Genomic DNA, 81,380 nt, shown 5'->3' with positions numbered 1-81,380 from the left:
CACGCTTTGTAATTTATATGTGCCTATTATATCGGTACATATTTTCGTATGTGATTGACTATACAGCTTTTATTTTTTTGCAGCAAGACAAAGCGTGCGACATAAAAATGTAAAGCGTGCTTGATTTATCAAAAATACAAACGACACTGTATATAAATACAGTTAAAGCGTTTTCATAATGTCAAAAAGTCCTTTTTTAGAATCGGTTCGAGATGAAATCAGGCTGCGTGGTTATAGTATTCGAACCGAGAAAAGTTATTTATATTGGATCAAACAATTTATTTTATTTAATAATAAGCGCCACCCATTAGATATGGGAAAAGAAGAAGTCAAAAGTTATTTATCATGGTTAGCTAGCTCTCAAAATGTAGCTAAAAACACACAGAAATCAGCACTAAATTCACTTATATTTTTATATGCTAAATGTCTTAAAATAAATTTAGGTGATTTAGGATTTACTTTAGCTACAAAACAAAGGCATTTGCCTGTCGTACTTGACGATAAAGAAGTCTCGGCAATTTTATCTTATATGAGAGGCTATGCAAAAACTGTTGTAGCGTTACTTTTTGGCAGCGGCTTACGTGTCAATGAATGTCTCAGGTTAAGAATTCAAGATATTGACTTTAATAACCTTTCAATAGTCGTCAGAGACGGTAAAGCAAATAAAGATAGCCAAACTATACTCGCTGAAACATCTGTAAAACCTTTACAGTTACTAATTGATAAAGCAATAAAAACCCAGCGAGAAGATAATGAAATAGGCTGCGGACCTTCGTTTCCATATGCTTTATCACGAAAATATCCGAACGCATTTAAAGATCCCGGTTGGATGTTTATATTTCCTTCATCTAATTTATGTGATCACCCAGAAACAGGTGAATTGTGTCGTCACCATTTACATGACAGCTGTATTCGAAAAGCATTACAACCCGCTGTGCGTAAAGCTAATATTGATAAAAATGTCACTTGCCATACTTTACGACATTCATTTGCAACGCATTTATTACAAAGAGGTGCAGATATCCGCACTGTGCAAGAGCAACTTGGGCATACAGATATTCGCACTACTCAAATTTATATCCATGTTATTCAAGCGGATGCAAACGGAGTGCGCAGCCCATTATCTGATTTATAATTTATCATCAGAATTAAAAAAACCAGTAATAATTAGCTGGCTTTGATTATTTAGGTTGGATACCTTAATACTTGGCTTTTATCTATTTATCTTTAACACCCATTATTAATAGCCATAGACAGGTGCCTATTTCACCAAATGACGCTGGCCAACCAACAAAGCTAGGTATGCTTGCCTCTGGAAAAACAATGCGAGCAAAGAAATATATCAGATAACCAAAACACCCGAGCATAAGTGATATGCATAAAATTTTAGGGATATAGCCCGATTTATATGCCAAATAACCAAATGGGAATAACCACAATCCCCAAAAAATTTGTACAACTCTAATGCCATTATTATATGAGTGTAAAAGCAACATCACTTTTGCTTCAATTTGTTCTGCGCTAAAAGTATTTAAATATTCTGCGCCGCTTATTAAGCTAAGTATGTCTAACTTAGTCACCATATTAAAAAGAGAGATTGGCACGCTAGAAGCTGCGAGTACCACCATAAATACAGCAACCTTTTTGTTAACCTCTTTAAATAGGTCAAACAAAATAAAAGGTAATATTAAAAAAAAGACATAACACAGCACACCTGCAGCAATACCTGAACGAAACAAGAGTTCGTTACCTGTTAAATTACTAATTGTTGCTGCTGCATCGCTAAAAACTATCAATTTTTTTGGTACGTACATTAAATTAAAAATACCCGTTAATACGACAAGTAAATATATAAAACCTGCTGCTCTGGCTGTGGTTTGCTTTGTCATGCTTTCACCTATTAATTAAAATGAATTAAACTCCATCTCATTTTTTATTTAGGAGTTGATTATAATCTTCTATAGCAGTCAGCATGCCAAAATATAGCTTATTGATTTTATTATATAAAATCATTATTTATAGATATTTAAAGATAAGTATCCCATTCATGGGTAAACGTAAATTTGTTTTTTCCCATGAATGAAACAATTTGAATTTTTGGTATAAATAAGGGGGGTTGAAAAGTATTCGACCTAATAAATAAATCAGTAGGTCTAAATCACACCTTATAGGTTTACTTAACGGTTAAATACAGTGTAACTCACGATAAGCTTGCAAAATTCTATCTGTCATTGAAGTTTCAGCTGCGTGTATCCACTACCTTGGATCATTATATTTTTTGTTTGGTTTAGCGGCACTTTCTGGGTTTCCTATTTGGCGATCTAAACAGTCTAAATCTGACGCCTTATATTGATTTACACCCTGTCAATAGGCCCATTGTGTGTCTGTATCTATATTCATTTTTACAACGCCATAGCTGATAGCCTCACTAATTTCGTCAGCGTAGAGCCAGAACCTCCCTGAAATACAAAATTTAAACTGTTATTTGGCAGCGTGTATTTTTTAGATACAAATTCTTGAGAGTGTTTTAATATTTTAGGTGTTAAATGCACATTTCCTGGTTGATACACACTATCGACATTGCCAAATGATGCTGCAATCGTAAAACTATCACTGATTGCTGTTAATGCCTTCAAATAGAAATTAAAACTGTACACATGCTTCAGCCGGCTTTAGATTAAATTCAGTGCATAACTCATGAAATTTATCACGCCAAATAAATTAATCAGGATTAGTGTCTCTAGGAATTGTTTTGTCATCTAAATTATCACTACCAATTAAAAATCCAGCATTAAATACAGCTGAATTAATAACCTTTACACCTTGCTAATTTAATTTTTTAACAAATTAAGTGTCGATGGTTCATGAGTAAAAGGTGTAATAGAACACTCAAACATCGCCCAATCTAACTGAATATGATCGCTAATAAAATCTATGAACCTCACATCTTTAAAGCCTACACCAACAGACTCAACAATGCCTGCATCACGTAATTCAAGCAATGCTTTGTTTGTATCTAAAATATCTTGTTGGCGTTGTTTAAAATCATCTTGGTTTTTGGCTGCTGCTAAATATTCATCGGGAGCATGTAACAACACTATTTTAATTTCGTAACCACCTAATAATTCATTACCTTGATGATATCACTCTAAAATCCCTTGATATGAAATATCTTGCACAGCATCATGTTTTAAATTAAACCAAGCACCCGGTTCAAAAGTAGGCTCATCAGATGTTAACTGCATTTCCGCAATGATATAGTGATTGTCTCTAGCATTTTTAGGAACATAGATTTTATCTGAAGCACGATGTCTACATAGTATTGAGTTTACTTTTGTCATAATATTGGTAGTGTAGATGATTGAAGATCAATCTCATCTATATTGTCATACTATATAAAAACAATATCGTGATTTTTATGAAGTTGAGCTAGATCACTGGCAAGACAGAAGTTTATAGAGCAAAGGAGGTATAAATAAGATCCCGTAAAAAAACTTTGCTAAATACAGCAATGATTAAAGTTTATAAGGGTATAAAACAGAGTTAGTGTGAATAACATTAGAGCTAAGTTTTTTGCCTTGCTTTAAATTAAACAAAGTGTCCAGCGCTTTTTCACCCATTTCAAATGGGCTTTGACCTAAATTTCCAGAAGATAGGCCTTGTTTTAAAAGGAATATTTGTTCTTTAGATGCATCGATAGATAAGATATTAATTGTTTTGTTTTTTATATTTTGTTTATATTTTTCAAATGCTTTTGTATATTTATCAATATCAATTTGCGCCCAACCTCCCATATAAACAAGTGTCTTTCCCATGCCATGATTATCAAAGTCTTCGATGAAAGATACCCCTTGTCTAATTGAAGAATCAGTATCTTCTAAACTATATAAAGGGCACCTGTGATGCTCTTCAAGTAACTTAGACTGACTAATTGCTTTTTTAAATCCTTTGATCCTTTCGTTTAAGTTATCTGAGGCTTTATAGCCACTTACAATGCAATATTCATGTTTAAATTTTACGATTGAAAGGAGGTGCTTGCCCAGATCATAACCTAATTTAAAGTTATCACTACCAATATAAGCCGCTCTTAAATCATCTACTTGTCCGTGAATTCCTTTAGCAAAATCTGCATCAACGGTAACAACCGGAATGTTGTTTTCTTTAAAGTATTTTAGAGAATCAATATGGAATTTTGAATGGATCACAGATAAAGCCAAGCCATCAACTTTTTGTGTTTGTAGTGCTTTTATAGCGTTTTTTTGAAGAAAAGGATTTCCGGCAGACATTTCAATAAAATGGCAATTAACGTTTAGTTCTTTGGCTTTATTGATACATCCTTGTTTCATTTTTTTAAAAAATGGGATCTCAATACTCTTAGTTACAAAGTAAAAATCTTGCGCTATTAAACTATTAGAGTACAGAAAAAGAGAAACAATTACGCTTAATATGCTTTTCATATACTTCCTTATATTTCTAAAAAGCGGCTAGGTTAACAACTTTAATACTAACCTAATTAAGTGGCTTTAAACAAAATTATTTAAAGTCACTATTTTATTTACCATTTTTGAAACCAATTAAATGACTTTTCATCTCCCATTTTTTGAGATAAATATAATCCAAGTTCTTTTAATTGCTGGCTGTCTTTAAACTTCTTAAGTTTCATTTTAAGCTTTTGCAACGCAAATTTAGTTTTATTTTCACCATCAAGCGATAATACATAGGTATATAAGTACTGTTCTTGTTCTGGCGCATAAGACATGGCTTTAGCAAAATGTTTTGTTGCTTTATGATGTTGCTGCTGTCTAATTAAATACAGTCCAAAAGCATATTGCACTTGCGCTGACTTGGGCAGTTTAAATAGCGCATTATTTAAGGTTTTCTGCTCTTGTTCTGGTCTTTGTAAATTCCGATATAGCTCTGATAAATTCAAATAGCCAGATTCAAAATAAGGGTCAACCTCTATGGCTGCTTTAAATGATTCTTCAGCACTAGTCCAATTACCAAGGCTCATTTCTAATACGGCTTGATTTGCTCTGCCCTCACCACGCCAACTATTGATTTTATTAACTGATAATAACTCTTCAAATACAGCTCTAAATATTGCCATATTATTTGCAGACATATTGGTATTAATTAGGCTTCTTGCCGCTTCAATCCGTACCGCTTTGTATTTATCTTTTAGCAAAGGAGAGATTAAACTAATGCGCTCCCTTTCATTTAATAATCCGCCTAAAGTTGCGGCTGACAGCCGCAATAAATCTTCTTTATGCATTAAATAACGTTTTAAGAACTTTCCAGATAGCGTTTGCGTTGTCATATTTAATAAGCGTATTGCCGTGGCTCTTGTTATAACGTCTATATCCTTATCATTTATAATTGCTTTGTGTTTTTCCAAACTAATTGGCTGACCAGAATTGAGTAAATAATAGTTATGACGTGTTGATGATAAGGCTTTAGGTTTAACATGCCATTTTTTGAGTGTTTTAGCGGCCCATAAGTTATCTTTATCTTCATGACATTGTACGCACGCATTAGGTGTATCAAACTCTAGTGACAGATCAGGTCTGGATATTTTAAAACTATGATCACGACGATCATCTACACCCATATAGCGATTTGTTGGCATATGACAGTTAATACATTGTGCACCTGTACTTTCTTGCTCATGTTGATGATGTGTTGGCACATTATAAACCTCAGCACCATGACATTGTAAGCACAAGCCATTGCCTTCAATTTTCAATTTCATAGTATGCTGATCGTGGCAATCTAAACAATTAACCCCATTTTCAAACATTTTACTCTGTAAAAAAGAGCCATAAACATAAACTTCTTCTTGTATCTGCCCATCAACATGATACATAGGTGCGTTGAGCATTTGCGGTGTAAATTGATCTAAATACGGTGTGTTTGCTTTAAAACCATCAGTTAATGGTGAACGCAAAGAGTGACATGCAAAACAATTGTCCATAAAAGCATTATCACGTTTAGCGCCTTGCCAATGTGCGGTTTTTTGGCCTGATTTTCTTAACCATAAACCTGTGTTTTGTTTTTTGATACTTGGTTTGCTTAGTGTTGATATATTATTTGAGTGTTCAGTCATATCACCATGACAAGATAAACAGCCCACATTAATATCATCCCATTTTGTATCAAATGTATTAGTTTTGTCATCATAATTTCGAACTAAACCATCAGAATGACAATCGGCACACATGCCATTCCAGTTTTGTAGGGGTTGCTGCCAATGCAATCTATCTTCAGGGCGAATTTCTTCATTGCTATAATTGTGATACCAACGTTGGCCTTTATCTTCTTTGCTGCGTGTATCCCAAGCAAAAGGTAATACTTGCAAAGAGCCCTGTTTAGTTTCTACAAGGTATTGCTGTAATGGAAAGTGACCAAAGGTATATTTAATATCATAGGTTTCAGTTTTATAATCGTAAGAGAGTTTAGCTTTGTATTTATCATTCTCTATATAAAACAGTGCTTTTTGGCCATAGTGCGTTGCAGTAACATGTTTAAAGTCACCTAATACATTTGTTTTATCTGCGATTGCCATCGCTTTGGCATGATCTGATTTTTGCCAATCATGAGTTTGTGATTTATGGCAATCAATACAAGTTGCATTGGGTGATTTTTTATTAATAAAATGAGTATCTTTATTATCAGTTTTAGTTAATTCAAGTGCATAGTTTTTAACTACTTCTCCTTGTTCGGCCAACAGGTATGGCGACACTAAAACAAGTAAAAACCAAATTTTTGAATTCAAAATGCACCTTTATATTATTATCATTTAAGACTGGTATTGGAGCTATAATAAAATACGCTTTAACACTGAATTAAACACTTAAGGCAAGCTTTTCTATACCATGAGAAGGTGTCCATCTTTTAAATTCAACAAATCCATGCTTTTGATATAACTTTATTGCAGGTTCATTAACAACGGCCGTCTCAACAATGGCTTTATCATGAGCTATCGAAGTTAAAACATAAGCGATTAGCTTATCTGCTATGCCTTTTCTAAAAAAACAAGGATCTACAGTTAAACTATTAATCTCTAAATTTTTATCATTCATTTCTATTTCAATAACCGCAGCAAGACAATCGTCATAAAAATAACCATAAAAATCTGTTTTTGAGCTCCTAACGTGGTTTACATCACGTGATAAAGGCGGAAAATTATCTGTACCAATCAATTGTGCCTCAATTTTATATGCGCTTTGAAAAACATCATAGATACGAGTGGCAGTGATCTCATCAGAATTTTTGAGTTTTTTTATCAAGTTCAATATTGCCTTCATGCTTATATTACTTTTTATTATGCACTAATTATTACATTAACTAGTTGCTTGGTTTAACCCTAATTCTTTTTGTTTTCTTTTAGTTAGTCCTAAAGAAACTAAATGATGAGATTGTGTAATGTAATAACGTAAGTCTTCATCTGTTTGATTATCACAATCAACTTTTTGTATCCATTTCATGCCGCGATTAGCAAAATATGGCGCAGGAATATAACCTTCACATTCACTTAAAAAATAAAAGTTTTGCTCTGAAGTTTTAAAAGTAAAAGCGGGCTGCTTGTCTTTACCCCATCCACCTATTGCAAAAACTTTTCCCCCGACCTTCCATACATGTGAGTTACCCCATTGCACAACATAAGTCGTTGCGGGTAACCCACCACAAAATTCATCGTAATTCATCGTAATTCATCGTAATTCATACTTTCATTTGAACCTTTTTAATAAATATCATAAAGATTAATTATTACTATGGCTTACTTCAGCATTAGCATAATGTCTTGTGTTTTTTCGATTCAAAAATTCACTTCGTAACTTAAGAAATGGACGTTCTACCGAAAGATACAATACAGTAGCAACTAATGTTGCAGAAAAGCCATAAACAAAAAAGCTAACATAGCCATTCCCCTGAATGAGCTCTCCACCATAGGTTTTAACTAAATGAAATACAGATTTATGAGTCAGGTAGTAACTAAAGGCAAGTGTAGCAATTACATAAGCCCCTGGTACTTTTGTCTTTGCTAAAATTGAGCTTGTACTCGATGCACTGGCAACGATTAATGCCAAACTAATCGACAAAATTGGAAACCCTATCACAGTTGCCATCAAACCAAATCTATCTTTAAAAATCCAAATTGATAAAGCTAAACTCAACCCCCCCAAAAATAACACTTTATTTGAATTCGTTAATAAAACTTGCCAAAAATGTGGTCTAAATACTTTTAAGGTTGCTAATAATACGCCCGCTAACAACCCATCTAACCTGGTATAACTTGGGAAATATATTTTTTCGACATAATCTCGGTATATTGGAATTGTATCTATTTGATTTAACAAAATATCAGCTCTTAAATACATGCCAATTATCACAATAAGTAAGGACAAAAATATAACAAGCCCAGTCCCACTTCGTTTCATAATTAATAAAACTATTAAAGGAAATATTAAATAAAAATGTTCTTCAACACACAAAGACCAAACATGTGAAAATGTATTACTATTTTTAATATCAATAAACAAATTGACTGAAAAACTAAAAAATTGCCAAAGTGGCTGTAATCCCCTACCTTCTTGAGAAATTGGTACTAATACGTAAATAGCCAACACAGTAAAGTATGCGGGTAAAATTCGAAAGGCACGGCTGATATAAAATTCTCCAATATTCAGCTCTTTACGTTTGTTAATTGACTTAAATACTTGGTTACCAATTAAGAAGCCACTTAATACAAAAAACAGATCGACTCCCATCCAACCTAGTACTGAAAAATCTCTATAAGGCGTTCCATACCTCAAACCATGAAAAAGCATTACCCACACAATTGCTATCGCTCTGAGTAAATCAAGGCCTGGTAGTCGATTCATATTATTCCTTTATGAATTGAGAGCATTGTTTTATAAAAATTATGATCTCAGTTTTTGCTTTTAATTAAGGAGGGTACGATATGTTACAAAAGAAGAAAAACCAAGATATTTTAGATGCTTAACAATTTTTAATTTTGAGTAATCAATATTATAACGCAACTGAAGTATCATTTTGTTAAAGCCATTTGATAATAAAACTGGGAGAAGTTTGAAATGGGTTAATCCTGACAATGCTTTAGATCAGAGATTTAACCCTTAATAATTTAAAGATAATAATGGATTATTGCACGCTACCATGTATTCAGCATGAGTTTCAGATAATATAACCTATTATCATATATCAATTAACTTCAATTCTCTCAAGTGAATTTAGCTATGTTTATTTAAGAACTCGAGAACAGCTTGATTAAATAACTCAGGCTGCTCCCACTGAACTGCATGGCCTGCTTCATGAATTATGAGCGTTTGACTGTTAGGTATTTCAAGAGCTGCTGCTCGCATCATTGAAGGCGGTTGATATAATTCCGCCCCACCAGCAATAAAAAAACTAGGTAGGTTAGCTGCACGAATTTTTTCCCATGTAATATTACTTTTCGCTTTTTGACGATACCTAATACCGTCACCTTTAGATTTTTTCTCCATTTTAATCCATTCATTTACTCCCTCAGGGTGTGCCCAGCGATACGAGGGCCCTAATTCTTTAAACTCCGGAGGCAAATCAGCAAAACTTTTTGGTAAAATAAAATCTAATCGTTCATCTATATTTTTATCCCATAATCCAAAAAGACTACAAACTATGGTCATGCTAAGCAGTTTTTCGGGATATGAAGCAACATAATCTGATACTGCAAAACCTCCTCCAGCCAAACCTAAAATATGGAATTTTTCTACACCTAAATACTCAATTAAGGCATTCAAATCATCAGCAAAATTACCTGTATCATTTTTTGAACCTGGCGGAGATCCAAAAAATCCGCGTCTAGAATAGGCTATTGTTCTAAACCCTGCTTTTGCAAAAACAGGTTGTTGATAGGGCCAAGTTAACGCACTACCTCTCCTGGGTGTGAAAGTAAAACAACAGGGCCTTCACCACCTGTATCCCAGTAATAAAGCCCTGCACCTAAAGGAAGAGGTAATACACCTTCTGTCACAGGAACTTGCTTGGGTTTTGGTATATATTTTGATTCCACTTTACTAGAGTTAAAATTACCATTTGGTGTTTGTGCCTGAACATTACTAGTGATTCCACTAGTCATTAGAATTCCAGCTACTGAGGTGGCTTTTTTTATTATACCTCTTCGGCTATCGTTTATTTTCTCTACTTGTGTTTTCATCCTACTCCCTGAATAAAACTAAATTATGTTTTTGAATTGATAAACGACTTATGAATATTTATCATTAAGATTGATAAGTGACTTATTAGCCTGATAAATTCCTATCTTTTTTGTAATATTTTCAGCCTACTCCCATCAGTTTCGGACTTTGTTTAAAGCCATACTTTTGATATAAGCTATGTGCATCATCTGTAGCCAGTAAAAGGAATTTATCTTTCCATCGAGGATCATTGATCACCGTTTCCACTAACCATTTTCCAAGTCCTTGCCCTCTGTAATTGGAGTCGATGATAACATCAGCGATATAACCAAAAGTTGAATAATCTGTGACAACCCGAGCAAATCCAATTTGAATCTCTCCGCTGTAAAGTGAAAAGCACTCTGAGTGTTCAACTGATTTTTGAATAACATTAATAGACCTTTCAGACGCCCAATAAGATGCAGATAACAACTCTCGTACTTTTATAAAATTGACATGCTTCACATCATCATAAATAAAAAAATTTTCTTTTTTGTACAACAAGGGATTAGTTGCTCCTAACAATAACAATACACAAGTTAAGGTATAATAACTCTTTAAATAAGAGTACGATTTTAATTAATTAAAAACAATAAGATAGAAACTTTAGTTGAATATAACATCACCTTACTAGCGCAACAAAAAACTCATATAAGGAACCATTTAATTGGCGTTGTGCAATAAGTAAGATATTAGACTTGCAGTGTTTTAAACAAGTTAGCTTACAAGGAAGTACTAAATGAATGCTGAATAACTCTGTCGATAATCAATACGATATTATAAAAGATTGCTATTTAAAACGTATTTATTCACCAAGCCACTTAAATTTAGCGGTTTTGTTGATTTCATTAAATTCAGACTGGCTTATTTTTTTGCTAGCTAAATCTTCTTCAGCAGCACGCAAAATCTTGGTATATTGAAGTTCTGTTGCAGCAAGTATATACCCTAATTTCCTTTGAGTAATTTTTCCGCTATGAAATTGACTCATCGCTATTTTTTTATTCCATAACTGCCCTTTTGGCGGAGGCGGTAGTGAAAAATCAATCGAGAGCAATCTTTCATCAGATATTGTATAGCCTTTTGCAATTGAATCTTTAGCGCATTCATATAACACATAATCAATAGAATCTTGTAGCCCGTATAAATGCCAATCAAAGCCAGCAATACAACCACCTACAATTTTACCATCGTTATCACTGATATCAATTGCCCTTTCAGCGCAACCTGAAAGAAAGAAGACTATAGCTATTGTTTTTATAAAATTTCGATACATCGACGACCTTTAAAAAATAATGAGTTTGCAAAGTACTCATTTAAATTATCTTCAATATTTATTTCTCATCAGATATTACAATAACTTTAGGTTTCAAAAAACTTGAAGTTTATTATGCCCTTATAGACTGAAACACATTATTCTCAATCAAACTTCCAGAAAATTCAAAGGTTAGCAATCCTATCTTTTAAAAATCTAAATGCTCGTAAAAACCGTTTGAATCGTTTTCAACCCAAGTATAAAAGTATAGAGAAAGGGGTCGGAGTTAATTAATTTAGGAAAAAATGAATGTACCTAAATTAATTAACTCCGACCCCTTTTTGTATTTGTTGGTTTTACTTTTTAAGGAGGTGATTTACAAGTTTAAAGTATTTGTCATTATTATTAGTATCTTCTGAAGCGATGATCAGATATTTACCATTAACAACAATAGATGGCACACTGGTCATTTTATTCGCGCTCATTTCTTCATAACTTTCTTTCATGTTATTGATAACGTTTTCATTTTTACCTGCAGTTTCTAAAAACGCAGCTTTATCAATATTGTTTTTAGTAAAAAAAGCATCAAAATTTGCATCATTTATGCCTGATTTATATAAATCAAATAACTCTGCAAAATGTGCCATATTATTGGTTTCTTTAAGCGCATAAAAAATACGACCATCATTTACCCAGCCTTCAGATAATACGGCGTGTTTTCTAATAAATCCAACTTCAGGATTCGCTGATTTAAAGTCTTGTAGCGGTTTTTCAAAGCTTTGACAATGCGGACAACCTAACCAAAAGTATTCAACTAAAAATGGTGCTTTAAGTTCACCTACATTAATGTTGTTAACTAAGCGGTAATGTTTACCTTCTTCATAGCTAATATCAACTTGGCCACTTTTAGCTGATTGTACATTTTGTTTTGGTTCACTGCATCCACTGATTAAAATTGCAGATGCGAGTGTAATAACTGAAATTAACTTAAACATTCTTTATACCTTATTATTCTAATACGTAAGATAATAAAATAATTAACGTTATGAGTCATTGAAACATTGTGTTTATTTTCATACTCAAAAGTTATAACTTGAAAGAAAAACCTAAAGAAATTGTTTTAACGGGGATTTCTGCAACTTCTGTTTTTTCAAAGTCTAATGTCACAGCTATTGTTTTACTAATACCATAACCAAATCCGAAACCTGTTATTAACGAAACACCGCGATCTTTTGCTTCAGTAACAGTCACCACTGCATTTTCTGCCACATTCAATGATGCGTATTTGTTATCCCAACCTATAGCACCTAATTGTGCCCTTATAAAAACATCATCGGTCAATGAATAAGAGCCAATTGCACGAATGTCTATTCCTAACGTACTGAAATTGCCTTTATGATGTGTTGTAGTTTTAGTTGTTTTATCTGCATTGATAATTTTTTCAGTAACAGCAAAGTCTGGTTTTGCGAACTGAGATAAGCCAGCTTCAACAGCGATATATTCATTAAAATTAAAGCCCGTAAAAATACGCACACCTATACCTGATGTACTTTCTTTATATTTTTTAGGATCATCAAAAACAGTTTGTGGGTTCGATTGAAACTGAATTTCGTCAAAATTACTTTTCTGTAATGCAGCGCCAAAATAGCTAAATGTATTTTTATCATTTGCTGAAGCTAAACTTGAAGTAAGTACGTACATACTGAAAAGAATGATATTAATGAACTTCACTAAATTATGTCCCTATAACCGAATTTTGGAAGCGAAATATAACAGATACATCAATTAAATCTATGTTTATTATGAAATTTAATATCAAACGAATATTAAATAGCCTTTATTTCCCAAGGCTGTTAATTTAACTATACTCAAATTAGTTTTCATTGCGGTCTTTAAGAATTTTAAAAATGAATCGATTACTTATCCTATTGTGTATTTTCATATTCTTTTGTGCTTCAACGCAAGCAAGAAATATACGTCTTGCCGTTGGCCCTGATCATAGTCGAATGATCGTCAATAACTACCCTTTATACCGTGCTAGTTGGCTTTTTTTAACTCAAGCTTTGAGAAAATCAGGCCATACAGTAAGTGTCGTGTCTCAACCTTGGTCAAAAGCTTTATCTACAGTACAAGAAGGTAAACTTGATGGGCTATTTTTAGCGGCTAATCTAGTGGGTAGAAAAGAATGGGCGGTACTGAGCACGCCTTTAGGCTACGATTATTTTGGTTTTTTTGTTAATTCAAACTACCTAAGTTCAGGTAATAAAATCGCTTCGGTAAGAATTAATAATTTAGATCAAATTCTTTCATCAAAGCAGCAAAACAACTTAATACAAGTACCCACTGCTCAAAGAGGCTTACAGCTTTTAGCTAAAAATGAAATTGATAAATTTATTTTAGCTCGAGGTTATGGAGAATATTTAATAAAAAATGAGCTAAAATCTATATCGAAATACATTCATTTTCAAGAGCAAGGAGCAGAAAAAAGATCTGCTCATATCGCATTATCAAAACAAAATCTAAGCTATAAAATCCTAAAAGAGATCATAGACAAAGCAATATACCAAGGTATAAAAGAAGGAGATTATGAAAAAATAATGAAAGAAAACAAATTACCCACAGACATGTGGATAGCCCTTTAATCCCTTAATATCAAAACTTACTCTGCTATAGCTGGTAATCATTACCACTTATGATAAATTCCCAGAATAAAAATAAAACTGGTATTCATCATCCATGACAACATTACCCAAATGTATTAAAACCTCGCAAAAAGGCATAGGCCATTATTTAGGTCGCTTTTTATTAAAACTCTTAGGCTGGAAGGTTTCAGGTGAATTCCCTCAAACATCTAAATTTGTTGCAGCTGTCGCGCCTCATACATCAAATTGGGATTTTATAATTGCCATTGCTGTTAAGTTACAATTGGGCATTACGATTCGGTTTTTAGGTAAAAATAGCATTTTCTTTTGGCCATTAGGACCGATATTAAAAGCTTGGGGTGGTATGCCCGTTGATCGTAGTTCGCCCCATGGTCTTGTTTCACAAGTCAAAAAGCAATTTGATAACAACGAACACTTGGTATTGGGTCTTGCTCCTGAGGGCACCCGTAAAAAATCTAAAGAATGGAAAACTGGGTTTTTACATATTGCACATAATTCAAATGTGCCTGTGGTTCCTATGGCGCTCGATTATAGAACAAAAACATTTATTATCATGCCTGCGCAACATATTAATGAAAATACTGAGCAAGCGCTTATTAGCATAAAGTCTTTATATGATAAAAATATGGCTAAATATCCTGAGAATGTTTCTGGTTTTTAAGTTTAAGTTAAACTTCATTAAGTGCTTTAAAGTGACTGATTATTGCTTGCATCAATTCACTTTGAAGCTGAAACGTCTCGTCTCCACCATTTGATAATATAGCCACTTCTAAATCATATTTTGGATATAAAAATAATTCAGATTGATAACCATCTTGTGAACCACTATGTGCAAAAAATGGTTCGTTACCCCAGCCAATAATCCATCCTAACCCATATAAGCCATCGTCTCCCAAATCAGAATGCACCTGAGTCATATTATCTAACGAACTTTTACTCACTATTTTTTCTTGTTTGAGCGCGGTGATAAAATTATCTAGATCATTAATGCTACTAACTTGTGCCATCGCACCCGTTGTATATTGCTCGATATTAAAGAACCTAGTTGTTTTTGCATAATTTAGCGCACTGGCAGGCTTTAAATGTGTATTTTCGTCAACAATATAGCTCTGCTTCATATTAGCGGGCATAAAAACATGTTGTGCCATATATTCATTATAATCTTGGTCACTCACGTGCTTTACTATCTCAGCAAGTAAAACATAACAAGTATTACAATAAACCGCTTTGTCTCGTTCTAATTTTGATACTTGTAAATCGTCTTGCTGTAAATAAGATAATAAAGTGCTATTTGTTGCATTATTAGCTAAATGAAGATTATTAAATGCAAAAAAATCTTTTGATAAACTGACTTTATGAGAGAGTAAGTCTTTAATGTTAATATCAGCCCAGTTATTCGGCAAAGATGCAAGATGTTGTTTAACATTATCGCTAAGCGATAGCTGACCAGACTCAACTAAAGTCATTATAGACAAAGCTGTAAAAGTTTTACTAATAGAGCCAATTCTAAATGCGGTATTTTCAGTAATTACAATGCGCTGATTAGCAAGACCTTTGCTTGTTTTAATTAAGGTTTTATTTTTATGTTTTACTAATACACTCAATCCTGGTTTTGTATCTTTTTGCTTATTAATAATTGCGGAAAGTTTTGCTTTCAGAGATAAGCTATTCTCATCAACTTTGCTAATTGTACTACACCCCATCAAGCAAAATAAAAATATAACGACAAGATACTTGTTCATAAATAACCATAAAATAGGAGTATTAATAAAAGGTACATTGAGTTCAGAAAAAATACGATAAGATAATACTTAAATCGCAGATGGTTTTGGTAACAAAATAATTCTAAACATAAAAAAGCGCTTAAAGGACTTTTTCAGTTAAGTAAATTAACTACAACTATTTAGCATCTACAATATGAACTTGCGTATTTGTTTTTTCAAACAGTTCAATAAATTCTTGAGGGATGCCGCTATCTGTTATTAAAATATCAATCGCATTTAATTGTAGAATTGAATGAAGTGAACGTCGGCCAAATTTAGAAGAGTCTGTTACCACTATAATCTGATCTGCATTATCACACATCGCGCGGTTAAAACTGGCCTCAGGTTCATAATGTGTGCTTATACCGCTTTTTAAATCTATACCATCAACACCTAAAATGACTTTATTAAAATTATAATCATTTAAAATATCTTCTGCATGAGAGCCATAAAAAGACATAGACTTTTTACGTAACTGACCGCCGGTAATTAATACATCACAATTTTCAAAACCTGCTAATTCATTGGCTATATTTAAGCCGTTAGTCATCACTATTATGTCTTTATGCTTGCCTAAACAACCTGCAACTTCTTCTGTGGTAGTACCTGAGTCTAATAAAACGGCATCGCCATCATTAATAAATTGTGCGACAGCTGCACCTAACTGTTTTTTAATTTTATGGTTTTCTTTATGCTTTTCTTTTACAGATAACTCTTTGGTTAAACGTGTACTTGCAACAGCACCACCACGCGAGCGTACAATTAATCCTAATTTATTTAATTCATTTAAGTCATGTCGAATTGTTACCGTTGAAATATCGAATTCTGCAGCTAATTCTTTTACGGATACATTACCAAGCTTTTGTGTTCTTAATACAATTTCATGACGTCTTTCTATTGTGCTTAGCATTTTATTTACTCTGGTTATTTTTATTATTTAAAAAAATGTTGCTTAAGCTTAACATAGTTAATCACGCTATTTATAAAAACTTCCATTTTGTCAAATATGAAAGGATTTCAGCTTAAATTTATATTAATTACATAGTAATGAAACAAAGCGAAGCTTTCGTACAAACTAAACCTACTTAAAAAATGGCTAATAACACCTTGAATATAAGGAAATACTTACAAGTGTCGTAAGCTATTCGTAAAACAATCTCACTTCATCATGCAGTATTTTTCTGTCTTCACACATTTAGTAAAAGGTATTTATTAAAGTTAATGCACATTTAATTGTAGAGTTACGACAACAAAAATCATGGTCACAAGATGAATTAGCTATCGCTTGAGGACTTAATTTACGAACTATTCAGCGAATTGAAAATACGGGCTCTGCATCATTGCAATCAAAAAAAGCACTTGCCTCAGCATTAGACATAGATATTTTAGAACTTGAATATAAGGAATTACCTCAAATGAACAAGTATGAATATAAAACATTAGAAATAGACAATAAAGAAGATTTTTTAACCGGGCTTAAAAAACAACAAATGCCTGACTTATCAGAGATTTTCAATAAAGAAGGTCAAGAAGGTTGGCTCGTTATTCAAGTATTAACCCCAAATTTAGCCCAAGGAATATGGTCAGCTAAAACAGAAAATTTTGTTGTTTTATTGCAAAGAGAGATTATTTAGAAATTAAGCTAAGAAACTTCATATAAGTCACTTAACTATTGTCATTATTTATTAACTACTGACTCAGGTTCAATTTTACTCAAAACACTGCTGTTTAAGCCAACGCCCTAGTTTTACGATATCCATTTGTTTCGCACGTGATTTTTTATAAACAAAATAGAAATTATCACCGGTTAATACTTCATGCATAGGAATGCGCACAAAATTATGTTGCCTGTCTTGATCTGACATCAAATAATGATTCATTAAAGTAATGCCCTGATCATATCGGGCAGCTTCTGCAGCCAATAACATATGACTAAAGTGATTTATTTTTGTATCACTTGGCATTTCAAAACCGCCTTGCTGCGCCCAGCGTCGCCAATCTTCAGCTAATTGCTCTCCTGGGAATAAATTTTGCACCGATAATAGCGGTTGAGTCCATAAGGCATCAGGTAAGGGTTTATCTTTTATCTGTTGCCAAAGTTTATGTCCACATACAGGGTAAAGTCGCTCAGCATATAAAAACTCTACTACAAAATTTGTTTTTGGTGGGTCTACCGTAATAAAACAATCTGCTACCTGATCACTACATTTAGGCTCATCTGCCATCATATTGAGCGAGAGTTCTATTTCTGGGTATTTTTGTTTTAAGTCATCTAAACGAGGTATCAACCACTTAACCGCGACTGAGCTATATAGCGCTAAACGGATCTTACCTGTTTGTCCTTCTCTTATGAGCTGGCTGGCATTAGATAAGTTACTTAATGAATGTGTTACTTCTTCAAAATACCGCTCCCCTACTTCTGTTAAAGCAAAAGAGCGGCCATGGCGACTAAACATAGCTTCACCTAAATATTCTTCCAAAAGCTTTACTTGGTGGCTAACCGCACTTTGTGTGACGTTAAGTTGATCTGCTGCTTGTGAAAAACTATTCAGCCTAGCAACAGCTTCAAAACATTGTAATGCACGTAACGGAGGTAACTTCATTTAAAAAACTCATTATTAGTTTAACTCATACTAAAAGTATTTTAATCATTATACATAATCTATAGGTTTGCAATAAACTTCTCCTATTCAAATTGCAGAACAATTTTATAGGAGAGATTTGATGAATAATATGACTGTTGGTTTAGCCATGATTTTACTTGTAATAGGTAATTTAATTGCCGTATTTTCTGATGCTTTGATCAAAACACTTTCTGAAGATATTGCTGTTTACCAATTTGTACTTTTTCGACAAATTACAGCGGCATTAATATTATTGCCTTTATGTTTTATCGGTAAAAAAACAGCTTTTAAACAAGGTTTAAAATGGCACGTGATCCGTGGTCATATTTGGTTAATAGGTGCTGTATTTATGGTGATTGCAATTAGCTCAATGCCATTAGCAACGGTAAATGCTATTTTTTATGCCGCACCTTTATTAATGCTGCCACTTGCTATGGTGCTATTTAATGACAAGTTATCTAAACATGCTGTTGGTGTCGCTATTTTTGGTTTTATAGGCGTTTTAATTGTTATTCGCCCTACACATATAGACTGGGCTGCCATTGCAGCTTTAATCGTTGCATTCACTATGGCAGTAAATAATTTGCTAATAAGAAAGCTACCAAAGCAGCAAAATGTATTTCAAACCTTATTTATGACAAATATAGTCGGCATTCCAATCGCATTTGCTTTAGCTTTATATGAAGGAAAGCCTTGGGATTTTACACCTATGCTCACAGCTGCAGGTTCTAGTAGTTTTATTTTAATCTATGCGGGTATTTGCATCGTGGCTTATCGCTCTAGTGATGCAAGTAAAATAGCCAGCGCCGAATATAGTGGTCTATTGTGTGCGGTGGCTGTTGGTTTTATTTGGTTTGATGAAATACCAGATCTAACCATGGCAGTTGGCACCCTTTTTATTATTGCGCCTTTATTATGGTTAGCAAAAATAGAGTCAAAGAATAAAGCGCTTGTATCTTAGCGATCTGAAATGGGCATGTTAATCATCATGCCCAAGATTAATCATACAAAATTACATTTTGTTGTTTTTTAGTTTCGCTTGAAAAAATACAGGTGATTAAGCTTTTTACTCACCCCAGTTAAATGAAACATGCTTTTAGGAAAGTTATGTTTCATAATATGAGTAAAGCCATTATTAATGATGTAATAATATTGCCCAGTACGGGCTCTTGTTACAACAATAAACCCCTTTTGCACTTTAAAAGCATCATAAATAGTTTCATTTTTCGGCTGCCACTTTAAATTAGGAGCACAATTGAACTCATTAGCGAATAACAAACATAATGAATCATTTTGATAAAATGCTTGTATCACTTTGCTATCATTTAACTGAGTGATTGCATCTTTATTTATTGACCATTCAAGTAAATAATCTTGCCCTTGGTTAAAACCTTTTAATAATACTTTATTACCATTTTCATGCCAATCTAATACACGAGTAATATCATAATCCAAGGTTGATAATTTTATTTCAGACTTTTTGAGGTTTATAAAAACTAACTTTCCATCTGCACTAAAAGCGATATTTTCTTCATTTGGTGACCATATTGGCGGGCTAATATATTCTGCATCGCCTTCATTAGCATAAGCTAAGCTTAGCTTAGCTGTTCATTATGCTTTAAGAATATTTGCGTTTTACCCAATCGTCTTGAAACAATAAGTTGCTTATTATTCGTTAAACTGGGTTTTACAAAGCCATGAGAAAGCTATTTCCTAATTGGTTTTCAAATCATAATCTCATCACTAAAAATAAGCATAATCTAGAAAAACATTATACCCGTTTATCTAACAAATAAGGATATGAAGTAAAAGCATTAGAGACTGATCTCTATGAGTACACTCACATATTTCTTAGACATAACAATTTAGATACTGCATTACATATCGCTGAGTATCGTTTAAAGCTTTATCAAACTCACATTTTGCTATGCGTACATTACCTGATGTTTTTCATGCACAAAATAACCAAACATCAGCATTACTTTACATAAACAAAGCAATCAAACTTGCTAAAAAAGAAAATCATGAGAACTTAGATAACTATATAGAGAAGCATAAAAAGTTCAGTTTATAACGCAATCAATGCCAGCTTTTTAAATCAGAATTTAGCTGGCATTTTAATCTATAGATAAAACGTTGTTTTGAAACATTATTTATCGTAACCTTTAACAGTCTCAAGTTTCATTAATTTAGGAATAAAGTGAAATACCCAAAACCATTAAAACCAGGTAGTAAAATTGCCATAACCGCTTTTTCATCTGGTGTTGCAACTAGCTGCCATCAGCGTTTAGATATTGTATTAAAAAATCTTAAAGATTTAGGTTTTGAGGTGATTGAAGGTCAATGCCTTAGAAAAGATATTAAACATGTCAGTGCTTCAAAACAGTTACGCGCTCAAGAGTTAATGCGCTTTTTATGCGATGATACTATAGATGCCATTATGCCACCTTGGGGCGGCGAACTTGCAATGGATATTTTGCCCTTATTAGATTATGAATACCTAAAATCTGTCAAACCTAAATGGATAATGGGCTTCTCTGATGTCAGTACGGTTTTAACAACGCTTACAACTAAACTTAATTGGTCAACAGTTCATGCAACTAACTTAATGCAACTACATCCTGATGAGGCTGAATTGTTGACATCAAATACTTTAGCGCATTTAAAGCTAAAGGATGATGATAACTTTGAACAACAGTCATCTCAATTTTATCAAATTAAAAATGATTCTTTTAGCCAAAATCCCAATGTCACTTTAAACTTAACTGAGCCAACACAATGGAAAATACTAGGCGACAAAGACACGACACAGTTTAACGGACGTTTAATTGGCGGCTGCTTTGATACTATTTCAAATATTATTGGCACAGAATATTTTGATTTTGATGCTTTTCATCATAACTACATAGACGACGGTGTTATTTTATATATCGAAAATGCTGAAATGTCGCCCACCGCATTTATGCGAGCATTATTAAGTTTAAAGTTTAAAGGCGTATTCAATAAAGTTAATGGCCTTTTAATTGGACGAAATGCAGTAATAACCAATAATGGTAAGGAAATTTCTGCATTTGAAGCATTATCAAATGCGTTAAATGATTTAAATATTCCTGTCATATATGATGCTGATATTGGTCATTTACCACCAAATATGACGCTTTTTAATGGTGCTATTGCTGAGGTCCATTTTGATTCGAAAAAAGAGATTTATAAACTTAAACAAAAACTCATATAGCGTGAACTCAATATAAGGGTGACTTGAAACCACCCTTTCATACTTGTGATTTACCCTTTGTTCATTTACTTAACCCACCCTATTTTCACTAAAACAAAACCTAGCTCTAATTAAGGCTAATCTAGTCCAAATATATAATGACTTTTTAATCGAGTTATTTTCATTAACCTTTTTATTAACATTTTATAATACGATTAATGGCATGCCAAAAATACCGAATTAGTTGTGTATATTGTATAAGGTGAGTTGAAAACAACCTTAAATCTCAATAAATCTGACTCAGACAAAAAAAATCTAAAATAATTCCATTTAATACGGACATTTGTCCTGTAGAAAGCCCGCACTAAAAGTTTATATTAGTATCATAGACTTATAGAGTAAAAACTCTAATTTAATTTGCATTATTTATGTTTATAAAATGTTAAAACACTAATTAAAATACAATTTCTTAACATTTACTGCATTAATTATACTTTCACCGTGCTATAATTTCCACTGTAAGGTTCAACCTAACGGTGTCTACCACTCTTACCCGCTAGGTCCGCATAATTTGCGTAAAATTGAACCTTTCATCGCCAATGTAATATGGCGCTACATATTACCGTTGAAATTTTAGAGTGAAAAAAGGTTAAATCCGACATGAAAGCAATGAAAAAGACAACCTTAGCAGTATTAATCAATACAGCTTTGTTTTCTGCTGCAGGTTATGCAGCTGACGCCCAAGTGCAAGATCAAGCAAAAGCCAATCAATTAGAAGTTATCTCAGTAACAGCACGTAAACGTGTTGAAAATGCACAAGAAATCCCAGTTTCTGTTTCTGCATTACAAGGTGATAATTTAGAGGCATATAGTTCAGCAGGTATGGACATTCGTTTTATGAATGCAAAAATCCCATCACTTGCGGTTGAATCATCTTTTGGTCGTAGCTTTCCGCGCTTTTATGTTCGTGGTTTAGGTAATACAGATTTCGATTTAAACGCTTCACAACCTGTTTCTTTAGTTGTTGATGAAGTTGTTCAAGAAAATCCAATATTAAAAGGTTTCCCTGTATTTGATATGGAGCGTGTAGAAGTTTTACGTGGTCCACAGGGTACTTTATTTGGTCGTAATACTCCTGCTGGTTTAGTTAAATTTGATTCAGTAAAACCTTCAGAAGATACAAGTGGTTATGCAGCTTTATCATACGGTACTTTAGGCGCAATTGATTTTGAAGGTGCTGTAGGTACTGCATTAACAGATAACTTATCAATGCGTATTTCTGGTCTTCATCAAGAAAAAGATGATTACATTGATAACCGTGCTGAAGGCTTTGAGCAAGACGACGTTTTAGGCGGTTACGAAGAAAATGCAACACGTATTCAATTCTTATATGAAGCAGACGACTTTTCTGCTTTATTAAACTATCACTGGCGTGATTTAGATGGCACACCGATTGTGTTCCATACAAATATTGCAAAACCTGGTACCAACGAAATTCGTGATGACTTCGACGCTGACGTTGTATATCAAGATGCGGCAGAATTTGCGACGCAACAAGTAACCACACAAGGCGCTAACTTAAAACTTGAATGGGATTTAAGTGATACGCATACTTTAACTTCAATCTCAGCATGGGAAAGCGCAGAAATTTATTCTCGTGCCGATGTTGATGGTGGTTACTTAGGTAATCCAATTGAAGATTCATACGCTGTGTGGTGGGGTGCGCAATCAGCTGATGCTATTCCAGATCACAACCAATACACGCAAGAACTGCGTTTATCTAGTAATTTAAATGGCCCTTTAAACTATCAAACGGGTGTTTTTTATTACTACGAAGACCTAATTATCGATTCTTATGATTTTGTAACAAGTACAGCTGATGATGTTAATCATGGTGCACAAAATGGTTACTCTACACAAGATCAAGAAACAACTGCATATGCAGTATTCGGTTCTGTAGATTATGATGTATCTGAAGACTTATCTATGACAGTAGGTGTTCGTTATTCTCATGATGAAAAAGATTTTACAGCTAAGTTAATTGATAATCCATTTTCAGATACTGATAAAGAAGAAACTAACTTTACTGAATCTGCAAATCCAAGTGATAGTCATGTAAGCTGGGATGTAAGCGGTGTTTACAAGCTTAATGATGATGTTAATGTTTTTGCACGTTTAGCTAATAGCTTCCGTGCACCAAGTGTTCAAGGTCGCATTTTATATGATCAAAATGTAAGTGTTGCAGATTCTGAAACAACTAATTCTTTCGAAACAGGTATTAAATCAGACGTATTAGATGGTCGCGGTCGTGTAAACGCCACTGTTTACTATTTTGTAATGAATGATCAACAGTTAACAGCTGTAGGTGGTGAATCAAATTCAAATACATTACTAAACGCCGATAAAACGGTTGGTTACGGTTTTGAACTTGATACACAGTGGATATTAACAGATGAAATTAATGCATCATTCAATGTAAGCTATAACAGCACTGAAATTCAAGATGATGGCTTAGAAGTTGCGACTTGTGGTTCAGGTACTTGTACTGTTACAGATCCTACTAACCAAGTTCCTGGTGCTTTTGGCCCAGTGACTATGGCTAACATTGATGGCAATAGCTTACCTAACTCTCCAGAGTGGATTGCTAATTTTACTTTACGTTATGCAACTGAAATTGCTGATGGCGAATTCTTTGCTTACACAGATTGGTCTTACCGTAGTGACATCAACTTCTTTTTATATCGTGCAGAAGAATTTAACGGTAAAGCATTACTTGAAGGCGGTATTCGCACAGGTTACAACTGGGAAAGCGGTAATAACGAATACCAAGTGTCTGCTTTTGTACGTAACTTAACTGATGAGCAAGTGATCATCGGTGGTGTAGACTTCAACAACAACTCTGGCATGGTTAACGAACCTCGCTATATTGGTGCTGAATTTAAAGTTAACTTCTTTTAATTAAGAGTTTACCTATATAAACAATAAAACCCGCTGATCAGCGGGTTTTTTATTTATGAAATATAAAAATGTACTTTCCCTCAAAATTAACTTTCTGTTGGTTTTCAACCAACGCCTTCAAAAATTACACTTTACAAAACTCTATTACATTTAGCATCATAAAATCACAATTTACTTAAAATTACTCTAATATTGATTATAATAGCGACTCATCATAATAAAGGCTGAGTAATGCAAAAAACATCTATCACCCCTCCTGAGCAACTTAAAAAGCAGCTAAGACTATTAGAAAATATACTAACAAATGTGGGCGCTTTTATTTATGCAAAGGATCTAAATGGATGTTATGTATATGCCAATCAAGCAGTATTAGACTTATTTAACCGCCCTTTAAACGAAGTATTAGGTAAAGATGATAGCCATTTTTTTGATCTTCCTTTATCAAAACAATTAAAAGCCAATGATAATAAAGTCATATCACAAGGCGCTACCATTGAAAATGAAGAAACTAATGTTGTTAAAGAAACTGGTCAAACACATATTTATAGAACTATAAAAAAACCTCTTTTTAACGATAGCCAAAAGATAATTGGTATGTGCGGTATATCAACCGATATTACTGAAGAAAAGAAATTACAGAAGATAATCCGGCATCAAAAACAGCTATTAGACACTGTATTAGATAATGTAGATGCGCATATTTATATGAAGAACTTACAAAGAGAGCTTTTATATGTCAATAATAAAACAGCTAAACTATTTGGTTACCCTGTTGATGAAATCATAGGTAAAAAAGAAAACGACATATTACCAGCTGAAATTGCCGATCACTTCTATCAATCAGATAAAAAAGTATTTGAAACCAATGAAAAACAAGTCATAGATGAAGAAGTTATTGATGAGGAAGGTAATCAATATAGGTATTTAAGTATCAAAGTACCTTATAACCGTGAAGGTGAACTTCCCGCACTGATTGGCTTTTCATCAGATGTAACTGAATTATATCAACTAAAAGAACAATTTAAAAAACAAGCCAATACAGACCCTTTAACTGAACTTTATAATCGTCGATTTTTTATTGAACAAGCTGAAAAAGAGTTTAACCGCACATGCAGGCACAGCAATTCACTTTCATTAATCTCTTTTGATATCGATCACTTTAAAAATATTAATGATAAATATGGGCACCCTGCAGGTGATCAAGTACTGATACAATTAGCTAAAGCTTTACAACCAGTGATTAGAAACGAAGATATATTAGCCCGTATTGGTGGGGAAGAGTTCTGTTTATTATTACCTGAAACACCTATAGATGTTGCGAATCAAGTTGCAGAACGCATTCGAAATACACTTGCAAATATGACAGTAAAAGGTGATTGGCAAGGTGAAATAAGTATAACAGTAAGTCTAGGTGTAACCAGCTTAAAAGCAAAAGATGATTCTTTTGAGCAGTTATTTAAGCGCGCAGACAAAGCACTTTATAACGCTAAAAATAATGGCAGAGATCAAGTCTCACAATTCATCTAATTAAATTGAACAATACATCACAAGTATAAAAAAACCCGTAGAATGCGGGTTTTATTGAATCAATAAAATAATTAGCTTATCAACTCTGTTTCGGCTTCCTTAACATTTTTACTTCTTTGGTAGCGTCGCCAAGATAACATCACCCCTGTATAAACCAATAAACAAGCTAGTAATGAGGCGATACCTGCAATCGTTTGGCCTAATATGCCAAACACTTCACCTGTATGGCCAAATCTAATATAGCTACGTAGTTTGTTATAATTCGATTTGTGTTCAAATTTCATTTCTTCGATTAGCTCACCATTTAAGCCATCTATTAATACAGAAACACGTTTTTGTGGCTCACCACCATTGCCATTATCAACATTATAAATTTTACTACTGGTTTGCACATTATCTAACGAGAATTGAATATTTTGCCATTGTGGATAATGCGCTTTTACCGTAAGCAACTGCTTATTAATAGGCAATAAAGATGACTTTTGTTCCATTGCAAGCGCTACTGGTTTAGTCAGCTCAGTTGATTGAGTTGATGCATATTGTTTGAGAGTTTGACCTGGCCATTTAAATGAAAAGAATATCGCTGTAAAAGCCAAAATAAATAACACTGGTGCCATATAAAAACCAAAAACATTATGCCATTGGTAATTTCTTACACTTTTATTTTTATAGTTTCCGCTTAAAGTCAGTCTTTGTTTTAGTGCGCGAGATTTAAGTTTTTTAGGTAACCATAAATATAGTCCAGATAAAATCAAAGCAATGAAAATGACATTAGAGATGCCATTTACCCAGCGACCGTTTTCACTGAATTTACCATCTAATGTTAGCCAGCGATGAAATGCACGCAATTTACGAAGGAAAGTTTTAGTGCCCTGCCCCGGAACTGCCATTTCTTTACCTGTATAAGGGTTTAAATAAGCCACTTTTTTTCTGCCATCTTTAATGATAACAGGTGCATTTGGCGTATTTTCTATGACGATTTGAGGCGTCTTTTTAGTTTCATAGCCTTGTGCGATCACTAAAATTTCTGACAAAGGCAAAGTCTGATTTATATTTTCAGGCTTACTTGGATAATCACTTCGCTCTGCTGATTTAATCATTTGGCGCTCATAAGTTAACGCGACACCTGTAATTGACATTAAAAATATAAAAATTGCCGCACTACAGCCAATAATCAAATGCAGCCAAAAAAAGGTCTTTCTGATAGTCATGTATTTACCTATTGCCAATACCTTAGGTAACGGCATTTATACATCCTTGTGCTTAAAATAAGACAAGCGCCCCGCAAGTCTAAATGATAATTATTGTGAATCACGTTATTAAAGTACGATTTAAATCACCATGCAAGTAATTAAGACGAGATAAATAATTTAAGTTCGATATAGGAAATTATTTCAAAAACAAGCTAGTAGAGTATTAATTACAGGAACTAAATGATTACAATGACCTTGATATAGTGATAGAAACACACGTGCCCTCTCCATGTTTACTCAACATTTCCACTTGCCAGTTTTGGCTTTCACTTAAACGTTTTACAATTGATAAACCAACACCCGATTTTTTAAGAACATTAACTTGTTGAACTTGATTATCCTTGTTATTAACACCATCACCGGTATCTTCAACAAAAATTTTATTACCATCTGCGTATACTAATACATAACCATCATTTGTATGTTGTAGTGCGTTGCGCACCAAGTTATCAATCACGATTGCTAAGTACTGCTCAGCCTCACGTATAATACAATTAGGTTCGATTTTATTGATGCATTGGATATGAGATGTTCGTTTCAAGTAAGCATGTTTAGTAAAAGAGCGATTAACTAACTCATGTAAATTAAACTCAACAGTACTTAAATTTGATGATTCTTCTCGGCCTAATAACAAAAAAGTTTCAATTAAATGTGTCATATCCTTATTTGCACGAAACATACGTTGCAAAAATTTATTCATCACACTTTGTTGACCTTCATCAGTAGACATGGCTAACTCAAGTGCAGCTTGGCTACTTGCAAGAGGTGTTCTTAGTTCATGGCTGACATCACGTGAAAATGCTTTTTCCCTTTGAATAAATTCATTTGTTCTAACTACAAATGAATCTATTCTATTTGCAAGAAACCCAATTTCATCATTAAAGTATGTTTCTTTAGATTTTTTTAGTTGACTATAATCAATTGAATCTACCGACTTTGCCAATCGAGTCAGTGGAGATACCACCATCTTAGCCAAAACAAATCCGATGATTAAGCCTAACAACATAATCACTACGAGTACTTTAAAAAATACACTCGCAATATATTTCCTAGAATTGTTCTCGTAACTACCAAACTTAGTCACATCTACAATATAATAAAAATATTTATTTTTTAGTTTTGGTAGTGTTGATTTTAAAATATGAACAGTAATATTATCATCGCTAAATTCATATATTGTATGACCTTGTTCAGTAATAAATGTCGGACCTGGTAGTCTAATTTGATCTAAAGAGTTAGCTTTTTCAAATTGAGTTTGACTTCTTTTGCCTTCAAAATATTGTGTTAGTAATTTAATGACACTACGTTCATCTGAAATCAATACTTTAGCCGTTGTACTTTTGTGCAGTTCTTTACTCGGATCTTGATTATATTCAGCGATTATCAAATCAGCTTCTTGTGATATATACCAATTAAATAGTTCATCAGAATTAACACTCGCGCCATGAAACGTAAGCCATCCATAACAAGCAGTTACAATAATTGAAAAGAAAATACAGGCAACTACAATTCTAAAACGAATACTTTGAAATAGTTTCATGAAAGACTAAACCCTCTGCCCTTTGCTGTTTTTATTAATGGAATATCAAAAGGTTTATCAATTTTACTGCGTAGTTTATAAATATGGCTTCTTAACGAGTCACTGTCAGGTAGATCCTCACCCCAAACTAAATGCTCAAGTTCATGCCTTAAAACGACTTCAGGCGTACGATGCATTAAAATCACTAATAATTTATAAGTATTTGGCGAAAGCGATATTTTTGAATTTGCTCTAGATACTTCTTCGGTTTTTAAATTCACTTGTAAATCGGCTACTTGTAGCTGGGTTTTCACACCTGTATAGCGTTTATATATTGCTTCTAAGCGCATAATTAACTCACTTAAAGCAAATGGCTTAATTAAATAGTCATCCGCTCCCGCTGCAAAACCAGCTATTTTGTCTTCAAGCGTATCTCGGGCAGTTAAAAATAAAATAGGTGTATAATCATAGTATTGCGTTCTTATAACATTACACAGTTCTAAGCCATCCATTTTAGGCATCGCAATATCAAAAATATACATATCGTAAGTATTTGAGATTGCGGCGTTTAGACCCGCTTCACCATTAAAAGCTAAATCACAACTATGTCCTTTCATTTCTAAGTAATCAACTAAACTAGCAGCTAAATCAGTATTATCTTCAACAAGTAAGATGCGCATATATCTTCCTAAATAGTCTCATGTTTATTATAAGCGAATCTAATGTGATAGGAACGTGAACATCCAATCTCTTCACCTTAATTAGCATGTTTAAATATTTCAGGTTCATTTCTCTGACTCTAAATGAGAACTGTTTTCACGTTCCGTTCACGCTGCGTTTGATAAATTGCATAATATTAATTCAATTTATCAAAATTTATTTAAGGTTATATATGCGTAATATTGTTTATATTCAGCTTTTTTTGCTGTTTACATCATTAGGTCTAAAGGCTCAAGCTGAACCACTTAACGTTGAGGTTGTATATTCAAAACAAGAAATTAAGAATTATGAAATATCACTTAGCGGAAATGTAGAAGCTTTAAATAATGCTCAACTCACCATACTTGAAGCAGGCATTGTAAAATCAATCAAAGTAGATGCTGGTGATGCGGTTGTTAAAGGGCAAACTTTAATAGAACTCGATGATACATTAGCTAAAATTCAGTTAGCGCAAGCCAAATCGACGTTAGATTCAGCAAAAATACAATATCAAGAAAATGTACGTTTATTAAATGAAATACAAGCGCTGGCCCAAAAGCAAGTAATCGCAGAAACGCTTTTATCGGAGCGTAAAGCAAACCTAGCATTAAGCAAAGCTTTAATGACTCAAGAGCAAGCTAAGGTAGATTTACAAAAAGAAATCCTAAAAAGACACGCATTAACAGCCCCTTTTTCAGGCGTAATTGCGCAAAGAAATATAGATGTGGGTGAATGGATAGCGCAACAAGACCCGACATTTCAGTTAGTATCTAATGATTCTTTACGTATCTTTATCAATATTCCTCAAGAGTATTTTAATCAAATTAAAACAAGTACTGCTGTAAACGCATCTGTGATCCCAGATACTTCTCCTACAGACATCATACAACTAAATTTATCTCAATTTGTAACTGTTTCAAACCCAATCAGTCGCACATTTCAAGCACGTATTGATCTACCTAAAAATACGCAACTTGTACCAGGAATGTCGGCGAAGGTGAAACTGTCTCTGTCTGGCCAACAAGCAACTCAAGTCACTTTGCCGAAAACCGCTTTAAAGCGTCACCCTGATGATAGCTATAGTGTTTACTCAGTTATAGATAACAAAATAAAAAGATTAGCAGTGCAATTAGTACAAACTAACTTTGACCAAGTCACCCTATTAGGCGTACCTGATCACGCAGCTATTATTATTTCTGGCAGTGAATTGTTAGTAGATGGCACTTCTGTATCAATCAAAGATAATAAAGGGGTAATCTAGTGTTTAAAGCTGTCATACATAAAGGCACTTTAGTTGCTGTAATTGTATCTATTATTTGTATATTAGGCATAGTAGGTGCGTTAAAAATCCCAGTACAGATGATTCCCGACTTAGAAGTAAGAACAATTTCTGTACAAACAGGTTGGGCAGGAGCAACACCACAAGATGTAGAAAAAGACATTTTAATTGAGCAAGAGCGATATTTACGTAGCTTACCTAATTTAAAACGCATGACATCTATTGCTCGCATGGGACAAGCTACAATTGAGCTAGAGTTTCCATTTGGGGTTGAAGTCAATGATGCCATGATAAACGTAAATAATGCTTTAAGCCAAGTTTCTTCTTATCCTGAAAATGTTGATCAACCTAGACTTGTTTCAAGTTCTTTTTCGAGTAATGCATTTATGCATTTTTCATTAAAGCCAAATAAAGGTAACCCACTTGATTTAGATATGGACTTGATCCGAGATTATGCCGAAGATTACATACGCCCAAGAATGGAAAGTGTGCAAGGTGTATCTGAGATCAGAGTCGGTGGTGGTGCAGCAAAACAAATCCAAATAAAGGTCAATCCTTCAAGACTTGCTCAGCGAGGTATTAGTTTAAACACTGTTAGAAATGCCATTCGAAATCGTAATAAAGATGCCTCTGCTGGTGATATTGAAACACAAAAACAGCGATATTTAATTCGTGTAATTGGTCGATTTGAAAATGTAGCTCAATTAGAAAATGTAATAATCGAACGTAAAAACAACATTAATATTCGCCTTAAAGATGTCGCTGAAGTGGTACTTGATCATTATGAAACTCGAAGCCTTTCTTATTTAGATGGTGAACGCACTATCAGTTTATCTGTTCGCAGAGAAAGTGGTTCCAATGTTATCCAAATCAAAGAAGATATGCGCTCTGTCGTCGAAAAAATCAATGCTGATCTATTAAAGCATAATGGTCTTGAATTACTATTAATAAGCGATGATGTTGAATATGTGCAGAGCTCACTTTCAAATGTGTGGTTTAATTTAATTCTAGGCGCATTGTTAGCCACATTAGTTATGTATTATTTTTTACGCTCGGCTAAAGTGACTATGATTGGCATACTTGGGATCCCAATGTGTACCATAGCTGCATTTTTAGGACTCATGCTATTTAATCGTACAATCAATGTTATTTCACTTGCTGGTGTCGCCTTTGCTATTGGTATGACGGTAGATAATACCATTGTTGTTTTAGAAAGCATTATGCAAGCAAAAAAGCGAGGCTTAGAAAGGTTTGATGCTGCAATTGCTGGTGTTAAAGATGTATGGCCTGCGGTATTGGCATCCACTGCAACAACAATATTAGTATTTGCACCTATATTATTTGTTCAACAAGAAGCCGGCCAGCTTTATTCTGATATTGCCATAGCGATTTCAGGCGCCATCATTGCATCTATGTTAGTTGCAATTTTTGTAGTGCCAGTTGCAATTGCTAACTTTGATAAAAATAAATCTGATACGCAAAAAAATCACTTACAGCTCTCAACTAAATGGATTAAATTTGTAAGCTTCTTTATTAAAACTAAATCAAGAGCCATTGGTACGGTCGCCTCATTTTCAGTTGCGATCCTGATGCTCGCTTATGTTTTAATGCCTGCTACAGAGTATTTACCTGAAGGTGAAGAACCTAAAGCTTTTTCAATCATGATTGCCCCACCTAGCTACAATTTAAGTGAAATGCAACGCATTGGATTAGAACTAAGAGATTATTTTGATCTCCATATTAACGCAGCGCATAATGATTTTGACAATGGTAAAACTGATATGCCACCGCTCAGTTATTACTCAATGAGTGTATCGGCAGGCCGTATTTGGATGTTAAGTAGACCGAGCGATCCGAGTAATATCCAAGCTATGATGGATGCTGTAACAGCTAAATTTAAAAGTTATGAGAATATGCGTGCATTTTCTTCTCGTGGTTCAATTATTTCAAGTAATGATGGCGGAACTCGCGCTGTCGCGGTAGATATCTCAGGCCCAAATTTAATCGAACTGTATCAAGCAGCACAAGCAGTTTATGACCAAGCAGAAGTGGTTTTTGACAACCCTCAAATCAACTCTAACCCGAGTTCTTTAAGTTTAAACCAACCACTCATTGAAGTTAAGCCAAGATGGGACCGACTCGCTGAGCTAGGTTTAACCAACAGTGAATTAGGTTATGCGATTTCTGCTTTTAGTGATGGCGCTTATGTTGATGAGTTTATTTTAGAAGACAGTAAAGTTGATGTATTTATATTTAGTAGTGCAGGCAATAAACAAAGCCTAGAGCAATTATCTAGCTCATCTATTATGACACCAGCAGGCCAAGTTATGCCATTGAGTGCACTCGCTGATATGAAAGAAAACTATAGCAGTGATAGTTTACGCAGGGTTGATGGTAAACGTACTGTTTCTGTTTATATTATCCCTCCAAAAAATATCGCATTAGAAAATGCAGAAGAAATGGTAAGAACGCAGCTAATTACCAACTTACTTCAAAATGGCAAAATTGCCCAAGGGATCAATCTAACTATCAGTGGTGCTGCAGATCAACTTGAAGAAACAAAGGCGTCATTATCTTCAAACTTTATTATTTCTATTGTTTTAAGCTATTTATTATTGGTGGCCATTTTCACCCACTGGCGGTATCCGCTATTTATTTTAGCAACAATACCTTTAGGCATGGCAGGCGGACTATTGGGTTTAGTATCAGTAAATGGCGTTAATTCCCTATTAGCTCAAATGGGGCTCGCATCATTTCATCAACCTTTAGATATGATCACTATGTTAGGGTTCTTAATTCTTTTAGGAACAGTTGTAAATAACCCGATATTAATTGTAGATCAAACACTTAAAAATATGTCAAAAGCAGGTAGTAATGTGATTGATGCCGTAAAAGCTGCGGTAGAAAAACGTTTAATGCCAATTCTGATGTCAACAGCTACAACAGTCTTCGGTTTAGCGCCTTTAGTGTTAATACCAGGTGATGGTACTGAGTTATATCGCGGTGTCGGTATTATCGTTTTATGCGGTATTATTTTTTCTACAGTTTTAACTCTGAGTTTTTTACCTGCGCTTTTAGTGAGTATATTAAAAAGTAATAAAACTTAATTATTTTATTAATTTTACTTAATTAATAAACATAAAAAAACCCGCTAACAAGCGGGTTTTTTATAAAGTAAAATAAACAAATTAATGTGTATTAATACCTTTATCTGCTAAATCAATTGTTGCAGAAACAACATTTGGTAAACTTTGTAACTGCTCAACAAGCGGTAATAAATTTGTTTTATCACCAGATTTTAAGATATAAAAGTTTTTATAAGCCTGCTTAATCGTCAGGTTATTATCTTTACTAAAAGTATCTAAATCTACATCACCAGCTAGTTTAACAATTATCTCACCAGTAACATCATATGCTGTAAAGCCATCAGTACTATTAACAACTTCACCAATGACTAAACTTGGGATCTCAATGTGATTAGAAAGAGCACGTTTATTTAAATTTGGCTTTGCTTCTTGTTGATAAACAACACCATTAATAGTCACACTTTTTTTAACTAACTTTAATGCTTCTACTGGTGTAATAGAAAGCTTAGATAAATCAGCAACGCTTGGTTGTGATGCTAAAACAGATGTACTTAAAAGGCTACTTACTAAAATTAATAATTTCATGGTTACAACTCCTAATTAATGACCAAATATACGAATAGACCAGTCTTTTAAAACACCAGCAATTTCATTATTTCGGCTATTAAAACCAATTAAGCCAACTTGTTGATTGTATCCTAATGTGTAGCTAGTGCCTTTATCAGTATCTAGTACTTTGATAGTCCAATCACCTTTCGCTTGCTCACCATAAAAATGTGTATTCAGCATAACTGCGTCAGTGTAACCACCTTCATTACCACCTAAGAAACCAGTACGCGCACTCATAAGTATACTACGTGTGCCAGCAGGTGAAATAAGTTCGATAGATAAATCACGTAAACGGCTATGATCGATATTCAGTTTAACTTGAACAGATTCAACAGTCAGATCTGACTCACTAGAAATAACACTTTGTGCACCCACTAAAGAAGCATCAGGGATCTGAGCATCAGCAGTTGTTGTCTGCCAAGGTGTTATTTGTTGTTCAGGTAATGAAACACCTGTGAATAATGCTTTATAAACTGCGGCATCAACATCAACAGCACCTAAACCATAATAGTGATGGAAATTATAACCTGCAGCATTTGTTTGCCATGCTGGTACTGCGTCATAACTAACCACTTCACCAGTTGTATCTTCAAAAGAAAGTGCGACACCAGTATTATCAGCATCTGTTTTACGTGCTGTTGTTGCAAGTAAATGTCGTACTGTACGTGCATCTAGAGCATGGTTTGCTGACATAACTGTTGCAATAGCACCTGATGTGTTTGGCGCTGCAGACGAAGTACCATTCATAGTACCTGTATAATCACAGTTTGGATCAAGTTCTGAGCCACCATGTAATGCGTTAGCGTGCTCACCTGTAACATTTGAACCACTGTCACATCCCATTAAATCAACAGTTACCATAGCAGGTGCATTTTGACCAAATTCACCACCTGGAGCAGTTAAAAAGACACTTGAACCCACTGATGAGTAAGAAGATAACTTACCTTGTGCATTAGTTGCTGAAACAACTAAGTTCCAATAGTTATTGTTATCTGCACTTATATTTGAGCTGTGGAATGGTAAACCATTATTATTAAAAAACTCACGGTTTTCATAAGGTAATACTAAAATAGGCAAACCTTGATAATACGCATTATATGAACCAAAAGAGTTACCAGCAGATTTTACATAAACAGCACCGCGACCCCAGTGGCTATTTTCTGTAATATCTTGCATTACTAAGTTTTGCACTTCTGCAAATGGGTTTGCTACATAATCTAGCTTTTGAGGCGTAGCTGGTGTGCTACCGTAACTTTGGTTAAATACACGAGGATCTGTAAAACGGTCTAACTGACGGAAGTCCTCTGATAAACCATGTGATACAAACCAAGCTGAAACAGTTTGGTTTGATAAGAAATTAAAACCGATTAAATTTGCTAAAGGTGCAACACCACGTCCTCCAATACCATTACCTTCTGTTGCTGCGATTAAACCCGCTACAGAAGTACCATGACCATGTGTATCAGTAGGTGAATCCGTACCATCACCCAAATTAACTGAGCCAGGCACAACATTAGCAACTAAATCTGGATGTGCAATTTCAACACCGGTATCGATTACTGATACTGTTACACCACGACCTTTAATGCCCATCAAATGTGCAAAATCAATATCTAAGTCATTGCCAGCAATACCTGAAGATTGTGAAAAACCACTTTGCCCTGTATTTTGTAGATGCCATTGCTGAGGAGTAAGTGGATCACCTGCTGCTAACACAAAAGTAGAATTCGTTATATCAGCAAAAGCAGTTGCACTGCACAGCGCAATTGTTGTTGCTAGTAACGTTTTTTTAAAAGCCATAATTTCCCCTGAAATTCTTTTTTATTGTTTAGTTCCGCTACAGGAACAAAATCATTAAATAGTGTTAATGAGAAGATGTAAATATTATCCTTTTGTTAACAACAATCAACTACTGTAAACTTTAATATACAAGAAATCATTACCACAGAAAACATAATAGCTATAACTCATTGTTTTAAATAAACTAAAATCAAACCAAAAAAGACAACGCTGTCATAAAGCAAGTGTAAACTCAAAAACTTCAATATATTTATCTTTATTGGTACTTATCTGTTTTATATGAAGTTATTCCGAAAATATTTTTTCTTAATAACTAATTGATATATTAAATTTCATTTCATATATAAAAACTTAAGTTAAATTTAGTTTATTGTCTTTTATTTTAGAATTTTAATAAGTCCTTGTCGTAAACCGCTGATTTTATTTTCTTAATATAACTTTTCACTCACTGAGCCGAAAATATTCAATTTTATATTTAAATTCATCATGTAATTACACAATTTTATCGCATCATGATTCATAAATTTTTAACAAGTGATAAAGTAAACCGATAAAAATAAATAACTCTTTAATAAAGAAGGCGCATTCAATGAATTCCATAATTAAAACAATTTGCCTTAGCACACTCGCTACAAGCAGTTTGATTTCCACATCGGCATTATCAAATACACAGGTGATCCATGCTGGGTCACTTTTATCAATTCCTGGTAAAGCACCTGTAAAAAACCAAACTTTAGTGATCACAGATGGCGTTATCACAGCGGTAAAAAAAGGCTTTGTTAAGCCAAAAGAAATTTCAAAAAATGCGACTTTAATTGATTTATCATCTAGCTTTGTTTTACCCGGTTTAATGGATATGCATGTACATTTACAAGGTGAGTTCAGCCCTAAAAATGATAGTGAAAAACTGAGAATGTCAGACGCAGACAAGCTTGTTAAAAGTGCTTATTTTGCTAAAAAAACTTTAATGGCAGGGTTTACAACAGTACGTGATTTAGGCGGTAGCCCTGAACAAAGTTTTGCATTAAGAGACGGCATTAAAAAAGGCTATCTTGATGGGCCAAGAATTATAGCGGCGGGTAGCAATGTTGCTGTAACGGGTGGTCATGGCGATGTTGATGGTATGAGTCCAGATTTATTAGATATGCATACAGCACAAACTATATGTGATGGACCTTATGATTGTCGCCGTGCAACACGTCGCGCAATAAAATACGGCGCTGATGTCATTAAAATCACATCTACCGGCGGTGTATTATCTGATACCAATACTGGCACAGGACAACAAATGGCAGATGATGAATTAACCGAAGTTGTCAATGCCGCCCATGCATTAGGCCGAAAAGTAGCAAGTCATGCTCATGCAGCAACAGGCATAAATGCAGCATTGCGCGCTGGGGTAGACAGTATAGAACATGGCAGTTATGCCAATGAAGAAAGCATAAAACTATTCAAACAAACTGGCGCATATTTAGTGCCAACATTAATGGCTGGCGATACTGTTGTTGGCATGGCAAAAAATAGTGATTTTATGTCGCCAGTGATTGCAGCCAAGGCAATCAGAGTTGGCGGCGATATGATTACTAACTTTAAACGCTCAGTTAACGCCGGGGTAAAAATCGCTTATGGTACCGATAGTGGCGTATCTCGCCACGGCAACAATGCGCGTGAAGCAGTATTAATGTATCAAACAGGCATGAAACCAAATGAAATAATCAAATCAGCAACAATCAATGCTGCTGATTTAATCGGTAAAAGTGACTCGCTAGGCACCTTAGAAATAGGAAAAATTGCAGATATTATTGCGGTAGATAATAGCCCACTTAAAAATATTGAAGCATTATTAGATGTTGATTTTGTAATGAAGTCAGGTCGTATCGTTAAACATAAATAATTTTATTTATTTTCCACACTATGTAAATTCAACTCTAGTACAATCGCCCAATTATTGTTGGGCGATTAATCATGAAAAATAAAAACATCATTATGAAACATAGAATAAGAGCTGCAGGCATTATAGTTGTTGATGACAAAATTATGTTACTAAAGCATAAACATGCAAATTATCATTATTGGGCTCCTCCAGGTGGAGGTCTAGAAGAAACTGATACTTCAACAAAAGCAACTGTAAAACGCGAAGTATTTGAAGAGTCGGGCTTAACCGCTGAAGTTGGACCTTTAATGTTTATTAAAGAGTTTTTTGAAAAAAGTAGCAACATTTACCATGTCGAACAATATTATTTAATTAATTCTGTTCAAGGTGAAGTAAGCTTAAAAAATATAGCCAACACTCAAAATACAGAACACTTAATCACAGAACTAAAATGGTTTACAAGAGCTGAGTTACAATCAATAAAAGTATTTCCTGAACAGCTTAAAAACTTACTTTGGGATAAACTAAAAGAGCAACAAATCACCGCTGTTCACTTAGGTGTTGAAGTCTCTGATTAGCGAAAGTGATATCTCAATGAGCAATTTAATCATTCAACTTCGTAACATGCCAAAGGTCTCCTTAAGATCCCCATAAATAAATGACTTCCCCCCTAGGCTCAAACTTAATTAGTTCATATTTAATTAAATACATTATTTATATCTAATACGATTAGCTGCAGCATTAGGTTATTTACAAGTTCAACACTCTAAAATTTCTGATGAAAAACTGCACTCGACGTTTTCAACTAGAGATAAATACTCTTATATCATCAACTTTCATTAAACATTATTTCTTATTGCTCTGTTAACGTGTTTAAATTTCTGCAACGGCCTATGAAATATCAATTAAAAAAATAAATTCAACAGCTTAAATATTTATAGTTTCGCGTGCAGTTTCTTTTTCGAGCCAGTAATTAGGGAGTCAAATGTACTTTTATAATTTCTATTATTTTAGCTAATGACTCACAATTAATCCCTAAATAAATGAAAGCTGTTTATAGTTTTATAATGGCAAGCATGTCTTCATTATCTTCATCCATGCCAATTTCATTAAAGCCAAAACTTGAATAAAATGACTTAGCAACTGGGTTTTTTGGGTTATAACAAATCTCTATTTTTTTTAATCCGGAAACTTGTTTAATTTCATTTAGAGCCAAATCAAGCGCTTTTCTGCCTATGCCCTTTTGTTGATATTGATGATCTACCATAAATCGCCAAATCGAAATTTTATCAGGGGTTTCAAGTACCCACATAAAAAAACCAACCTCTTTATCATCTAAATAAATGGCGCGAGTTTCGTATCCATCATTAAATTGTGACTCAACTAACGACCACATATTGCAGGCCACATAATCGTTTTGTTCTTCTAATACATCAAGTTCGCAAACCGATTCATAATTTTCTTTTGTGACAGTACTAAGCTTTATAACCACACTTATTCCTTTAAATTTAAGATCTGAAAAACATAATAGGTACTAGCCATATATGTTATCTACTCATAGGTTTTTCAATAGTTATTTGAATTAAACTTTATACTACATAATTCAAGCAAACCTATGTTATACCGGGTCATATCAATAATTAATACAATAAAGGCTCGTTTTAAAATACTTATTTTAAAACGAGCCTTACAAATTTCCTTACTCTATAAATTCTCTGTTAGCTAAAATTAAAACAAAACCAGTTTAAAATAGCATCGCAGAAAATTTAATCACTTTTAAAGTGTGTTATTGCAAAAAACAAATTAATTAAATAGTTCAATACAGATTATTAATTTCTTCAAAGTATTTTGAATACTTACTAGTCAGCTTGACGAAATAAAGCGCAACAATAGACACTTTGCAATTAAAAATGCAGTAATAAACAACAATCTTCATTACTAAAAATTGTTCTCCATTTAAAACTTATGCACAGAATCAGTGGGTAACTTTTGTATAACTCATTTAAAACAATGGTACAAAGCCCATTTATAATGGGCTTTGTACTTTATAATTTCAGAGTTAATTAATAACGATTTTATTCATCGCTTCATTAATAGGTAATTTTTCGCCAATCAACTCACCTGTAACACTATGATAAGCTAAGCCGCTCATTACCTTTTTGAATACGCCTTTCATTACTGGTTTCATAATTAAACGCCCCATTACCCAGCCTAAAGGTCCGCCTTTTACGACAAAGTCTGATGACATTGATATTTCACAACTGTTTTCATCAATTTCTTTCACGCTCATCTGAGCATACATATTTTTTAAAGGTAACGAAAACTCAGAAAGCACCATTTTATAGCCTTGCCCTTCATTAAATTCAATGATTTCTTCAACTAAGCTTGAACCATCATTAAAGGTACATAACCTTTTAGCACCTAATCCAGTACTGATATCATTTACGATAGGAGAAGACTTAATCGTTGTAGCGAATTTTTCAACACTGCTAAAGTCTTCTAAAACTTTCCAGATTTTTGAAGCACAAACATTAACTTTTATGGTGTTTTCTGCGCGATGTGTCATTTGGGTTTACCTTGTTTATCATTAAATATTGATTAAATTACAAATATTAAAGTCAGTTTTATTTACACCAGTTGTATTAACTGGCTTTTAGACCGTGAATTATGATTTCAACTGAACTCATTAGGTCTTGTTTAAAATCAGGTTTTAAATCTTGAAACTCTTCTTGTTGATATATCTTTTTCAATGAATCACTTTGAAAAGTTGCCGCCCAATAATTTGTACATGCGGCATGGCTCAGGTTTAAGAACTTAAATGCTTTTTCAGTACAAAACTCAGGATATATCCTGCAGATCTCAACAGTAATTTGATACAATAGACCTTTTGCTAAACTTTTAAATTCATGTAATTGCTCATAAGAACTGTTCTTTTCTAACGATACAAAAAGGTATGGCGTCAAATCTAAAAACTTAGGATGTAACATCAGTGTTTCAACCCAAGTTTGTGCAAATACTGGTATCGATTCATTTTGCTCAAGTTGTTGTAACTGTTTGCAACAATCTTCAAACCATTGTTCAAATAACACCGCAAACACATTCAAAAATATTTCTTCTCTAGAGCTAAAATAGCGATACATATTCGATTTCGTAAATCCGGCCTCAACAGCAATGCCATTAAAGCTCACATTTTCATAACCCTTTTGTTTGAATAAGGTAAAAGCAGCCTTATATATCGCCTCTTTTCTTTCATTCTTTTTTTCATCAGTACTAGCTCGTTGCCAATTCATCACTTCCCTTAGTGTCTACTGGTCTCTTAACTAAAATATAAGAGACTGATAGTCTCTTGTCAACGATGGGTATTAATTTCTTTTTTTGTTTTTAGCTATAAACCGGTTTCAAATATGGATAACAAATTGAAATGCATTGAAAAATTCAATACTATTTTTAAATAATTTTTTCATTTGAAATTTAATAAAACTTTCGTCCTATCTATTAATGTCATATAGGTCGAAAATAAACATAGATTCAGACTAGTTAAGTGAGTTAAATAATGTGCGGTAGGCTAAATGCCATCTTTGATAGTGAAGTTCGAGGACTATATACCAGCTTACAAATCAATAAAATTATTGATAGGCCGATTGATAGTCGCTTTCAATCTGCTGCAAAAGAAGTGTCTATTGTGAGAAATATCGGGCAACAACGCCGAGTAGAAAACGCAACTTGGTGGCTCTTATTAAATCAAACCGATACAGGGTTTAAACCATCCAAATTTACATCATTTAATACCCGATATGACAAATTAAACACACCAAACAGTGCTGGATTTCAATCTTATAGAAATTCGCGTTGTATATTAACTGTTAAGGGATTTGGTGAAACAGAGTTTGTTAATAAAAAACCTCTGCATTATTATGATATGCAGGCAGAAAAAGGCGGTTTATTATTAGGAGGGCTTTATAAAGAGTGGCGCCATAATATTACTGGCGAAACTAAATTAAGTTGTTCAGTGATCACTTTACCACCTCACTCAAAATTGAAACATATTCACAGTAAAGCCATGCCACTGATATTGCCTCAAGATCACAATCTCATTAATGCTTGGTTAGATCCTGAATTTAATGATACTTCACAATTTGAGCCTTTGTTATCCCCTCATATACCAACTAATTTAATTGCGCATCAAATAGATAAACCAGCGCGTTTCAATGCATTTGGCTCACCACAATTAATAGAAAAAGATGAGAATTTATTTTAGCAAACTCGCATCTACTTTTTAAAAAAATCTATTTTAAAACTTAACAGCAACCGTGCCAGCATCAGGCCTGCGCGGATCTGATACGCCATAAAACAAACCATTATCAAACATAATAGATTGCACACTGCCCATAGTTTTACCTTGCTTAATATTTTGCCCTTTACCTTGTAATAGTTTCAAAGTGTCAGGGCTAAATCCTGGCTCAAGCTCTAATCTATCAGGTAACCATTGATGATGGACTCTAGGCGCATGAACTGCAGCAGCAATGTTCATATCATGATCCATCACATTAATTAAAACCTGTAAAACAGTTGTAATAATGCGACTACCACCTGGACTACCCGAAACTACATAAGGTTTATCATCTTTAAAGATCATAGTGGGTGTCATTGAACTAAGCGGACGTTTATATGGTTGAATTGAATTCGCTTCGCCGCCAATTAAACCAAAACCATTTGGCACACCAGGTTTAGATGAAAAATCATCCATTTCGTTATTCATTAATATGCCAGTGCCAGGGATCACAATGCCAGAACCATATGAAAAATTAAGCGTATAAGTATTTGATACCGCATTGCCATACTTATCCATTACAGAGAAATGGGTTGTATCAGGGCTTTCATAAGGTGCTGGATTTCCTGGTTTAATTTCACTTGAAGGTTTAGCTTTTGAAAGTGAAATTTTATTTGCTAACTCTTTTGCATAAAGCTTACTGGTAATGCCTTTAATTGGTACATTAAAGTGATCGGGATCGCCTAAATACTCACTTCTATCTGCGTAAGCGAGTTTCATTACTTCAGACAATAAATGTGTTGCATCTGCACTACCATATCCCATTTCTTTTATAGGAAAATGTTCTAGAATATTAAGCATTTGTGCTATGTGTACACCACCAGAACTCGTAGGTGGCATAGAAGCGACTTGGTACCCATTATAAGTTGTTGTGATCGCTTCTCTTTGAGCTATCTTATAGTTTTTCATATCATCCAGCGTGATCAAGCCACCATTTTTAGCCATATCTTTTACAATACGTTTGGCAATTTCACCTTGATAAAATTCTGAAGGGCCTTTTTCAGCGAGACGTTTCAAAGTCCATGCAAGATCTGATTGCACTAAAGTTTCACCAGCTTGGTAAGGCTCACCACCCGCTTTAAAATAAGCGTCTGCAGTTGCTTTATTTGAAGTAAGCCAAGCTTTACGGCTTTTCAGGTTTTCGGATAGATCATATGATACCAATATACCTTGTTCAGCTAGTTTTATTGCAGGCGTGACTACTTGTTTCCAGCTCATAGTGCCATACTTTTCTAAAGCATAAGACAAACCTGCAACAGTACCTGGTACACCCGATGATAAATGACTAAAACGTGCTTTTTTATTATCTACATCGCCGTCTTTATCTAAAAACATATCTCTATGTGCTTTTTTAGGTGCCATTTCGCGATAATCTATTGCTATGGTTTTATCTTCTTCAGCAATATACGCAAGCATAAAACCACCACCACCTAAGTTACCAGCTCTAGGTAATGCCACAGCCAAAGCAATACCTGTAGCAACCGCAGCATCAATGGCATTTCCACCTTGCGCTAATATTTGTGCACCAATTTCACTGGCGATCATACGCTGACTTGAAACCATGCCATCTTCGCCTATTACAGGATGATGTATAGTGTCATATCGAATAATTGCCGCGCTATCATCAATATGGCTTTTAGTTGCTGCACTTAACTGGCCTGCACTCATTACTAAAAGCGCACTTAATGCTAATTTTTTAACTAAGAGGCGTTTTTGTTTTACCATTTATACTTATCCTACTGGAAACATATATTTATAATTCTTGTTTTAAGCCCAATTTTTAAACATTTAAACCACTGAATACTTTGCACTTAAAATTCATATTTGATTAAAAAACTAACAGCGATATAAACACGCTGCCAGTTAAACAAATTAACCTACAGCTATATAAAGTCTATTTCAAATAAATAGGATAACTATAACCTAAGTGTATAGGGTCACATTGAGGATAGGGGAAAATGCTTTTATAAGGTTTTAGTTAAATAATGAGATGCGTATCCTTTTGGTCTATCTGGTAAAGTGGCCACATGTTCATAGCCCGCCTTTTCATAAAAAGGTTTTGCTTGCCAGCTTGTGGTTTCTACAAAGGCTTTTTCACAACCATTTTCAAATGCAAAAACTTCAGCTTGTGCTATAAGTTTATTGCCTATACCTTGCCCTCTGCATTCTTCTGAAAGCCATAATAATTCGATATGTAAAGTATTCCAGTAGCAAATACAGCGAATGCCGCCTATTACTTCATTCAAATCATTTCGAGCAAATACTGAAAAGTTAACTTCAGCTTCATTTGGCTCAAGATCTGGAATTGCTTTTTTATTAAACTCAATAATACCTTGGCTTATGGTTTTTGCGTCTTCTTTAGAAGCCGATGTGGTTAATTCTAATTTCATTTTTTATTTCTCTAAAAATATTTAGAAACGATTATAAAAAGAATTAAAAAACAAAACAGATACAGAAATATAAAATAAAAGCCAATACAGATTAATTTAATAGAATCTCGATATCGAGAATATGCCACTTATTTCAAATCTCGATATCGAGACTGCACATCATACTTAAACTATAACTACCTGATATATAAATAAATTACAATTTGGCATATGCGTTGCTCATAAGTTTTAATATAAAATCACTTTGAGTTAATTTATGGATATCGTTCGTACCAAATCAAAGAATAAAAAAAATCAGCGAATATTAAGCATATTATCTCTTTTGCTATTCATCGCTTTACCTATATTTTTCATTTTTGATGTTAACAATGGGACTTTTATTGTCAGCAAAAATACATTACTCATTGATCAAGTGAAACGCGGAGAATTAAATATCTCTGTTCGAGGCACTGGCATATTAGTACCAAAAGACATACGTTGGGTTGCAACCGATGTGCAAGGACGGGTTGATCGCATTTTTGTCAAACCTGGATCTCAAGTAAAAACCGGTGACTTACTCTTAGAATTAAGTAATCCTCAACTTGTTCAAAACCTTGAAGAAACCAAATGGAAAATAGAAGAAGTTACTGCTGAACTCAACGCCCAACACGTATCATTAGAAGCCGATTTATTAGATCAAGAAGCTGCAGTGATCAATGAAAAGTTAAATTATGAAAGAGCGTTATTAACTTTAAATGCTCAAAAGAAGTTATTACAACAAGGCTTAGTTACTGTATCTCATATAGAGCATGAGGAAGTAAAAATAGATGTCGCTCAATTTAAAGAGCGCTGGCAATTAGAGCTTAAACGCTTAGATAAAAGAAAAGAAACAGTCAAAGCGCAACGAAAAGCTTTTCAGGCTAGGCTAAGTCGAATGCATCGCACTTTAAAGCGAGCCCAAGATCAATTTGATGGGCTGAAAGTCAGAGCGACAATGGATAGCATAGTACAAGTAATGTCGGTTGAGTTAGGACAGCAAGTCAATTCAGGTACCAATCTAGCAAGATTAGCAAAAAATGGAGATTTCATCGCTGAACTTAGGATCCCTGAAAAACAGATCAAGGATGTCGCATTGGGCCAAGCTGTGATCATAGATACCCGCATTAGCAAAATTACAGGCAAGGTAAAACGAATAGATCCCGCTGTTATAAATGGCTCAGTAGAAATAGATGTGGAACTAACAAGTGACATACCACAAGAGGCTAGACCTGAACTCACGGTAGACGGAGAAATAAAAATTGCGCAATTTACAGATACGCTATTTGTTAAACGGCCCATGCTTGCATCAAGCTTTGCAAAAACAACTGTCTACAGATTAGATGAAACTGGAGAATCAGCCAAATCGCAAAAAGTAACTTTTGGCATGGTATCAACAAAATATATTCAAATACAATCTGGCCTTAATTCTGGAGAAAACATCATAGTGTCAGATGTTTCATCATGGAAAAATCATCAACAAATTAGATTAAATTAGGAATAAATATGAAAAATAATAATAACAAACCAATAGTAGAACTGAGTGATATCAAAAAGATATTTATCTGCGATGAAGTCGAAACTCACGCACTTAGTAATATTAACTTGAAAATTAATAAAGGGGAGTATTTATCAATTTCAGGTCCATCTGGCTGCGGAAAATCTACCCTACTCTCTTTACTTGGTTTGTTAGATATATCAAGTAATGGTAGTTATAGATTATCTGGTCATGATGTCTGCGACTTAAACTCAGATGAACGCGCTATCATTCGCAATAAAGAAATTGGTTTTATTTTTCAATCTTTTAACTTAATCAGTGATTTAACAGTAGCTGAGAATATTGAACTCCCCTTAAGTTATCGTGAAGATATAAATAAAAAACAGCGTGACGCTATGGTGAAAGCATCATTAACTAAAGTCGACATGCTCCATAGAGCAAATCATTTTCCATCACAATTATCAGGGGGTCAGCAACAACGTATAGCTGTTGCCAGAGCCATTTGCGGTAATCCTTCGATAATTTTAGCAGACGAGCCCACAGGAAACTTAGATTCTAAAAACGCTCAACTCGTTATGGCACTGCTTGACCAACTTCATAGCGAAGGCGCAACTATTTGCATGGTAACGCATGATCCTCGTTCAGCGGCTAGAGCTCAGCGCGTAATAGAAATCTTTGACGGAAAAATTGTATCAGATCAAAGCCATATCAAAACATCAGCTATTGCTGTGTAATTAAGAAATTATAAAAAGGATAAATCTATGTTTTCTTGGCTCGATATAAAATATGCCGTCAGGTTGCTACATAAAAGACCTATATTTACTGTTACTTCAGTCCTGATTGCAGCCATTGGTTTAGGACTCACTTTATATACATACTCTTTACTTAGCCAACTCATTTTCAAGCCTCTTACGCTCGATAATGATACTCCCTTAATCGCCATCGAAGGTGAGTTTAAAGAATCCTATGCGCAAGGACGACCTGCTGATCCCTATCATCTAAATCAGATAAGTACTCAAACAGAGTTGCTACAAGGTATGAGCCTTTACACTACAGGGATCAGAACAATAAACGGACTGGATAACAAACTAGGTACCAAAAAACTGAATGCGAGTTTAACGCAATGGAACCTCTTTGAAGTTGCTGGTATTCAGCCGATTTTAGGAAGAGGATTTAGCCCAAGAGATCAGTTTACAGGCGCAGAATCTGTGGCTGTAATTGGTTATGACGTATGGCAAAACATGCTTTCAGGCAATAGAGATATTATAGGGACCAGCATTGTGGTAGATGGTGTGGTTACACAGATAATAGGTGTTATGCCCCAAGGTTTTGCACTACCTGCTACAGCCCAAATCTGGCAACCTTTAGCAGAGAAAAATCTCACCCCAACAAAACCTTCAAAGTATGATAGTTTTTGGGCTGTAGGGCGTTTAAAAAAAGGTGTTTCATTAACTCAATTTCAGCAAGAGATGCAGGTTATATTACAAAAACACTATCAAGATCTACCACAAGAGTTTTCCTGGCGTGCATCCAGTCCCGGGGGATATATCAAGGCATTTCATTTTAAGTTAACCCATGATGCTATATTTCAGCATTACTCAGTTTTTATAGCTATGATGCTCATGGTTATACTCATATTGATTTTAACTTGTATTAATATCGGTAATTTATTATTAGCCCGAGTTAATGAGCAAATTAAAGATGTTGCAATACGAATTGCATTAGGTATACAAAAAAAGCGACTGGTATTGCAAATGTTATGGGAAAGCATATTTATTTGCTGTTTAGGTGGCTTAATTGCAATTTTAATAGCTGGATATGGATTAGAAGTAACCAATAATGTATTAGAACAGATTTTTGCAATTAATGGTGAAAAACCTTTTTGGTGGCAACTTAGTCTCAGTGCTGATGCAATTATAGTTTTACTAGTAACTATCGCATTAATGATATTCTTAACTGGGTTTATTCCAGCTTGGCGTGCACTATCTGGTGACTTTAATGCGGTGTTAAAAGATGGGACTAGAGGCGCTACTGGGAAGAAATCAGGAAAGATAAATAAGCTTTTAGTAGTCTGTGAAATAGGATTATCTTGTGTCGTATTAGTTATCGCTACAATACTACTCAGTACTAGTTACTCAGCAAAAAATGCCGATTATGGCATTGAAACCCAAAATAGGATCACAGCGACATTATTGTTACCTACGGCAAGCTACCCTTGGAATAGAGGTGCGCCTGAATCAAAAAAGAAAAGGTACGATTTTTACTATCAATTAAAAGATCAATTAACCCAATTGCCTAATGTTAATAGTGTCGGGTATTTCAGCGCCTTTCCTGGTACTGGAGGGGGAACATCTCACTATGAAACCGAAGGAAAACCAGCTGAGGTGTTTGACGAAAACCCAGTTTGGAATTTCGAAGGTGTCGGTTTGGATTCTTGGCATTCTGTAGGGATGAGCATAATCAAAGGTCGTGATTTTGATTTCAGAGATATAGATAGCAAAGAAGAAAGCATCATTATAAATGAATCTATGGCTAAAGATCATTTTCCTAATGGCGATGCAATTGGTCAGCGTATTCGCTCTGTTCGTAGAGGAGGTAAATATTCAAGTTGGCGAACCATAATTGGGATTGTTTCAGATTCTGTTCACGGCTCTGTGATGGAAAAAACCAGTGCAAAACACACGGGTTATGGCGTCATGAATCGGTGGAATACAATAACGCATATAGCGGTTCATTATACAGGTTCACAATCACAAGCTACTACTTCATTACTTAAAGAAATTAATAATATAGACTCAGATGTCGCTGCTTATCATATTCAAAGTTATGATAACTTAATAGCACAACCTATGATGTTAGTTAATGCAGTTAACAAAATATTTTTATGGTGTGGTCTAGTTGCTTTATTCCTTGCTACCACAGGAATTTATGCTGTTACAGCCAATAGCATTACATTGAGAAGCCAAGAAATAGCGACTCGTCGTGCATTAGGTGCCCGTGATAAACAAGTGTTCAAACTATTTATGAACCAAGCAGCAAAGCAATTATGCCTAGGACTTACATTAGGTATCTCATTATCTCTTTGGATAATAACTCAGCTCACACAATCTATGATAATTAATCATAGTAGCTATTTTATAGGGCTAGTTGCCATGCCAATTATCATCATAATAATGGTTTTCATAGCAACATATATCCCTACTCGTAAAATAATATTGATGGAACCCAGTGAAGCATTGCACCAGAGATAAAAGCTAAATATGTAATAGCCCTTAATTAGGGCTATGACTTTTTTTTGTTTGAGTTATTATCAATCTTGCACAAACAATAAAAAATTATTTTTGTTATCAATTATTTGGCAGCAATAATAATAACAATTTGTTAAAGTGTATATCTACAGTAATTTAGCAGAGTTGTGTTGCCTGAATGAATCAAAATAAACATTCAATCATTATTGCTGATGATGACTCTCGGATCATCACAGCATTAAAGTTGTTATTAAAATCCCATGATTATGACGTGGTGTCAGTCAACTCCCCTTCTGAACTACTGCAAATATTATCTCGCCGTGATTTTTCAGCTGCTTTAATTGATCTGAACTATAAAAAAGATACCACATCAGGAAAGGAAGGCTTGGCGCTTATATCCGAAATAAAAAAACTCGACCAACATTTGCCTATTATAGTTATGACCGGCTTTAGTAGCATTGAAATTGCAGTCGAAGCGATGAAATCTGGTGCTACTGATTTTATTCAAAAGCCATGGCGAAATGAGCATTTACTTACAATTTTACAGTCACAAATACGAATAAAAGATATAGAAAAAAAAGGTTGTAAGCTAGTTCAAGAAAATGCCCTACTGCGTGATGAAACATCAATGCCTGATTCAGGCATTATTGCTAAATCCATCGCAATGAAAAACGTTTTAGAGCAATTAAGAAAGTTTTCTAAAAGTGATATGAATATATTGCTAACAGGTGAAAATGGCACTGGTAAAAGTATGCTAGCTGATTATTTACATCATTGTTCATCACGAAAAGAAAATAGTTTTCTGTCGGTAAATATGGGTGCAATCAGTGAAAACTTGTTTGAAAGTGAAATGTTTGGCCATGTAAAAGGAGCCTTTACCGATGCTAAAGAAAACCGTATAGGCCGATTTGAATTAGCTGAACAGGGTACCCTATTTCTAGATGAAATCGCTAATATTCCGATTTCACAGCAAGCTAAATTATTAAGAGTATTAGAAGAACACCAATTTGAAAAAGTAGGTAGCTCTAAAACTAAAAAAGCTGATGTAAGATTAGTGTCAGCAACCAACGCTGATTTAATGAAGTTAATAGAAGAAGGTCATTTTCGCCAAGATTTATTATATCGGCTTAACACAGTTGAAATTAAAATCCCTCCTTTACGAGAAAGGATTGATGACATTTTACCATTAGCGTTGCACTTTTTAAAAAAACATACAGAAAAATATCGTTTAAAGCATGATGCTTTTAATGAAGACGCTATAGCCGCTTTAAAAGCATACAATTGGCCTGGAAATATTCGAGAATTAAGCCATATGATCGAGCGGGCTATTTTTTTAAGCCAAAATCCTACTATCAGCCTCAGTGATCTGGGGTTAAATAAAAGTGAAAATGAATATATAGGCTTTGATTTTGACAACGCGACATTAGATGTCATTGAAAAGCATATCATCAGTGAGCGATTAGACCGTTTTGACAAAAACTACCATGACACTGCAGCATCATTAGGCTTAAGTCGCAGTTCGTACTATCGACGATTAGAAAAGCATAACCTTTAGCTAATGAAAAAAGAATCTAAAACGAGCTCAATAAGCTTTGAAAACAAATTAATGAGTCTGGCACTTTTTATAGGTTTACTGCCCACTTCTTTTTTGTTTTACACACTATACTCTCATGATATATCAGTATATTTAAAATTAATGCTTAGTTTTTCTATATTGGTTATTGTGTTTTATGGCGCACTTTCATTAAGACAACAAGTCATTTTTCAATTTCGAACCTCTACTAATATAATGGAGTCTGTGGCCTCTGGCGATTATTCTATGCGAGCCCATCTTACCAAGTCTAATGGTGCACTAGATCAGTTTAATCACTTACTTAATACTTTAACTCAAACCTTAGCTGAGCAAAGTTTGATAACTAAAGAAAAGCATATTTTATTGCACAAGGTTATTACACAAATAGATGTCGCTATTATTGCCGTAGATAATAGCTATAACATTGCTTTAATGAACCCAGCTGCAGAAAAGCTGTTTAACTGTCGATTCGAAGCGATGCATGGTTGGCCTGTAAAACAGCTAGGGCTAGAAAAAGTTTTATCTGGTGAATATAGGCAAGTTGTTGAGTTTGAAATTAAAGAATATAAAAAGAAAGTATACATACACACAGATGAATATTTTGAAAAAGGTGTCAAAAAAAGGCTTATTTTTATCACAGATATACAAGATATTCTTAGAGATGAAGAACGACAAGCATGGCAAAAACTATTAAGGGTGCTCAGCCACGAAATAAATAATTCTCTGGCTCCTATCAGCTCTATCAGTGACACCTTATCCTTACTTTTATCAAAAAATAAATCATCATCTGAATTTGATGATGACTTAAAAGATGGCTTATCTGTGATCACTGAACGATCTCACTCTCTAAATGAGTTTATTCAAAGTTACCAACAATTAACTCAATTACCTCCCCCAACTAAGTGCCTTTTGGATATTAGGCAATTAATGAGTTCTATTATTTTATTATTTGATGATGCCAATATCTCACTTGTATCAAATGAACTGACTATTTATGCAGATAAAAATCAATTACAGCAAGTATTGGTGAATTTGGTTAAAAATGCATACGAGTCAATGCAAGATAATCCAAACGGAGAAATAACCATAAAATGGGAAAGACAAACAAATAAAATCTTAATACACGTACTCGATCAGGGCTGTGGTATTGAAAATACGGATAATTTATTTATACCTTTTTATACAACTAAACAAGAGGGCAGTGGTATTGGCTTGGTACTCAGCCGTCAAATTATCATGAATCATGGTGGAGACTTAACCATTAAAAATAGGCTTGATGATATAGGTGCTAAAGCAACGCTATATCTACCAAGTATTTAATACCAATCCCGATAAATACATGATCAATCTAAAAGATAAAAATCTTTATTAATTAAAATTATACAAATGTCATATTAGCTACTTTGCATACCTGTCTGCTTACATGAACATTATTGAATTCATTTTTATCTCCTTCAACACAGACCTTTATTTATCAAATAAATAAGACTACCAGAACCTAAGTGTATAGAACATATTAAGGACAACACAGAATTCTATTTAAGATGGTATTATCAGAAGCTATCGTATATATGAATTTGTAGGAAAAAGGATTTTAAAGAACATATAAAAAGAACAACCGAGTGGCTGCTCTTTCTATTTATTTTGTATTGATATAGTTGTGATTAAGTTAGCTTAAACTCACCATGTTCAAGGTCTGAAGCAAATTGAAAAATACTTTTCTTATCATCAAATAAAACAACTTTTGTATCTAGTTCTTTCATTTCATCAGTGACTTCTTGATAAGCTTTAACAATCTCTTTTTTCTCACTGCTTGGTTTCTCTAATGCAAACAGCATGTTAGTAGCTTCTATAGTATTAGCCTTAATTAAACGTTTTACACGGTTAATCCATTGCTCACCATGCTCGATTAAATTAAGTGGTTTAGCTTGATTAAATGACAGAGGTTTGATCACTTTTGTTACATGACACCCTTTTGTTACAAAAGGCATATCTATTTGTACATTATAATCAGCTATTAATTTTTGTTGAGTATAGTGAACATTAGAAATATGTTTTTTCAAATCATGTCTTAATGCTTTGACCATTTGATGTTCACGATATTCTTTAGTTACAAAGTTTCGTGCAACATACATTTTATAAAGTTCTTCTAATGCAACCTGTGGATTATTATGTAACATAGCTCGAGTTTCACTAAAGCTAATAATACCTTCTCGATATCGAGTCACTTCTTCTAATAGCTCAACTTGCTTCTCTCCAAAAAACTGAGAACCAAACTCTTTAACCCGTGTTAGCTCCAGTTCGAAAGCAATAAGAGTATTTCTATAAAGTTCACCATTTAAATCATCGAAGAAATGAGTCACCCTACCGAAGTTCTTTGGTGCTAAGTGAAAATCTACAAAACCTGTTTTTGGAGAAAACAAAAGAACACCAACATTTGCGAATTCTTGCGTTTCACTGAAAGGCATAAAGCGCACAATTGCGTATTTACAAAGTTGTTTCATTTTATGTCCTCCCAAAAGTTTGCTGATTTATACTGTTCCAATACTACGATGATTTCACGATTTATGCTATCTAAATCGTAATGTTCCAACCACTCTTGAGGCAAAGAATCTATTGCTTCTTGAAGTATAGCAATAGAAGAGTGAATTCGTTCTTCATAATACGACTTTGCCAACAAAGGTTGTTGTGGCTCAAACCACGCCATCCTGCCGACATGCAGTTCACAATGGTTAGTTAAGCTGAAACTCGGTTCAAAAGATAAATTGTGATCCAAAACAAATAGTTGATTTGACAGAGGTTCAAAAAATAAATTTGGATTACCTCCTAACTGAGTTAAGCATCTATCATCATTTTTTATCCAATAATCAAATACAAACAAATCCTGCAATATCTGCTTTGATACTTTTTGTAATTGAGAAAATGTCACATCTTGAATATTTGGAACAAACTTAGAGGCAAAGCACATACCTGAACCAAGATCTGAGTAACCATATTCAACTAGCGCATCATCAACATATACCAAACTAAACTCAGGACAAGGTAAACCGAATTCCTTACATAGATGCGCTGCGATCCACTCTTTTATCAACCCCTTGGGTGTTGCTCTAGCACCTTTTACAATATAAAGATACCCGTCATCAGCTTTACATAAAAAAGGGGCTGTTTGACCTTGCTTCATTTGACGAATTATTTCTGTAACAACTAACATCAACTTCCTTTTATGTGGACAATATGACTTTTCGTCAGTAACTTATCATATTATAATGAAATATCCAGATTTCATGCTATCAATTTAAAACATGCTACCCAAATACTAATCTCTTAAATTACCATGCTCATGTGCAGTATTGGTAGAAAACCAGTTGCCGGTCAGTATAAAACCCCATTGAACATCACGAATCAATATTAACGAGTTTACGCATTTTAAAATATGAGTCCTTTACAAATTACGTGAAAACTTTAAACTCGGTGTATCGTAGCCAGCTAATTTACTTTCACCTAATTCACTAAAGCCGAGTTTTTTTAATACATTCATAGAATCTGAATTATCTAAAGCGGTATAGCCAAGAATATGAGTCAGTTTTATTTCATTTTTGGCATACTCCAGCACTGCCTTTGCGGCTTCAAGCACATAACCTTGCTTATGATAATCACTCATAAGTGCATACCCTAAATCTATGTCATCAGTATTGTCTCGCTTCATTAATCCACAAGTGCCAATAGGCGTATTAGAGTCTTTCAATACGATTAAAAACATGCCAAAGCCATTTTCTTGGTAACTTTTTATTGGGCCATTAATAAGAAATTGCTTGGCATCATCTAAGGTATAGATTTTCTTGTCTGCGATATTCTTTATAAATAATGGTTCATTATAATGTTGTAAAATAAACTCACTATCTTCTATTACTTTCTCTCTGATTATTAACCTGTCTGTTGTTGTAATTATTTTACTCATCAAATATTCCTTATTCTGTTTTTGTTATTAGCTAAATTCACCATATAACATGTTGAATCAAACAAATAATGAAATATATTGATTTTGTATGAATTGAAGTAATACTAAGAAGGATATGAGAAATTGTATTGGTAAGAGATAGGGTTGACGAACTATTAAGTGCCAACCCTATAAAAGAGAGTGTTAAATATTAAGACTGACAACATTGATCGCCATAATAATTGTTAGGGTAATTACATTGGCTTACTTGTTGTTTTTGAGTATCTTCTGTAAAGATTGATTTAATATTATTTAATAGTGTTTTCATATTATTTACCTTGGTTATTTAAGACAAAACCAGTGTGCTGTATTTTTATAATTTATTAAATCAAGTTTATTGGAAGACAAGATTCTAAAAAACTGAACTTACAATTTTCAGTTTTTTACCAATTCTATTCAGTTAGTGAGCAAATATAAATTAAGATAAATTTTCAAAAGCACAGGTTTATAGCTCCAGGCTAAACCTAAGTACCTATATCCATATAGGCAAGGCGCTTGATTGACTAATAGCTGGCTATTAGGAGTGAAAGAAAAGATTTATTGCTCCAGACTAAACCTAAGTACCTGCATCCATACAGGCAACGCAGCTATTGTATTTTTAGACTATTTAGATTGTTCATATATTAATTGGAATTGGTATAAGGTCCAAATTAACCACATTTTTCAGATAATTGTTCCGTAAAAATACTTTGTAATAACGTTAATTCTTTCGTTCTCACATAATTTGGCCTGATCACTAAAGCGATTGTTCTATGTGGCCCTGGTTCATTTAAGTGTATCGCTCGCAGTTCAGATTCATTATAAGTAAGTTGATCTAATGCCATTTGTGGTACTAAGGTAGTACCTAGTTTACCTGCAACCATTTGAATTAAAGTATGTAAACTGGCGGAATCAAAATCAGACTCTTGATTTTTATTTTGTAAACTACATGCGGCTAATGCGTGCTCTTTTAAGCAGTGCCCGTCTTTTAATAACATTAATTTATCAATTTCTAACTCTTCACTGGTGATCTCTTGTACTTTACTTGGGCATTCATCTTTGTGACACACCCAATAAAAATCTTCTTGCCAAAAGTCAAAGCTCATCAAACCCTCAATAGGATAAGGCAATGCTAAAATAGCCGCATCAAGCTCGCCATTACGAACCATATCCACCAGCACATGAGATTGTTCTTCAATTATTTTAAGTTTAAATTCGGGGTATTTAGCGCGTACTTCAGGCAAAACTTTTGGTAGTAAATATGGCCCTATTGTTGGGATCACGCCGATACTCATAGGCGCAGAAAATGCTTGTTTGCTGATCTGAGGGATTTGTAATAATTCATCTAATTCTATTTTTACTTTTCGTGCTTTATCTAGAATTAACTTGCCTTCATTGGTGATTAAAACTTGCTTGTTATTTCGCTCAAAAATGGTGATATCTAACTGTTTTTCCAGCTCATTGATTGCTGTACTTAAAGCCGATTGCGATACGTTGCACGCTTCTGCCGCTTTTTTAAAGTGCAGCGTTTTTTCAATCGCTAATGCATAGTGTAATTGTTTTAATGAAATCATATTTTTATGGTGTTTCTGAATACCGTTTCATAGAGTCTAATCAGTAAGTCATCATAGTGCACGAATAAAAAATCGAACGTTATCTTCTATTTTATCAATTATAAAAGCGACTCTTTTGCTTCTAAGATTTATATCAATCGAAATTAATGATGTATCTGAGGTAAAATAATGTTAAAAAAATCACTCCCTATCGCAGCTGCTATCTCTGTTGCGCTCTCATCTATGATGATTTCTCCAGCAGCAGTAGCGACCACTGAAGCAAAGACCAATCAATTTTGGTGGCCTGAGCAACTAAACTTAAGCCCACTTCGCCAGCACAGTATCGAATCAAATCCTTATGGCGAACAATTCAATTATGCTAAAGAGTTTGCAACGCTTGATTTAAAACAATTAAAAAAAGATATTCAGACCACACTGACAGATTCAAAAACCTGGTGGCCCGCTGATTGGGGGCATTATGGCCCATTAATGATCCGAATGGCATGGCATAGTGCTGGGGTTTATCGTGTTCATGATGGTCGTGGCGGCGCTTCTGGCGGACAACAAAGGTTCGATCCACTCAATAGCTGGCCTGATAATGCCAATTTAGATAAAGCACGCCGTTTATTATGGCCTGTAAAACAAAAGTACGGTCGTAAAATATCTTGGGCTGATTTAATGGTACTGTCAGGCAATGTCGCTCTTGAATCTATGGGTTCTAAAACCTTTGGCTTTGCCGGTGGTAGAGCCGATGATTGGGAGCCAGATTTAGTTTACTGGGGCCCAGAAACAAAAATGCTATCAGATAAACGCCGCGATAAAAAAGGCAAATTAAAAGGCCCACTTGCAGCTGTTGAAATGGGTTTAATTTATGTAAACCCAGAAGGACCTCATGGTAAACCCGATCCATTATTAGCAGCAGATGACATTAGAATGTCGTTCGGTCGCATGGCGATGAATGATGAAGAAATAGTCGCTTTAATTGCTGGCGGTCATACTTTAGGTAAAGCACATGGCGCAAAAAAGCCAAATAAGTGTGTTGGTGCCGAGCCCGCTGCAGCCAATATTGAATCGCAAGGTTTAGGTTGGAAAAACAAATGTGGTACAGGTGTTGGTGCTGATACCATAACAAGCGGCTTAGAAGGTGCTTGGACAGTCACACCAACACAATGGTCATCTAATTATTTAGATAACCTAATGAACTTTAATTGGGTTTTAACTAAAAGCCCAGCTGGCGCTAAACAGTGGATCCCAGATAACAAAGCTGCCGCCAATTTAGTACCTGATGCCCATATTCCAAATAAGCGTAATGCACCTATTATGTTTACAACCGATATCGCATTAAAAGAAGACCCTGAATTTAGAAAAGTCGTTTTACGTTTTCAAAAAGACCCTTCAGAATTTGATAAAGCATTTGCTAAAGCATGGTTCAAATTGACCCATCGCGATATGGGCCCACGTGCTAGATATGTTGGCACAGACATACCAAGTGAAGTTTTATCATGGCAAGACCCTATTCCAAGCATTAATCATAAACTTATTACCAAAAAAGATATTAATAGTCTTAAAAAGCAAATTTTAAGCTCTGATATAGATAATTCTGAACTGGTTAAAACAGCGTGGGCAGCAGCTTCTAGCCATCGAATAACCGATATGCGAGGTGGTGCAAATGGTGCCCGTATAAATCTTGCTCCGCAAAATACTTGGGCTGTAAATAACCCTAAGCAGTTAAAAACAGTATTAACAAAGCTAAAATCTATTCAAGCTAAGTTCAATAAAAAAACTTCGGATAAGCAGGTTTCACTCGCTGATTTAATTGTTTTAAGTGGTGCCGCTGCAATAGAAAATGCAGCAAAACAAGCTGGTCATAACATTACTGTACCATTTACACCGGGGCGTGCTGATGCAACACAAAAACAAACTAACGTTAAGTCATTTAACTATTTAAAACCGACAGCCGATGGTTTTAGAAATTACTATTCTGACGAAAGCTACATGTCACCAGCAGAAATGTTAATTGATAAAGCAAATACACTTGGCTTAAATGTACCCGAAATGACTGTACTTGTTGGCGGTATGCGAGTACTCAATGCAAACTATGATGGCTCATCATTAGGTGTATTCACCGATAAACCAGGTGTATTAAGCAATGACTTTTTTGTTAATTTATTAGATATGGCAAACGTATGGACAAAAGATGCTAATCCTAGCATTTATCTTGGTCACGATCGCGCTTCTGGTAAACTTAAATATCAAGCAACGCCTGTCGATCTTATTTTTGGTTCGAATACTGAACTCAGAGCAATAGCTGAAGTATATGCATCAGATGACGCTAATAAAAAGTTTGTAAATGACTTTATAGCCGCTTGGGTTAAAGTCATGCAACTAGATAGATTTGATTTGAAATAAAACCAGGTAATTTAATCAAAGAGAATACTGTACACCCAGAGTATTCTCTTTTTTATATGTGTATTGTTTCTAATTACATTTCTGATTTTTTAAACTTTAACACAGCTAATTTTTCATACTCAATTCAAATCAGCCAATCACACTTCTGCCATTATTATTCAAAAACACCACATTTGTTAAAGGTAGATTGATACAAAACATATTCAATAATAAAAACCTCCGCTCAATTTATAAACAAACACTTGACTTTTACACTTCAGAGATCAAAAATAACCACATTCGAATGGCGTTCGAATGAAATTCAAACGTCTCAAACATTAATTAAAGAGATGAATTAATGGCACCAGCACCTAAATATAGTCCTCAAGAACAAGAAGAGATGATTTTAAATGCAGCAGCAGAATGTATTGCTGATACTTCTCTTTTAGATTTTACAATGTCGTCGATATCAAAAGCGGCTAAGTTGTCTATGGGTTCAATTTACAAACATGTGCAATGTAAAGAGGATATAATTTTTGCTTTAGCAACAAGAGTTTTTCACTACCAAAGTAATATTTTCAAACAAATTTTAGCTATGGATCTAACAACGCCAGAAAAAATTGCCGCCATCGCTTTGCTCAACCCAACAAAAATTCAGGTATACCCTTTTGATAGTCAATTAGAGTCATTTGCAGCCAACGATCTTGTGATCAGTCGTGCCTCATCACTTTGGACTGACAAAATGATCAAGGCAAATGAAGAATGTGAAAAAGTATTTAATAAATGCATGCACCAGGCCGCTTACTCTGGAGAATTAACATTAAATGGCAGTACCGATCAAATGATTGAAGAAATCAATCTGGGTTGTTGGGCACTATTAATGGGTTACCAATATGTCGGCCGCATTGTTCAAATTCGACATATATCAGACGGGACTGACTCATTAAATGAGCCACTAGCAATTGATGCCCCTGCGATAAGAAGTTTACAAAGGCTCATTAATTCATATCAATGGCAAACATCACTTGATTCAAATGGTATCTCTAAAGTTGCCAATCTATTAATTGAACAAAATTTAAGATAAATACCCTATTCGGAGAAGTATATGAAATTATCTCGTTGGTTAACCACCATTTTTATTATTGCAGTGACAGTTGCTGGTTTAGGGTTTGTTAAATTTCAACAAATTCAAGCTGCTATCGCTATGGGTGAATCTTTCCCAGAACCATCAGCAACAGTTAATAGCATAACTACATCAACAACAGCTTACCAAGAAAGTGAAAAAGCAACAGGCCAAGTTTCTGCAACGCAAGTTGTTCAATTACAAAACGAGCTGTCAGGCATCATCACAACCGTTAACTTTACTGCAGGGAAAAAAGTACAAAAAGGACAATTACTTTTAGCGTTAAATACGGTTGAAGAAAAAGCACAGTTAGACGCAGCAAATGCTAATTTAGTACTGGCTGGTAATAATTTCGATCGGATGAAAAAACTATTTTCGCAAAACAAAGTCAGCCAACAAGAGTTTGATACCGCAAACGCGCAATTAAAAGTTAATAAAGCAAACGCAGAGAATCTTAAAGCGATTATTAACAAAAAACATATTATCGCACCATTTGATGGTGTTGTTGGTTTAGATACGTATCAAGTCGGTCAATTTATAGCAACAAATTCAATCATTACAACATTAATAGGCAGTGAAACCACTATTTGGATCGATTTTCAGTTAGCCCAAACTAAAGAAAAACTCGCAATTAACGATCACATAATGATTAAAGCAATCAATGATCCCCTTGAAAATTATAAGTCAGCAAAAATCATTGCCAAAAATAGTCAGATCAATGACAAATCAAGACATATGCAGTACAGAGCTGAGCTAATCGATGGTCGTCAATGGTACGAGCATAATGAAATCGTCGACATTAAAATTCTAAGTTCAAATAAACAACTAATGTTAGTGCCAAATTCAGCTGTGAGTCGCAATCAGAATGGTGATTACCTTTTCACTTTAGAAAAAGATAACAACCAACAATACCGCGCACATCGCGTACAGATCGAATTAGGCAAACGGTTAAAGGATCAACAAATAATCAAATCAGGTATTGAAGTAGGTAAAAAAATCGCGACTGAAGGTGCATTTAAATTACGTGAAGGTTTATTAGTTTACCCCAAAGAAGAGATTGCCCTTAAATCCAATGTTAGCACTGGAGCATAATAATGAGTGAGCTTAATGACAATAAACCTTCAGTGATGGATATTTTTGTTCGTCGCCCAGTATTAGCCATTGTTTTATCATTATTAATTGTTCTTGCAGGTCTTTATTCTGCAAATAAAATTTCTGTTCAACAATACCCTAAAATTGAAAGCGCCTCTCTTGAAATCACAACAACATACACAGGTGCATCCGCAGAAGTTGTTAAAGGCTTTGTGACCGAACCGATTGAACGTGTCGCATCAACTGTGCCTGGTGTTGATTATGTCGATTCAATAACTACCTCAGGTAATAGTAAAGTCACCGCTTGGCTTAACTTGAATCACAATACCAACGACGCACTCACTCAAATGACAACAAAGTTAGGTCAAATAAAGTTTGAATTACCTGCAGGCGCTGAAGATCCATCAGTGAATGTACGACGTACTGATAGCCCTAATGCACTGTTTTATTTAGATGTGAAAGCAAAAGGAAAAAAACGCAGTCAAATTACAGATTTCCTTTCTCGTAATGTTACACCAATGTTGAGTGATATTTCTGGGGTACAAAAAATCACCCTAGAAGGCGGCCGTAATCCTGCTATGCGTATTTGGTTAAATCCCGATAAATTAGCCATTTTTAACTTAAGTGCAGATCAAGTATTCGCAGCCCTTAGCAACAATAATACAATCGCTACTTTAGGTCATAGTAAAAATAATCAACAACGCGTTGATGTAATGGCAAATACAACATTAAAAACAGTAGAAGACTTTGAGCAACTCGTTATTACCGATATAGAAGGTGCCCAAGTACGTATTTCAGATGTTGCTAAAGTGGAAGTTGGAGAAGAAGAAGGTTTTGTTAATGCAAGGCTCGATCATGAAACAACGATATTTTTGGCTGTATGGGCTCTTCCTGGCGCCAACGAAATTACCATAGGTGATGCGCTTTATAAAAAATTAGAAAGTATTAATCAATCCTTACCACAAGGAATGAAAATCAGTATTGGTTATGATGGTACCTTGTATATGCGCGATGCTATCAATGAAATATTCACAACATTAATCGAAACTGTGTTACTTGTTGGTATTGTCGTACTCGCTATGATGGGGTCTTTTAGAGCTGCATTAGTGCCACTGATCACTATCCCTATTTCAATATTAGGTGCAATTGCAATCATGTCTCTAATGGGGTTTTCATTAAATTTATTGACTATATTAGCCGTAGTTTTATCCGTAGGTTTAGTAGTTGATGATGCCATCGTTGTTGTTGAAAACGTAGCGCGACATATGCGTGAAGGCAAGGGACGATTTGAATCAGCATTATTAAGTTCAAGACAACTTTTAGTACCTGTGATTGCCATGACTTTAACGCTTGCTGCTGTATATGCTCCTATTGGTTTTTTGTCTGGTTTAACTGGGTTTTTGTTTAGAGAATTTGCATTTACTTTAGCTGTTGCCGTACTAATTTCAGGTGTTGTGGCTATTACATTATCTCCAATAATGAGTGCTTATGTTTCACCTGAGGGCGGAAAAGAAGGCAAATTAACGGTTAAAATAAATTCAGGGTTTGAACATATAAAAAATTATTACCTTCGTATACTAGCGCATATATTTAACTGGCGTGCTCAAGTATTAGTTATGGCAATTATCTTTAGTTTACTTGTTATTCCATTTTACATGTTTTCACAAAAGGAGTTAGCACCGGTAGAAGATCAAAGCAGTATACAGGTAGTAGTTGAAGCCCCTCCTGAGTCTTCTTTAATGTACACTTCTAATAATATGAACCAAGTTGTTGATACATTAAAAACAACTGACGGCAGTAAGTTTGTTTGGCAAATCTTAACAGCTGCTGCAGGGTTTGGCGGCGTAGAGCTTGAGCCTTTCAATGAAAGAGAAAACAGTGTTCAAGAAAGTCTACCTGAGCTTTACGGCAAACTAGGTAGTATCAGTGAATTAACCTTATTACCTATTTTACCTGCGGCACTTCCTACAGCGGGCCAATTTGACGTTGAAATGGTTGTACGTGCTAACGATGATGTTGAACAAATGCGTAATTATGCTGAACAGATTATTGGTAAAGCATATCAAACAGGTAACTTTATGTTTGTTGATACGGATCTCAAAATTGACTTGCCTCAAACTGAGTTGTTAATTAATAGAGAATTAATAGCTGATTTAGGATTAACGCTTTCAGAGGTTAATAACCAACTTAGCGTTTTAATGTCTAACAATTACGTTAATCAATACAATGACAATGGTAAAGCTTATCGCGTAATACCTGTTGTAGATAAAACAAATAAATACAACCCAGAAAATGTATTAGATATGCAAGTGAAAACACCATCAGGTGATTTAATCAAAGTATCAAGTTTTGCAACAATAAAAGCTGTAACAAGTCCTCGTATTTTGGGTTCGTTTAACCAACAAAAATCATTTAGGATCTTTGCTGGTGTCTTACCCCATATTTCTAAAGAACAAGCACTATCTTCTGTTGAAGAAATAGCGGCAGATTTGCTTCCAGCAAGTTATTCGATTGATTATGCAGGTGAATCACGTCAAATTAGAAAAGAAGGTAATACCATGGTAAATGTATTATTAGTATCTTTGATAATCGTTTACTTTGTTTTAACCATTCAATTTAATAGCTTTAGAGATCCTTTAGTTGTGTTATTAGGCTGTGCCCCATTAGCGTTAAGCGGCGCATTATCAATTGCATTTTTAGGCTTTACTTCAATCAACATATATTCTCAAATCGGTTTGATCACCCTAATAGGACTCATCGCCAAAAATGGTATTCTTATAGTTGAGTTTGCAAATCATATGCAACTACAAGGTTTGAGTAAGTTAGACGCCGTTAAGTCTGCAGCAGCCACGAGATTACGCCCTATATTAATGACTACCGCTGCAACAGTATTAGGGCACTTTCCTTTAGTATTAGTAACTGGAGCAGGTGCTGAAGCACGAAATAGCATAGGTGTTATATTAGTTGCAGGTATGTTAATTGGCACATTTTTCACTCTCGTAGTCTTACCTCTACTTTACAATTGGTTAGCGACTGACCACAGAGTAAAACTCAAATCTATCAAAGCAGAGCAAAACAATGCAAAGGAGTTAGCTGCGGCATAATTTTCATCTATTTAAAGTGAGATTAACTAAATCATCACTCACTTAAAACATAACCCTGCCACAGTGCAGGGTTTTTACTATAAGTAACAAAAATGAATCACATATTAATTTTATACTTCATGAAAATTTAAAATGTAAAATCAATTCACAGCACTATGCACATGTTAAAAGTGACGTTAACCTAAATGCAAAAGAGAATTATTATTAAGTAAGAAATGAATAAACCATCACCTAAGCAATTAACTGTATTAAATTCAAAAAAAATTACTGCAAATATGCAACGTATTACCTTACAAAGTGATGTACTTGCTGACTTCTCAAATGACTGTGCTGGTAATTATATAAAGCTGTTATTTAATCCAATTGGCGGTACTGATTTAAGTACAGTGCCTGAAGATGAAAAACCTATCATGCGAACTTACACCATAAGATCTTTTTCACCTATCAATCACACCATTGAAATCGATTTTGTTCGCCATATTACTGAAGATTTACAATGTGGTTTTGCTGCTCGCTGGGCTATAAATGCTAAAAAAGGTGACATTATCAATATTGTCTGACCTGGTACAATAAAAGATATGAATACACATGCTGATTGGTTCTTAATGGTTGCCGATATGACCGCATTGCCGGCACTCTCTGAAAAAATTAAAAACCTGCCAAATGATGCCAAGGGCTACGCCATTATAAAAGTGATAGAAAATAATGACATACAGTTAATTGAGGTGCCGAAAAACTTAAAAGTTATTTGGATCACAAATGAAGAATCACTTTATAGTAAAGTAAAGTCACTCTCATGGTTAGATGGCATAGTGTCAATTTGGAGCGCATGTGAATTTGACGCTATGCGCCAACTTAGAAGCTACTATAAAAATGAAAAGCAAGTCGCCCATGAAAACATATACATTAGCAGTTATTGGAAAAAAGGCGTTTCAGAAGATGGCCATAAAGTCATCAAAAAGCAAGATGCCACACAAAACAATAGCTGATTATAAATAAACCTCACATAAATGCTATTGTGCGGTATTGTTCACTTTTGCACTTCTATATCACTTAACAATTGCTCAATTATTTACAAAAACAGTTCAAACACCAAATCATAAAATAACCTAAAGATCGATTTTAAATCGATCTGTTAAAGCCTATTTTACGTATCTATGTTCAAATAATCAGTACACAGTGAATACCATTATCAAATTTAAATATTTTAACCAAAATGACCTTCATAATATGGACAGTCGTGATCGCGCACTTTTTATCAATAGTCTCTCAGGATTTAAAAGTGCTAATTTAATCGGCAGTCAAAATAGTAAAGGACAAACTAACTTAGCAATGTTTAGTTCTGTTGTGCATCTTGGTGCCTCACCCGCTTTAGTTGCTTTTATTATGCGACCTGACAACGGTAAAAGGCATACGCTAGATAACATAAAACAAACAAAGCAATATACAATTAATCAAGTCAGTGAAGCTTTTTATGACAAAGCGCATCAAACATCTGCGGCCTACTCACAAAATCAAAGTGAATTTGAATCATGTGGATTAACTACCGAATTTATCGATACGATTAATGCGCCTTTTGTGGGTCAAAGCCGTTTAAAGTATGCCGTTTCATTAACGCAAATTATTCCAATTGAGCTTAACGCTACTTTGATGATCATTGGCGAAATCACACATATCATTTGTGACCAACAAGCGATTCAAAGTGACGGGTTTATTGATATTGAATCAATAAACACTGTGGCAGTATCTTCGCTTGATAGCTATCATAAAACAAAGAAAATTAATCGATTACACTATGCAAAGCCTGATATGCCCGTGCAACCGCTAGTAAATATAATTCACAAGATAAAGGGCTGATAAAATGCGTGTATGGCAATTACTTGGTTATTTAGGTTTATTACCTTTTATTGGGTTGATTTTAATGTCTCTGACCAATGTAAGTTTAAATTCAATTACACCAGAGCAAGGATTTATTTTTTATAGTGTCTGTATATTAAGCTTTTTGTCAGGCACATTATGGCGCAAAGATAGACTTGTTAAAAATAATACAACATTAATTTTAAGTAATTTATTTTGCTTGTATAGTTTTGCTTGTTTATTTTTTCCTACCTCAATTGCTTTGAGTTTATTAGTTTTTGGCTACATCGCATTATTAGCTGTGGAGTATTATTTGAGCAGCAAAAATTCAAATACCCTTAATCTTAGCTATTTTCAAATGCGGGCGATTTTAACCTTTACGGTATGCGCACTTCATGGCTGGGCATTCATTTTATGATTATGAAGCACTGCTTCATAACACTCACAATTAATAACTTATACCAATTGTATTATAAATACATTAACGTCTGTTTCACTTCGATTCATCCCATTAAGCTTACCCAATAACTTTTACATTTAATAATTCTATTTTTTAGAACATTAATATCAGTTTAATCAAATTTATTAATCTCTCGGGTAATTCTATTATACATCCATCGAAAGCAAACATGCTTTTAAACAAAACGAAATACACAAATTTCAAATTAAAATTAAGAGGAATTACTCATGGCTCAAATAGGCAAAACTATCCCAGAATTTAAAGCACAAGCATTTCACAATGGCGAGTTTGTTGAAGTAACAACTGATAGCGTGAAAGGTAAATGGTCAATCTTTTTATTCTACCCTGCTGATTTCACATTTGTATGTCCGACTGAATTAGAAGACATGGCAAACCAATATAAAGAATTACAAGAATTAGGTGTTGAAGTTTACTCGGTATCAACAGATACACATTTTTCACACAAAGCATGGCACGACTCGTCAGATGCCATAGGTAAAATTAAATTCCCTATGATTGGCGATCAAACAGGGCATATTACTCGCGGTTTTGATGTGATGATTGAAGAAGACCATATGGCACATCGCGGTACATTTTTAGCAGACCCTGATGGCGTTATTCAAGTAGCACATATCCATGCCGGTGGCATTGGTCGAAGTGCAAAAGACATGGTTCGTAACGTAAAAGCAGCACAATATGTGCGTGATAACGATGGTGAAGTATGTCCTGCTGCATGGGAGCAAGGCGAGGCAACATTAACACCTAGTTTAGATTTAGTTGGCAAAATCTAACAATAGCTAAATAACACCTAAATAGAATGGCGGAACACATTAACACTTCCGCTTTTATTTCTCATTCAAATTCACCCGTTAAATTCACTCAATTTTAAAATAAAAGCCAGTGAATTCAGTTATAAGGTTGCCCCATGTTAAGTAACGATATTTTAAAAGCATTAAAAAATTACACCCAAAATATGACTAACAAGGTGTCACTTGTTTTACAAACTGGTGAACACAGTAAACGACAAGAATTAAAAGAATTTTTGTCACAAATAACATCTGTATCAGATAATTTAGAATTAGTAGAACGTAACGATAATTTACGTAGCCCAATCACCTTTTATTTAGAAGTTGAAGGTAAAAATAACGGCATTCATTTTTCAGGTATACCCAGCGGACACGAATTTAATTCACTGATTTTAGCCATTTTGCAATCATCTGGCACTGAGTTAAAGCTAGATAAAACCTTAACAAATATGGTTGAAAATATTTCCGATAAGCTGCACTTTGAAGTATTTATATCATTAAGCTGCCATAACTGTCCTGATGTTGTGCAATCACTCAATCAGTTTGCTTTATTAAATGATTCAATTAGTAGTGAAATGATAGACGGCGGGTTATTTAAAGACTTAATAGATGAACGTAATATTCAAGGTGTGCCTAGCGTTTATTTAAACGGTGAGTTATTTGCAAACGGCAAAATAGATACCGCTCAGTTAATTGATAAACTGATCAAACGCTTTCCTAATATAGTAGAAAGTAAAAAAACAGAACAATTACCACTGCAAGATGTTACGGTGATAGGCGCAGGCCCAGCAGGTGTTGCGGCTGCAATTTATGCCGCACGTAAAGGCTTAAATGTGACCATGATTGCCGATCGTATTGGTGGCCAAGTAAAAGATACCGTGGGCATTGAAAACCTGATCTCAGTACCAAAAACCACAGGCTCTGAACTCACAGGTAATATGCAAGCACATTTAAGCGATTACGATATCACTATTAAAGAGTTTTTACGTGTTGATAAAATTGAAAAAGATGCCTCAAATACAAAATCACCTAAAAAACTTCACCTTTCAAGTGGTGAAATAATAGACAGTAAAACAGTGATTGTAGCCACAGGTGCAAAATGGCGTGAGCTAGGCGTACCAGGCGAAAAAGAAAATATTGGTTCTGGGGTCGCTTTTTGCCCTCATTGTGATGGTCCATTTTTTAAAGGTAAAGATGTCGCAGTTGTTGGTGGTGGTAACTCAGGAATAGAAGCTGCGCTTGACTTAGCGAGTATGGTAAATCACGTAACCGTATTTGAATTTTTACCTGAGTTAAAAGCTGATCAAGTACTGGTAGATAAAGCCATGAAACATGATAAAATTACCATTATAAAAAATGCAGCTGTAAAAGAAGTAATAGCAGTAAACGGTAAAGTTGCAGCCCTTGATTATCAAGATAGAGAAAACGGTGAGCTTAAACGACAAGAGCTATCTGGTATATTTGTTCAAATAGGTTTAATACCAAATAGTGAGTTTTTAAATGGGGTTGTTGAGCGCACGCAACATGGCGAAGTGATTATTGACGAGAAGTGTCACACTACAGAGCCGGGTATATTTGCCGCAGGCGATGTTTCAACTGTACCCTATAAACAAATTGTAATTGCAATGGGTGAAGGCGCCAAAGCATCACTTTCAGCATTTGATTATATTATTAGAGAGAGCTAAACCTTAAAATACATCAAAGCTAATGAGTTTTCATTAGCTTTGATTGATCATATAGCTATTTGGATTAAGGTTACTACGACATGCCTATTAGCCAAGGCATACCAGCGCCTAAACTGACAGAAAATACCCCGAGTATAAATTTTAAATGGTTCATTGAACTACATTTTGAATACATATAAACACTTGTAAAAAATGCAAGTACAAACCAGGTAACTGAAGCCATAAAATATATGTAGATAACATCTTGATTTACTGAATCGGTATAACCAGAGTCTGTCATAAAATTTAAAATCAGTGTCAAAAGTAAGCCTAAAACAGGCAAGCAACCCATCATTATTATTCTGTTCTAAATCAATTTATTAACTATAGTTCATCCGTTTTTAAAGCAGCATCATATCCATTTTATTTATGAAGCAGTGTTACACCGTTTTACTGCCTTTGTAAAACAGTACCATAAAGCGACTAATTGAATTTAATAGCTGCTGTATTAAACGGATACAATGGTTTTAAACCCGCCAAAAATCATTCTCTTACCATCAAATGGCATTTTATTAATATCCCAATCTTTAAATCTAGGATCTGTCATTGCAGCTTTATTTCCTGCATCGCGAGCTTCTTTTGATGGCCATACAATCCATGAAAAAACAACCTCCTCTTCTGCCTCACATTTAACAGCCATAGGAAGAGATGTTAATGTACCATCAGGCACATCGTCAGCCCAGTTTTCTACCACTGACAAAGCACCATGATCCTTAAATACAGCAGCCGATACCTCAGCAAGCTTTATATAATCGGACTTATCTTTCTTTGCAACAGCAAGTACGTATCCATCAACATAAGACATAGATTTAATCTCCATATTTTGGTATTTAGTTAAAGCCCAATCATCATTAAAATGAACAGGGCCTTTTAATAATAATTCTAATCAAGTTTGAATTTTTTACTTTTCTTAATTAAACCAAACAATTGTAATAATTATGACAATATAAAATACAATGCCATCTAAATATTTTTTAAGAAAACCTTGATTTGATTTTAACGCCTTAAATTCACGATAACTGAATATTTTAGATTTATAAAAGCCAAAAGCTATAGCCGTTAATAAACTAGATATGAATTCCCACTTGTTTCTGCGCATTAAACAATCGTATATTAACTTTAGCTTAAACATCCAAGCTTTAATTTATAAATAAAACAGCTGTAAACCTCTGTTATTCTTAATTATACAAGGTGAGTACCCAGTTTTTAAAGACAGTTATTAGCACTTTGCTACCATCACCAGTTCTCTAGATAATTTGTAACAACAAAAATGCGCTACCAATTTTATTTTCATTATATGATAGCACCCTGTAATAAAGTTTTAAGATTAACTGCTTCTTAGGGAAAATAATGCAAAATAAAAAAGTCGCTATTATCACAGGTGGTAGCAGAGGCATAGGTGCAGCAACAGCTAAATTGTTTGCAAAAAAAGGATATGCAATTTGTATTAATTACAAAACTCAGTCGACTCCTGCACAAAAGCTAACACAAGATATTTTAGATTTAGGTACAGCTTGTATTGCTGTTCAAGCTGACGTTTCTATTGAAGAAGATGTAAACCGTTTATTTTCAACAGTAGATAAAGAGTTAGGTACTGTATCTGTATTAGTTAATAATGCCGGTATGCTAAAACCACAATCAAAACTCGTTGATATGACAGCTGATCGCATTAACGAAGTATTAATTAATAATGTGACCAGTTACTTTTTATGTAGTCGTGAAGCCGTTAAACGTATGTCAACGAGTACAGGTGGAAGTGGCGGTGTGATAGTCAATGTATCATCTGGTGCTGCAAAATCTGGCTCGCCAAATGAATATATCGATTATGCAGCCTCAAAAGGCGCGATCGATACTTTAACACGAGGCCTTTCTTTAGAAGTCGCTAGTGAAGGTATAAGAGTAAATTGTGTACGTCCTGGTTTAATTTATACCGATATGCACGCAGATGGTGGAGAGCCGAATCGAGTTCAAAGGCTAGAGAGCATCATTCCCTTAGGCCGAGGTGGCCAAGTAACTGAAGTTGCCGAAGCGATTTATTGGCTCGCTAGTGAAAAATCATCTTTTTCCACTAACAATTACCTAGATTTAGCCGGCGGGCTGTAACTTTAACTCTTTCATAAAAAACACTCACTATCTCAGATATTCAAAACTTCTGTAAGTCTGAATATCTGAGCGTTCTATGAAATATATACGTTATTTTTAATCACAAATTTGTTCTGATAACCAATCAGAAAATAAGGTGAAAGCAGTATTTTTCCATGATTTATTTGGTGCAACGAGGTAATAGTTATACGTTGTAGCTAGCTCTGAATCATCAAGTCTCACTAAGTCACCACTTAATAAATCACTGTTAACCATTTTATGCCAACCTAAAGCGATGCCTTGTTTTTGCTTAGCAGCGAATAACGCCATAGAAACATGACTAAACCACATTTGGCTTACTTGTTGGGGTTTTTCTATTGAAAAATGGTTAAACCAAGTGCCCCAAGATATACCACCAGGTTCATCTTCAATTCCAGCTTTATATATGAGCAATTGATGTTTCTCTAATAAAGTTTCTAATTTTCTGCTTCCACTTTGTTCCAATAACTCTGGATGACAAACTGGGTAAACTTTTTCATTACTCAATAACTTTGCTTCACAGCCCTGATAATCACCAATGCCAAAGTGAATATGACCATCATATTGATCTGTATTAAAATCGGCTAATTGATCAAGCGCTACTATTTCCAGCTCTATATGTGGATATTGAGTGCAAAAGTTATGTATTCGAGGCATGAGCCATAACTGGCAAAGCGACGGTATCACAGCAATGATCAGTTTTTCTTTTTGGCTCGAAAATTGGCTTTGAATTATGCCATGTTGAATATTTCTCACACCAGATGTTGCATGCTGTTTCAGTGTATCTCCCGCTAACGTGAGTCTTACACCTTTAGACTGACGATAAAACAAAGTAACACCCATCTGACTTTCTAATAACTTCATCTGATGGCTTACTGCACTAGGTGTAATGTGAAGTATCTCAGCCGCTCGGGTAAAGCTAAGCTCTTTAGCAACTACAGTAAATGTATGTATCGCCGAAAATGAAATATTATTACTCATAATGATATGAGTTGTCCTCAAGTCTAATTGAAATATTATCGCTTTCATAAAACTTCAGAGTCAAGCAATAATACACACTCAAGCATAAACAATGGCAACATATTAACGGGTCTAAAATGTCAGAATACACAGCACAAATCCTATGGCAAAGAGATGAACAAGAAAGGTTTTTAGATCAAAAATATAGCCGAGCACATATATGGCATTTTGATGGTGGAGCAAGTGTTGCGGCATCTTCATCGCCTAGTATCGTACCATTACCTTATTCAGTTGAAGGAAATGTAGATCCTGAAGAGGCTTTCATAGCCTCACTTTCAAGCTGTCATATGTTATTTTTCTTACAGATTGCCGCTAAAAATAAACTCATTGTAGATAAATATGTTGATCAAGCCATAGGTTTAATGGAAAAAGACAAAAATGGAAAAGTGTCTATGACAAAAGTAACACTTCGCCCGCATATTAAGTTTTCAGGTAACAAACAACCTGATTTAGTAATGCTTGAAAACATTCATCATCAAGCACACGAGCAATGTTTTATTGCTAACTCAGTAAAAACTCAAGTGGTTACTGAAATTATTTATTAAAATAGAGCTAAGGAATATAAATGCTAGAAATTAGGCCTAACTGTGAATGTTGCAATAAAGATTTAGCTGTAAATTCCACACAAGCAATGATCTGTAGTTACGAATGTACTTTTTGCCAACAATGTGTGGAAAATATTCTTAAAAATGTTTGCCCTAATTGTGGCGGAGGTTTTACTTTTAGACCCATAAGGCCATCAACTGAATATCGTAAAGGACTCAGTATTAAACATCAGTTTCCTTTAATTAAAAGAACGAATACATCATTTAGCCAAAAGCAAATCTCTGACTTTGCAGAGAAAATAAAAGATATTGAACCAGAAAATCGTTAAATAATGTCAGAAGACAATAAAATTTGATCAGCTACATTAATGATTGATCATTTTTTAATAAAGAAATGTGTTTGAAGTGATTTTATAATATTCCTCACATAAAGCTAATGTATCTTAAGAGCGACAAGCGGACATTCTAATTGATCACTATTTCATAAATTGAAAAGCAGCAGGGGAGCAAGCCGAGGCTTATACGTGGATCTAACTAGGGCGTTCGAAAGAACGCCCTAGTTTTCAGTGAATGCCCCTCTATACCTCTGTATTTTCGTTGCAGTAGAATCCTTCTAAATCAGCGTCATATAATATTTTTCTAATTTTATCTCCATTACCACAGATAAAAGTGCAATGACTATCCCAATGTGTAGTGATTGAGATGCTCTTGTCAGGAATATAGCTGCATGCTGAAGACGGAATCACCTCTTTACTCTAAAGGTCTTCAATCCAACATCGTTTTCTTTCTGTTCCAAACTCATCACTAACCCATAACCACAGTTCACCATTCGAAAACAAGGTATTAAGTAATTTTCCCTGTACAAACGAGATATAAATCCTTCAACAGGTATAACAATGTTGTCCTTGAACTAAAAGTGTTGATTGAAAGTGCAAACGCTTTTAATAAAAATATGGATGATGAGCTTAACCCAGACAGAACCGACAGTTTATGTGATCTCGAAGATCAAATATTAAGGAGAATCGGTGTTTTGAAGAGCGAAACGAAAGAGTTGCAGTCAAAAATTGATGGATTAAATGAGCGTTACGACAACTCAGAAATTAACCGCTAAACAGGTGTTTTGAAAGCAACCCTAACATTTTAGTCTGAATTAATAAGCGATATATTGAGTACAGACTTTATTTGATAAAAAGTTTTATGGATTTAAACCTTTTACTCCCTTACTGCGACTCAGTAAAGGAACTAAGATTTTCATTGCTATAGTTGAAATGGCTGCAATTGGCAGTAATAGTTCGATACATGTTCCATTTTAGCTATGGACTTCACTTGGATTAAGAGAAAAGCGGTATGATGAAATTGGAAAGAAATCATTATCAAATGATGTTTGGCGGAATGTTGGTTATGCTTTCTGCTTTTTTGATGCAATTAGAATATCAGTCTATTTATAAGTTATTGCCGAGCGAGCAGTATAGAGACGGATATATAGCCTACTCCAAGCTACTCTACATGGGTAAATGGATAATTTATGGTCTGTTGCTGTTAGCAGGTTTATTGACCTTACTTAGGTTAAGGTTCAGTAATTTTGCATTGACCATATTTAGTCTTGCGGGATTCTTTGAAATTTATGCTAACGATAACTTCTATATTGTGAAGACACTTGAAGGCTTTGCTATGCAAGCCGTTTTTGTTGCCTCAATTGCATCTTTAGCAGTTGTTTCGTTGAATGTATTTAAGATGAAAAGAATTGGTCTAGGTGAGGCATTATTTAGCGCTGGATTGGCAGTAATCATCGTATATTTACCCAATGCATTAATCACGTTGAGATTTTAGAAGAAGCTTATGAAATTTTTATCAAGAAAGATTGTTGCATTCACTACATTCATTTTGTTTGCGTTATCAATATCTAAAAGTGTGCTGGCAGAATCCCAAGAGATGACGACTGAAAAATGGAAAGAGGATATTCAATTTCTTATCTCCACATTAGAGTCAAAACATATTCATCTTTATCACAGTATTCCTAAACAAAAAGTAGATATAGAAGTGGAAAACCTGCTGTCAAATCTTCCAGAAATGGCAGACTCCGAAATATTTCTCAGCATATCTAAAATTGTTAAATCGTTTGACGATAGTCATACAGGTCTTTGGAGAGAACGTGAATACTATACAACGTATCCGGTGGAATTTTTTGTGTTTGGAGCGGGAGAAATAAGAGTCGTTAGACCACCTAAAGAAATGCCTGAATTGATGGGCGCTGCTTTGTTGAGCATAGATGGCAATTCAATAAAAAACTGGACGGATGATGTTTCCAAGGTGGCTCAGGTGACAGATAATTCTTATTCTGAGACCGATAGGTTGGCACGTTACATGCGTTACGATAAGCTTCTAAAAGCGTTAGGTGTAGCTAAGAACGAAGGATATGCAGACTTTGAGTTTTTCATGAGCGATGGGTCAAAACAGATCTTTAGACTTAATGCTGTAGCACATGCTGACTATTCCTCATCAATGGATGCGCCAACTAAACTTAATTCGCCTTTTAGCTTTGAGGAGGCGTTATTGGGTGAGAGGTATTTTTGGTATCAATCAATTGAAGAAACGCAAACAGCGTACATTTATTTTTCTGGCTACCCTCAGATTTGGCAAATGCGTCGTATTGCAATGGAAATATCAAGAGACATCATCGAACATGATATCAAGAATATCATTATTGATTTAAGGGATAATACGGGCGGAAATTTCTATATTGGATTAACTTTGATTAAGGCGCTTTCCTATATTGATATAGTAGATTGGAAAGAAGGAGTCTACGTTTTATCGGGAAGAAAAACGTACTCCGCAGGTATGAGTAATACTGCTCAAAGTCAGGAATTACTCAATGCAAAAGTGGTGGGAGAGCCTACTGGTGCAAATCCTAATGATTTTCAAGATGCTTCGAGATTCAGATTGCCAAATTCAAATTGGGATGTTCAATACTCAAAAAGGAAATATCGCTTCCATGACACTGTGACAGATGGTGTTATTCCAGATATTTATATTGAGCCAAAATGGGAAGTGATCAGTAGCCAAAAAGACGCACCATTAAATTGGGTATTGTCCGATATTAAGAGTCGATCATCAAAAGCAGATTCAAATGAATAAAGAATGTGCAGATTAAAAAGGTATTAGCCAAGCCGAGGCTTATAAGTAGATCTAACTATGGCGTTCGAAAGAACGCCCTAGTTTTTCAGTGAATTGCAAATTATATTCCTAATATGTACTAGCTCAGACTATTCAATTGTCATTTTTATCTTAAGAAGTAATAGAAGGCAGTCTGCTATTGGCACTATGCGGTCATTGGATACATGCCAATAAAACAGTATAAACGATCACATTATATTGTCATTAAGGGTAATTATCAGTTGCCCAAACTCCTTAAATGATCGCACTTTACACTTAAAGTCTATACATTATTGGCGAATAACATCGTATATTGATCACACTTTATTGTCTTCTGACAAATGACTTCCCTTTACATAAGTTGCACGCGCTATATCAACGATTTCTACTGATATAGCGCATCCTTTTATACCATGTGGCTTGAGTTTTTCTAACACGAGGTTAGACAATATTAATTTTTGTTCTGCACTACGTCCAGACAGAATTTTTAAAGTTACATGTATAAAATTAAGCACGCTATTACCAGTTATAAAGTCATCATAAGGTAATGCTCTTACTTTAATATCGCTACCATCAACTTCAAATAATTGTGATGCTAAAGCAGCTTCAAATACTAACAGCATTAGAGTCTTTCCATCAATTTTGGAGGCGTGTTCTATTATACAGTGAGGCATTTTATTATCCTTTTTAATCTGCTGAAAACTAAGACACTTCCATGCCTTGCTTTACAATCTTTTTAAAATCTATTTGTGAAATCACTAAGGTTTTATTACCTTATAAATAGCAATTTCTCTAGCGCCATAAGCCATTTCAGTAAAAGCGCGGATTTCTATTGAGGTCAAACCGCCTTCTATTTTTTCCATCGGATGAATTATGATAGCTGGCGCGGGAGATATTAGCTTTTTGCCTATTACCTTTTTTACAATAGCTTGGAGTAAACGTTCTGCGCTATAAAAGTCATTTAATAAAGATCTAGGGTGAGAAAATGGATTGATAGGATTAATATATGCGCTATTACCAAACGCAGTAATAATGATCTTTTTGTCAGTCGTTATTTGTAATAGAGGTTTTTCATCAAAAACAGCTGACGTTTTTATATCAACTGCTCTAAAACGGTTTTCCCATATTTGAATTTATAAAAAATAGAACCGAATTTATTTATTATACTACTTAGCATTAACCTATTCTTCCTTGTAAATTAATCGTTTTTAACGATAATTTTAACCTTTTACATCATTCAATGAGGTGACTTTTTTACGATGGATAAACGAATAATACCTCACAGAACTAGGCGCATGAGATATCATGCCTGCTAAAACTATCATTAAAACTAAACAATGCCATGCGTAATCTGGATGAAAATAAAGTATAGCTAGTAAGCCTAGCTTTAAATACATCACCAATCCTCTGATCTGTACAAACCAAACAATATTACTCAATGCCTCTAAAGCTAATAGCCCTAAGCCAGTCATAAACATTAACCCCCAATATAAAGGCTGAGGAGTTTGAGTTAGAACAGTTGAAAATACACCTGCGACTCCCAGTATATGAAATGTTCGTAAACTTATTTTTAGCCAACGCTTGCCAATAAAGTTTGGAATAAATGATGTTTTCATAAAATACTCAATTTATTAAATGTACTTTTAATATTTTTAAGTCGTAATTGAGCTCAAAACCTATTACTAAATATGAAATTGAGCCTTTACTTGGGGGGGTAAGGAGAAGTAGCTTACTGTTATTCTCCTTTTTATGACTCTATTAATCTGATTTTTGCAATGTGGCGGTAACAGCATCTGCACCTATCAACATTGAACCACTGAGTTTACTAAAAGCATTCTGGAATTTTTCTGACTTAATTTTACTGCGTAAGTAGCCAGAGAAAAATGAATAAAAAGAAGCGCTAAGTAAAGAAGCCATTAAAAATGATATGCCCATTATTAGCATTTGGGGCCAAACAGCATTACTTGTATTTATAAATAATGGAAAGAAAGCAATAAAGAAAATGATCCCTTTAGGATTTAAGGCTGTAACAACTAATGCTTCTTTAAATATTTCACCGCTTTTTTTATGAGTTGTATCTAGCTCATCGACATTAGATTTCGTGAACCATGCTTTTAATCCAAGGTAAATTAAATATCCCGCAGCAATCCATTTAAATGCACTAAATAATGTCGCAGATGTTGCCAATAAAGCCCCTAATCCTGCAAAAGAAATGCTCATTGCAATGATATCACCAGTCAGTACTCCTGAAACCAAAGGTATTACCGATTTTTTACCGTGATTCAAAGATTGCCCCATCACAACAAAAACTGTAGGCCCCGGAGTAAAGCACAACATCATGGATGCTAATACAAAGGAAATCCAAACTTCAATACTCATATATACTCCATCAAGCCTAACGCCTTTCATCAACAGCCTGGCTTTACATTAATTACATTTCTAAAGCTGGTATTCATAAAACACAGAATGATTATCATCACTACCAGATTTCATAAATCCAAGTTTTGTTAGAAGATTCGATGATACGAAATTATCCTTGCTTACGCCACCAACAAGTTTTGACCAGCTTGTTTGTGTTTTACACCAACATATAAACTCAGATAAAAGCTCTTTTGCTAAACCTTTTCCCCAATAATCTTCTTTTAATAAATAACCAATGTGAGCTTCAGAGTCACTTTCCAAATAAACAAAAATAAAGCCAATCAATTGGGTGTTTTTAGCATCTTTCACAGTGAAAAATGTACTTTCACTTATCATGCGTTCAAACCAAAGTTTAGCGTCTGCAATAGTTAAAATATTATGGAAATAAGGCGGAAGATCTTTAACTACCATAGGCGTCAATATGTTTATTATATTGGTAAAAAACTCATCACTCATTTTTTCACTGACTTCAGAAGGAATTTCATCAACAACTAATCTAGATGTATTAAAATTTTGATTCATATAATTAATAAGCCTTTAAACAATTTATTGTGCATTTAAATATTCTAATATTCATGTAGACGAGACTTTAGTCTTGCAATCTTAACGTAGACGGAGTTCATTCCCGTTTATTTAATGCATAGGTACGAATCTAAACCCGCGCGGATTATCGGTAATGCTCATCCTACTACTAACTTCCTTGTAAGCAAATCCCCGCCTAAAGCAAAATTCACAATCAGACCTTGTCGTAGACCGGACTTCAGTCCCGTTTTATTAATTCATATATTTATTGGAATTGGTATCAGTTAATGTATCAATGAAATACTTTACTTGGCTATCTGTTAAATTCGATTTGTCACTTGTTATTTTACTGACATTGATACTTTTACCATTATTAAACGATAAAAACTTATTCAATTCTGTTTTTAGCTCTACAATAAATTCATCGAGTTTATCTGTTTGTAAATGTAAATTAAGTATATTTAAAACCCCTGATTTTCTGTCCATTTTCACATCCATTTGACCCACAAATGTTCGCCCCCATAGCAGTGGTAAACTAAAGTAGCCGATTTTTCTTTTATCCGAAGGTACATAACACTCTATTTGGTAATCATAATTAAACAGCTGTTTAATTCTTTTTCTTTGAATAAGCAGGTTATCAAATGGAGACAGAATTTTTACTGTATTATGGCCTAACTTTTTTCTTAATAAATCATTAATACTTGGTAAAGCAAAGTAACTTTGGCCATTAACATCTACTGTGATTAACAAACCAGCTTCAAGCATTTTCATACACTGCGTTTTAACCGGTTTTTTAATTCCTTTTAATAAATAGCTCATTTGTTCTGGTGTACCTATGGCATTGGCTGTCAAATAACGAATAATTAAATGTGCATAGTATTCCTCTTCACTTGGTATGCTCGTATCAATATTTGCAGGTAAAACACGCTCTGTTAGGTCATACACTTTTTGAAAGCCCTGTCTTTTTAGGACCATAAGGTCGCCCTGCATAAATAACTGCTCGAGCGCTTTTTTTGCGGGCTTCCAATCCCACCAACCCGTTGTTGTTTTTCTCGAATCTTTAAAGTCTTTCGCTTGTAGTGGACCATCTACCTTGATCCGTTCTAACACTAACGCCATGGTTTTATTATCTTGCTTAAACCAATGTTGCTCGCCTTTGGTTATCGCATTTTTTCTCGGCAGACTATAACGATAATGCGCCATAGGTAAATACGAAGCGGCATGAGACCAATATTCAAAAACATGCTTATTTTCTAATAATTGCTCTATATGAGATGGGTGATAATTGTCTGCTCGATTCCAAATACTATGATGATGAGCTCGCTCTACTACAGAAATCGAATCTATTTGAACATAATTAATAGACTTTAGGACTTGAAAACTGGCTTCAAGATCATTGCCACATTGATTCTTTTTATGAAAGCCTTGGCTGATCAAAATTACTTTTTGTGCATCTTTTAAACTCAGTCCATTTTTCATTTAATTGTCAAACTCCATAACCATTATTCTTTTGACTCTTACATCACATTTTCAATCTATTCATTTATGATATTTTGCAAAAAAATCTTATTAACAATCGGTAAGCTAATATTATTCAACAACAGTAATATAGTTATTACTTCCTGTGTTTATGGTAATAATATTTTCATTCTTTATACTCACAGCTTTCAAATATGGTTTAACGCCTCCTACATTATCCATTATTTAACTGGCACACTATAAAAATAGACCATAAAATCACTTATGACTTTAATGTGTAGAATGGTTGTGTGTATGGAGGAATTTAAAAAGATATTAATATCTGTATCTGGAGTCAGAACGAGTAGCTATATGGTTTTTCAATATAAAAATGTAGTAACAAAATGCATGATTTTATTTCAGTCGATATAAAATAAGTATTTCTTTCGCTTTGTCGAAAAACAGTCATAAAATAGTCATAAAATAGTCTAGCTCAGAGGTCTGCTGTAAGCGCCTTGCTGCCGTTAATATTGAGTCAAATAACTATCAGTGGTAACTAAAAACGTTACAAACTCTTTGTCAAAATAACTATTAAATTAGGTTATATAGCTAAGTTAATTTAAAGGTTGTTCTAAGTTAATTTTGAGGT

76 protein-coding genes and 1 pseudogene (1 of these 77 cut by a window edge) are annotated in these 81,380 nt (G+C 34.4%); 35 read left to right on the top strand and 42 right to left on the bottom strand.

Translation table 11 applies throughout. The features are described from left to right. Positions 1-175: 175 nt before the first annotated feature. Positions 176-1,135 (top strand): integron integrase, encoded by a 960-nt coding sequence (locus tag KO527_RS23105; protein WP_216042605.1) that lies wholly within the window; start codon positions 176-178, stop codon positions 1,133-1,135. Between the two features lie 82 nt (positions 1,136-1,217). Here KO527_RS23105 and KO527_RS23100 read toward each other — a convergent pair whose 3' ends face one another. From KO527_RS23100 to KO527_RS23040, 15 genes and pseudogenes are all read right to left on the bottom strand, one after another. Beyond that, the gene (locus KO527_RS23100; protein WP_216042596.1) at positions 1,218-1,889 is read right to left on the bottom strand and encodes a DUF4386 domain-containing protein; all 672 of its coding nucleotides are present in this window, start codon (positions 1,887-1,889) and stop codon (positions 1,218-1,220) included. Positions 1,890-2,364: 475 nt separating this feature from the next. Then, a pseudogene (locus KO527_RS26495) lies at positions 2,365-2,552 on the bottom strand (class II fructose-bisphosphate aldolase). A gap of 279 nt (positions 2,553-2,831) precedes the next feature. Beyond that, entirely contained in the window at positions 2,832-3,098 is a 267-nt protein-coding gene (locus KO527_RS26170) for an aldo/keto reductase (RefSeq protein ID WP_354668653.1), read from the bottom strand. A gap of 45 nt (positions 3,099-3,143) precedes the next feature. Continuing rightward, a complete protein-coding gene (locus KO527_RS26165) occupies positions 3,144-3,341 on the bottom strand; it encodes a hypothetical protein (RefSeq protein WP_252734005.1) in 198 nt (65 codons plus the stop codon). 174 nt (positions 3,342-3,515) lie between these two features. Continuing rightward, positions 3,516-4,457, bottom strand: coding sequence for a substrate-binding domain-containing protein (locus tag KO527_RS23085; RefSeq protein WP_216042595.1), 942 nt, complete (start codon positions 4,455-4,457; stop codon positions 3,516-3,518). 98 nt (positions 4,458-4,555) lie between these two features. Further along, complete coding sequence (locus tag KO527_RS23080; RefSeq protein WP_252734003.1) at positions 4,556-6,772, bottom strand: cytochrome c3 family protein; 2,217 nt, start codon at positions 6,770-6,772, stop codon at positions 4,556-4,558. A gap of 70 nt (positions 6,773-6,842) precedes the next feature. Next, entirely contained in the window at positions 6,843-7,286 is a 444-nt protein-coding gene (locus tag KO527_RS23075) for an N-acetyltransferase (RefSeq protein WP_216042594.1), read from the bottom strand. Positions 7,287-7,340: 54 nt separating this feature from the next. Further along, positions 7,341-7,703, bottom strand: coding sequence for an MmcQ/YjbR family DNA-binding protein (locus KO527_RS23070; protein WP_216042593.1), 363 nt, complete (start codon positions 7,701-7,703; stop codon positions 7,341-7,343). A 57-nt stretch (positions 7,704-7,760) separates the two neighbouring features. Then, positions 7,761-8,882, bottom strand: a complete 1,122-nt coding sequence (locus KO527_RS23065) for an acyltransferase (protein ID WP_216042592.1) — start codon at positions 8,880-8,882, stop codon at positions 7,761-7,763. Between the two features lie 369 nt (positions 8,883-9,251). Next, positions 9,252-9,875 carry an alpha/beta hydrolase gene (locus KO527_RS26160; RefSeq protein ID WP_354668655.1) on the bottom strand — a complete coding sequence of 208 codons (624 nt, stop codon included), beginning with the start codon at positions 9,873-9,875 and terminating at the stop codon, positions 9,252-9,254. Positions 9,876-9,922: 47 nt separating this feature from the next. Next, the gene (locus KO527_RS26155) at positions 9,923-10,216 is read right to left on the bottom strand and encodes a hypothetical protein (protein WP_252734002.1); all 294 of its coding nucleotides are present in this window, start codon (positions 10,214-10,216) and stop codon (positions 9,923-9,925) included. A gap of 121 nt (positions 10,217-10,337) precedes the next feature. Then, the gene (locus tag KO527_RS23055; protein ID WP_354668652.1) at positions 10,338-10,700 is read right to left on the bottom strand and encodes a GNAT family N-acetyltransferase; all 363 of its coding nucleotides are present in this window, start codon (positions 10,698-10,700) and stop codon (positions 10,338-10,340) included. Between the two features lie 340 nt (positions 10,701-11,040). Further along, the gene (locus tag KO527_RS23050; protein ID WP_216042590.1) at positions 11,041-11,508 is read right to left on the bottom strand and encodes a hypothetical protein; all 468 of its coding nucleotides are present in this window, start codon (positions 11,506-11,508) and stop codon (positions 11,041-11,043) included. 335 nt (positions 11,509-11,843) lie between these two features. Continuing rightward, positions 11,844-12,482: a thioredoxin domain-containing protein gene (locus KO527_RS23045; RefSeq protein WP_216042589.1), complete on the bottom strand. Its 639-nt coding sequence runs from the start codon at positions 12,480-12,482 to the stop codon at positions 11,844-11,846. A 91-nt stretch (positions 12,483-12,573) separates the two neighbouring features. Beyond that, complete coding sequence (locus tag KO527_RS23040; RefSeq protein ID WP_216042588.1) at positions 12,574-13,218, bottom strand: outer membrane beta-barrel protein; 645 nt, start codon at positions 13,216-13,218, stop codon at positions 12,574-12,576. A 176-nt stretch (positions 13,219-13,394) separates the two neighbouring features. Between KO527_RS23040 and KO527_RS23035 the strand changes: the two genes are divergently transcribed. Continuing rightward, positions 13,395-14,129 (top strand): transporter substrate-binding domain-containing protein, encoded by a 735-nt coding sequence (locus tag KO527_RS23035; protein WP_216042587.1) that lies wholly within the window; start codon positions 13,395-13,397, stop codon positions 14,127-14,129. Between the two features lie 94 nt (positions 14,130-14,223). Further along, entirely contained in the window at positions 14,224-14,811 is a 588-nt protein-coding gene (locus KO527_RS23030; protein ID WP_216042586.1) for a 1-acyl-sn-glycerol-3-phosphate acyltransferase, read from the top strand. Positions 14,812-14,818: 7 nt separating this feature from the next. Here KO527_RS23030 and KO527_RS23025 read toward each other — a convergent pair whose 3' ends face one another. Together KO527_RS23025 and agaR are read right to left on the bottom strand one after the other, a co-directional pair. After that, on the bottom strand, positions 14,819-15,892 hold the full coding sequence (locus KO527_RS23025) for a serine hydrolase domain-containing protein (RefSeq protein WP_216042585.1): 1,074 nt from the start codon (positions 15,890-15,892) through the stop codon (positions 14,819-14,821). A 157-nt stretch (positions 15,893-16,049) separates the two neighbouring features. After that, positions 16,050-16,823 (bottom strand): transcriptional repressor AgaR, encoded by a 774-nt coding sequence (agaR, locus tag KO527_RS23020; protein ID WP_216042584.1) that lies wholly within the window; start codon positions 16,821-16,823, stop codon positions 16,050-16,052. A gap of 430 nt (positions 16,824-17,253) precedes the next feature. On the opposite strand from agaR, the gene KO527_RS23015 reads away from it, so the two are divergent. After that, positions 17,254-17,547 carry a DUF4177 domain-containing protein gene (locus KO527_RS23015; RefSeq protein ID WP_252734000.1) on the top strand — a complete coding sequence of 98 codons (294 nt, stop codon included), beginning with the start codon at positions 17,254-17,256 and terminating at the stop codon, positions 17,545-17,547. Between the two features lie 75 nt (positions 17,548-17,622). On the opposite strand, the gene KO527_RS23010 is transcribed toward KO527_RS23015, so the two are convergent. Beyond that, on the bottom strand, positions 17,623-18,516 hold the full coding sequence (locus KO527_RS23010) for a LysR family transcriptional regulator (RefSeq protein ID WP_216042583.1): 894 nt from the start codon (positions 18,514-18,516) through the stop codon (positions 17,623-17,625). A gap of 121 nt (positions 18,517-18,637) precedes the next feature. Between KO527_RS23010 and KO527_RS23005 the strand changes: the two genes are divergently transcribed. Continuing rightward, complete coding sequence (locus tag KO527_RS23005) at positions 18,638-19,498, top strand: DMT family transporter (protein WP_216042582.1); 861 nt, start codon at positions 18,638-18,640, stop codon at positions 19,496-19,498. A 68-nt stretch (positions 19,499-19,566) separates the two neighbouring features. On the opposite strand, the gene KO527_RS23000 is transcribed toward KO527_RS23005, so the two are convergent. Next, positions 19,567-19,992 (bottom strand): hypothetical protein, encoded by a 426-nt coding sequence (locus KO527_RS23000; RefSeq protein WP_216042581.1) that lies wholly within the window; start codon positions 19,990-19,992, stop codon positions 19,567-19,569. Between the two features lie 472 nt (positions 19,993-20,464). Here KO527_RS23000 and KO527_RS22995 point away from each other — a divergent pair, with 472 nt between their 5' ends. From KO527_RS22995 to KO527_RS22980, 4 genes are all read left to right on the top strand, one after another. Then, complete coding sequence (locus tag KO527_RS22995) at positions 20,465-20,611, top strand: hypothetical protein (RefSeq protein WP_216042580.1); 147 nt, start codon at positions 20,465-20,467, stop codon at positions 20,609-20,611. 126 nt (positions 20,612-20,737) lie between these two features. Continuing rightward, complete coding sequence (locus KO527_RS26490; RefSeq protein WP_216042579.1) at positions 20,738-21,772, top strand: S66 peptidase family protein; 1,035 nt, start codon at positions 20,738-20,740, stop codon at positions 21,770-21,772. A gap of 639 nt (positions 21,773-22,411) precedes the next feature. Next, complete coding sequence (locus KO527_RS22985; protein WP_216042578.1) at positions 22,412-24,709, top strand: TonB-dependent receptor; 2,298 nt, start codon at positions 22,412-22,414, stop codon at positions 24,707-24,709. A gap of 231 nt (positions 24,710-24,940) precedes the next feature. Then, positions 24,941-26,236 carry a diguanylate cyclase gene (locus tag KO527_RS22980; protein WP_216042577.1) on the top strand — a complete coding sequence of 432 codons (1,296 nt, stop codon included), beginning with the start codon at positions 24,941-24,943 and terminating at the stop codon, positions 26,234-26,236. Positions 26,237-26,307: 71 nt separating this feature from the next. On the opposite strand, the gene KO527_RS22975 is transcribed toward KO527_RS22980, so the two are convergent. The 3 genes from KO527_RS22975 to KO527_RS22965 all read right to left on the bottom strand — a co-directional run bounded on the left by KO527_RS22975 (position 26,308) and on the right by KO527_RS22965 (position 29,688). After that, on the bottom strand, positions 26,308-27,483 hold the full coding sequence (locus KO527_RS22975) for a PepSY-associated TM helix domain-containing protein (RefSeq protein WP_252733998.1): 1,176 nt from the start codon (positions 27,481-27,483) through the stop codon (positions 26,308-26,310). Positions 27,484-27,673: 190 nt separating this feature from the next. Further along, positions 27,674-29,029, bottom strand: a complete 1,356-nt coding sequence (locus KO527_RS22970; RefSeq protein WP_216042576.1) for a HAMP domain-containing sensor histidine kinase — start codon at positions 29,027-29,029, stop codon at positions 27,674-27,676. Further along, the gene (locus KO527_RS22965; RefSeq protein WP_216042575.1) at positions 29,026-29,688 is read right to left on the bottom strand and encodes a response regulator transcription factor; all 663 of its coding nucleotides are present in this window, start codon (positions 29,686-29,688) and stop codon (positions 29,026-29,028) included. The genes KO527_RS22970 and KO527_RS22965 overlap by 4 nt, the downstream gene beginning before the upstream one ends. Before the next feature lie 212 nt (positions 29,689-29,900). Between KO527_RS22965 and KO527_RS22960 the strand changes: the two genes are divergently transcribed. After that, a complete protein-coding gene (locus KO527_RS22960; RefSeq protein WP_216042574.1) occupies positions 29,901-30,968 on the top strand; it encodes an efflux RND transporter periplasmic adaptor subunit in 1,068 nt (355 codons plus the stop codon). After that, positions 30,968-34,093: an efflux RND transporter permease subunit gene (locus KO527_RS22955; RefSeq protein ID WP_216042573.1), complete on the top strand. Its 3,126-nt coding sequence runs from the start codon at positions 30,968-30,970 to the stop codon at positions 34,091-34,093. The genes KO527_RS22960 and KO527_RS22955 overlap by 1 nt, the downstream gene beginning before the upstream one ends. An 81-nt stretch (positions 34,094-34,174) precedes the next feature. On the opposite strand, the gene KO527_RS22950 is transcribed toward KO527_RS22955, so the two are convergent. Next, complete coding sequence (locus tag KO527_RS22950; RefSeq protein WP_216042572.1) at positions 34,175-34,657, bottom strand: hypothetical protein; 483 nt, start codon at positions 34,655-34,657, stop codon at positions 34,175-34,177. 15 nt (positions 34,658-34,672) lie between these two features. After that, complete coding sequence (locus KO527_RS22945) at positions 34,673-36,481, bottom strand: S8 family serine peptidase (protein ID WP_216042571.1); 1,809 nt, start codon at positions 36,479-36,481, stop codon at positions 34,673-34,675. Positions 36,482-37,070: 589 nt separating this feature from the next. Between KO527_RS22945 and KO527_RS22940 the strand changes: the two genes are divergently transcribed. Together KO527_RS22940 and KO527_RS22935 are read left to right on the top strand one after the other, a co-directional pair. Further along, positions 37,071-38,375: an amidohydrolase family protein gene (locus KO527_RS22940; protein ID WP_216042570.1), complete on the top strand. Its 1,305-nt coding sequence runs from the start codon at positions 37,071-37,073 to the stop codon at positions 38,373-38,375. A 71-nt stretch (positions 38,376-38,446) separates the two neighbouring features. Further along, positions 38,447-38,932 carry an NUDIX domain-containing protein gene (locus tag KO527_RS22935; RefSeq protein ID WP_216042569.1) on the top strand — a complete coding sequence of 162 codons (486 nt, stop codon included), beginning with the start codon at positions 38,447-38,449 and terminating at the stop codon, positions 38,930-38,932. A 476-nt stretch (positions 38,933-39,408) separates the two neighbouring features. Here the strand turns inward: KO527_RS22935 and KO527_RS22930 are convergent, their stop codons facing one another. The 3 genes from KO527_RS22930 to KO527_RS22920 form a co-directional block, all read right to left on the bottom strand. Continuing rightward, the gene (locus KO527_RS22930; protein ID WP_354668654.1) at positions 39,409-39,852 is read right to left on the bottom strand and encodes a GNAT family N-acetyltransferase; all 444 of its coding nucleotides are present in this window, start codon (positions 39,850-39,852) and stop codon (positions 39,409-39,411) included. 561 nt (positions 39,853-40,413) lie between these two features. Beyond that, on the bottom strand, positions 40,414-40,920 hold the full coding sequence (locus tag KO527_RS22925) for an SRPBCC family protein (RefSeq protein WP_216042568.1): 507 nt from the start codon (positions 40,918-40,920) through the stop codon (positions 40,414-40,416). Positions 40,921-40,996: 76 nt separating this feature from the next. Further along, entirely contained in the window at positions 40,997-41,644 is a 648-nt protein-coding gene (locus KO527_RS22920) for a TetR family transcriptional regulator (RefSeq protein WP_216042567.1), read from the bottom strand. 263 nt (positions 41,645-41,907) lie between these two features. Here KO527_RS22920 and KO527_RS22915 point away from each other — a divergent pair, with 263 nt between their 5' ends. Continuing rightward, positions 41,908-42,612, top strand: coding sequence for an SOS response-associated peptidase family protein (locus tag KO527_RS22915; protein ID WP_216042566.1), 705 nt, complete (start codon positions 41,908-41,910; stop codon positions 42,610-42,612). Between the two features lie 33 nt (positions 42,613-42,645). Here KO527_RS22915 and ggt read toward each other — a convergent pair whose 3' ends face one another. Both ggt and KO527_RS22905 read right to left on the bottom strand, forming a co-directional pair. Further along, positions 42,646-44,409: a gamma-glutamyltransferase gene (gene ggt / locus KO527_RS22910; protein WP_216042565.1), complete on the bottom strand. Its 1,764-nt coding sequence runs from the start codon at positions 44,407-44,409 to the stop codon at positions 42,646-42,648. Positions 44,410-44,648: 239 nt separating this feature from the next. Continuing rightward, positions 44,649-45,074: a GNAT family N-acetyltransferase gene (locus KO527_RS22905; RefSeq protein ID WP_216042564.1), complete on the bottom strand. Its 426-nt coding sequence runs from the start codon at positions 45,072-45,074 to the stop codon at positions 44,649-44,651. 256 nt (positions 45,075-45,330) lie between these two features. Here KO527_RS22905 and KO527_RS22900 point away from each other — a divergent pair, with 256 nt between their 5' ends. The 5 genes from KO527_RS22900 to KO527_RS22880 all read left to right on the top strand — a co-directional run bounded on the left by KO527_RS22900 (position 45,331) and on the right by KO527_RS22880 (position 52,728). After that, positions 45,331-46,587 (top strand): HlyD family efflux transporter periplasmic adaptor subunit, encoded by a 1,257-nt coding sequence (locus KO527_RS22900; protein ID WP_216042563.1) that lies wholly within the window; start codon positions 45,331-45,333, stop codon positions 46,585-46,587. Positions 46,588-46,595: 8 nt separating this feature from the next. Next, on the top strand, positions 46,596-47,321 hold the full coding sequence (locus tag KO527_RS22895) for an ABC transporter ATP-binding protein (protein WP_216042562.1): 726 nt from the start codon (positions 46,596-46,598) through the stop codon (positions 47,319-47,321). A gap of 27 nt (positions 47,322-47,348) precedes the next feature. Next, positions 47,349-49,838, top strand: coding sequence for an FtsX-like permease family protein (locus KO527_RS22890; protein WP_216042561.1), 2,490 nt, complete (start codon positions 47,349-47,351; stop codon positions 49,836-49,838). A gap of 175 nt (positions 49,839-50,013) precedes the next feature. Further along, the gene (locus KO527_RS22885) at positions 50,014-51,390 is read left to right on the top strand and encodes a sigma-54 dependent transcriptional regulator (protein ID WP_216042560.1); all 1,377 of its coding nucleotides are present in this window, start codon (positions 50,014-50,016) and stop codon (positions 51,388-51,390) included. A gap of 264 nt (positions 51,391-51,654) precedes the next feature. Next, a complete protein-coding gene (locus KO527_RS22880) occupies positions 51,655-52,728 on the top strand; it encodes an ATP-binding protein (RefSeq protein WP_252733996.1) in 1,074 nt (357 codons plus the stop codon). A gap of 344 nt (positions 52,729-53,072) precedes the next feature. Here KO527_RS22880 and KO527_RS22875 read toward each other — a convergent pair whose 3' ends face one another. The 4 genes from KO527_RS22875 to KO527_RS22860 all read right to left on the bottom strand — a co-directional run bounded on the left by KO527_RS22875 (position 53,073) and on the right by KO527_RS22860 (position 56,958). Next, complete coding sequence (locus tag KO527_RS22875; protein ID WP_216042558.1) at positions 53,073-53,912, bottom strand: DUF3037 domain-containing protein; 840 nt, start codon at positions 53,910-53,912, stop codon at positions 53,073-53,075. Beyond that, entirely contained in the window at positions 53,909-54,619 is a 711-nt protein-coding gene (locus KO527_RS22870; RefSeq protein WP_216042557.1) for a HipA family kinase, read from the bottom strand. Before KO527_RS22870 ends, KO527_RS22875 begins: the two co-directional genes overlap by 4 nt. A gap of 231 nt (positions 54,620-54,850) precedes the next feature. After that, positions 54,851-55,366 (bottom strand): GNAT family N-acetyltransferase, encoded by a 516-nt coding sequence (locus KO527_RS22865; RefSeq protein ID WP_216042556.1) that lies wholly within the window; start codon positions 55,364-55,366, stop codon positions 54,851-54,853. A gap of 689 nt (positions 55,367-56,055) precedes the next feature. Further along, positions 56,056-56,958 carry a hydrogen peroxide-inducible genes activator gene (locus tag KO527_RS22860; RefSeq protein ID WP_216042555.1) on the bottom strand — a complete coding sequence of 301 codons (903 nt, stop codon included), beginning with the start codon at positions 56,956-56,958 and terminating at the stop codon, positions 56,056-56,058. Positions 56,959-57,126: 168 nt separating this feature from the next. On the opposite strand from KO527_RS22860, the gene katG reads away from it, so the two are divergent. From katG to ahpF, 10 genes are all read left to right on the top strand, one after another. After that, positions 57,127-59,346 carry a catalase/peroxidase HPI gene (gene katG, locus KO527_RS22855; RefSeq protein WP_216042554.1) on the top strand — a complete coding sequence of 740 codons (2,220 nt, stop codon included), beginning with the start codon at positions 57,127-57,129 and terminating at the stop codon, positions 59,344-59,346. A gap of 337 nt (positions 59,347-59,683) precedes the next feature. After that, on the top strand, positions 59,684-60,409 hold the full coding sequence (locus tag KO527_RS22850; protein ID WP_216042553.1) for a TetR/AcrR family transcriptional regulator: 726 nt from the start codon (positions 59,684-59,686) through the stop codon (positions 60,407-60,409). Positions 60,410-60,430: 21 nt separating this feature from the next. Further along, complete coding sequence (locus tag KO527_RS22845) at positions 60,431-61,540, top strand: efflux RND transporter periplasmic adaptor subunit (RefSeq protein ID WP_216042552.1); 1,110 nt, start codon at positions 60,431-60,433, stop codon at positions 61,538-61,540. Positions 61,541-61,542: 2 nt separating this feature from the next. Continuing rightward, positions 61,543-64,644: an efflux RND transporter permease subunit gene (locus KO527_RS22840; protein WP_216042551.1), complete on the top strand. Its 3,102-nt coding sequence runs from the start codon at positions 61,543-61,545 to the stop codon at positions 64,642-64,644. Between the two features lie 215 nt (positions 64,645-64,859). Continuing rightward, positions 64,860-65,204: a siderophore-interacting protein gene (locus KO527_RS26140; RefSeq protein WP_252733995.1), complete on the top strand. Its 345-nt coding sequence runs from the start codon at positions 64,860-64,862 to the stop codon at positions 65,202-65,204. Between the two features lie 18 nt (positions 65,205-65,222). Beyond that, positions 65,223-65,633 carry a siderophore-interacting protein gene (locus KO527_RS26135; protein WP_252733993.1) on the top strand — a complete coding sequence of 137 codons (411 nt, stop codon included), beginning with the start codon at positions 65,223-65,225 and terminating at the stop codon, positions 65,631-65,633. Between the two features lie 241 nt (positions 65,634-65,874). Beyond that, positions 65,875-66,501, top strand: coding sequence for a flavin reductase (locus KO527_RS22830; protein ID WP_216042550.1), 627 nt, complete (start codon positions 65,875-65,877; stop codon positions 66,499-66,501). A 4-nt stretch (positions 66,502-66,505) separates the two neighbouring features. Continuing rightward, entirely contained in the window at positions 66,506-66,919 is a 414-nt protein-coding gene (locus KO527_RS22825; protein ID WP_216042549.1) for a DUF3429 domain-containing protein, read from the top strand. A 269-nt stretch (positions 66,920-67,188) separates the two neighbouring features. After that, positions 67,189-67,752, top strand: coding sequence for an alkyl hydroperoxide reductase subunit C (gene ahpC, locus KO527_RS22820; RefSeq protein ID WP_042143543.1), 564 nt, complete (start codon positions 67,189-67,191; stop codon positions 67,750-67,752). Between the two features lie 134 nt (positions 67,753-67,886). Then, positions 67,887-69,452 carry an alkyl hydroperoxide reductase subunit F gene (ahpF, locus tag KO527_RS22815; RefSeq protein WP_216042548.1) on the top strand — a complete coding sequence of 522 codons (1,566 nt, stop codon included), beginning with the start codon at positions 67,887-67,889 and terminating at the stop codon, positions 69,450-69,452. Positions 69,453-69,525: 73 nt separating this feature from the next. Here ahpF and KO527_RS22810 read toward each other — a convergent pair whose 3' ends face one another. Together KO527_RS22810 and KO527_RS22805 are read right to left on the bottom strand one after the other, a co-directional pair. Beyond that, positions 69,526-69,753 carry a hypothetical protein gene (locus KO527_RS22810; RefSeq protein WP_216042547.1) on the bottom strand — a complete coding sequence of 76 codons (228 nt, stop codon included), beginning with the start codon at positions 69,751-69,753 and terminating at the stop codon, positions 69,526-69,528. Positions 69,754-69,939: 186 nt separating this feature from the next. Beyond that, the gene (locus KO527_RS22805) at positions 69,940-70,296 is read right to left on the bottom strand and encodes a DUF1428 domain-containing protein (RefSeq protein WP_216042546.1); all 357 of its coding nucleotides are present in this window, start codon (positions 70,294-70,296) and stop codon (positions 69,940-69,942) included. Positions 70,297-70,841: 545 nt separating this feature from the next. Here KO527_RS22805 and KO527_RS22800 point away from each other — a divergent pair. Beyond that, entirely contained in the window at positions 70,842-71,594 is a 753-nt protein-coding gene (locus KO527_RS22800; protein WP_216042545.1) for an SDR family oxidoreductase, read from the top strand. A gap of 96 nt (positions 71,595-71,690) precedes the next feature. Here the strand turns inward: KO527_RS22800 and KO527_RS22795 are convergent, their stop codons facing one another. Continuing rightward, complete coding sequence (locus KO527_RS22795) at positions 71,691-72,593, bottom strand: LysR substrate-binding domain-containing protein (protein WP_216042544.1); 903 nt, start codon at positions 72,591-72,593, stop codon at positions 71,691-71,693. 116 nt (positions 72,594-72,709) lie between these two features. Between KO527_RS22795 and KO527_RS22790 the strand changes: the two genes are divergently transcribed. From KO527_RS22790 to KO527_RS22770, 5 genes are all read left to right on the top strand, one after another. Beyond that, positions 72,710-73,177 (top strand): OsmC family protein, encoded by a 468-nt coding sequence (locus tag KO527_RS22790; protein WP_216042543.1) that lies wholly within the window; start codon positions 72,710-72,712, stop codon positions 73,175-73,177. 20 nt (positions 73,178-73,197) lie between these two features. Next, positions 73,198-73,506, top strand: coding sequence for a DUF1272 domain-containing protein (locus tag KO527_RS22785; RefSeq protein WP_216042542.1), 309 nt, complete (start codon positions 73,198-73,200; stop codon positions 73,504-73,506). A 587-nt stretch (positions 73,507-74,093) separates the two neighbouring features. Further along, the gene (locus KO527_RS22780; RefSeq protein ID WP_216042541.1) at positions 74,094-74,288 is read left to right on the top strand and encodes a hypothetical protein; all 195 of its coding nucleotides are present in this window, start codon (positions 74,094-74,096) and stop codon (positions 74,286-74,288) included. Between the two features lie 236 nt (positions 74,289-74,524). Then, positions 74,525-75,007 (top strand): hypothetical protein, encoded by a 483-nt coding sequence (locus KO527_RS22775; RefSeq protein ID WP_216042540.1) that lies wholly within the window; start codon positions 74,525-74,527, stop codon positions 75,005-75,007. 9 nt (positions 75,008-75,016) lie between these two features. Then, positions 75,017-76,312 (top strand): S41 family peptidase, encoded by a 1,296-nt coding sequence (locus KO527_RS22770; RefSeq protein WP_216042539.1) that lies wholly within the window; start codon positions 75,017-75,019, stop codon positions 76,310-76,312. A gap of 335 nt (positions 76,313-76,647) precedes the next feature. On the opposite strand, the gene KO527_RS22765 is transcribed toward KO527_RS22770, so the two are convergent. The 6 genes from KO527_RS22765 to KO527_RS22740 all read right to left on the bottom strand — a co-directional run. After that, positions 76,648-77,004 (bottom strand): 5-carboxymethyl-2-hydroxymuconate Delta-isomerase, encoded by a 357-nt coding sequence (locus tag KO527_RS22765; RefSeq protein WP_216042538.1) that lies wholly within the window; start codon positions 77,002-77,004, stop codon positions 76,648-76,650. A gap of 546 nt (positions 77,005-77,550) precedes the next feature. Next, positions 77,551-77,946, bottom strand: a complete 396-nt coding sequence (locus tag KO527_RS22760) for a hypothetical protein (protein WP_216042537.1) — start codon at positions 77,944-77,946, stop codon at positions 77,551-77,553. 142 nt (positions 77,947-78,088) lie between these two features. Beyond that, positions 78,089-78,709 (bottom strand): LysE family translocator, encoded by a 621-nt coding sequence (locus KO527_RS22755; RefSeq protein ID WP_216042536.1) that lies wholly within the window; start codon positions 78,707-78,709, stop codon positions 78,089-78,091. Between the two features lie 60 nt (positions 78,710-78,769). Then, entirely contained in the window at positions 78,770-79,273 is a 504-nt protein-coding gene (locus KO527_RS22750; RefSeq protein ID WP_216042535.1) for a GNAT family N-acetyltransferase, read from the bottom strand. Between the two features lie 252 nt (positions 79,274-79,525). After that, on the bottom strand, positions 79,526-80,752 hold the full coding sequence (locus tag KO527_RS22745) for a crosslink repair DNA glycosylase YcaQ family protein (protein WP_216042534.1): 1,227 nt from the start codon (positions 80,750-80,752) through the stop codon (positions 79,526-79,528). Positions 80,753-81,367: 615 nt separating this feature from the next. After that, positions 81,368-81,380 carry the final stretch of an EamA family transporter gene (locus KO527_RS22740; protein ID WP_216042533.1) on the bottom strand. It continues 887 nt past the right edge of the window, so the window shows 13 of its 900 coding nt (coding positions 888-900); the start codon falls outside the window, past its right edge; the stop codon is at positions 81,368-81,370.

It is taken from the genome of Pseudoalteromonas sp. C2R02 (genome assembly GCF_018860845.1).
GTDB lineage: Bacteria > Pseudomonadota > Gammaproteobacteria > Enterobacterales > Alteromonadaceae > Pseudoalteromonas.
This window is presented reverse-complemented; position numbering and strand designations above follow the sequence as displayed.

Excerpts from the sequence above, each read along its gene's own strand:
- KO527_RS23100 (WP_216042596.1), bottom strand. The coding sequence starts at position 1,889 with ATGACAAAGCAAACCACAGCCAGAGCAGCAGGTTTTATATATTTACTT.
- KO527_RS26165 (WP_252734005.1), bottom strand. The coding sequence starts at position 3,341 with ATGACAAAAGTAAACTCAATACTATGTAGACATCGTGCTTCAGATAAA.
- KO527_RS23085 (WP_216042595.1), bottom strand. The coding sequence starts at position 4,457 with ATGAAAAGCATATTAAGCGTAATTGTTTCTCTTTTTCTGTACTCTAAT.
- KO527_RS23070 (WP_216042593.1), bottom strand. The coding sequence starts at position 7,703 with ATGAATTACGATGAATTTTGTGGTGGGTTACCCGCAACGACTTATGTT.
- KO527_RS23065 (WP_216042592.1), bottom strand. The coding sequence starts at position 8,882 with ATGAATCGACTACCAGGCCTTGATTTACTCAGAGCGATAGCAATTGTG.
- KO527_RS26155 (WP_252734002.1), bottom strand. The coding sequence starts at position 10,216 with ATGAAAACACAAGTAGAGAAAATAAACGATAGCCGAAGAGGTATAATA.
- KO527_RS23050 (WP_216042590.1), bottom strand. The coding sequence starts at position 11,508 with ATGTATCGAAATTTTATAAAAACAATAGCTATAGTCTTCTTTCTTTCA.
- KO527_RS23045 (WP_216042589.1), bottom strand. The coding sequence starts at position 12,482 with ATGTTTAAGTTAATTTCAGTTATTACACTCGCATCTGCAATTTTAATC.
- KO527_RS23035 (WP_216042587.1), top strand. The coding sequence starts at position 13,395 with ATGAATCGATTACTTATCCTATTGTGTATTTTCATATTCTTTTGTGCT.
- KO527_RS23030 (WP_216042586.1), top strand. The coding sequence starts at position 14,224 with ATGACAACATTACCCAAATGTATTAAAACCTCGCAAAAAGGCATAGGC.
- KO527_RS23025 (WP_216042585.1), bottom strand. The coding sequence starts at position 15,892 with ATGAACAAGTATCTTGTCGTTATATTTTTATTTTGCTTGATGGGGTGT.
- agaR (WP_216042584.1), bottom strand. The coding sequence starts at position 16,823 with ATGCTAAGCACAATAGAAAGACGTCATGAAATTGTATTAAGAACACAA.
- KO527_RS23010 (WP_216042583.1), bottom strand. The coding sequence starts at position 18,516 with ATGAAGTTACCTCCGTTACGTGCATTACAATGTTTTGAAGCTGTTGCT.
- KO527_RS23005 (WP_216042582.1), top strand. The coding sequence starts at position 18,638 with ATGAATAATATGACTGTTGGTTTAGCCATGATTTTACTTGTAATAGGT.
- KO527_RS22995 (WP_216042580.1), top strand. The coding sequence starts at position 20,465 with ATGCGTACATTACCTGATGTTTTTCATGCACAAAATAACCAAACATCA.
- KO527_RS22985 (WP_216042578.1), top strand. The coding sequence starts at position 22,412 with ATGAAAGCAATGAAAAAGACAACCTTAGCAGTATTAATCAATACAGCT.
- KO527_RS22980 (WP_216042577.1), top strand. The coding sequence starts at position 24,941 with ATGCAAAAAACATCTATCACCCCTCCTGAGCAACTTAAAAAGCAGCTA.
- KO527_RS22975 (WP_252733998.1), bottom strand. The coding sequence starts at position 27,483 with ATGCCGTTACCTAAGGTATTGGCAATAGGTAAATACATGACTATCAGA.
- KO527_RS22970 (WP_216042576.1), bottom strand. The coding sequence starts at position 29,029 with ATGAAACTATTTCAAAGTATTCGTTTTAGAATTGTAGTTGCCTGTATT.
- KO527_RS22965 (WP_216042575.1), bottom strand. The coding sequence starts at position 29,688 with ATGCGCATCTTACTTGTTGAAGATAATACTGATTTAGCTGCTAGTTTA.
- KO527_RS22960 (WP_216042574.1), top strand. The coding sequence starts at position 29,901 with ATGCGTAATATTGTTTATATTCAGCTTTTTTTGCTGTTTACATCATTA.
- KO527_RS22950 (WP_216042572.1), bottom strand. The coding sequence starts at position 34,657 with ATGAAATTATTAATTTTAGTAAGTAGCCTTTTAAGTACATCTGTTTTA.
- KO527_RS22945 (WP_216042571.1), bottom strand. The coding sequence starts at position 36,481 with ATGGCTTTTAAAAAAACGTTACTAGCAACAACAATTGCGCTGTGCAGT.
- KO527_RS22940 (WP_216042570.1), top strand. The coding sequence starts at position 37,071 with ATGAATTCCATAATTAAAACAATTTGCCTTAGCACACTCGCTACAAGC.
- KO527_RS22935 (WP_216042569.1), top strand. The coding sequence starts at position 38,447 with ATGAAAAATAAAAACATCATTATGAAACATAGAATAAGAGCTGCAGGC.
- KO527_RS22925 (WP_216042568.1), bottom strand. The coding sequence starts at position 40,920 with ATGACACATCGCGCAGAAAACACCATAAAAGTTAATGTTTGTGCTTCA.
- KO527_RS22920 (WP_216042567.1), bottom strand. The coding sequence starts at position 41,644 with ATGAATTGGCAACGAGCTAGTACTGATGAAAAAAAGAATGAAAGAAAA.
- KO527_RS22915 (WP_216042566.1), top strand. The coding sequence starts at position 41,908 with ATGTGCGGTAGGCTAAATGCCATCTTTGATAGTGAAGTTCGAGGACTA.
- ggt (WP_216042565.1), bottom strand. The coding sequence starts at position 44,409 with ATGGTAAAACAAAAACGCCTCTTAGTTAAAAAATTAGCATTAAGTGCG.
- KO527_RS22905 (WP_216042564.1), bottom strand. The coding sequence starts at position 45,074 with ATGAAATTAGAATTAACCACATCGGCTTCTAAAGAAGACGCAAAAACC.
- KO527_RS22900 (WP_216042563.1), top strand. The coding sequence starts at position 45,331 with ATGGATATCGTTCGTACCAAATCAAAGAATAAAAAAAATCAGCGAATA.
- KO527_RS22895 (WP_216042562.1), top strand. The coding sequence starts at position 46,596 with ATGAAAAATAATAATAACAAACCAATAGTAGAACTGAGTGATATCAAA.
- KO527_RS22890 (WP_216042561.1), top strand. The coding sequence starts at position 47,349 with ATGTTTTCTTGGCTCGATATAAAATATGCCGTCAGGTTGCTACATAAA.
- KO527_RS22885 (WP_216042560.1), top strand. The coding sequence starts at position 50,014 with ATGAATCAAAATAAACATTCAATCATTATTGCTGATGATGACTCTCGG.
- KO527_RS22880 (WP_252733996.1), top strand. The coding sequence starts at position 51,655 with ATGCGAGCCCATCTTACCAAGTCTAATGGTGCACTAGATCAGTTTAAT.
- KO527_RS22875 (WP_216042558.1), bottom strand. The coding sequence starts at position 53,912 with ATGAAACAACTTTGTAAATACGCAATTGTGCGCTTTATGCCTTTCAGT.
- KO527_RS22870 (WP_216042557.1), bottom strand. The coding sequence starts at position 54,619 with ATGTTAGTTGTTACAGAAATAATTCGTCAAATGAAGCAAGGTCAAACA.
- KO527_RS22865 (WP_216042556.1), bottom strand. The coding sequence starts at position 55,366 with ATGAGTAAAATAATTACAACAACAGACAGGTTAATAATCAGAGAGAAA.
- KO527_RS22860 (WP_216042555.1), bottom strand. The coding sequence starts at position 56,958 with ATGATTTCATTAAAACAATTACACTATGCATTAGCGATTGAAAAAACG.
- katG (WP_216042554.1), top strand. The coding sequence starts at position 57,127 with ATGTTAAAAAAATCACTCCCTATCGCAGCTGCTATCTCTGTTGCGCTC.
- KO527_RS22850 (WP_216042553.1), top strand. The coding sequence starts at position 59,684 with ATGGCACCAGCACCTAAATATAGTCCTCAAGAACAAGAAGAGATGATT.
- KO527_RS22845 (WP_216042552.1), top strand. The coding sequence starts at position 60,431 with ATGAAATTATCTCGTTGGTTAACCACCATTTTTATTATTGCAGTGACA.
- KO527_RS22840 (WP_216042551.1), top strand. The coding sequence starts at position 61,543 with ATGAGTGAGCTTAATGACAATAAACCTTCAGTGATGGATATTTTTGTT.
- KO527_RS26140 (WP_252733995.1), top strand. The coding sequence starts at position 64,860 with ATGAATAAACCATCACCTAAGCAATTAACTGTATTAAATTCAAAAAAA.
- KO527_RS26135 (WP_252733993.1), top strand. The coding sequence starts at position 65,223 with ATGAATACACATGCTGATTGGTTCTTAATGGTTGCCGATATGACCGCA.
- KO527_RS22830 (WP_216042550.1), top strand. The coding sequence starts at position 65,875 with ATGGACAGTCGTGATCGCGCACTTTTTATCAATAGTCTCTCAGGATTT.
- KO527_RS22825 (WP_216042549.1), top strand. The coding sequence starts at position 66,506 with ATGCGTGTATGGCAATTACTTGGTTATTTAGGTTTATTACCTTTTATT.
- ahpC (WP_042143543.1), top strand. The coding sequence starts at position 67,189 with ATGGCTCAAATAGGCAAAACTATCCCAGAATTTAAAGCACAAGCATTT.
- ahpF (WP_216042548.1), top strand. The coding sequence starts at position 67,887 with ATGTTAAGTAACGATATTTTAAAAGCATTAAAAAATTACACCCAAAAT.
- KO527_RS22805 (WP_216042546.1), bottom strand. The coding sequence starts at position 70,296 with ATGTCTTATGTTGATGGATACGTACTTGCTGTTGCAAAGAAAGATAAG.
- KO527_RS22800 (WP_216042545.1), top strand. The coding sequence starts at position 70,842 with ATGCAAAATAAAAAAGTCGCTATTATCACAGGTGGTAGCAGAGGCATA.
- KO527_RS22795 (WP_216042544.1), bottom strand. The coding sequence starts at position 72,593 with ATGAGTAATAATATTTCATTTTCGGCGATACATACATTTACTGTAGTT.
- KO527_RS22790 (WP_216042543.1), top strand. The coding sequence starts at position 72,710 with ATGTCAGAATACACAGCACAAATCCTATGGCAAAGAGATGAACAAGAA.
- KO527_RS22785 (WP_216042542.1), top strand. The coding sequence starts at position 73,198 with ATGCTAGAAATTAGGCCTAACTGTGAATGTTGCAATAAAGATTTAGCT.
- KO527_RS22775 (WP_216042540.1), top strand. The coding sequence starts at position 74,525 with ATGATGAAATTGGAAAGAAATCATTATCAAATGATGTTTGGCGGAATG.
- KO527_RS22770 (WP_216042539.1), top strand. The coding sequence starts at position 75,017 with ATGAAATTTTTATCAAGAAAGATTGTTGCATTCACTACATTCATTTTG.
- KO527_RS22765 (WP_216042538.1), bottom strand. The coding sequence starts at position 77,004 with ATGCCTCACTGTATAATAGAACACGCCTCCAAAATTGATGGAAAGACT.
- KO527_RS22760 (WP_216042537.1), bottom strand. The coding sequence starts at position 77,946 with ATGAAAACATCATTTATTCCAAACTTTATTGGCAAGCGTTGGCTAAAA.
- KO527_RS22755 (WP_216042536.1), bottom strand. The coding sequence starts at position 78,709 with ATGAGTATTGAAGTTTGGATTTCCTTTGTATTAGCATCCATGATGTTG.
- KO527_RS22750 (WP_216042535.1), bottom strand. The coding sequence starts at position 79,273 with ATGAATCAAAATTTTAATACATCTAGATTAGTTGTTGATGAAATTCCT.
- KO527_RS22745 (WP_216042534.1), bottom strand. The coding sequence starts at position 80,752 with ATGAAAAATGGACTGAGTTTAAAAGATGCACAAAAAGTAATTTTGATC.